General features: G+C 67.6%; 98 protein-coding genes, 3 tRNA genes and 1 riboswitch (2 of these 102 cut by a window edge). Of the genes, 63 read left to right on the top strand and 38 right to left on the bottom strand.

All coding sequences use genetic code 11. From position 1 onward, the window contains the following. The 3 genes from pnp to EC845_RS19010 form a co-directional block, all read right to left on the bottom strand. A protein-coding gene (gene pnp / locus EC845_RS19020) for a polyribonucleotide nucleotidyltransferase (protein WP_123299715.1) crosses the window boundary here: on the bottom strand, positions 1-698 show its beginning. The gene continues 1,438 nt to the left of window position 1, outside the view; the window shows 698 of its 2,136 coding nt (coding positions 1-698); it begins with the start codon at positions 696-698; the stop codon falls past the left edge of the window. Between the two features lie 209 nt (positions 699-907). After that, positions 908-1,171, bottom strand: a complete 264-nt coding sequence (rpsO, locus tag EC845_RS19015; RefSeq protein WP_123299714.1) for a 30S ribosomal protein S15 — start codon at positions 1,169-1,171, stop codon at positions 908-910. Between the two features lie 154 nt (positions 1,172-1,325). Next, positions 1,326-1,829 (bottom strand): N-acetyltransferase, encoded by a 504-nt coding sequence (locus EC845_RS19010; RefSeq protein ID WP_233598173.1) that lies wholly within the window; start codon positions 1,827-1,829, stop codon positions 1,326-1,328. A 148-nt stretch (positions 1,830-1,977) separates the two neighbouring features. Here EC845_RS19010 and EC845_RS19005 point away from each other — a divergent pair, with 148 nt between their 5' ends. Further along, the gene (locus EC845_RS19005) at positions 1,978-2,346 is read left to right on the top strand and encodes a hypothetical protein (protein ID WP_123299712.1); all 369 of its coding nucleotides are present in this window, start codon (positions 1,978-1,980) and stop codon (positions 2,344-2,346) included. 207 nt (positions 2,347-2,553) lie between these two features. After that, complete coding sequence (locus EC845_RS19000; RefSeq protein WP_123299711.1) at positions 2,554-2,934, top strand: Hsp20/alpha crystallin family protein; 381 nt, start codon at positions 2,554-2,556, stop codon at positions 2,932-2,934. 143 nt (positions 2,935-3,077) lie between these two features. On the opposite strand, the gene EC845_RS18995 is transcribed toward EC845_RS19000, so the two are convergent. Continuing rightward, complete coding sequence (locus EC845_RS18995) at positions 3,078-3,773, bottom strand: FadR/GntR family transcriptional regulator (protein WP_158615734.1); 696 nt, start codon at positions 3,771-3,773, stop codon at positions 3,078-3,080. A gap of 259 nt (positions 3,774-4,032) precedes the next feature. On the opposite strand from EC845_RS18995, the gene EC845_RS18990 reads away from it, so the two are divergent. The 3 genes from EC845_RS18990 to EC845_RS18980 all read left to right on the top strand — a co-directional run bounded on the left by EC845_RS18990 (position 4,033) and on the right by EC845_RS18980 (position 7,462). Beyond that, positions 4,033-5,235 carry a mandelate racemase/muconate lactonizing enzyme family protein gene (locus EC845_RS18990; RefSeq protein WP_123299709.1) on the top strand — a complete coding sequence of 401 codons (1,203 nt, stop codon included), beginning with the start codon at positions 4,033-4,035 and terminating at the stop codon, positions 5,233-5,235. 54 nt (positions 5,236-5,289) lie between these two features. Then, complete coding sequence (locus EC845_RS18985; RefSeq protein ID WP_123299708.1) at positions 5,290-6,261, top strand: 2-hydroxyacid dehydrogenase; 972 nt, start codon at positions 5,290-5,292, stop codon at positions 6,259-6,261. Positions 6,262-6,439: 178 nt separating this feature from the next. Further along, the gene (locus EC845_RS18980; protein WP_158615733.1) at positions 6,440-7,462 is read left to right on the top strand and encodes a tripartite tricarboxylate transporter substrate binding protein; all 1,023 of its coding nucleotides are present in this window, start codon (positions 6,440-6,442) and stop codon (positions 7,460-7,462) included. Positions 7,463-7,487: 25 nt separating this feature from the next. On the opposite strand, the gene murB is transcribed toward EC845_RS18980, so the two are convergent. Then, positions 7,488-8,528 (bottom strand): UDP-N-acetylmuramate dehydrogenase, encoded by a 1,041-nt coding sequence (gene murB / locus EC845_RS18975; RefSeq protein ID WP_123299706.1) that lies wholly within the window; start codon positions 8,526-8,528, stop codon positions 7,488-7,490. A 257-nt stretch (positions 8,529-8,785) separates the two neighbouring features. Here murB and EC845_RS18970 point away from each other — a divergent pair, with 257 nt between their 5' ends. Then, a complete protein-coding gene (locus tag EC845_RS18970) occupies positions 8,786-9,271 on the top strand; it encodes a YajQ family cyclic di-GMP-binding protein (protein ID WP_123299705.1) in 486 nt (161 codons plus the stop codon). Positions 9,272-9,295: 24 nt separating this feature from the next. On the opposite strand, the gene EC845_RS22415 is transcribed toward EC845_RS18970, so the two are convergent. Then, on the bottom strand, positions 9,296-9,454 hold the full coding sequence (locus EC845_RS22415) for a hypothetical protein (RefSeq protein ID WP_158615732.1): 159 nt from the start codon (positions 9,452-9,454) through the stop codon (positions 9,296-9,298). On the opposite strand from EC845_RS22415, the gene EC845_RS18965 reads away from it, so the two are divergent. After that, positions 9,449-9,763: a hypothetical protein gene (locus tag EC845_RS18965; RefSeq protein ID WP_148077347.1), complete on the top strand. Its 315-nt coding sequence runs from the start codon at positions 9,449-9,451 to the stop codon at positions 9,761-9,763. The two genes, EC845_RS22415 and EC845_RS18965, sit on opposite strands and share 6 nt — an antisense overlap. Before the next feature lie 6 nt (positions 9,764-9,769). Here the strand turns inward: EC845_RS18965 and EC845_RS18960 are convergent, their stop codons facing one another. The 4 genes from EC845_RS18960 to EC845_RS18945 form a co-directional block, all read right to left on the bottom strand. Continuing rightward, a complete protein-coding gene (locus tag EC845_RS18960) occupies positions 9,770-10,129 on the bottom strand; it encodes a RidA family protein (RefSeq protein WP_123299703.1) in 360 nt (119 codons plus the stop codon). Between the two features lie 78 nt (positions 10,130-10,207). After that, entirely contained in the window at positions 10,208-10,930 is a 723-nt protein-coding gene (gene plsY / locus EC845_RS18955; RefSeq protein WP_233598185.1) for a glycerol-3-phosphate 1-O-acyltransferase PlsY, read from the bottom strand. Between the two features lie 170 nt (positions 10,931-11,100). Further along, positions 11,101-11,595, bottom strand: a complete 495-nt coding sequence (locus EC845_RS18950) for an aminoacyl-tRNA deacylase (protein WP_123299701.1) — start codon at positions 11,593-11,595, stop codon at positions 11,101-11,103. A gap of 69 nt (positions 11,596-11,664) precedes the next feature. Continuing rightward, a complete protein-coding gene (locus EC845_RS18945; RefSeq protein WP_123299700.1) occupies positions 11,665-12,741 on the bottom strand; it encodes an aldo/keto reductase in 1,077 nt (358 codons plus the stop codon). 216 nt (positions 12,742-12,957) lie between these two features. On the opposite strand from EC845_RS18945, the gene EC845_RS18940 reads away from it, so the two are divergent. Further along, positions 12,958-13,914, top strand: a complete 957-nt coding sequence (locus EC845_RS18940; RefSeq protein WP_123299847.1) for an alpha/beta fold hydrolase — start codon at positions 12,958-12,960, stop codon at positions 13,912-13,914. Between the two features lie 70 nt (positions 13,915-13,984). On the opposite strand, the gene EC845_RS18935 is transcribed toward EC845_RS18940, so the two are convergent. Next, a complete protein-coding gene (locus tag EC845_RS18935) occupies positions 13,985-15,988 on the bottom strand; it encodes a M66 family metalloprotease (RefSeq protein WP_123299699.1) in 2,004 nt (667 codons plus the stop codon). Between the two features lie 236 nt (positions 15,989-16,224). Between EC845_RS18935 and prfB the strand changes: the two genes are divergently transcribed. From prfB to EC845_RS18910, 5 genes are all read left to right on the top strand, one after another. After that, positions 16,225-17,329 (top strand): peptide chain release factor 2 gene (gene prfB / locus EC845_RS18930; RefSeq protein WP_123299698.1). Its coding sequence is split into 2 segments (ribosomal slippage): positions 16,225-16,305 and positions 16,307-17,329, totalling 1,104 coding nucleotides; the frame shifts between segments, so codons are not numbered across the junction. Further along, entirely contained in the window at positions 17,329-18,033 is a 705-nt protein-coding gene (locus EC845_RS18925) for an HAD family phosphatase (RefSeq protein ID WP_123299697.1), read from the top strand. The genes prfB and EC845_RS18925 overlap by 1 nt, the downstream gene beginning before the upstream one ends. Then, a complete protein-coding gene (gene pepN / locus EC845_RS18920; protein ID WP_123299696.1) occupies positions 18,023-20,752 on the top strand; it encodes an aminopeptidase N in 2,730 nt (909 codons plus the stop codon). Before EC845_RS18925 ends, pepN begins: the two co-directional genes overlap by 11 nt. Before the next feature lie 30 nt (positions 20,753-20,782). Beyond that, positions 20,783-21,805: a class 1 fructose-bisphosphatase gene (locus EC845_RS18915; RefSeq protein WP_123299695.1), complete on the top strand. Its 1,023-nt coding sequence runs from the start codon at positions 20,783-20,785 to the stop codon at positions 21,803-21,805. A gap of 74 nt (positions 21,806-21,879) precedes the next feature. Next, positions 21,880-21,955: transfer RNA gene (locus EC845_RS18910), tRNA-Thr, on the top strand. A 67-nt stretch (positions 21,956-22,022) separates the two neighbouring features. On the opposite strand, the gene EC845_RS18905 is transcribed toward EC845_RS18910, so the two are convergent. The 7 genes from EC845_RS18905 to EC845_RS18875 form a co-directional block, all read right to left on the bottom strand. After that, positions 22,023-23,543, bottom strand: coding sequence for a sulfite reductase subunit alpha (locus EC845_RS18905; RefSeq protein WP_123299694.1), 1,521 nt, complete (start codon positions 23,541-23,543; stop codon positions 22,023-22,025). Next, a complete protein-coding gene (locus EC845_RS18900; RefSeq protein WP_123299846.1) occupies positions 23,540-24,568 on the bottom strand; it encodes an FAD:protein FMN transferase in 1,029 nt (342 codons plus the stop codon). Before EC845_RS18900 ends, EC845_RS18905 begins: the two co-directional genes overlap by 4 nt. Positions 24,569-24,627: 59 nt before the next feature. After that, positions 24,628-25,239, bottom strand: a complete 612-nt coding sequence (locus EC845_RS18895) for a PepSY-associated TM helix domain-containing protein (RefSeq protein ID WP_123299693.1) — start codon at positions 25,237-25,239, stop codon at positions 24,628-24,630. A 19-nt stretch (positions 25,240-25,258) separates the two neighbouring features. Then, positions 25,259-25,816, bottom strand: coding sequence for a DUF2271 domain-containing protein (locus EC845_RS18890; RefSeq protein WP_123299692.1), 558 nt, complete (start codon positions 25,814-25,816; stop codon positions 25,259-25,261). Next, positions 25,816-26,328 (bottom strand): EF-hand domain-containing protein, encoded by a 513-nt coding sequence (locus EC845_RS18885; RefSeq protein ID WP_123299691.1) that lies wholly within the window; start codon positions 26,326-26,328, stop codon positions 25,816-25,818. Before EC845_RS18885 ends, EC845_RS18890 begins: the two co-directional genes overlap by 1 nt. Positions 26,329-26,404: 76 nt before the next feature. Further along, a complete protein-coding gene (locus tag EC845_RS18880; protein WP_123299690.1) occupies positions 26,405-28,804 on the bottom strand; it encodes a TonB-dependent hemoglobin/transferrin/lactoferrin family receptor in 2,400 nt (799 codons plus the stop codon). Between the two features lie 243 nt (positions 28,805-29,047). Further along, on the bottom strand, positions 29,048-30,094 hold the full coding sequence (locus EC845_RS18875) for a LacI family DNA-binding transcriptional regulator (RefSeq protein WP_123299845.1): 1,047 nt from the start codon (positions 30,092-30,094) through the stop codon (positions 29,048-29,050). Between the two features lie 443 nt (positions 30,095-30,537). Between EC845_RS18875 and EC845_RS18870 the strand changes: the two genes are divergently transcribed. Together EC845_RS18870 and gntK are read left to right on the top strand one after the other, a co-directional pair. Beyond that, positions 30,538-31,890 carry a GntP family permease gene (locus EC845_RS18870; RefSeq protein ID WP_123299689.1) on the top strand — a complete coding sequence of 451 codons (1,353 nt, stop codon included), beginning with the start codon at positions 30,538-30,540 and terminating at the stop codon, positions 31,888-31,890. A gap of 49 nt (positions 31,891-31,939) precedes the next feature. Further along, on the top strand, positions 31,940-33,508 hold the full coding sequence (gntK, locus tag EC845_RS18865) for a gluconokinase (protein WP_123299688.1): 1,569 nt from the start codon (positions 31,940-31,942) through the stop codon (positions 33,506-33,508). A 19-nt stretch (positions 33,509-33,527) separates the two neighbouring features. On the opposite strand, the gene EC845_RS18860 is transcribed toward gntK, so the two are convergent. Both EC845_RS18860 and EC845_RS18855 read right to left on the bottom strand, forming a co-directional pair. After that, positions 33,528-34,619 carry a tartrate dehydrogenase gene (locus tag EC845_RS18860; protein WP_123299687.1) on the bottom strand — a complete coding sequence of 364 codons (1,092 nt, stop codon included), beginning with the start codon at positions 34,617-34,619 and terminating at the stop codon, positions 33,528-33,530. A gap of 45 nt (positions 34,620-34,664) precedes the next feature. Further along, on the bottom strand, positions 34,665-35,546 hold the full coding sequence (locus EC845_RS18855) for an alpha/beta fold hydrolase (RefSeq protein WP_123299844.1): 882 nt from the start codon (positions 35,544-35,546) through the stop codon (positions 34,665-34,667). Between the two features lie 95 nt (positions 35,547-35,641). Between EC845_RS18855 and EC845_RS18850 the strand changes: the two genes are divergently transcribed. From EC845_RS18850 to EC845_RS18830, 5 genes are all read left to right on the top strand, one after another. Then, positions 35,642-36,586 carry a LysR family transcriptional regulator gene (locus EC845_RS18850; protein ID WP_123299843.1) on the top strand — a complete coding sequence of 315 codons (945 nt, stop codon included), beginning with the start codon at positions 35,642-35,644 and terminating at the stop codon, positions 36,584-36,586. Between the two features lie 445 nt (positions 36,587-37,031). Continuing rightward, positions 37,032-40,562: a response regulator gene (locus EC845_RS18845; RefSeq protein ID WP_123299686.1), complete on the top strand. Its 3,531-nt coding sequence runs from the start codon at positions 37,032-37,034 to the stop codon at positions 40,560-40,562. Between the two features lie 23 nt (positions 40,563-40,585). Then, complete coding sequence (locus tag EC845_RS18840; protein ID WP_123299685.1) at positions 40,586-41,410, top strand: protein-glutamate O-methyltransferase CheR; 825 nt, start codon at positions 40,586-40,588, stop codon at positions 41,408-41,410. Next, positions 41,407-42,024, top strand: a complete 618-nt coding sequence (locus EC845_RS18835) for a chemotaxis protein CheB (RefSeq protein WP_123299684.1) — start codon at positions 41,407-41,409, stop codon at positions 42,022-42,024. Before EC845_RS18840 ends, EC845_RS18835 begins: the two co-directional genes overlap by 4 nt. A gap of 14 nt (positions 42,025-42,038) precedes the next feature. Continuing rightward, positions 42,039-43,160, top strand: a complete 1,122-nt coding sequence (locus EC845_RS18830) for a hybrid sensor histidine kinase/response regulator (RefSeq protein WP_123299683.1) — start codon at positions 42,039-42,041, stop codon at positions 43,158-43,160. Positions 43,161-43,194: 34 nt separating this feature from the next. Here the strand turns inward: EC845_RS18830 and pgsA are convergent, their stop codons facing one another. Next, the gene (gene pgsA / locus EC845_RS18825) at positions 43,195-43,761 is read right to left on the bottom strand and encodes a CDP-diacylglycerol--glycerol-3-phosphate 3-phosphatidyltransferase (RefSeq protein ID WP_123299682.1); all 567 of its coding nucleotides are present in this window, start codon (positions 43,759-43,761) and stop codon (positions 43,195-43,197) included. A gap of 82 nt (positions 43,762-43,843) precedes the next feature. Here pgsA and EC845_RS18820 point away from each other — a divergent pair, with 82 nt between their 5' ends. From EC845_RS18820 to EC845_RS18790, 7 genes are all read left to right on the top strand, one after another. After that, positions 43,844-44,971 (top strand): LysR family transcriptional regulator, encoded by a 1,128-nt coding sequence (locus EC845_RS18820; RefSeq protein WP_370451360.1) that lies wholly within the window; start codon positions 43,844-43,846, stop codon positions 44,969-44,971. A 142-nt stretch (positions 44,972-45,113) separates the two neighbouring features. After that, positions 45,114-45,917, top strand: a complete 804-nt coding sequence (locus tag EC845_RS18815; protein ID WP_123299680.1) for an SDR family NAD(P)-dependent oxidoreductase — start codon at positions 45,114-45,116, stop codon at positions 45,915-45,917. Positions 45,918-45,984: 67 nt separating this feature from the next. Continuing rightward, positions 45,985-47,025: a tripartite tricarboxylate transporter substrate binding protein gene (locus EC845_RS18810; RefSeq protein ID WP_233598172.1), complete on the top strand. Its 1,041-nt coding sequence runs from the start codon at positions 45,985-45,987 to the stop codon at positions 47,023-47,025. A 12-nt stretch (positions 47,026-47,037) separates the two neighbouring features. Further along, positions 47,038-48,141, top strand: coding sequence for an Ldh family oxidoreductase (locus EC845_RS18805; protein WP_123299679.1), 1,104 nt, complete (start codon positions 47,038-47,040; stop codon positions 48,139-48,141). Positions 48,142-48,189: 48 nt separating this feature from the next. Continuing rightward, positions 48,190-49,056 carry a sugar phosphate isomerase/epimerase gene (locus EC845_RS18800; RefSeq protein WP_123299678.1) on the top strand — a complete coding sequence of 289 codons (867 nt, stop codon included), beginning with the start codon at positions 48,190-48,192 and terminating at the stop codon, positions 49,054-49,056. Then, entirely contained in the window at positions 49,049-50,146 is a 1,098-nt protein-coding gene (locus EC845_RS18795) for a Gfo/Idh/MocA family protein (protein WP_123299677.1), read from the top strand. Before EC845_RS18800 ends, EC845_RS18795 begins: the two co-directional genes overlap by 8 nt. Positions 50,147-50,213: 67 nt before the next feature. Continuing rightward, positions 50,214-50,894 carry a hypothetical protein gene (locus EC845_RS18790; RefSeq protein WP_123299676.1) on the top strand — a complete coding sequence of 227 codons (681 nt, stop codon included), beginning with the start codon at positions 50,214-50,216 and terminating at the stop codon, positions 50,892-50,894. A gap of 31 nt (positions 50,895-50,925) precedes the next feature. On the opposite strand, the gene EC845_RS18785 is transcribed toward EC845_RS18790, so the two are convergent. Together EC845_RS18785 and uvrC are read right to left on the bottom strand one after the other, a co-directional pair. Then, a complete protein-coding gene (locus tag EC845_RS18785) occupies positions 50,926-51,480 on the bottom strand; it encodes a hypothetical protein (RefSeq protein WP_148077345.1) in 555 nt (184 codons plus the stop codon). Positions 51,481-51,503: 23 nt separating this feature from the next. Next, on the bottom strand, positions 51,504-53,579 hold the full coding sequence (gene uvrC / locus EC845_RS18780) for an excinuclease ABC subunit UvrC (RefSeq protein WP_123299674.1): 2,076 nt from the start codon (positions 53,577-53,579) through the stop codon (positions 51,504-51,506). Positions 53,580-53,679: 100 nt separating this feature from the next. Here uvrC and earP point away from each other — a divergent pair, with 100 nt between their 5' ends. The 11 genes from earP to EC845_RS18730 all read left to right on the top strand — a co-directional run bounded on the left by earP (position 53,680) and on the right by EC845_RS18730 (position 62,994). Next, positions 53,680-54,825 carry an elongation factor P maturation arginine rhamnosyltransferase EarP gene (earP, locus tag EC845_RS18775; RefSeq protein ID WP_123299673.1) on the top strand — a complete coding sequence of 382 codons (1,146 nt, stop codon included), beginning with the start codon at positions 53,680-53,682 and terminating at the stop codon, positions 54,823-54,825. Between the two features lie 182 nt (positions 54,826-55,007). Next, on the top strand, positions 55,008-55,562 hold the full coding sequence (gene efp, locus EC845_RS18770; RefSeq protein ID WP_123299672.1) for an elongation factor P: 555 nt from the start codon (positions 55,008-55,010) through the stop codon (positions 55,560-55,562). Positions 55,563-55,706: 144 nt separating this feature from the next. Continuing rightward, positions 55,707-56,585: a TIGR00730 family Rossman fold protein gene (locus EC845_RS18765; protein ID WP_123299671.1), complete on the top strand. Its 879-nt coding sequence runs from the start codon at positions 55,707-55,709 to the stop codon at positions 56,583-56,585. Between the two features lie 245 nt (positions 56,586-56,830). Then, positions 56,831-57,103 (top strand): HU family DNA-binding protein, encoded by a 273-nt coding sequence (locus EC845_RS18760; protein WP_123299670.1) that lies wholly within the window; start codon positions 56,831-56,833, stop codon positions 57,101-57,103. A gap of 16 nt (positions 57,104-57,119) precedes the next feature. After that, positions 57,120-57,195: transfer RNA gene (locus EC845_RS18755), tRNA-Val, on the top strand. A 76-nt stretch (positions 57,196-57,271) separates the two neighbouring features. Further along, a complete protein-coding gene (locus EC845_RS18750; protein WP_123299669.1) occupies positions 57,272-59,194 on the top strand; it encodes a SurA N-terminal domain-containing protein in 1,923 nt (640 codons plus the stop codon). A gap of 38 nt (positions 59,195-59,232) precedes the next feature. Then, positions 59,233-59,308 (top strand) — tRNA-His (locus EC845_RS18745). 289 nt (positions 59,309-59,597) lie between these two features. Beyond that, the gene (locus EC845_RS18740; protein WP_123299668.1) at positions 59,598-60,560 is read left to right on the top strand and encodes a helix-turn-helix domain-containing GNAT family N-acetyltransferase; all 963 of its coding nucleotides are present in this window, start codon (positions 59,598-59,600) and stop codon (positions 60,558-60,560) included. Between the two features lie 18 nt (positions 60,561-60,578). Beyond that, positions 60,579-61,463, top strand: a complete 885-nt coding sequence (locus EC845_RS18735) for a DMT family transporter (protein ID WP_123299667.1) — start codon at positions 60,579-60,581, stop codon at positions 61,461-61,463. 624 nt (positions 61,464-62,087) lie between these two features. Continuing rightward, positions 62,088-62,213 (top strand): hypothetical protein, encoded by a 126-nt coding sequence (locus EC845_RS22765; protein ID WP_255416915.1) that lies wholly within the window; start codon positions 62,088-62,090, stop codon positions 62,211-62,213. A 13-nt stretch (positions 62,214-62,226) separates the two neighbouring features. Next, positions 62,227-62,994: a hypothetical protein gene (locus EC845_RS18730; RefSeq protein WP_123299666.1), complete on the top strand. Its 768-nt coding sequence runs from the start codon at positions 62,227-62,229 to the stop codon at positions 62,992-62,994. Positions 62,995-63,059: 65 nt separating this feature from the next. On the opposite strand, the gene EC845_RS18725 is transcribed toward EC845_RS18730, so the two are convergent. Together EC845_RS18725 and EC845_RS18720 are read right to left on the bottom strand one after the other, a co-directional pair. Continuing rightward, positions 63,060-64,034: a nucleotidyl transferase AbiEii/AbiGii toxin family protein gene (locus tag EC845_RS18725; protein WP_123299665.1), complete on the bottom strand. Its 975-nt coding sequence runs from the start codon at positions 64,032-64,034 to the stop codon at positions 63,060-63,062. Further along, positions 64,031-64,432, bottom strand: coding sequence for a DUF6088 family protein (locus tag EC845_RS18720; RefSeq protein WP_123299664.1), 402 nt, complete (start codon positions 64,430-64,432; stop codon positions 64,031-64,033). The genes EC845_RS18725 and EC845_RS18720 overlap by 4 nt, the downstream gene beginning before the upstream one ends. Before the next feature lie 368 nt (positions 64,433-64,800). On the opposite strand from EC845_RS18720, the gene surE reads away from it, so the two are divergent. From surE to EC845_RS18695, 5 genes are all read left to right on the top strand, one after another. Further along, on the top strand, positions 64,801-65,655 hold the full coding sequence (gene surE, locus EC845_RS18715; RefSeq protein ID WP_123299663.1) for a 5'/3'-nucleotidase SurE: 855 nt from the start codon (positions 64,801-64,803) through the stop codon (positions 65,653-65,655). Further along, positions 65,652-66,620 carry a protein-L-isoaspartate O-methyltransferase gene (pcm, locus tag EC845_RS18710; RefSeq protein WP_123299662.1) on the top strand — a complete coding sequence of 323 codons (969 nt, stop codon included), beginning with the start codon at positions 65,652-65,654 and terminating at the stop codon, positions 66,618-66,620. The genes surE and pcm overlap by 4 nt, the downstream gene beginning before the upstream one ends. 97 nt (positions 66,621-66,717) lie before the next feature. Further along, entirely contained in the window at positions 66,718-67,524 is an 807-nt protein-coding gene (locus EC845_RS18705) for a peptidoglycan DD-metalloendopeptidase family protein (RefSeq protein ID WP_123299661.1), read from the top strand. A 294-nt stretch (positions 67,525-67,818) separates the two neighbouring features. Continuing rightward, positions 67,819-69,333: a 23S rRNA (uracil(1939)-C(5))-methyltransferase RlmD gene (gene rlmD / locus EC845_RS18700; protein WP_123299841.1), complete on the top strand. Its 1,515-nt coding sequence runs from the start codon at positions 67,819-67,821 to the stop codon at positions 69,331-69,333. 292 nt (positions 69,334-69,625) lie between these two features. Then, on the top strand, positions 69,626-70,213 hold the full coding sequence (locus EC845_RS18695) for a DUF924 family protein (protein ID WP_123299660.1): 588 nt from the start codon (positions 69,626-69,628) through the stop codon (positions 70,211-70,213). Between the two features lie 51 nt (positions 70,214-70,264). Here EC845_RS18695 and EC845_RS18690 read toward each other — a convergent pair whose 3' ends face one another. The 4 genes from EC845_RS18690 to ruvA all read right to left on the bottom strand — a co-directional run bounded on the left by EC845_RS18690 (position 70,265) and on the right by ruvA (position 74,549). Continuing rightward, positions 70,265-71,998 (bottom strand): multicopper oxidase family protein, encoded by a 1,734-nt coding sequence (locus EC845_RS18690; protein ID WP_233598171.1) that lies wholly within the window; start codon positions 71,996-71,998, stop codon positions 70,265-70,267. Between the two features lie 132 nt (positions 71,999-72,130). Continuing rightward, a complete protein-coding gene (locus tag EC845_RS18685; protein ID WP_123299659.1) occupies positions 72,131-72,640 on the bottom strand; it encodes a hypothetical protein in 510 nt (169 codons plus the stop codon). Between the two features lie 17 nt (positions 72,641-72,657). Beyond that, entirely contained in the window at positions 72,658-73,893 is a 1,236-nt protein-coding gene (locus EC845_RS18680) for a cystathionine gamma-synthase family protein (RefSeq protein ID WP_123299658.1), read from the bottom strand. Between the two features lie 83 nt (positions 73,894-73,976). Beyond that, positions 73,977-74,549 carry a Holliday junction branch migration protein RuvA gene (gene ruvA / locus EC845_RS18675; protein WP_123299657.1) on the bottom strand — a complete coding sequence of 191 codons (573 nt, stop codon included), beginning with the start codon at positions 74,547-74,549 and terminating at the stop codon, positions 73,977-73,979. Between the two features lie 198 nt (positions 74,550-74,747). Between ruvA and EC845_RS18670 the strand changes: the two genes are divergently transcribed. Then, a complete protein-coding gene (locus tag EC845_RS18670) occupies positions 74,748-75,713 on the top strand; it encodes a PhoH family protein (protein WP_123299656.1) in 966 nt (321 codons plus the stop codon). 61 nt (positions 75,714-75,774) lie between these two features. Further along, a complete protein-coding gene (gene ybeY, locus EC845_RS18665) occupies positions 75,775-76,251 on the top strand; it encodes an rRNA maturation RNase YbeY (RefSeq protein ID WP_123299655.1) in 477 nt (158 codons plus the stop codon). Positions 76,252-76,271: 20 nt separating this feature from the next. Here ybeY and EC845_RS18660 read toward each other — a convergent pair whose 3' ends face one another. Further along, complete coding sequence (locus EC845_RS18660) at positions 76,272-77,255, bottom strand: quinone oxidoreductase (protein WP_123299654.1); 984 nt, start codon at positions 77,253-77,255, stop codon at positions 76,272-76,274. A 205-nt stretch (positions 77,256-77,460) separates the two neighbouring features. On the opposite strand from EC845_RS18660, the gene EC845_RS18655 reads away from it, so the two are divergent. After that, entirely contained in the window at positions 77,461-78,363 is a 903-nt protein-coding gene (locus tag EC845_RS18655; RefSeq protein WP_123299653.1) for a DMT family transporter, read from the top strand. Positions 78,364-78,527: 164 nt separating this feature from the next. Next, the gene (ruvB, locus tag EC845_RS18650) at positions 78,528-79,589 is read left to right on the top strand and encodes a Holliday junction branch migration DNA helicase RuvB (protein WP_123299652.1); all 1,062 of its coding nucleotides are present in this window, start codon (positions 78,528-78,530) and stop codon (positions 79,587-79,589) included. Positions 79,590-79,628: 39 nt separating this feature from the next. Here ruvB and EC845_RS18645 read toward each other — a convergent pair whose 3' ends face one another. Together EC845_RS18645 and EC845_RS18640 are read right to left on the bottom strand one after the other, a co-directional pair. Then, the gene (locus tag EC845_RS18645) at positions 79,629-81,428 is read right to left on the bottom strand and encodes a sulfite reductase subunit alpha (RefSeq protein ID WP_199739857.1); all 1,800 of its coding nucleotides are present in this window, start codon (positions 81,426-81,428) and stop codon (positions 79,629-79,631) included. Positions 81,429-81,472: 44 nt separating this feature from the next. After that, positions 81,473-87,106 (bottom strand): glutamate synthase-related protein, encoded by a 5,634-nt coding sequence (locus tag EC845_RS18640; protein WP_199739856.1) that lies wholly within the window; start codon positions 87,104-87,106, stop codon positions 81,473-81,475. Between the two features lie 364 nt (positions 87,107-87,470). After that, positions 87,471-87,570: riboswitch (TPP riboswitch) on the top strand. Positions 87,571-87,722: 152 nt separating this feature from the next. On the opposite strand from EC845_RS18640, the gene thiC reads away from it, so the two are divergent. The 6 genes from thiC (at position 87,723) to EC845_RS18610 (ending at position 94,421) form a co-directional block, all read left to right on the top strand. Further along, positions 87,723-89,633 carry a phosphomethylpyrimidine synthase ThiC gene (gene thiC, locus EC845_RS18635; protein WP_123299650.1) on the top strand — a complete coding sequence of 637 codons (1,911 nt, stop codon included), beginning with the start codon at positions 87,723-87,725 and terminating at the stop codon, positions 89,631-89,633. 78 nt (positions 89,634-89,711) lie between these two features. Further along, the gene (locus tag EC845_RS18630) at positions 89,712-90,821 is read left to right on the top strand and encodes an FAD-dependent oxidoreductase (RefSeq protein ID WP_123299649.1); all 1,110 of its coding nucleotides are present in this window, start codon (positions 89,712-89,714) and stop codon (positions 90,819-90,821) included. Further along, positions 90,818-91,027 carry a sulfur carrier protein ThiS gene (gene thiS / locus EC845_RS18625; protein ID WP_233598170.1) on the top strand — a complete coding sequence of 70 codons (210 nt, stop codon included), beginning with the start codon at positions 90,818-90,820 and terminating at the stop codon, positions 91,025-91,027. The genes EC845_RS18630 and thiS overlap by 4 nt, the downstream gene beginning before the upstream one ends. A 93-nt stretch (positions 91,028-91,120) precedes the next feature. Then, positions 91,121-91,897 (top strand): thiazole synthase, encoded by a 777-nt coding sequence (locus tag EC845_RS18620; RefSeq protein ID WP_123299648.1) that lies wholly within the window; start codon positions 91,121-91,123, stop codon positions 91,895-91,897. Between the two features lie 26 nt (positions 91,898-91,923). After that, a complete protein-coding gene (thiD, locus tag EC845_RS18615; RefSeq protein WP_158615731.1) occupies positions 91,924-93,567 on the top strand; it encodes a bifunctional hydroxymethylpyrimidine kinase/phosphomethylpyrimidine kinase in 1,644 nt (547 codons plus the stop codon). Positions 93,568-93,587: 20 nt separating this feature from the next. After that, on the top strand, positions 93,588-94,421 hold the full coding sequence (locus tag EC845_RS18610; protein WP_123299646.1) for an inositol monophosphatase: 834 nt from the start codon (positions 93,588-93,590) through the stop codon (positions 94,419-94,421). An 86-nt stretch (positions 94,422-94,507) separates the two neighbouring features. On the opposite strand, the gene EC845_RS18605 is transcribed toward EC845_RS18610, so the two are convergent. The 4 genes from EC845_RS18605 to EC845_RS18590 form a co-directional block, all read right to left on the bottom strand. Beyond that, a complete protein-coding gene (locus EC845_RS18605; protein WP_123299645.1) occupies positions 94,508-96,067 on the bottom strand; it encodes a DHA2 family efflux MFS transporter permease subunit in 1,560 nt (519 codons plus the stop codon). A gap of 12 nt (positions 96,068-96,079) precedes the next feature. After that, the gene (locus tag EC845_RS18600; protein ID WP_123299644.1) at positions 96,080-97,357 is read right to left on the bottom strand and encodes an HlyD family efflux transporter periplasmic adaptor subunit; all 1,278 of its coding nucleotides are present in this window, start codon (positions 97,355-97,357) and stop codon (positions 96,080-96,082) included. Positions 97,358-97,435: 78 nt separating this feature from the next. After that, positions 97,436-98,962, bottom strand: coding sequence for an efflux transporter outer membrane subunit (locus EC845_RS18595; protein WP_123299643.1), 1,527 nt, complete (start codon positions 98,960-98,962; stop codon positions 97,436-97,438). Next, positions 98,959-99,516 (bottom strand): MarR family winged helix-turn-helix transcriptional regulator, encoded by a 558-nt coding sequence (locus EC845_RS18590; protein ID WP_123299642.1) that lies wholly within the window; start codon positions 99,514-99,516, stop codon positions 98,959-98,961. Before EC845_RS18590 ends, EC845_RS18595 begins: the two co-directional genes overlap by 4 nt. 195 nt (positions 99,517-99,711) lie before the next feature. Between EC845_RS18590 and EC845_RS18585 the strand changes: the two genes are divergently transcribed. Further along, positions 99,712-101,343, top strand: a complete 1,632-nt coding sequence (locus EC845_RS18585; RefSeq protein WP_123299641.1) for an EAL domain-containing protein — start codon at positions 99,712-99,714, stop codon at positions 101,341-101,343. 104 nt (positions 101,344-101,447) lie between these two features. Here EC845_RS18585 and EC845_RS18580 read toward each other — a convergent pair whose 3' ends face one another. Continuing rightward, on the bottom strand, positions 101,448-102,080 hold the full coding sequence (locus tag EC845_RS18580) for a superoxide dismutase (protein ID WP_123299640.1): 633 nt from the start codon (positions 102,078-102,080) through the stop codon (positions 101,448-101,450). 414 nt (positions 102,081-102,494) lie between these two features. Between EC845_RS18580 and mdtD the strand changes: the two genes are divergently transcribed. Then, positions 102,495-103,961: a multidrug transporter subunit MdtD gene (gene mdtD / locus EC845_RS18575; protein ID WP_123299639.1), complete on the top strand. Its 1,467-nt coding sequence runs from the start codon at positions 102,495-102,497 to the stop codon at positions 103,959-103,961. Between the two features lie 29 nt (positions 103,962-103,990). Here the strand turns inward: mdtD and EC845_RS18570 are convergent, their stop codons facing one another. Then, on the bottom strand, positions 103,991-104,548 hold the full coding sequence (locus EC845_RS18570; RefSeq protein ID WP_123299638.1) for an HNH endonuclease: 558 nt from the start codon (positions 104,546-104,548) through the stop codon (positions 103,991-103,993). A gap of 204 nt (positions 104,549-104,752) precedes the next feature. Here EC845_RS18570 and EC845_RS18565 point away from each other — a divergent pair, with 204 nt between their 5' ends. The 8 genes from EC845_RS18565 to nrdF all read left to right on the top strand — a co-directional run. After that, positions 104,753-105,766: a bifunctional riboflavin kinase/FAD synthetase gene (locus EC845_RS18565; RefSeq protein ID WP_123299637.1), complete on the top strand. Its 1,014-nt coding sequence runs from the start codon at positions 104,753-104,755 to the stop codon at positions 105,764-105,766. Between the two features lie 214 nt (positions 105,767-105,980). Next, entirely contained in the window at positions 105,981-108,821 is a 2,841-nt protein-coding gene (gene ileS, locus EC845_RS18560; RefSeq protein WP_123299636.1) for an isoleucine--tRNA ligase, read from the top strand. Beyond that, entirely contained in the window at positions 108,821-109,333 is a 513-nt protein-coding gene (gene lspA / locus EC845_RS18555) for a signal peptidase II (protein WP_123299635.1), read from the top strand. The genes ileS and lspA overlap by 1 nt, the downstream gene beginning before the upstream one ends. A gap of 97 nt (positions 109,334-109,430) precedes the next feature. Continuing rightward, positions 109,431-111,077, top strand: coding sequence for a Na/Pi cotransporter family protein (locus EC845_RS18550; RefSeq protein ID WP_123299634.1), 1,647 nt, complete (start codon positions 109,431-109,433; stop codon positions 111,075-111,077). Positions 111,078-111,526: 449 nt separating this feature from the next. Further along, positions 111,527-111,763 carry a glutaredoxin-like protein NrdH gene (nrdH, locus tag EC845_RS18545; RefSeq protein WP_123299633.1) on the top strand — a complete coding sequence of 79 codons (237 nt, stop codon included), beginning with the start codon at positions 111,527-111,529 and terminating at the stop codon, positions 111,761-111,763. Positions 111,764-111,803: 40 nt separating this feature from the next. Continuing rightward, a complete protein-coding gene (nrdI, locus tag EC845_RS18540) occupies positions 111,804-112,286 on the top strand; it encodes a class Ib ribonucleoside-diphosphate reductase assembly flavoprotein NrdI (protein WP_123299632.1) in 483 nt (160 codons plus the stop codon). A gap of 11 nt (positions 112,287-112,297) precedes the next feature. After that, positions 112,298-114,445, top strand: coding sequence for a class 1b ribonucleoside-diphosphate reductase subunit alpha (nrdE, locus tag EC845_RS18535; RefSeq protein ID WP_233598169.1), 2,148 nt, complete (start codon positions 112,298-112,300; stop codon positions 114,443-114,445). Positions 114,446-114,578: 133 nt separating this feature from the next. Next, positions 114,579-115,343, top strand: the 5' portion of a protein-coding gene (gene nrdF / locus EC845_RS18530) for a class 1b ribonucleoside-diphosphate reductase subunit beta (RefSeq protein WP_123299630.1). Its footprint extends 225 nt past the window's final position; 765 of the gene's 990 nt are visible here — the first part of the coding sequence; the start codon lies at positions 114,579-114,581; its stop codon lies off the right edge, out of view.

Genomic DNA, 115,343 nt, shown 5'->3' with positions numbered 1-115,343 from the left:
CAGACGGGCTTGCCGGCTTCGCGCACCAGTTCATGGATGGCGTTGATGGCGACCTGGCTCTGCTCGTGGCCGTAGACCACGGCACCCAGCATGATGTCTTCGGACAGTTGCTGGGCTTCGGATTCGACCATCAGCACGGCGGCTTCGGTGCCGGCGACGACCAGATCGAGCTGCGAATCCTTGCGCTGGGTCTGGCCCGGGTTGAGCACGTACTCGCCATTGACGTAGCCCACGCGGGCTGCGCCGATGGGGCCGCTGAAGGGGATGCCCGAAATGGACAGGGCTGCACTGGTGCCGATCAGGGCCGCGATGTCGGCGTCGACTTCGGGGTTGAGCGAGACGGTGTGGATCACGACGTGCACGTCGTTGTAGAAGCCTTCGGGGAACAGCGGGCGGATCGGGCGGTCGATCAGGCGGCTGGTCAGCGTCTCGAGTTCGCTGGGCTTGGCTTCACGCTTGAAGAAGCTGCCGGGGATCTTGCCTGCGGCGTAGGTCTTCTCGATGTAGTCGACGGTCAGGGGGAAGAAGTCCTGGCCGGACTTGGCGGTCTTGGCTGCGACCACGGTGGCGAGCACCACGGTGCCTTCGATGTCGACGAGCACGGCACCGGAGGCCTGACGGGCCACTTCACCGGTTTCGAGCTTGACGGTGTGCTGGCCCCATTGGAAGGTCTTGGTGACTTTGTTGAAAATGCTCATGTACGAATACTCCAATTTGAAGAGCAGGCAATCCTTGCCTGGTAAGGCCGGAGAGGAAATCGAACACGATGCCATTCCAGAAGGACCCGGCCTGCTGCGCGGGGGCGGGGCCTTGTGGAATGACACAGCGCGTATTCGCGATTCCGTACTCCGAAGTAAAAAACGCCTGAGCTAGCGGGCTAACTCAGGCGTTCTTGTGCAATCGGTGCTTACTTGCGCAGGCCCAGCTTGGCGATCAGCGCGGTGTAACGATCGGCGTCCTTGGACTTCAGGTAGTCGAGCAGCTTGCGACGGCGGCTGACCATGCGCAGCAGGCCGCGGCGACCATGGTGGTCCTTGGCGTGTTGCTTGAAGTGGGGCGTCAGTTCGTTGATGCGGGCGGTCAGCAGAGCGACTTGCACTTCGGGGCTGCCGGTATCGCCAGCGGCACGTGCGTTGTCGGCAATGACTTCTGCCTTGTTGAGTTGGGTCATGATGTTTCCTAGAAAAACGACAGGCGAACGCAGGGGGAAATCCCCGCGCCGTGAATGATCCGCATGGCTGGCCTGCCCATTCGATGGGAATCGACAAAGGCGCCACGCAGAACTTCGGGATTATACGCCATGCCGCCACGCACCCCAAACCGGGTCAATCCAGCCACTTCTGCCAGAACTGCGCCTGCCCCTGGCTCTCGCCCAGATCGTAGGGCGCATAGCCCTGACTGCGGTAGGCGCGCTGCGCGACGGCATTGCCGGCCAGCACTTCCAGCGTGAGCTTGCAGCAGCCGCGCAGGCGCGCCTGCCGCTCGGCTTCGGCCATCAGCGCCCGGGCAATACCGCGGCCGCGGAAGGCCTCGAGCACGGCCACATCGTGCACATTGAGCAAGGGTTGGGCCTTGAAGGTGGAAAAGCCCATGAAGGCATTGAGCAGACCGACCGGCCGGGGTGCGGATCCGGCCTCGCCGCCCTGCCCTGCTGCGGCCGGAACATAGGCCAGCAGGCTCAAGGCATGCGGAAACGCGGCGAGCTGCGGCACCAGGGTACGGCGTGCGTGCTCCGGCAGCGGCTGCCCACCGCCCATGGGATCGCGCGCATAGGCATCGAGCAGCGCCACCACGGCGTCGGCATGCGGCCCATGCGCGTAATCGGCCACGACGATCTCGACAGTCGTTGGGTTGCCTGGCAACAATGGTGCGGCCGCCGATGGCGGAGAGGAATCGACAATCATGGGACAGACAGCAGTAAGGGCAAGTTCGGGCGCAGTGTCGCACAGCCAGGCCGGGCGCAGGCTCCGGGGGCCGATGCGCTGGATCGGGCTGGTGGCGATGGCCGCCGCCGCGCACGGGGTCCTGGCGGCAACCGCGCCCGAGCCTCGGCATCGTTCGGCCCAACACCGGGCCGCGGCCGACCTCGCCAGTCCGGCCCTGCGATTGCCAGCCATGCAATGGCCGACCACGCATCGCCAAGGCCTTTTCAGGCAGGGCCCGAACAGCGAAGCCGGCTCGGCAGCGCCTGCGCGCCGAACGCGCAAGCGGGCCCAGACGCCACCGCCGGGCCCGCGCGGCTCGGGCGGCGAAAGCGTCACGCAGCGCGACCAGCGGCTGCAGCGCGAGTGCCGGGGCCATCCGAATTCGGGCGTCTGCCTGGGGTACGCCCGACCCCGGCGCTGAGGCGGCCGTGCAGCAGCCTTCAGCAACCTGAATCATCAATGATGGTCAGGGCTTACGTGTCTTTTTCAAGATCGCCGAGACAAAAATATAAAGGCTTGAAAAGTGTCTGGACGATCGCAGATCTGCATCAAGCGGCAGCCAGTTCGACACCCGTCCCATCGGATCGCCGCGGTTTTGAACGTCAACCGTTTCATCTGAAAGACACCTATGTTCCTGACGCCTTCCCTGCGCTCCCTGAGCTATTCGCCCGCCCTGCGTTCCTTCGATCGTTCGTTCGAACGCTTCATCGGCGACACCGTGCAGCCGTCCGCGCGCACATCGCAACGTTTCACCGAGAACGAGACGAGCTGGACGCTGTCGCTCGATCTGCCCGGCCTGAGCCGCGAGCAATTGACCCTCACCATCGAAGACAGCGTGCTGCGTATCGCCAGCACGGACGATGCGGCTCGCAAGGTCAAGCTGGCCTACGAGTTTCCGCTGGCCATCGATACCCAGGCCAGTTCGGCGAAGCTCGAGCACGGCGTGCTGACGCTGGTGATCGGCAAGACCGTGCCGCAGAAAACGTCGACGACGCTGTCCATCGACTGACGCCCTGGCTGCCGGGCCAGGCCGCTGCAGCCGGCCCGGCAGTGCCAGAGGCAGATGCTCTCCGCGACCGGGCACGAGCCTGCTCGCGGTTTTTTTATGCCAAAGAGACCCGCGCGGGCCGATGCCAGGCCGTGGCGTGGATCTCAATGCCCGAACAGCCGGTCGATCCCGCTTTTCAGGTGCTCCTCCATGGCGAGCCGTGCGGCGGCCGCATCGCCTTGGGCGATGGCGGCTTCGATGGCGGCATGCTCGCGGCGCACGTCCGACAGCCGGTCGTCGCGCGAGCGGCCGCCCAGGCTGCGAACCAGCCCGATGGCAAAACGGGTCTGCTGCGCCAGCGCTGCGAGGGTCATGCCGTAGAAACGGTTGCCGCTGGCCTGCGCGATCGCCGCATGGAAGGCAATGTCTTCCTCCATGGCCGAATCGCCTGCCGCAAGCGCTGCATCGAAACGCTCGCGGTGCAAGCGGATATCGGCCATCTGGGCCGGCGTGCAGTTGAGCGCCGCACGCGCTGCGGCCTCGCCTTCGATGCTGCAACGGAACTCGAGAAACGCCCGGATGTCGGGGATGTTGGTGAGCGGACCGTAGTCCATGCCCTTGCCCTGCGGCAAAACCTCGGCCACGAAGTTGCCCGAGCCCTTGCGGGTATGGATGCGCCCTTCTTCGCGCAATCGCGCCAGCGCCTGGCGCAAAACGGGCCGCGAGACGGAGAGCCGCTGGGCCATCGCATTCTCGCCCGGCATCCGGGCCTGGGACTCGAAGCCGGGAGTGCCCAGCAAACGCAGCAAATCGTCGTAGACCTTGTCCTTGAGGAGGCGGTCGGCAGCAGGGCTATTCATAGAGCGTGAGTTTGACCGACTTTGGCCCTGTCTGCAGCTGTGATGACTCTTTCGGCAAACACAAACAGCTTTTAACAGGGTAATCATAAAAATAACAGATATTGACACAAAGGAAGGCTGCCCGCGATACTGCGCTTCAGCACGGACAGCGGCTGGGTCGCACGCTGTGCAAGGCATGCCGCAGCCCGTCTGCGGCTTCGGCCTGGCGTGCTGCCGTGTTTTCTTTCCGTGTTCCTTCCAGTTTTCGGCTTTGTCATCCATGTCCACGATCACCTGCCTGCGCACCTACCGCCTGCCCGACCGTCCCAGCCTGATCTGGCTGGAACTCGAGACCGACGACGGCCTGACCGGCCTGGGCGAAACCTTCCGGGGCGCGGCCAGCGTCGAGACCTGCCTGCACGAAGAACTGGCACCCTGGCTGCTGGGCCGCGACGCACGCCACATCGAGGGCATCTCGCGCCATCTGCTCACGCCCTATGTGGGCTACAACGGTTCGGGCGTGGAGGTGCGGTCGGCCAGCGCGATCGACATCGCACTCTGGGACCTGGCCGGACAACGCCAGGGCGTGCCGGTGTATCAGGCGCTGGGCGGCGGCGCCCGCTCGAGCGTGCCGGTCTACAACACCTGCGCGGGCTACGCTTTCAATACCACCGGACAGCGGCGCGACATCACCGGCGACGACCAGTCCGCGGGCCCCTACGACGATCAGGTGGCGTTCATGCGGGATGCCGGCGCACTGGCCACCAGCCTGGTCGACGAAGGCTACAAGGCCATGAAGATCTGGCCTTTCGACATCTATGCACCGGCCAGCGCAGGCCACATGATCAGCCTGCCGGACCTGGAGAAAGGGCTGCAGCCTTTCCGCCAGATCCGCGAAGCCGTGGGCAATCGCATCGAGGTGATGTGCGAGCTGCACAGCCTCTTCGGGGCCCATTCGGCGCTGCGCATCTGTCAGGCGCTCGAGGAATTCGGTGTGTTCTGGGTCGAGGATCCGCTCAACAAGATGGACGATCCGCAAGGCCTGGCCGACTTGCGCCGCCGCACGCGGGTACCGATCTGCGGCAGCGAGACGCTGGGCGGCCTTCGCCCCTTCCGGGATCTGCTGGCGCAGGACGCGCTGGACGTGGTGATGCTGGATCTGGCCTGGTGCGGCGGTTTCACCGAGGGCCGCAAGATCGCCGCGCTCGCGCAGGCCTACAACAAGCCCCTGGCCCCGCATGACTGCACCGGTCCGATCACGCTGATGGCCGGCCTGCACATGGCGCTGCATGCGCCGACGGCGATCTACCAGGAGGTGGTGCGGGCAACGCTGGCCACGTGGTATCGCGACATCGTCACGCACCTGCCGGTGATCGACAACGGCATGGCGCTGCCGCCCACGGCGGTCGGTCTGGGCACCCGGCTGGCGCCGGCGTTCAAACAGAAGCCCGGGCTGATCGTGCGCGAGACCCGCAAAGCCTGAACGGCACACGGCCCGGCTCTTCGTCCTTCTTTCAAACTCGTTTCACGCGCCTCCATGCACATCCTGATCGCGGGCCTGCACGCCCCTCATGCACCCCGGCTGCAATCGCTGCTGGGCCCCGAACACCGCGTCGAGGGCATACCGGCCTTTGCCGACAGCGGCGAGATCGCCGCCGACGTGGTGGTCTGCAACCAGATCAACCCGCAGCAGGCCGCGCGGCTGCGCTGCCGGTTGCTGCAGGTGCCCGGCGCGGGCTGGGAACAGATTGCCTGCGAGGCTCTGCCGGCGGGTCTGCCGGTGAGCAATGTGCACGGACACGAGGTGCCGATCGCCGAATTCACGCTGCATGCGGTACTCGAACATCAGTTGCAGCTCTGGAAGTACCCCTCCCGACTCGATGCGCAGGCCTGGGCGGAGGTCTACAAGGCCAGGCCTCAGCACGACGAGGCCTGGGGCAAGACGCTGGTGCTGGTCGGTTTTGGGCATATCGGGCAGGAAATCGCACGCCGGGCACGGGCTTTCGGCATGCGGGTGGTGGCCGTGACGCGCAGCGGACGGGCAGCGACCGAGGGCCCGGCAGCCGGCCTGGCCGACGAGACCGTGGCGGTTGCGGAACTGGCCTCGGTGCTGCCGCGGGCACAGGCCCTGGTGCTGTGCTGTCCGCTCGACGACAGCACGCGCGGCCTGATCGGCGCGCGACAACTGGCGCTGATGCCGCCCGGCGCCCTGCTGGTCAACGTGGCACGGGCCGAGGTGGTGGACGAAGAAGCGCTCTATCACGCGCTGACCGGCGGGCAACTGGGCCGTGCCGCACTGGATGTCTGGTACAGCTACCCCAAGGCCGGCCAGACGCCGGCGCCGCCGTCGCGCTGGCCTCTGCATGAGCTGCCGAATGTGCGCGGCACACCTCACATCTCGGCCATCACGCCCGCGCTGCTGGAGCGGCGATATGCCTTCATCGCCCACAACACGATGCGGGTGGCGCAGGGCCTCGAGCCCGAGAACGTGATCTACCGGTCGCGCTGAATGCCGGCCGGCGGCTGAACCGGCGGCGCCTGCCGGCCAGCCCCGCAGACCGGTCCCGTTCAGCGGAACCGCGCCGATCACCGGCACCACGCTTTCATCGAATCCGAACACACCCCGTCAGAGGCCGGGTATGCCGCTGCTTTGCCTATCGATTCAACGACACCAGGAGACAACGACCATGACTTTCGACTCTTTTCGCATCCGCCGGTCCGGCAGCCGCCGAGCCCTGCTCCGTGCCTGCCTGCCACTGGCCGCGGCCGTGGCGACCTGGACGGCCGGCAGCGTGCAGGCGCAGGACAGCGCACAGGCCTATCCCAGCAAGATGATCCGCATCACGGTGCCCAACCCACCGGGCGGAACCTCGGACGTGCTGGCACGGCTGCTGGCCAAGGAACTGGGCAGTTCGCTCAAGCAGACGGTGGTGGTGGAAAACAAGGCCGGTGCCAATGGGCACATCGGTGCCTCTTATGTCGCGAAATCGGCACCCGACGGCTACAACCTGCTGCTGCTCGACATGAGTGTGCTGACCATCGGCCCGGGCGTGATGCCACAGCTCAACTACGATCCGGTGCGCGATCTCGCACCCATCGCGATCCCGGCCTATTCGCCCCACCTGCTGGTGGTCCGCAACGATCTGCCGGCCAGCAATCTCGACGAGCTCACGCGTTACGCCAAGAGCAGCGGACAGCCGCTGAGCTTCGGCACGCCGCTGGCCGCGATCAGCCAGTTGGCCGGCGTGGTGCTGGCGCAGAACCGTGGGTTCGAGCTCAATGTGATCGGCTACAAGGGCGGAGCGCAAGCGCTGGCCGACTTGGCCGGTGGACAGATCGACTCGGCCATGGCCAGCGTGCTGGCGACCGCGCCTCTGGTTCAGGGCGGCAAGGTCAAGGCGGTGGCCGTGACCAGTGCCCAGCGTTTCAGCACGATTCCGAATGTGCCGACGGTGGCGGAAACCATTCCGGGCTTCGTCACGGGATCCTGGCAGGGCCTGCTGGCACCGGCCGGTACGCCCCAGGCCATCCTGGACAAGCTGGAAGCCGAGATCCATCGCATCGTCGCGCAGCCCGAGATCCGCCAGCGCCTGCAGGAACTGGGATCGGAGCCCGTCGGCAAGAACCGCACGGAGATCAGCCAATGGATGAAGGAAGAAACCGTGCGCTGGGGCAAGGTCGTCAAGGACAACAACATCAAGGCGGATTGAGCCGGAATCCGGCTGGGGCCTGCGCTCAGACGATCACGGGCTCGGGCTCGAGCCGGATGCCGAAGCGCTCGTAGACACTGGTCTGGATGGCCCGGGCCAGCGTGACCACTTCGCCGCCGGTGGCGCCGCCGCGGTTGACCAACACCAGGGCCTGGCGGTCGTAGACGGCGGCGTGCCCCATGCTTTTGCCTTTCCAGCCGCAGGCATCGATGAGCCAGCCGGCCGCCAGCTTGAAACTGCCGTCGTCGAGCTGGTAGTGAACGATGCGGGGCTCGCGCCCGATGATGTCGGCACATTGTTCGGCGGTGACGGTCGGGTTCTTGAAGAAACTGCCCGCATTGCCGACGACGCGCCAATCCGGCAGTTTGTTCTGCCGGATGTCGCAGACCCAGCCGAAGATGTCCCGTGCAGTGGGCTGCTCGACACCGGTTTCCTCCTGCCGCTTCTGCAGATCGAGGTAACCGAGCTCGGGCCGCCAGGCCTTGGGCAGGCGCAGGCGCACACGGGTGATGAGGGCCCGGCCGGCCAGGCCGAAGTCGCCCGGCTGCGCGGCGGCGTGCTTGAAGACCGAGTCGCGGTAACCGAAGCCGCACTGTGCGGCGCTCAGCGTGAAGGACTCGCCGCTGGCGAGGTCGATGGCGTCGAGCGATTCGAAGCGATCCTGCAGTTCGACGCCGTAGGCACCGATGTTCTGCACCGGGGCGGCACCGACGGTGCCGGGGATGAGCGCCATGTTCTCGAGGCCGGGCAAGCCCTGCTCGACGGTCCAGGCCACCAGCTCGTGCCAGGTTTCGCCTGCGCCCGCCTCGACGATCCAGGCGTGCTCGTCTTCGTGCAGCAGACGGCGGCCCATGATTTCGACCTTGAGCACCAGCGGACGAACATCGCCGGTGATCACGATGTTGCTGCCGCCGCCCAGGATGAACTTGGGGCTGGCGGCCAGGGCGGGATCGGCGGCCAGGGCGCGGACGTCCTGCTCGTCGCGGATACGGACAAGCGCATGCGCCTTGGCAACGATGCCGAAGGTGTTGTAGCGCTGAAGGGGGACCTGGTTCTCGACTAACATGGACGCCATTTTCTCATCCGGCCCTGCGCCCCGAGATCGCACGTGGAGAATTTCCGACCCGGCCCGCAGCCGACCGGCGCATTCGCGCGCGCTCGGTGGCAGATCCGCCAGACGGGTTCTGTGTCCAACCGGTCGAGCGAGGCTCTCCCACGGAGTGACCGTCATTCTCGACTACCATTCTCCCATTCACTCTTTTCATCATCCAACCGCCCCTGCCCCCACCCGGCCCAGGGGCCGCAGCCAGGAACACACCCCCCATGCCTTCTTTTGACATCGTTTGTGAAGCCGACTTCGTCGAGGTGAAAAACGCCGTGGAGAACGCGGCCAAGGAAATCGGAACGCGTTTCGACTTCAAGGGCACCTCGGCCAATATCGAGCTCAAGGACAAGGAAATCACGATGTTCGGCGATGCCGAATTCCAGCTCACGCAGGTCGAGGACATCCTGCGCAACAAGCTGACCAAACGCAATGTCGACGTGCGTTTCCTCGACATCGAGAAACCGCAGAAGATCGGCGGCGACAAGGTCAAGCAGACCGTGAAGATCCGCAACGGCATCGAGTCCGACCTGGGCAAGAAACTGCAACGCCTGATCAAGGACAGCAAACTGAAGGTGCAGGCCGCCATCCAGGGCGACGCCGTGCGGGTGACGGGCACCAAACGCGACGATCTGCAGGCCACGATGGCGCTGATCCGCAAGGACGTGACCGACGTGCCGTTGTCGTTCAACAATTTCCGCGACTGAGCGGACCGGCGAACGGGAGGGCTCTCAGGCATGCCAGGCGCCCGGCTCGATCGCGAGGATGACCGCCGGCCCGATGGCTGCGGCGCCATGCCATGCCGTCCGGGGCCGGCTGGAACGCCGGTCGGAGCGCTGGGCCGGGCAGCCGTGTTGGGCGCTGTGGTTCTGGCGGGCTTGGCGATGCATGGCCCTGCCCCGGCCGCCGATGCCCCGGCGGAGCACGCACAGAGCAGCGCGCGCCGGGCCATTGCGGCGCAGGCTCCGGCCATTCGGCGCATTGCGCTCGAGGCCGTGGTCGACGGCCGGCACGCACGCCTGGTGGTCGACGAGGGGGTGCCGCGCACCCTGGCCGAGGGGCAGTCGGCCGGCAGCGTGACGCTGCTGAAGGTGATCGCCCCTGCGACGGCAATTGTCCGCGTGACCGGCGGGCCCCATGGCACGCTCGGACGTGAACTGGTGCTGCGGGCGGGCGAAGCGGCGACGCGGCTGCGCTGAGGACTCTTACTTCTGCGCGGCCGTGGCCACGATCTCGATGCGGTACTGGGCGTTGGCCAGCCGAGACTCGACGGTGGCTCGCGGCGGCGCATGGCCGGGCACTTCGCCGATCCATGCATCCCAGACTTCGTTCATCGCACCGATATCCTGGATGTCGTGCAGGAAGATCTGCACCATCAGCAGGCGGGACTTGTCGCTGTCGACCTCGGCCAGCAGGCGGTCGATCATGCCCAGGACCTGGCGGGTCTGGCCCTTGATGTCCTCGGTGACGTCGTCGGGCACCTGGCCGGCGAGATAGACCACGCCGTTGTGGACGGACAGTTCGGACAGGCGCGGGCCGACGTGCAGGCGCTGGAATTCACTCATGGTGTTCGGGTCTTTCGATCGGAAGAACAGGCAGCGCTGCGCCCTCGATGGACGCCGGCTGCCCGGGTCGGCAGGAACTCAGCGGCGACGCCGTCCCGTGCCGGATGAAACGGGTTTGGCGGCCGGGGCAGCGGAACGCGGCGACGCGCCCGGCTTGCCGGCGGCTTTTTTGGCGCTCTTGTCGCCGATGCGCGATTCCTGGCCTTTCATGAGCCGGGAAATGTTCTGCCGATGGCGCCAGATGAGCAGGGCACTCATGACGACGATGGCCAGCAGCACGGCATCGACGGTGTACCAGAGCGTGCCGTCGCCCAGCAGGTAGACGACCGGCGCGGCCAGGGCCGCCACCAGCGAGGCCAGCGAGGAATAACGCGACAGCACGGCGACGCCCAGCCAGACCAACAGCACGGCCAGGCCCAGCCAGCCCTGGATGCCGATCAGCACGCCGGCGGCGGTGGCCACGCCCTTGCCGCCCTGGAAACGGAAGAACACGGGATAGAGATGGCCCAGGAAGGCGCCCAGCGCCACCAGGGCGACCGTCCCGCCGTGCAGGCCGTAGGCCGGACCCCAGAGACTCACCGCCCACACCGGCAGCCAGCCCTTGGCGGCGTCGAGCACCAGGGTGATGATGGCCGCGGCCTTGCTGCCCGAGCGCAGCACGTTGGTCGCGCCGGGATTGCCGCTGCCGTAGCTGCGGGGATCGCTGAGGCCCATGGCCCGGCTGACGATGACGGCAAAGCTCAGCGAACCGATCAGGTAGGCCACGCAGGCGGCCAGCAAGGGATAGACAAAGTCGGACAACAAACGGGTTTCCTCTCGGGGATCGGAATCTCTGGCGGCAAGCGGCCTCCTCGTCGAGGGGCCGGCCCCTGCCGCCGGACGGAACGCGACACATTTTGCCAGTTCGTGCCCGGCGCGCATCGCGCAATACCCGCACGGCCGCCGAAAAACACGAATCGGACAAAACGGGACTACTCGAGCGGCAAGGCGCAGTTCACGGACTGGGCACCCAGCAGCTCGACGCAGACCTGCGGCGCGATCTGCACCAGGTATCCGCGGCGCCCGCCGTTGATGGCGATCAGCGGGAGCGCGAGGATGCTGTCCTCGATATAGACCGGCATGTCGCGCCGCGTGGCGAACGGCGAGGTGCCGCCCACCAGGTAGCCGCTGTGGCGGTTGGCCACCTCGGGTTTGCAGGGTTCGACCGACTTGGCGCCGATCTGGCGCGCCAGGTTCTTGGTCGAGACCTGGCAGTCGCCATGCATCAGCACCAGCAGCGGCCGGGCGTCCTGGTCCTGCATGACCAGCGTCTTGACCACGGCATGCGGATCGAGGCCCAGCACCCTGGCGCTGTGCTGGGCGCCGCCATGATCCAGGTACTCGTAGGCCAGCGGCACGAAGGCCACCCCGTGGCGTTTGAGCAGTTGGGTGGCGGGCGTTTCGCTGACGTGGTCTTTTCGGGCCATAACGGAATCGGGAGGCCGGCCTGCCCCTGCGGCTGTACCGGCGCGGTCAATGACGAACGGAGGGCGGGTTCAGACCGCCGGGTCGCGGTGGGTCCAGCGGATCTGGTCGATGGCGGCCAGCAGTTCGGGCGACAGCGTGGTGCCCCAGGCGTCGAGGTCCTCGTCGAGCTGGGCCACCGAGGTCACGCCGATGATGGTGCTGGCCACCGACCAGCGGGTGTAGCAGAAGGCCAGGGCCAGTTGGGTGGGCGTGTAGGCGTGGTCGCATGCCAGCCGGTTGTAGAGCCGGGCGGCCTCGAGCGCTTCGGGGCGGCCCCAGCGCTGCTTGCGCACCGATTCGTACGACGCGATGCGGGCACCGGCCGGCGCACCCGGCCCGGTGAAACCGCTTTCGTCGTACTTGCCCGTCAGCAGACCGAAGCCCAGCGGCGAATAGGCCAGCAGCCCCACGTCGAGCTGGTGCAGCGTTTCGTCGAGCGCGTTGTCGACGACGCGGTTGACCAGGCAGTACGGGTTCTGCACGCTGGCCACGCGGGGCAGGCCGTGCTGCTCGGCCAGACGGACGAACTCGCCGACGCCATAGGGCGTTTCGTTCGACAGTCCGATGGCACGCACCTTGCCGTCGCGCACCAGGCGTTCGAGGCCCTGCAGTTGTTCGTGGATGGACGACAGGCCGGGCGTGTCGGCGGTCGGGTCGTAGTAGACACGGCCGAAGGCCGGCACCGAGCGCACCGGCCAGTGGATCTGATACAGGTCGATGTGGTCGGTCTTCAGGCGGCGCAGGCTGTCCTCGCAGGCCGCGACGATGTCGTCCGCCGTGAGGTTCTGGCTGCCGTTGCGGATCCAGGTGGAGCCGCGCGAGGGGCCGGCGACCTTGGAGGCCAGCACCAGGCGTTCGCGTGCGCCCGGACGGCTGGCGAACCAGTTGCCGAGGATGCGCTCGGTGGCGCCGTAGGTCTCGGCACGTGCGGGCACCGCATACATCTCGGCCGTGTCGATGAAGTTGACGCCGCGTTCGAGCGAGCGGTCGAGGATGGCAAAGGCGGTGGCCTCGTCGACCTGTTCGCCGAAGGTCATGGTGCCCAGGCAGATCGGGGTGACGTTCAAGTCGCTGCGGCCCAGCTGGACCAGGGAAAAATCAGACATCGGTTCTATCCTTGAAGCTGACGGCTGGCGTCATGGCTAGGCTCCCGCTGCAGTCCACGCGCCGCGCGGGGGGGCCAGCCGCGTAGTGTAAAAGTCCTGCGGATTTTGTGCAGGAGAGCAGACGGGCGCGCGGCCCCGACAGGGGACGGCACGGTCCTCCTATGATGAACGGCCTGCCACCGCATAGAACGAAGACGGACCGAACACGCCATGCCGATGTACCGACCCCTGCGCCCCGCCGGCACCCTGGACGTGCCGATCCGCCAAGGCCGCTATCGGCTGCACGTGTGGGAGCCTGCCGAAGCGCACGACGAGCCAGCCCCGCCGGCGCCCTCCGGCGGACAGGAACAACCGCTGCTGTTGCTGCTGCACGGCTGGATGGACGTGGGAGCCTCGTACCAGTTCATGGTCGATGCCTTGCCGGAGGCCTTCATGCAGGGCCGGCGCATCGTCGCGCCCGACTGGCGCGGCTTTGGCCACAGCGCCCTGCCGGCGGCCGATCACGTGGTGTTTGCGGACTATCTGGCCGATCTCGACGCACTGATCGATACCCTCAGCCCGCATCGTCCGGTCGACCTGGTCGGCCACAGCATGGGCGGCAACGTGGCCATGCTGTATGCGGGCGTACGGCCCGAGCGTGTGCGGCGCCTGGTCAACCTCGAGGGATTCGGCCTGCCCGCGAGCACGGCGGACCAGGCCCCCGGGCGCTACGCGCAATGGCTGGACGAAATCCGCGATCTGCACCGGGGCTCGCTGGCGCTGCGCGGCTATGCGGATGCAGGTGCGGTGGCACGGCGGCTGGTGCGCACCAACCCGCGCCTGGATCCCGCCAGGGCGGACTGGCTGGCCCAGCAATGGGCCGAGCCGCGTGCCGACGGCCAATGGCACCTCCTGGCCGAGGCCGCGCACAAGGTGGTCAGCGCCCAGCTCTACCGGGCCGACGAAGTGGCGGCGGTGTGGCGCGCGATCCGGGCGCCGGTGCTGGTGGTGGAGGCCAGCGACAATGCCATGGCCGGCTTGTGGCAGGGCCGCTACACGCTGGATGATTTCCATGCCCGGCTGCAGGCGGTTGCCCATGCGCGCATCGAACGGCTCGGACCGGCCGGGCACAACGTGCACCACGACCAGCCCGAAGCGCTGGCGGCGCTGGTGTGCGGTTTTTTGGCCGGCTGAGACGGGCCGGGGCCGGCAACCCGGCCAGCGCCCCTGCCCTCTACCTGCCTCCCGGTCCTGGCGAACGGGCTCAGAGCCTGCGCTCGGCCAGCACCACCGGCGCATCGGGCAGTCCTTCCCAGGCCTTGGGCGTCGCCAGCAGCTCGATGCGCGCCAGCGGCTTGCGGCCCGGAACGTTCACGGCCCAGGTACGGAAACTGTTGCCATCGAGCGGATCGCCGGCGCTGGCAGGCGGGGCACCCGAGGGCTGGCGCGCAGGGCGGAAACCGCCCTGCAACAGCGCCCGGTGCTGGCTGCCATCGGCATAAGTCACCCGCACGGTGTAGTCGCAGCCGCCCGACAGGCAGTACTGCCCATAGGCCGTATCGCCCGGTGCGATGGCGGCACGGTCGGCGGCCAGCGCCGGGTCGATGGTGCGCCGCAGGTGACCTTGGAAGCTCAGCGGCGGGTAGATCTGGGTGGCGCCGGCCGTTCCGGCGTAGCTCATGGTCAGGGCGATCGCGTGCACCGGCACGTTGGTTTCGGCAGGCAAGCCCCCGTCCAGGCCATTGAGGCCGTTCTTCTGAGTTTCGGGCGCGACACCGACCCAGGTGCCGTCGATCGCATCCCAGCGCCGATAGCCGCCGGCGAAGGCGGCATCGGCGACCAGTTTGCCGCCCGAATAGGCATGACTGCCATCGGCCTGCAGCACGGTGCGGCCCTCGAGATGGCGCTGCATCATGGCCGTGCTGAAATCGGAAAACGTGGCATAGGCGTAGCCCTGGGCCTGGTCGCCGGCACCGCTCTGCATCGGGTCCTGCTTGATGCAACGGCCGGAACGGTCGAGCGGTCGGATCCGACCGGCGAATGCCTGCTGGGCACAGCGCACATACCGCGACGAGCTTCCGGGCATGTAGGGAGGAAGGAATTCGCGGCGACCGGCGTCGTAGCCCCAGACCGAACCGTCGAGGCTGCCCCAGTCATAGGGGAAGCGGCCGTTGTCGTAGGCCTCGCCCTGGTGGGGCAGACCCAGGCCATGCCCCTGTTCGTGCAGGAAGATGCCGCCGAAGAGGTGGTCGCCCGTGGCCGTGGCGCCGCCGATCAGCCCGAGGCCGCCCCGGGGACTGGCATAACGGCCGTTCGCATCGAGCATGACCAAGGGTGCGTAGTACTGCACGGCCAGCGGCTCGTCGCCATTGGCCTGGCGCAGGCGGTTGAGCACGGCGAGCACCGAACTCATGGCCGCATAGCCTTCTTTCTGCTGGCTGCTGTTCGACAGCACGTAGGCCGGCTGCGCGGTGCCGGCGGCATCGTCGCGCGGAGAGACCACCAGGGTGGGCCACGCCGCCTGGCCGGCCGCGTGCGGACCCACGGCCAGTGCGGCGACCGGCATCTTGAGCGCCATTTCCTCGCGCAGCGCGGCCGCCGGCGTCCCGATGGCGTCGAGCGCGATCCCGCTATTGGATTCGTCGGCGCCGAACAGGTAGAAGGGCAGGATGCGCCAATCGAGCGTGGTGTCGGCCCCCACGGCGGGACTGCGCCATTCGCTGGCCAGGCCGTCCGCCACCACCCGCAGTTCCAGGCCGCGCCGCAGCCATGCGGCCGGCAGCGTGGCGCTGTACCAGTCGGGTCCGTAGGCGCTGCCGCCGTCTTCGGTCGGCGGCAGTTGCGTCGGGTCGGCGAGCGGCAGGCTGCCCAGCCGGCGGTCGCCCAGCCAGCCCTCGATGGCCGGGCCGACGATGTCGCCGGCAGCCGCCAGGCGCACCAGGGCCAGCGCGGAACGGTTGCCGATCAGATGCAGTTCCTCGTCGCCGATGGGGGCGGCCTGCCCCTCCCAGCGCCGGCCGGACTCGGGCAGCACATGGGTCTGCGCCAATTGCAGGGCCAGCACGTTCAGGCGCTCCCGGGCCGGCTCGTTGGCGACGGGTCCGCGGCCCGTGACCGGCACTTGTGCGGAGGGTCCGTCCGGGGTGGACGATCCTCCGGCGCCGGCCGGCGGCGCGGTGTCGCCGCCCCCTCCCCCACAGGCACTCAGCAACAGGGCCACGGACAACAACAACGCTCGACGCGACGAGCGCACAGGACTGGCGGACATGGAACGACTCTCTGATGTTTCGAAGGGCTCAGAGAGTACCTTGGTATTAAATCATTAGTATTAAAAATCAGAGAGTTTCAGATTTTGTTTTCAGCCTGCGGAACGACGAAATGTCGCCCGCCCGCCGTGACATCGGCTCGGCGTGGGAAAATAACCGTTTGCGCAGGCCCGGCGCCTGACCCCTTACTACGTGGCCGCGTCCGCACGCGGCCACCCGATACCAGCAGGAACACACCATGGACGCAGAACACATCAACCAGATCGGCGCCAAGCTCGAAGACCTCCAGGCTCGCACCGCCGAGCTACGGGGGTATCTTTGACTACGATCAGAAGGCTCGCAAACTAGAAGACGTCAACGCCGCGCTGGAAGACCCCGCGGTCTGGAACGACCCCAAGCGTGCCCAGGAACTGGGCAAGGAAAAGAAGGCGCTGGAAAGCATCGTGCTGGTGCTCGACGACCTGACGCGTGAACTCGCCGACAACGAAGAGTTGTACGAGATGAGCCGCGAGGACAACGACGAGGCTGGCCTGCTCACCATCCGCGACGAGGCCGCGAAGCTCGAGGCCGAGGTCGAGAAGCTCGAATTCCGCCGCATGTTCAACCAGCCGGCCGATCCGATGAGCACGTTCCTGGACATCCAGGCCGGCGCCGGCGGCACCGAGGCCTGCGACTGGGCCAGCATGCTGCTGCGCCAGTACCTGAAGTACGCCGAACGCAAGGGCTTCAAGGCGACGGTCGAGGACGAGACCCCGGGCGACGTGGCCGGCATCAAGAGCGCGACCATCAAGATCGAGGGCGAATACGCCTTTGGCCTGCTGCGCACGGAAACCGGTGTGCACCGCCTGGTGCGCAAGTCGCCGTTCGATTCGTCGGGCGGACGTCACACCAGCTTTGCCAGCGTGTTCGTCTACCCCGATATCGACGACACGATCGAGATCGAGATCAACCCGTCGGATGTGCGCACCGACACCTTCCGGGCCTCGGGCGCGGGCGGCCAGCACATCAACAAGACGGACTCGGCCGTGCGGCTGACCCACATTCCCACCGGCATCGTGGTGCAGTGCCAGGACGGCCGCAGCCAGCACAGCAACCGCGACGTCGCCTGGCAGCGCCTGCGCTCGCGCCTGTACGACTTCGAGATGCGCAAGCGCATGGAAGAGCAGCAGAAGCTCGAGGACTCCAAGACCGACGTCGGCTGGGGCCACCAGATCCGCAGCTACGTGCTCGACAACAGCCGCATCAAGGATCTGCGCACCAACGTGGAAATCTCGAACACGCAGAAGGTGCTCGACGGCGATCTCGACGCTTTCATCGAAGCCTCGCTCAAGCAAGGCGTGTGATGGATCAGCAGCAGCCCGTTCAAACCGTGTTTCCCGCCGTCCACGCCATCGTCTTCGACATGGACGGCACCCTGATCGATTCGCTGCCGGCCCATCTGCAGGCCTGGCAGGTCTTCGCGCAGCGCCACGGCCTGCGCATCGAAGATCCGGTCGCGTTCCTGGCCCGCATCAACGGCCGCAACGGCCGGGAGTGCGTGAGCGCGATGTTCGGGCGCGAGTTCTCGGATGCCGATGCGCTGCCGCTGAACAATGAAAAGGAAGCGCTGTACCGCGAACTGTTCGCGGCGGACTTCCGGCCCGTGCCCGGCGTGGCTGCGTTTGCCGCCCAGGCGGCTGCACGCGGCCTGCGCATCGGCGTGGGCTCGGCCAGCGATCGCCACAACCTGGCCTTTGCGCTCGAGCAACTGGCGCTCGACCCGGCACCGCAAGCCGTGGTGGGCGGGGACGAGGGCCTTCCCGGCAAACCCGATCCCGCCATCTTCCTGGCGGTGGCGCAACGCCTGGGCGTGGAGCCCGCGCACTGCCTGGTGTTCGAGGACGCGCCCTACGGCATCGAGGCCGCGCGCCGTGCCGGCATGCAGGCCGTTGCGGTCTGCACCACGCATACTGCGCAAGAACTGGCCGGCCCGCATGTGCGCGCCGCCATCGCCGACTACCGCGAACTGATCGCCAACCTATTCCTGGAGAAACTCGATGTTGCGTGACGACCTGGGACAGCCCCTCACCATCCTGCGCGAGGACTACAGCGCGACGCCCTACTGGATCGACACGGTCGACCTGACCTTCGACCTGGACCCGGCCAAGACCCGCGTGGTCAACCGCATGACGCTGCGCCGCAATGCGGATGTGCCGGCCCAGCCGCTCAAGCTCGACGGCGAGGAGCTGAACCTGGCGCGTGTGCTGGTGAACGGACAGTCGGCCTCCTTCCGCATGGAAGGCAAGCAGCTGGTGCTCGACAACCTGCCGGCAGAAGGCAGCTTCGATCTCGAGATCTTCACCACCTGCTGCCCGGCCAAGAACACCAAGCTCATGGGCCTGTACGTGAGCCAGGACGCGTTCTTCACGCAATGCGAGGCCGAGGGTTTCCGCCGCATCACGTATTTCCTGGATCGCCCGGACGTCATGGCGAGCTACACGGTGACGTTGCGTGCCGACAAGGCGCGTTACCCGGTGCTGCTGTCCAACGGCAATCGGGTCGACAGCGGCGACCTGCAGGGCACGGGCAACGAGGGCCGGCATTTCGCCAAGTGGGTCGACCCGCACAAGAAGCCCTGCTACCTGTTTGCGCTGGTGGCGGGCCAACTGGTGGCCCGCGAGCAGCGCATCACCTCGCGCGCCGGCCAGGAGCATCTGCTGCAGGTCTACGTGCGCCCCGGCGACCTCGACAAGACCGAGCACGCGATGACGTCGCTGGTGTATTCGGTGCTGTGGGACGAGGCCCGCTTCGGGCTGCCGCTCGATCTCGAGCGTTTCATGATCGTCGCCGTGGGCGACTTCAACATGGGCGCGATGGAGAACAAGGGCCTGAACATCTTCAACACCAAGTACGTGCTGGCCAATCCTGCCACCGCGACCGATGTCGATTTCGCCAACATCGAGAGCGTGGTCGGCCACGAGTACTTCCACAACTGGAGTGGCAACCGCGTCACCTGCCGCGACTGGTTCCAGCTCAGCCTGAAGGAAGGGTTGACGGTGTTCCGCGACCAGGAGTTCAGCATGGACCTGGCCGGCAGCGCGAGCGCGCGGGCGGTCAAGCGCATCGAGGACGTGCGGGTGCTGCGCACCGCGCAATTCCCCGAAGACGCGGGCCCGATGGCCCACCCGGTGCGGCCGGACAGCTACATCGAGATCAACAACTTCTACACCGTCACCATCTACGAAAAAGGGGCCGAGGTGGTGCGCATGATGCAGACGCTGGTGGGCCGCGAAGGCTTCCAGAAGGGCATCACGCTGTATTTCGAACGCTTCGACGGCCAGGCCGTGACCTGCGACGATTTTGCGCAGGCCATCGCCGATGCCAATCCCGAGAGCGAACTGGCACGCCAGTTGCCGCAGTTCAAGCTGTGGTACAGCCAGGCCGGAACGCCGCGTCTGCGCGTCGAAACCGCCTACGACGCGCAGGCCCAGACCTTCAGCCTGACCTTCACGCAGACCGTGCCCGACACGCCCGGCCAGAGCGGCAAGTCGGCGATGGTGGTCCCGGTGACGCTGGGACTGCTGGCGGCCGACGGCCGCGCCCTGCCGCTGCAGCAGTCGGGCGATGCGGTGCCGGTGGCTGCGGCCAGCGGCACCGAGCAGACGCTGGTGCTGACGCAGGCCCGCACCACCGTGACCTACGGCGGCGTGACCGAACAGCCGGTACCGTCGGTTCTGCGCCAGTTCAGCGCCCCCGTGGTGCTCGAGGCGGACGACAGCGACGATCAGTTGCTGGTGCGCCTGCGTCACGACAGCGATCCGTTCAACCGGTGGGAAGCGGGCCAGCGCCTGTCGCTGCGCCGCATCCTGGCCGGCATCGCCCAGGAGCCGGCCGCCGCCTCGGCCGACGGCCAGGTGCTGCTCGACGCCGCCTACATCGATGCGCTGCGCCAGTTGCTGCGCGACGCCACGCTGGACGCGGCCTTCAAGGAGCTGGCGCTCACGCTGCCGTCCGAGAACTACATCGCCGAACAGCTGGACGTGGTCGACCCGCAGCGCATCCACGCGGTGCGCGAATCGCTGCGCGAACAACTGGCCCATGCGCTGTACGACGACTGGCTGCACGCCTACGAGGCGCATCACGACAACGGCGGCTACAGCCCCGACCCGGTGTCCTCGGGCCGCCGTGCGCTGGCGGGACTGGCGCTCGGCATGCTGGTGCTGGCCGCGCGCCGCACCGGCGATGCCGTGTGGCCGGGCCGCGCCTACCAGCGCTTCAAGGATGCAGGCAACATGACCGACCGCCAGAACGCCCTGCTGGCGTTGCTGGGTGCCGGCCACGAGCTGGCGCAGCCGGCGCTGCAGCGCTTCCATGCCCTGTTCCGCCATGAGGCGCTGGTCATCGACAAATGGTTTGCGCTGCAGGGCGGCGCGGTGGACCGCCAGGGCCAGGTGCTGCCCCAGGTGCGACAGTTGATGAAGCATGCCGACTTCAGCCTGAAGAACCCCAACCGCGCACGCAGCCTGATCTTCAGCTACTGCAGTGCCAACCCCGGCGCCTTCCACCGCAGCGATGCCGCGGGTTATGTGTTCTGGAGCGAACAGGTCATCGCCCTGGATGCCATCAACCCGCAGGTCGCGGCCCGCCTGGCGCGTGCGCTCGACCGCTGGAAGAAGCTGGCCGAGCCCTACCGCCATGCCGCGGAAGAAGCGCTGCGGCGCGTGGCCGCCAAGGCCGATCTCAGCAACGACGTGCGCGAGGTGATCTCGCGCGCACTGGCCGCCTGATCCGGTTTTTTTATCTAGGAGAGTTCCATCGTGTCATCTCGTATCTCCCTTACCCGCTATCTCGTCGAGAAACAGCGTGTCGACGGCCACATTCCGGCCCAGTTGCGCCTGCTCATCGAAGTGGTGGCCCGGGCCTGCAAACGCATCAGCTTTGCCGTCAACAAAGGCGCGCTGGGCGATGTGCTCGGCACCGCCGGCAGTGAAAACGTGCAGGGCGAAGTGCAGAAAAAGCTCGACGTCATCGCCAACGACGTGCTGATCGAGGCCAACGAATGGGGCGGTCACCTCGCGGCCATGGCCAGCGAGGAAATGGACAGCATCTACGTGGTGCCCAACCGCTACCCGCAAGGCGAATACCTGCTGTTGTTCGATCCCCTCGACGGCTCGTCCAACATCGACATCAACGTCAGCATCGGCACCATCTTCAGCGTGCTCAAGAAGCCCGGCGAACACCCCGGCGTGTCGGAGCAGGATTTCCTGCAATCCGGCCACGAGCAGGTGGCCGCAGGCTACTGCGTGTACGGCCCGCAGACCACGCTGGTGCTGACGGTGGGCGATGGCGTGGCGATGTTCACGCTCGACCGCGAACAGGGCTCGTTCGTGCTGGTTTCCGAAGATGTGAAGATCCCTGCGGACACGCAGGAGTTCGCCATCAACATGAGCAACCAGCGTCACTGGGATCCGAGCATCCAGCGTTACATCGGCGAACTGCTGCAAGGCAAGGAAGGCCCGCGCGGCAAGGATTTCAACATGCGCTGGGTGGCCTCGATGGTGGCCGACGTGCACCGCATCCTGACCCGTGGCGGCGTGTTCCTGTATCCCTGGGACAAGCGTGAACCCAACAAGCCCGGCAAGCTGCGCCTGCTGTATGAAGCCAACCCGATGGGCTGGCTGGTCGAGCAGGCGGGCGGCGCCGTGAGCACGGGCCGCGAACCGATCCTCGACGTCAAGCCCAGCAAGCTGCACGAACGGGTGAGCGTGGTGCTCGGCGCGCGCAACGAAGTCGAGCGTGTGCAGCAGTACTACGCCGAAGCCGCCGCGCCGAAGCCCTGAGCGGATGCGTGCATGAGCGGCCGACGCGCGGGTCTTGAGCCCGCGCGCAAACACACGCTATAATAGGCGGCTTCGCCGGTGTAGCTCAGTTGGTAGAGCAGCTCATTCGTAATGAGAAGGTCGAGGGTTCGACTCCTTTCTCCGGCACCAAATCAGAACAAAGCCTGCTATCTCACCGATAGCGGGCTTTTTTCATGGGCGAACGGGTTGGGTCTCCTCAGTACACGTCCCGCCGATACCGCCCCGCCTCGCGCAGCGCCAGCACGGCCTCGTCGCCCAGCAGTTGCAGCAGGGCCTGCTCGACCCCCTCGCCCAGCCGCTGGCGGCTGCCGCAGACGTACAGCAGCGCGCCGGCGTCGAGCCAGTCTCGCAGTTCGGCGGCATGCTGCACGAGCAGCGACTGCACATGGCGGCCCGGCCGGCCGTCGGCAGGCCGCGAATAGGCGTGATCGGCACGCTGCAGCACGCCTTGCGCCAGCCAGGCGTCGATCTCGTCTGCGAACGGGCGGTCGTGCGCGGGCGAGCGCTCGCCGAACAACAGCCACGCAGGGCCGCAGGCGGAAGGTTGGCGACCCAGAGTCTCGCCACGCGCCTTGAGCTGGGCCCTCAATCCGGCCAGGCCCGAGCCGCTGCCGACGAGGATGAGCGGTAGCCGGGCTTCGGGAACATGGCAAGCCGGGTTGGCGCGCACGTCCAGGCGGATCGAAGCGCCCAGGGGCAGTTGCCGGGTCAACCAACCCGAACCGCGGCCCAGACCACCGTCGGACCGGCGATGCAGGCGAACGAGCAATTCGGCGCGACCATCGCTTGGCAGACTGGCCAGCGAATAGTCGCGCACCTCGCCTGCGCCGGCGAGGACATCCCCCGCAGGCCGCACCGACCCGGCTGCGGGCCAGACCTGCGGACCGGTCGCGCCGCTCGGACCTGCGGTGTGGGCGTCGACCAAGTCCTGAGCGGGGGCGTCGGGTTCGGTCTCTTCCAGGACGATCCGGGCGATGTCCCCCGCCCGCCAGGCCGGCGTGGGGCCCAGCGGTTCGAACACGAGGTGGTAGAGCGGCTCGCCGGGGCTGCCCGGATTGAGATGGGTGCGCGCAGCCAGTTGCCAGCGGACGATCGACGGCTCGGACTCGGACTCGGACTCCGGCGGCGCAAGGCGGCCGGGGGCCAGCCTGTCCAGGGCGCGGCGCCAGGCCGCCAGGGCTTGCGGATCGCCCTGGTCGACATCGATGCGGTCAAACAGCCGCTGCGCGCCGGATGCGGCCAGCGCCTGATCGAGCGCGCGGCCGAAGCCACAGAAACGACGGTAGTGGCGATCGCCCAGCGCCAGCACGCCGTAACGCAGACCGGTCAGCGAAAGGCCGGGCACGGCGGGCAGCGTCCGGGCCACAAACGCCGCCGCGTTGTCCGGCGGGTCGCCTTCGCCGATGGTGCTGGCCACGATCAGCAAGAAGGACGTGGCACGAAGGCGTGCCGTATCCACGGCAGACAAAGGCAGCACCGTGACCGCCATCCCGGCCGCACGCAGGCGGGCTGCGGCCTCGTGCGCCAGCGCAGCCGCCAGGCCGGTCTGGCTGGCATACGGCATCAGCACGGTCGACGGACGTTCAGCCGCCCCTGCGCGCTCTTCCATCGCATCGGGCTGCACCGCCCGGTTGCGCCACCAGACCCATGCGGTCCAGCCCACCCAGGCCAGCCCCAGCGCCATGGCGGCCAACAGGCGCAGCGGATCGGTGTTCATGCCGTCTCCTCCAGCATGGCGGCCAGGGCCTCGGACACATGCTCGATCCAACCCGACGGGGTACGCTGGACCAGGCGGGCCGCGACACGACGGTGGTTGGCCCACGACAGACCGTCCGCGACACCCATGACACCCAGAGCCGTGGCATAGGCATCGGCCATGAGGGCCCGTTCGTGCAGCACGGACACACAGGCCCATCCGTGGTCCGCAGGCTGGCCGGTCCGGCCGTCGAGGGTGTGGCTGTAGTGCCGCCCCCCGTGTTCAAAACACTGGCGGTAGTCTCCCGAGGTCGCCAGCGCCAGATCCAGCAATGCCACCAGGGTGCGCGGCAGGGCTGCACCGGGCGGATTCTCGAGTTCCACCCACCAGGGCTGGCCATCGGGCCTGACGCCCCGGGCGCGGCACTCGCCGCCGAGCTCGAACAGGTGCGACGCGGCGCCTTCGTCGGCCAGGCGCTGCGAGATCCGGTCGACGGCCCAGCCTTTGGCGAGACCGCCGAGATCGAGCCACAGCCCCCCGGGCTGCAGCAGGGCACGGCGCGCGGGGTCGGTCTGCAGATGCGTCCAGCCGCTGGCCTGCAAGGCTGCAGCGAGCACCTGCGGTTCGGGCACACGGGCCGCGGCGGGTGCGTGGCGGCTGGCCGAAGGTCCGAACCCCCAGGCCTGAACCAGCCGGCCCAGCGTCGGGTCGACGGCACCGCCGCTATCCTGCGCCAGCGCCAGGCCGTCCTGGATCAGATGCCAGAAATCGTCGGAGCACGGCCAAGGGCCCGGTGCGGAACGGTTGAACCGCGAGAGTTCGCTGCCGGACTCCCAATGGCTGAACAACGCGGCGGTATACGACAGCTCGTCTTCGATGGCCGTTCGCAGCGCGGCCTCGCTCGTCGCCTGCGACACCGCAAGGCGGGCGTTCCAGGCCATGCCCATGCTGCGGCCCGAGAGCGCCAGCACGGTGCGGCCCAGCGGCAGTTCGGGCGCGTGGGGCGTGGGCGGGATCAGGACACGGTTGCGGGGCGGAAGAGACATGCGGGCCAATCGGAGGCTATCCACAGGCATCCGGACTGGCCGGCCTGTGGACAAGTCGGTCAGTGGATGAACAGCAGCACCAGCACCAGCGGCACCACCAGGCCCAGGCTGGCCAGCGGCCAGGTCATGGGGCGGCCGCGGCCATGCAGGTAAAGCAGACCCAGTCCGGTGAGCGAAAAAACGATGCAGGCCACGGCCATCACGTCGATGAACCATGACCATGCCACGCCCGCATGGCGGCCCTTGTGCAAGTCGTTGAGAAAAGCCAGCCAGCCCATGCGGGTCTGGCGGTAGACGGCCCATCCCTCGGCCCGGTCGATGGCCAGCCAGCTGTCGTGGCCCGGCCCCGGCAGAGCGATGTAGAGCTCGTCGGCGCTGACCTCGGTTTCACGGCCGGCCAGCTCGATGCCGAACTGTCGTGCGGCCCAGCCGGCCAGGGCGGGCGGCACGGCGATGCGGCCCTCGCGGGGCAGTTCGGACAAGGCCTGCCGCAGCGGGGGCGGCAGGGCGAGTTCAAGCTCCTGCGTCACGGCCTGGGTCTTGAACCAGGCAGCGTTGTTGAGCGTCAGGCCGGTGGCCGCGAACAGCAGCATGCCCAGCAGGCTGACGGCGGCCGAAACCCAGTGCCAGGTGTGCAGTTGCCGCAGCCAGAACGCACGCGTGCCGTTCATCGCCAGACGCCCTTCTTCATCAGCGGCCGGCGCCGACCTGGATGGCGGCGATTTCGCTGGTTCCATTGACATGGGCCTGTGCCGCAGCCGCGCCGGCCGCGGCCCCCTGCCACTGGAAAGGCGCGCGCAGCAGCTCGCGTCCGCCTTGCTCGCGGGCGACTTCGACCACCAGGTTGTACTCGCCCGCAGGCAGCCCGGCGAGGACCGGATGATCGGGGCCGAAACGCAGGGTGTGACGCCCCGACGGCCGTGTCGGACCGCTGACGCCATCGGCCGGCAGGACCAGCGTCTCGCCGGCCTTGCGCCACCAGGTGCGCAGATTGCGCAGCCAGGTGGTGCCGAGGTTGTCGCGCAGGCGCTGGTCGTACCACACGGCCAGCGTGCCGGCCACGGACTGGTCCGCCGGACGTTCGACCCAGGCCGCCAGATAGGGCCGGTGCACCGGGCCCGTCTGCACCTCGGGCAAGGTCACGTCCAGGCTCAGGCCGGCTGCGGCGGCCGGCCCGCAGGCCAGTCCGAGCGCCAGCGCGGCACCGACCCATGCCGTCGGTGGACGGGTATCGGTCGGGGTCCCCATCAGGGCGTGGCGCCGTCGCCGGCGGGGGCTTTCTGCGGATCGGCGGCCGAGACCACGCCATCGCCGTTGGTGTCCTGCGCCTTGAAGGTCTTGTCGGCAATGGCCAGGTCTTCTTCACGCGACAGACGGCCGTCGCGGTCGCGGTCGAGCAAGGCAAAACGCACGTGCGCCTGCTTGATGTTGCCTGCGTAGGCCGCATCGGGCTCGCGGCCATCGGCCAGGTACTGCTGCTTGAGGCGCAGCTCGTACTCGGCCACGTATTCCTCTTCGCTCAGGAAACCGTCGCCGTTCTTGTCGGCGCTGTCGAAACGCTGCTTGCGGATGGCATCGTATTCGGCACGCGTGACCACGCCGTCGCGATTGCCGTCGAAACTGCCGATGAAAGCCTTCTGGCCATGGCCGCCTGCCGGACGCGGCGGCTGGCCGGTTGCCGCCGAGGGCGACTGGGTTGCGGCACAGCCGACGAGGAGCAAGGGAATGAGGGCCGCCAGGGGCCGGATCGCTGCACGCATGGAGTTCTCCTGGTTTTCGAGTGGGGAAAAAGATTCAGGGCGCCGCCACCACCTGGCGTGCGCCCGTCGAGGGGGATCAGTACGCCACGGACAGGGCCAGGCTGTAGGTGCGGCCCGGGTTGGTCAGCAGTTCGATGTCGCGCGCGTCGCGCGCCGAGGCCGGCGACACCTGCAGGTTGCGGGCGCTGGCGTAGTCCCAGTAACGCTTGTCGGTGATGTTGGCGATGCCGCCGCTCAGACGCACGTTCTTGCTGATCTGCCAGTAGCCGCCCAGGTCGAACACCGCGTTGCCGGGCACCGTGAACAGCGTGGTGGTCGACTCGGTGATGGCTGTGCCGCCGTTGGCGTAGCTGTTGCGGTTGGTGGCGATGGCCCGCTTGCTCTTCACAAAAGTCCCGGTCAGGCCGGCACCCCAACGCTTCTGCGGGGCGTCGAAACCGATGCCGACGATGGCCTTCCTGGGCAGCACGCTGTCGAGGTCGGTATCGGTGTCGCCGTCGTAGCGCGACTTGGAACTGCCCTTGCTGTAGCCCAGTGCCCAGGTGCTGTAGAGGCCGCGCACGGCCGGCGCCCACTGGCCGTGGTCCAGGCGGGTGCTGACTTCGAAGCCGTAGATGTGGGCCTTGTCGCGGTTTTCAGCCTGGTAGATGGTCCCGATGTGTGCGGGCACGTTGGTAAAGAGATCCGGGGCACTGGCCCGGGTGTAGCGGGTGTAGGCGATGAAGTCCTTGTAGTGCGTGTAGAAGGCCGAGGCACTCATCTGCACGCCTGGCGTGGGCTGGCCCTTCAGGCCGATGTCGATGGACTGTGCCGTCTCGTCCTGCAGGTCGCGGTTGCCGGTCAGCGCGTACTGATTGCCTGTGTTGTAGTTGCTGGCCATGTTCCACGAGCCGAAGATCTCGCCGGCCGTCGGCACGCGGCCGCTGCGCTTGTACTGCACATAGGCACTCAGCTTGGGCTGGATGTCGTAGACCAGGCTCAGGCTGGGGCTGACGACGTTGCGCGTCGGCACGTTGCCATACAGTTTTTCCACATCGGCCTGCGTCAGCACGCCGCTGACGAAGTTGTCCAGGTCGCGGGCCTTGATCTCGTAGCGGTCGACTCTCAGGCCGGGGATGAGGGCCAGGCGCCTGCCGCCCGCATTGAAGGTGATCTCGTCCTCGACAAACAGGCCGAAGCGGTTGTTGGTGGTGTCGGGCTGGGGTTTCATGTAGCCCGACACGCTCCACGGCCGGTCGATTTTCTGCGTCGATGCGTTGACGCCCACGCTCACGCGGTGGTTGTCGAAGCGTTTTTCGGCCGTGCTGGAAAAGCCCCAGGTCCGCGTCTTGTTCTGCGACAGGTTGTTAGTCACGCTGCCGCCGGCGAGCGAGGTGGTGTCGGTGGCGTCGCGGGTATCGGTGTCCTGGAAAAACACCCGGGTGTCGAGCTGGTCGAGCCAGCCGGCGCTGGGCGTCCACAGGTGGCTGAACTGCAGCGTGTTGCGCGCCGTGTCGCTGTGCTGGCGCGAGTTTTCGGTGATGGCGGCACCGTTGCTGTCCCAGGCATCGAACACCGTGTTGTTCTTGCGGCGATACAGATCGGCCGACAGACCCAGCTTGTGTTCGGACGACAGTTGCAGGCCGCCCTTGAGCAGCAGCGCGTCGGAATGCCAGTTGTCGGGGTAGCTGTCGATGGTGTCGCTGTTGTTGCGCAACGCATGACCGTCGCGGCGCGAATAGGCGATCAGGCCGCTGAGCGCACCGCTGCGTCCGGCTGCGGTCACGCTTTCGTTCCACGACCGGTCGGCGGAATCGTAGCCGAGCTTGCCGCCGAAGTAGCTGGACTTGGTCGGCGTGAGGTAGTTCTCGGGCGACTTGGTCTTGAAACCCACCGCGCCGCCGATGCCGCCGGCCGAGCGCCGCGACGAGGTCGTGCCCGACTGGATGTCGACACCCGAGAACATCTCGGGGTCGATGAAGTCGCGGCCCACACCAAAGGTGTTGCTGCCCACCCGGCTGACATAGGGGCGTGTGGTGGCATCGGGCAGTTCGATGCCGTCGATGTCCAGCCCGATGCGGTTGCCCTCGATGCCGCGGATGTTGTAGCCGGTCGTGCCGCCCCGGTCGAAGCTGCTCTTGTTGCGCGAAGCGCCCGTGGCCACGCCAGGGGCGGATACCAGCGGCTGGTAACGCACCACGTCGGCCATGCTGTTGATGCCGGGCTTCTCGAGGTCTTCCAGCGTCAGCGTGGTGGTGGCGCCGGGGGTGTGCTGCGCCTGTTGTTCGCGCTCGGCCTTCACTTCCACCACCGGCAAGGTCCGCACGCTCGCGGCCTCGTTCGGTGGGGACACGGCGGTCTGGGCATGCAGGGCGGGTGCAGCCATCGCCAGCAAGGCGCCCTGCACGGCGAGGACCACCAGGCGGCGGCGGGGGCGCAGTTCGGACGCTGCAGAAGAGGAAAACGCCACAACCGGCGTCGATTCGGGGCAAACCATAGGTCAGGAACCTCGGGAAGGGTGGGAACGACATGGCTGGCGAATCAAGGACGCGGCGTAAAAATGCCCTGGCTTCGGTTGGGAGAAGACAGGGCTGCAGCAGCGCTGACGGGGCTGGCGAGAGGTGTGAATTATAGATTCGTATTAATAATGGTTGTTATTAGTTTTTACAAAAAAGTAGCCAAAATCGTACACCTTGGCCCCGGTCGCCCGACGCGGCGCCGCTCCGCCTCGCGTTCGTCTTCAGGTGCTCTGGCGCACCACCACCTCGAAGCCCAGATCGACCTGGACCGGCTCGAGCGGCTCTCCCTCGATGAGGGCCAGCAGCATCTGCGCGGCCTGCTGCCCCACTTCGACACGCGGCGTGCGCACCGAGGTCAGCGGCGGCAGCATCAGGTCGCTGCCCTCGAGGTCGTTGAAGCCGGCCATGGCCACGCGCTGCGGCACCGCCACGCCCATGCGCTGCGCGGCCAGCAAGGCCCCGTGGGCCAGGTCGTCGTTGCAGAAGAAGATGGCGTCCACATCGGGCCGCTCGGCCATCAGCCGCTCGAACATGCGGCCGCCGAGGGCCATGCTCGAAGGCTGTGCATCCAGACATTCCAGGCCTGCGTCGTAGCACGCGGCCTCGCGCATGACCTGCCGGTAACCTTCGGCCCGCATCATGGCGCGGGGATCGAGCTGGGCAGCGGCAAAGGCGATGCGCCGGCGGCCCCGCGCCAGCAGGTGCCGCGTGATGTCGCGGCCGGCATCGGTCTGCGAAAAACCCACGCAGGGCAGCTCGGGTTCGCCCGGCGCCAGCTCCATCATGTGCACGCAGGGAATGCCGCTCTGGGCAATGAGTTCGCGTGTCGCCGGCGTGTGGTCGAAGCCGGTCAGCAGCAGGCCGGCCGGGCGCTGCGCGGTGTGGATCTGCAACAGGCGCTGCTCTTCCTCGGGGCGGTAGTGGGTCACGCCCAGCAGGGTCTGGTAGCCTGCCTGCATGAACACCGTCTGTGCGGCCTCGAGCAGGTTGACGAACAACTGGTTCGAGAGCAGCGGCACCAGCACCGCCACCGACTGGCTGCGGCTCGAAGCCAGCGACCGTGCGGCCAGATTGGGCACGTAACCCAGCGCGACAGCGGCCTGCCGGACCTGTTCGACCAGATGCGGCGCCACGCTGCGTGCCCCGCGCAAGGCCCGCGAGACCGTGATCGGGCTGACGCCTGCGGCCTGAGCCACGTCGTCGAGCGTCACGCGCCCGGTCGAGCGCGGCGTGCGCGCGCGTGGCGGCGGGGAAGGAGGCTGGGTCATGGGCAGCGGCAGGAGAATCGGATCGTCGGCGACGGGGCGCGGCTGGGCCGCGCGCTGCATCCTAAGCCAAGGGCGACCCGCGCTCACGTTGTCCGAGCAATGTCGTGCGGCAAACCGCGCCGTAAACGCTCATCCGGCGGCCAAACCGACGAAAACCAAGGGTAAATACTTATTTGCCGATGAGGCACAATTCGTAGGATAGCGCTGTCTCATTTCATCTGCGACCGGTCACCGGGTGTGCACGGCAACAGGCCAGCTTTTGCTGGCTTTTCAACATTTCAAAGGGATAGCGCTATCCGTTCGCCGGCTCACGATGCCGGCACGAACGGACGACCCGGATGCCGCTCAGGCGGCATCCCGCCATCATCGATTCAAAAACCACAGACGCCCCGCCCGCCGCCTGCCGCGGCGCAAGCGGGGTCATGACACCGGAGTATCCCCTCGTGTTTGGACTCAGCCCGCAAGTCTTCTTGCTGCTCGACGCACTCGTCGCCATCATCCTGCTCATCGTTCTGATCACGCGCTGGCGGGTGCACCCCTTCATCGCCCTGACACTGGCCGCAGGCTTCCTGGGCATCACCTCGGGCATGCCGATCGAGAAGGTCGTCAAGTCGTTCCAGGACGGCTTCGGCGGCGTCCTGGGCTTCGTCGGCATCGTGCTCGGCCTGGGCACCATGCTGGGCAAGATGATGGCCGAATCGGGCGGCGCCGACCGCATCGCCCGAACCCTCATCGATGCCTTCGGCCGCGAGCGCGTGCACTGGGCGATGATGCTGGCGGCCTTCCTGACCGGCCTGCCGCTGTTCTTCGAGATCGGTTTTGTGCTGCTGGTGCCGCTGGTCTTCATCGTCGCGCGCCGCACCGGCCTGCCGCTGGTGCGCATCGGCGTGCCGCTGCTGGCCGGCCTGTCGGTGGTGCATGCACTGATCCCACCGCACCCCGGCCCGCTGCTGGCCATCCAGGCCTTCGGCGCCGACATCGGCAAGACGATTTTCTACGGCCTCATCATCGGCCTGCCGACGGCCATGATCGCCGGCCCGATCTACGGCAAGTTCATCGCCCGCCACGTGCCCGGCGAGCTGACCTCGGACATGGCCGAGCAGTTCGCTCAAGAGCGCGACAGCAAGGACCTGCCGGGCTTCGGCATCACGCTCTTCACCGTGCTGCTGCCGGTGCTGCTGATGCTGATCAAGGCCTTTGCCGACGTGACGTTCGACGAGGGCTCGACCGCCCGCCACTGGATGGATTTCCTGGGCAACCCGATCACGGCGCTGCTGGCCGCCCTGCTGCTGTCGCTCTATACCTTCGGAACGGCGCGCGGCTTCGACGGCAAGCAGATTCTCAAGTTCCTCGACCAGAGCCTGGCCCCGACCGCTGCGATCGTGATGATCATCGGCGCCGGCGGCGGTTTCAAGCAGATGCTGGTGGCTTCGGGCGTGGGCGATGCGATCGGCCACATGGCCGTGCAGGCGCACCTCTCGCCGATCCTGCTGGCCTGGCTGGTGGCGGCGCTGATCCGCGTGGCCACGGGTTCGGCCACGGTGGCGACCATCACCGGCGCGGGCATCGTGGCCCCCATCGTCACGCTGGTGCCCGACGTCAATCGCGAGCTGCTGGTGCTGGCGACCGGCGCAGGCTCGGTGATCCTGTCGCACGTCAACGATGCCGGTTTCTGGCTGGTGAAGCAGTACTTCAACATGACGGTGGCGCAGACCTTCAAGACCTGGACGGCGCTCGAGACACTGATTTCCGTGGTCGGCATCGTTTTCATCATGGCCCTGGCCACCGTTCTGTGATGATCCTCCTGTCCGGCCGTCCGGCCGCCTCAGCGCACAAAGTCCTTCCATGACCCAGAAGATCGTCATCGGTGTCGACATCGGCACCACCAGCACCAAAGCCATCGCCATCGATGTGAAGGGCCGTGTGCTGGCCCATCACGCGGTCGACTATCCGCTGCTGCGCCCCGAGCCCGCCGCCGCCGAACAGGATCCGCAGCAGATCTTCGAGGCCGTCACCACGGTCATCCAGTCCTGCGCCGCGCAGTGCCGCGCCAAACAGGCCGACACGCAGGTGCTGGCCGTGTCGTTCAGCGCCGCCATGCACAGCCTGATCGCCATCGACGGCGACGACCAGCCGCTGACGCACAGCATCACCTGGGCCGACAACCGGGCCGCGCCCTGGGCCGAACGCATCGGCGCCGAGTGGGATGGACTGGCCATCTACCGCCGCACCGGCACGCCCATTCATCCGATGTCGCCGCTGGCCAAGCTGGTGTGGCTGCGTCACGAAAAACCCGAACTGTTCGCGCGCACGCGCCGTTTCGTGGGCATCAAGGAATTCGTCTTCCACCGCCTGTTCGGGCAGTGGGTGGTGGATCACTCCATCGCCTCGGCAACCGGCCTGTTCAATCTCGAGCGGCTGGACTGGGACGAAGGCGCGCTGGTCATGGCCGGCATCGAGGCCGACCAACTGGCCACGCCCCGCCCCACCACCGACAGCCTGCGCGGCCTGCCCGCCAGCCTGGCCGAGTCGCTGGGACTGCCTGCGGATACGCCTTTTGTGCTGGGCGCCAACGACGGCGTGCTCTCCAACCTGGGGGTGAATGCGATCCAGCGCGGCGAGGTGGCGGTGACCATCGGCACCAGCGGCGCCATGCGCTGCGTGGTCGACCGGCCGCTGACCGATGCCGAAGGCCGCACCTTCTGCTACGCATTGACGCAGGACCACTGGGTGGTCGGCGGACCGGTGAACAACGGCGGCATCATCCTGCGCTGGGTGCGCGACGAGTTCGCCGCTGCCGAGACCGAAACCGCCAAGCGCCTGGGCATCGATCCCTACGAAGTGCTCACGCGCATCGCCGAACGGGTCTCGCCCGGCGCCGAAGGCCTGCTGTTCCACCCTTTCCTGGCCGGCGAGCGTGCCCCCTACTGGGACGCCCGCCTGCGCGGTTCGTTCTTTGGCCTGGGCATGCACCATGGCAAGGAACACATGATCCGTGCCGCGCTCGAGGGCGTGATCTTCAACCTCTACAGCATCCTGCCTGCGGTCGAGGCCGTGGCGGGCACCAGCCGCGCCATCAAGGCCACGGGCGGTTTTGCGCGCTCGCCGATGTGGCGGCAGATGATGGCCGACGTCTTCAACCGCGACGTCATCGTGCCCGAAAGCTTCGAGAGCTCGTGCCTGGGGGCTGCCGTACTGGCCCTGTATGCACTGGGGCATGTCGAGAGCCTGGACGTGGTGGCGGACATGGTGGGCGCCACACACCGCCACAGCCCCGATCCCGAATCGGCGGCGCTCTACGATCAGCTCAAGCCGGTGTTTCTGTCGCTGCCGCACAAGCTGCAGGACGAGTACCGCACCCTCGCCGCTTTCCAGCAGCGGGTCGGCAGCCGGGCGCTCAACAGCAGCCAGTGACTCCGGCCCGGGCGACCGGTCAGAGGCTCTGCGCGATCGCGCGGCCCAGGTCGGACGTGCTGGCCGTGCCGCCGATGTCGGGCGTGCGCGGCGCATCGCTGCCCGGCTCCAGCGCCGCCTCGATGGCGCGCAGCACGCCGTCGTGCGCTTCCTTGTAGCCCAGGAACTCCAGCATCATCGCGCCGCACCAGATCTGCCCGATGGGATTGGCGATGCCCCGGCCCGCGATGTCGGGTGCCGAGCCATGCACCGGCTCGAACAACGAAGGCGTGGTGCGGTCCGGGTTCAGGTTGGCGCTGGGCGCAATGCCGATGGTGCCGGTGCAGGCCGGGCCCAGATCCGACAGGATGTCACCGAAGAGGTTGCTGGCGACCACCACGTCGAAGAAATCCGGCCGCTGCACGAAGTGGGCCGTGAGGATGTCGATGTGGAACTTGTCGAGCCGGATGTCCGGATAGGCCTGGGCCATCTCGGCCACGCGCTCGTCCCAGTAGGGCATGGTGATGGCGATGCCGTTGGACTTGGTGGCGCTGGTCAGGTGTTTCTTGGGACGCGATTGCGCCAGCTCGAACGCGAACTTGAGCACGCGGTCGACGCCGTGGCGCGACATCACGGTTTCCTGCATCACGATTTCGCGCGGGGTGCCGGCGTACATGCGCCCGCCGATGCTGGAGTACTCGCCCTCGGTGTTCTCGCGCACGATGTACATGTCGATCTCGCCGGGTTCGCGCGGCGAGCCGTCGCGGCGCACCACGGGTGCGGTGATGCCGGGCATGAGACGGGCCGGCCGCAGGTTGACGTACTGGTCGAACTCGCGGCGGAACATCAGCAGCGACCCCCAGAGCGAGACGTGGTCGGGGATCTTGTCGGGCCAGCCCACGGCGCCGAAGTAGATGGCGTCATGGCCGCCGATCTGCTCTTTCCAGTTGTCCGGCAGCATCTGGCCGTGCCGCTCGTAGTACGCCCAGCTCGAAAAATCGAAATGGTCGAACTGCAGGTCGATGCCGTACCGGGTGGCCGCGGCTTCCATCACCCGCAGCCCTTCGGGCATGACTTCCTGACCGATGCCGTCGCCGGCGATGACCGCGATGCGGTGGGTTTTCTTCGTCATCAGATACTCTCCAGAATCATAGGAAACACGGGCGCCGAGCCCTGCTCAGGCGCAGCGGAAAAAATCCTGGCACTGGGCCAGCAGCCGTTCGGGGGCCTCTTCGGCGATGTAGTGGCCGCACGGCAGGCTCTGGCCGGCGACGGACTCGGCCCGCTCGCGCCAAAGCGCCAGCACGTCGAAGCAGCGGCCCACGGCACCGTGTTCGCCCCACAGCACCCGCAACGGCTGCGCCAGCTTGAGGCCGGCGGCGACATCCGCCCGGTCGTGCGCGAGGTCGATGCCGGCCGAGGCCCGGTAGTCCTCGCAGAGGGAGGCCGCACTGCCGGGAATCGAGAGGCAGCGGAGGTACTCGGCCAGCGCTTCGGGCGCAAAGGCGCTCATGCCCGCATGCCTCTTGCCCATCACCCCGCGCAGGTAGCCCTGGGGATCGGATTCGATCAGGCGCTCGGGCAGCGGCGCCGGCTGGATCAGGAAAAACCAGTGCCAGTAGGCCCGGGCGAAAGCCTCGGTGGTGCCCTCGTACATGCCCAGCGTGGGGGCGACGTCGAGCAGCATCAGGCGTTCGACGGCATCGGGATGGTCGGCCGCCAGCCGGTGTGCCACCCGCGCCCCGCGGTCGTGTGCCAGCACCTGGAACCGCGCATGCCCCCAATGGGCCATCACGGCCAGGGCGTCGAGCGCCATCTCGCGTTTGGCATGGGCGGCGTGCGCGGCGTCCGGCAGCGGGCGCGACGAGTCGCCGTAGCCCCGCAGGTCCATCATCACCACCGTATGCCGGCGCGCCAGATCGGGGGCGACGCGGTGCCACATGACATGGCTCTGGGGATGGCCGTGCAGGAGCAGCAGCGGCGGGCCTTCGCCGCCACGCCGGCCGGCCAGGCGCACACCGTCGCGCTCGATTTCGAAGGGCTGGAAGTCAGTGAACATGGCTGCATTGTGCGCAGGCAGTTGCCATCCGATCAAGCATCAATCATGACATTCATTCGGTCATAATTTGCATGAATCAAGGACTACACATGGGCATGGACCGATCCGATCTGCTGCTGGTCAGCAGCCTCAAGTCCCGCGGCAGCCTGGCCGCCGCGGCCGCCGAACTGGGCGTCACGGCGTCGGTGGCGAGCAAGCGCCTGGCCCGGCTGGAAACCGAGCTGGGTGTGCGCCTCTTTCTGCGCACCACGCGGCGGCTGGCCGCCACACCCGAGGGCGAACGCCTGGTCGAAGGCGCGACACACCTGCTGAGCGGGTTCGAGGCGCTGGAGCAGGCGGTGCACGACCAGCACACCACAGCGGTCGGCACCCTCCGGCTGGCCGCCACCTTCGGATTCGGCCGGCTGTGGCTGGGGCCGGCACTGGCCGATTTCCAGCAGCGCCATCCGGGGGTCGCCATCCAGTTGCAGTTGACCGAAAAGCTGCCCGACCTCGCCAGCGAAGGCTACGACGCGGCGATCTGGCTGTGGTCGCCGCGCGCCGACCGCAGCCACGAGTGGTCGGCCCGCCGGCTGGCGCCCAACCGGCGTGTGCTGGTCGCTGCGCCGGCGTATCTGGCTGCGCGCGGCACCCCGGCATCGCTCGACGACCTGGCGGGCCACGAGTGCCTGGTGGTGCGCGAAAACCAGCAGTTCGACACCTGGACGCTGCAGTCCGTCGACCGCGAGGGCCGGCCGCTGCCAGGCAGTGCGCCCAGCACGGCGCGGGTCAAGGGCGCCCTCTCGAGCAATTCGGGGGAACTGGTGCGGGACTGGTGCCTGGCCGGTCACGGCATCATGCTGCGCAGCCTGTGGGACGTCGCCCATCACCTGCGCGACGGCACCCTGCACCCCGTGCTGCCGGACCTGGCCATGCTCGACGCCGACATTCACTGGCTCGCGCCCTTCCGGGTCCAGGCGCCGCGCCGCAGCACCCTGCTGGCCGAGTTCCTGCGCGATCGCTTCGAGTCGCAGCCATGGCGCGACGGACTGGGCGTCTGAGCCCGTCAGGCGGCATCGGGGCATCAAAAAACCCGCGGCACGACAGGCGTGCGGCGGGCCGTTCCAGGGCGGTGGAGGCATCGGCAGCAGCGCAGCCGAGGCCTTGAATTGGTCGTGGGCACTTACGCGGCCCACGTCACGGCAGTTGAAGTCCGGTCGCCTGGGCCCTTCACTGCATGGACCCAAACCGGTGTCGTTCAAGCCGACGAAGCGAATCATAGCCAGCCCCGGCAAAGCGACTTGTAGGACAGCAGCGAAACCCGTGCCAGCCTGTGCGCATGAGCCGATTTCCCCGCGCATTCACCTCTTCCGATACGGGTGATTACTGGTACAGTGACTCCGCCGTATTCAGCCCCGCAGGCCGACGTGACCGCGCTTTCCAGGGCCGCAGCAGCCGTGCGCACGATGCCTGCGCACAGGCCACGACTCGAATCATTGGATTTTCATGAAGCACATCATCAGGCGCGAGCTCTCGCGCACTTTGGGACAGGGACGCCCGGACACCCATGCGATCGACGAGCCCGCCCTTCTGCGCCGCGAGCGCCACTCGCTGCCGTTGACGACGGTGCTGAGCTTCCTGGCGGCGGCCCTGTCCGTGATCGTCATGGGCGTGGCCAATTACCAGAGCCACATGCAGCGCCTGCAGGTCGCCGATGCCATTGCCCACGCCGGCGCCGTCTCGGCCGAGTTGCAGGAAGCGCTCGTGGCCCTCAAGGATGCCGAGACCGGCCAGCGCGGCTACTTGCTGACCGACAACGACGCCTACCTCCAGCCCTACCTGAACGCCCAGGTCGAGCTGCCGGGTCACATCCAGAAGCTGCGCGAGCTGCTGGCCAAGAGCCCCGAGCAGTTGTCGAGGCTCAACCAGATGGCCACGCTGGTCGACGAGAAGATGGCGGAACTGGAACAAACGGTGGCCCTGCAGCGCGGCGGCAATGCCGGACAGGCGCTGAGCCTGGTGCAGACCGACCGCGGCAAGCTGGTCATGGACCAGTTGCGTCAAGGGCTCCAGCGTATCGACACCACCGAACGTGACCAGGCCCGTATCGACCGCGCGCAGTGGTCGGAGATCGTCAACCGCACCCTGATCGTCAACCTGATCGGCGCCGTGCTGCTGCTGGTGCTCATCAGCACCTCGGCCCTGAGTGCCGGGGCCGAGCACAGGCGCCGGGCCCGCGAGGCCTGGATTCGCCGCAGCCAGCTCGTGCTGGCCAACCAGTTGCAGGGCGATCCGCGCATCGAACAACTGGGCGAAGGCGCGCTGTCGACCATCGCCCAACTGCTCGACGCGCATGTCGGCGCCTTCCATCTGGCCTTGCCCAACGGCCAGTTCCAGCGCATCGCCGGTTACGCGCTGCCGTCCGAACTGGCGACCCGAGCCGTGGTCGAGCCCGGCGAGGGACTGGTGGGCCAGGCGGCCAAGGGCCGCAGCCTGATGCACGTGCAGGACCTGCCCGAGGGTTACCTCCAGATCACCTCGTCCACCGGATCGTCCCAGCCGCGCGAGCTGCTGCTGGTGCCTGCGGTGGTCGGCAACCGTGTCCAGGCCGTCCTGGAGCTGGGCTTTTTCCGTCAGGTCGACGAGGCCGATATCGAACTCATCGGCGGCCTGGTCGAGAACCTGGCCATGAGCGTGCGGGCGGCCCGCGACCGCACGCGCCTCGAGGAACTGCTGGAGGAGACCCGCCGGCAGGCCGAGGAACTGCAGACCCAGCAGGAAGAGCTGCGCGTCAGCAACGAAGAGCTCGAGGAACAGAGCCGGACCCTCAAGGAATCGCAGTCGCAGTTGCAGAACCAGCAGGCCGAGCTCGAGCAGAACAACCTGCAGCTCGAGCAGCATGCCAGCGAGCTCTCGGCCCAGCGCGACCAGTTGGCCAGCACCAAGCTGGCGCTGGCCGAACGGGCCGAAAAGCTCGAACGCGCGAGCCAGTACAAGAGCGAGTTCCTGGCCAACATGAGCCACGAGCTGCGCACACCGCTCAACTCCACCCTCATCCTGGCCAAGCTGCTGGGCGACAACAAGGACGGCAACCTGACCGCCGAGCAGGTGAAGTACGCGCAGACCATCTCGTCGGCCGGCAACGACCTGCTCAATCTCATCAACGACATCCTGGACCTGGCCAAGATCGAAGCCGGCAAAGTCGAGATCGACATGCAGCCGGTGTCGCTGCCGCACCTGCTCAAGGGCCTCCAGCAGACCTTCGAGCCGCTGGCCATCGAACGCGGCCTGGTGCTGCGACTGGATCCCCTCGGCCCCGACGTGCCGGCCATGATCGTGACCGACGAACAGCGGACCAACCAGATCCTCAAGAACCTGCTGTCCAATGCGCTGAAGTTCACGTCGCGCGGCGAAGTCTCCCTCCGGGTGGCCGCGGATACGGAGCGCCGCCGCCTGCATGTCGTGGTGCAGGACAGCGGCATCGGCATCGCGGCCGACAAGCTCGACGCCATCTTCGACGCCTTTGTGCAGGAAGACGGCAGCACCCACCGAAAATACGGCGGCACGGGTCTGGGCCTGGCCATCTCGCGCGATCTGGCCACCTTGCTCGGCGCCAACATCCAGGTGCAGAGCACCCTGGGCGAGGGCAGCACGTTCACCCTCTCGCTGCCGCTGGATGCCAAGGCCGGCGACGCAGCCCCCGCGCCCGAGCGAGCACCGGCACCGCCCCCGCCCGCCCCCGCGGCGGCGAGCAGCAGTTCCTTCTTTGCACCGGCCCCCCAGCCCGCAGCGCAGACCGCGTCCGAACCGCAGCCCGAGGACGACCGCGCCAACCTCAAGGAAGGCATCCGGACGATCCTGGTGATCGAGGACGACGTGCGTTTTGCGGCCATCCTCAGGACGTTGATCAACGAGTCCGGCTTCCAGTGCCTGCTCACCCACACCGCAGCGGCCGGGCTCACCGCCGCCCGCACCTACCAGCCCAGCGCCATCCTGCTGGACATGAATCTGCCCGACCTCTCCGGCCTGGGCGTGCTCGACCAGCTCAAGCGCGATCCGCGCACGCGCCACGTGCCGGTGCACGTGATCTCGGTGGCCGACTACTCGCACGATGCGATGGAGATGGGTGCCGTGGGTTATGCGCTCAAGCCGGTCGACCGCGACCAACTGGTGGTGGCCCTGCGCACGCTGGATGCACGCATGTCGCAGAAGTACAAGTCCGTGCTGGTCGTGGAAGACGATGCGCGGCAACGCGAGAGCGTGCGTGAACTGCTGGCGGGCGACGACGTGCTGATCACCGCCGTGGAGACGGCCGCCGATGCGCTGGCCGCCCTGCGCGACAAGACCTTCGACTGCATGGTGATGGATCTGAGCCTGCCGGACATGAGCGGCTACGACCTGCTCGAACGCATGTCCAAGCAGGACGCGGTGAGCTTTCCGCCCGTCATCGTCTACACCGGCCGGTCGCTCACCCGCGAAGAGGAAGCCGAGCTGCATCGCTTCTCGCGCTCGATCATCATCAAGGGCGCACGCTCGCCCGAACGGCTGCTGGCCGAGGTCACGCTGTTCCTGCACCAGGTGGAGAACCGGTTGCCGGCCGAGCGCCAGCGCATGCTCAAGCAGGCCCGCAACCGCGAGGCGCTGCTCGAGGGCCGCCGCGTGCTGGTGGTCGAGGACGACGTGCGCAACATCTTTGCGCTGTCGGCGGTGCTCGAACCCAAGGGCGTCATCGTCGAGATCGCCCGCAACGGCCGCGAGGCGGTGGACGCCCTGGATGCCACGCTGGGCACCAGCGGCAAACCCCAGGTCGACCTGGTCCTCATGGACATCATGATGCCCGAGATGGACGGCTACACCGCGATGCGCGCGATCCGCCAGCGGCCCGAGTTCGCCAAGCTGCCCATCGTCGCACTGACCGCCAAGGCCATGCGCGACGACCAGGAGAAATGCCTGGCCGCCGGCGCCAACGACTACATCGCCAAACCCCTGGACGTGGAGAAGCTGATGTCGCTGATCCGTGTCTGGATCCGCAAGTGACGAGGTACACCCCGACTGCGCCCATGCCACACCGCATCTCCGACATCGAACTGCACCTGTTTCTCGAGGCCGTGTACCTCAGGTACCACTACGACTTCCGGGCGTACGTGGGCGCCTCGCTGAAGCGCCGCCTGCGCGCGGCCATGACACGCTTCGAGTGCCTCACGCTCACCCAACTGCAGGACCGCGTGCTGCACGACGACGGCATCATCAACGAGTTGCTGAACTACCTCACCGTGCAGGTCACCGAGATGTTCCGCGACCCCGAGTACTACATCGGCCTGCGCCGGCATGTGATGCCGCTGCTGCACACCTACCCTTCGCTCAAGCTGTGGGTGGCCGGCTGCAGCAGCGGGGAAGAAGCCTGGTCGCTGGCCATCCTGCTGGCCGAGGAGGGCCTGCTCGAGCGCTCCATCATCTACGCCACCGACATCAACACGCTGGCGCTGGAAACCGCGCAGGCCGGTGTCTATCCGCTCTCGCGCATGGCCGAATACACCCGCAACCATCGCATGGCCGGCGGACGCAGCTCGCTGTCGGACTACTACACCGCAGCCTACGACCACGCCAAGTTCGACGAGCGGCTCAAGCGGCACCTGGTTTTTTCCGACCACAGCCTGGCCACCGACAGCGTGTTTGCCGAAATGCAATTCGTCTCGTGCCGCAACGTGCTGATCTATTTCAACCGGGGGCTGCAGGACCGTGCCCTCGGCCTGTTCCACGAGTCGCTCTGCATCGGCGGATTCCTCGGTCTGGGCTCCAAGGAGTCGCTGGGCTTTTCACGCCACGCCCACACCTTCACCGAGATCGCGCCGCAGGAACGCATCTATCAGAAAGCGTCGGCATGAGCGCGCTGCCGCCCCTCGACCAACCGTCCCAGCAGTTGGCGCGGCTGGCCCGCAGGCGGTTCGATGCCATCGTCATCGGCGCCTCGGCCGGCGGCGTGGAGGTCTTGCTGCGGCTGCTGCCTGCGCTGCAAGCCAGCCTGCAGGCGGCGGTCTTCATCGTGGTTCACCTGCCCCGCGAACACGAAAGCCTTCTGCCCGCCATCTTTGCGCCGCGCTGTGCATTGCCCGTGAGCGAGGCCCGGGACAAGGTGACGCCGAAGCCGGGCCACGTCTATGTCGCGCCCCCCGATTACCACCTGCTGGTCGACACGGGGCCAGTCCTCGCACTGTCGGTCGACGAACCGGTGTACTTCTCGCGTCCTTCGATCGACGTGCTGTTCGAAGCCGCCGCCGATGCCTACGGCCCCCGTGCGCTGGGCATCGTGCTGTCGGGCGGCAGCCCCGACGGCGCTGCGGGTCTGGCCTGCATCGCGCTGCAAGGCGGCGGTGCCGTGGTGCAGTCGCCGCAGACGGCCGCGGTCGACACCATGCCGTTGGCCGCGATCGAACACTGCCCGCAAGCCCTCGTCCTGAGTCCTCCGCAGTTGGCGGATTTCCTGCATTCGTTATCCTGAACAAAGTCACGACCATGGATACACAGCCTCTCCCGTCCGTCCCCCAGTCGCCCGTCAAGTGCCTGCTGGTCGACGACCATCCGGAAAACCTGCTGGCCCTGTCGGCGCTGCTCAAGGGCGAAGGCGTCGAGATCCTCTGCGCGAACTCGGGGCAGGAAGCGCTCGAGCTGGCGCTGCAGCACGATCTCGCGCTGGCCCTGCTCGACGTGCAGATGCCCGAAATGGATGGCTTCGAGCTGGCCGAGCTGCTGCGCGGCAGCGAGCGCACGCGCCACATTCCGCTGATCTTCGTGACGGCGGGCGCACACGACGCCTCGCGCATGTTCAAGGGTTATGAAACCGGTGCGGTGGACTTCCTGTTCAAGCCGATCGAGCCCCGGATCCTGCAGACCAAGGCCCGGGTGTTCTTCGATCTCTACCGCACCAAGCGCCAACTGGCCGAGGAACTGGCCGAACGCACCGAGACCCTGCGTCTCAACGAGACCTTCTCGGCCATCCTGGGACACGACCTGCGCAGCCCGCTCTCGGTGATCCAGATGCTCTCGACGCTGCTGCAACGCAAGGCGGACGACCCGTCGGTGCAGAGCAAGGCGGCGCAGATCGCCGAATGCGGCAAGCTGATGAGCCGCATGATCAACGACATCCTCGACCTCTCGCGGGCCCGGCTGGGCGGCGGCATCCCGATCTCGCCCCACGCCCTCGACGCCGGCGAACTGGTGGCGCTGACGGTGCAGGGCAAGTCCACGGTGTTCCCCAATGCGCAGATCCAGGCCGACTGCCAGGGCGACCTGGCCGCCCGCTGGGACAGCGACCGCATCGGGCAGTTGCTCACCAACCTGGTCACCAATGCCGTGCGGCACGGACAGGAAGGATTTCCGGTGGAGATCAAGGCCGACGGCAGCCAGGCAGCCGAGATCGTGCTGACGGTGCGCAACAAGGGCGCCATTCCCGCCGATATCCTGCCGCATGTGTTCGAGCCGTTCCGGCGTGCCAAGAATCCGTCGAACAGCGACGGGCTGGGGCTGGGGCTCTACATCGTCTGGGAAATCGCGCAGGCGCACGGCGGCTCGGTCACGGCCGAGGCCACGCCGGACGACCACACCGTCATGCGCGTGCGGCTGCCGCGCGGGCAGTAGGACTGCCGCGGCGGCTTCGGGGCCGCCGCGTGCCTTACTTCACCCGCGAACGGATCTCGGGGATGGCCTTCTGCAGGTAATAGATCATCGACCACACGGTCAGCACGGCAGCCAGCCAGATCAGCCAGACGCCCCACACGCCGGTGTCGACGAAGCCGAAGAGACGTCCGTCATACAGCAGGAAGGGAATGGCCAGCATCTGCACGGTGGTCTTCACCTTGCCGAGCATGTGCACCGCGACACTGCGCGAGGCGCCGATCTGCGCCATCCATTCGCGCAGCGCGGAGATGGCGATCTCGCGGCCGATGATGATGAGCGCCACGAACACATCGGCGCGCTGCAGGTGCACCAGGACCAGCAGCGAAGCGCAGACCAGGAACTTGTCGGCCACCGGATCGAGGAAAGCGCCGAAGGCCGACGTCTGGTTGAGCTTGCGCGCCAGGTAGCCGTCGGCCCAGTCGGTTGCCGCGAAGACGATGAACATGACCGTGGCCACGAGGTTGCGGGTGGACTCGGGCAGCGGCAGGTAGAACACCCCCACGATCAGCGGGATCGCAATGATGCGTGTCCAGGTCAGCAGGGTCGGCAATGTGAAAAACATGGCGGCGATTGTTGCATGGATACGGCCGACACGGCGAACGGGGCCCGACCGAAAGCGGTAGGACAGCCCCGCGACACGCGCGATCTGGGGTAAACCGGGGCATGCCCGGACTGGGCCTCACTTTACAGTAGACACCCGGCGCCGGCCCGGGGACCGGTCTCCAAGGGGGTACGCCATCAATCTGCGACAGCTCAAATACTTCGTCCGGGTGGTCGAGGCCGGCAACATGACACGTGCGGCCGAACAGCTTTTCGTGGCCCAGCCCGCACTCGGCATGCAGATCCGCCAGCTCGAGGACCATCTGGGCGTGACGCTGCTGCGCCGCCACTCGCGCGGCGTCTCGCCCACCCGCACCGGACAATTGCTGTACGAACGGGCCTGCGAGGTACTGCGCCTGGTCGACGAGACCGAACGCCAGGTCACCGCCGCCGGCCGCCGCGAACGCGAAGGCGTGGTGCTGGGCGTGACCAATGGCTACATGAACCTGGTGGCCCGCGAACTCATCGAGCAGGCGCGTCTGCAGTTGCCCGGCGTGCGCCTGAGCCTGGCCGAGGAACGCAGCCCGGTGCTGCTGGGCGCGCTGGAACAGCACGAGGTCGATGTCGCTCTGGCCTACGAGGTGCACGAGCGTCCGGGCCTGCTGCGGGTGCCGCTGCTCGAAGAGGAACTGCTGTTCATCACGGCCAGCCGGCCGGGTGCGACGGGGCTGCAGCCGAGCTCGGCCGGTCAGCCGGACATGCCGTCCCGGCTGGCGTCCATCGACTTCGAGCAGGTGCTGCAGCACGAGCTGGTGCTGCCCGGCCAGCGCGACGGCGTGCGCCAGCAGGTGCTGTCGGCGGCCCGGCGGCTGGCCCTCGAGGTGCGGGTCCAGCTCGATGTGTCGTCGATCTCGACCATCAAGAACATCGTGATGCAGGGCGAGGCCGCCGCCGTCGTTCCGTATGGCAACGTGCGCGACGATCTGCTGCGCGGCAGCCTGCAGGCCCGGCGGATCACCGATCCGGGTCTGCGCCGCACCCTGTACCTAGTGCGTTCGCGCAAGCGCGCCGCCATGCGGCACGAAAGCGCGCTGCTCGATCTGCTGGGCCGCTGCACCCAGGTCTATTGCCAGGCACTGGGCGAACTGGCCCATCCCTATGGCGCGCTCGAGCAGCCCCTCTCGCAAGCCATGGCGACGGCCATGGCCGAGGAAACCGAAGCCGGCGGCTGAATCGCTGCGGCACGGCCTGCCGACCTAAGAAAAACTGATGGCTGGCCTATGCCTATCGTTTTGGACTTGCACGCCGCCCTTGGCTGTAATGGATGCATCCCGCAGGCACACGGCGGGTCCATGACAAGACAAGGAGACTGACATGCAGGAACAGACAGGATCCGGCGACGGCCGGGGCCGGCTGGCCGTGATCATCGGCGGCGCCAACGGCATCGGAGCCGCCACGGCGCGTTGCCTGGCCGGACACGGCTGGCAGGTGGCCGTGGCCGACCTCGACGAAGCCGCTGCGCATGAGACCGCACGGCACTGCGGCGGCCAGGCCTACGCGGTCGATGTGCGCGACGCCGAATCGATCGAGCACACGGCCCAGGCCATCGAAGCCCGGCAGGGTCCGGTCTTTGCCCTGGTGAGCGCCGCCGCCATCTTTGCACCCCGCATGGCACCGGAAAAGCTGCCCGTCGCCGACTGGGACCGCATCGTCTCGATCGGCTACCGCGGCACCTATCTGTGCAACGTGGCCTTTGCGCAGCGCATGGCACGGCAGGGCGCCGGGGCCATCGTCAATATCTCGTCGATGGTGGGCCAGCGGCCCAACCATGGCCACGCCTACTACTCGGCCAAGGCCGCCGTCAACATGCTCACCGAAGGCATGGCCGGCGAATGGGGACGCAGCGGCGTGCGGGTCAATGCCGTGAGCCCCGGCTTCGTGGCCGTACCGCGCATGCTCGACAACATCCGGGACGGCCAGCGTTATGCCGTCTCGCCCGCCGAGGTCAGCGCCCTGGGCCGGCTGGTCGAGCCCGCCGAGGTGGCGGAAACCATCGCTTTCCTGCTGAGCGACCGGGCCTCGGCGATCACCGGCGCCAATCTGGCCGTGGATGCGGGCGTACTGGCAAGCAACGGCTGGGCCGTGCACGGCGGCGTGCCGCCCGCGCGCCCGCGCTGACGACGCCGGCCCCCTGCAGAGCCCCAAAAGACAGACCGACAAGACAAGACAAGACAAGGAGACAAGCATGCACAACACCCGCCCACCCCATCGCCCCGAAACCTCTCCCGGCCGCGCCCTCGGCGGGCGTCGGCGCCTGCTCGCCCTGGCGGCGGCAGCCTGCGCCGGCGCGGCCTTTCTGGCGTTGCCGGCGCACGTCCAGGCCCAGGACTATCCCAGCCGGACGATCAAGATCATCGTGGGTTTTGCCCCCGGCGGCCTGACCGACGGCCTGCCCCGGCTGCTCGCCGGCCCCCTGAGCGAACGCCTGGGACAACCGGTGGTCATCGAGAACCGTTCGGGCGCAGCCGGCAACCTCGCCACCACCTTCGTCGCCAGCGCCCCGCCCGACGGCTACACCCTGCTGGCCTCCGGCGTCGGGCAGATCGTGGTCTCGCCCCACACCACGACGATGTCGGTCAATCCGGTGACCGATCTGGCCCACATCACCATGATGGGCGACGGCGACCAGATCCTCAGCATCCACCCGGACGTGCCGGCCAAGTCGATGCAGGAGTTCGTGGCGCTGTCGAAGGCCAAGCCCGGATCGATGTTCTACGGCGACGCGGGCATCGGCGGCAACATGCACCTGTACCTCGAGTATCTGAAGATGCTGTCGGGTGCGGACATCGACTCCGTGCACTACAAGGGCGCCGGCCAGCTGATGCCCGATTTCCTGGCCAACCGGGTGCAGATGAGCCTCAACGCGCCGCCGGTGGCCGAACCCTACATCGCCGAGGGCAAGCTGCGGCCCATCCTCATCTTCGGCCGCACGCGCAACCCCAAGATGCCCGATGTGCCCACGGTGGCCGAGGTCGGCATGCCGCAGCTCGAAGCCGCCAGCAACTGGTTCGGCCTCCATGCTCCCAAGGGGACGTCCGATGCCGTGGTGCGCCGGCTCAACGAGGCCGTGGTGCAGGCGCTGAAGGCGCCCGAAGTCCAGGCCGGACTCAAGACCATGTCGGTGCGGGCCGTCGGCGACAGCCCGGCGCACTTCAAGGCCCGCATCGACAAGGACTATCAGGATTTCGGCGCCGTCGCCAAGTCCGCCAACATGCTCGCCAAGTAAGCGAGGGACACGATGAACGACCAATCCCCCGAGACACCGCCGGTGTCGGTCCCGCACGCGGATCTGCAACGTTTTGTCCGTGCGTGCTTCGTGCAGGCCGGTCTGAACGGCAGCGAGGCCGAGGATGTCGCCGCCAGCCTGGTCGACAGCGACCTGCGCGGCACCCATTCGCACGGGGTCATCCGCCTGCCCTTCCTGGTGGCCCGGCTGGTCGACGGCGGCGCCAAGCGGCAAGCCGAGGTGCGGGTGCTGCAGGACGCGCCGGCCACCGCCCTGCTCGACGGCGACGGTGCGCTGGGTGCGGTCACGGCCACGGCGGCGATGCGCCTGGCCGTGGACAAGGCCCGCACCCAGGGCATCGCGATGGTCGCCGCCACCAACAGCGACTTCGTGGGGGCCTGCGCGCATTACGCCATGATGGCCCTGCCGCACGACATGATCGGCCTGGCCTGGACCAATGGTTACCCCGGCATGGCCCCCTGGGGCGGCCGCCGCAACACCATCGGCAACAACCCGATCGCGCTGGCCGCGCCCAGCGCCAGCCAGGGCCCCATCGTGCTCGACATGGCCCTGAGCGTGGCGGCGGGCGGCAAGGTGCGGCTGGCCGCCAAGAAGGGGGAGGCCATTCCATCCGGCTGGGTCATCACCGGCGATGGCCACGACACCACCGACCCCGCCGACCTGCCCGCCGGCGGCGCGCTGCTGCCGCTGGGCTACAAGGGATACGGCCTGGCCGTCTTCGGCGAGATCCTGTGCGGTGCGCTCACCGGCGCGCGCATGCTGGGCGAGATTCCCGCGTGGTTCCAGGCCACCGAACAGCGCATCGGCAACGGCCACATGCACATCGCCATCGACATCGCGCGGCTGACCGATCCCCAGCAGTTCAAGCAGCGTGTCGACACCATGGTCGCCATGCTCAAGGCCACGCCGCTGGTCCCCGGCGTGCAGCAGATCCTGATGCCCGGCGAGCGTGCCTGGGCCACCCAGCAGCGCCAGTTGCGCGAAGGCATCACGCTGCCGCGCAACGTGGCGCACGACCTGCATGCGCTGGGCAACCGCCTGGGCGTGCCGCTGCCCGAGGCGCTGGCCAGCCGCCCGGCGATCGAAGCCGCCTGACCCACGGATCGGCCCTGTCCTCCGTTTCCCATCCTTGAAAGCCCAGTCTTGAAAACACTCACCCTTGCCCACCTCACGATCAGCGCCACGCCGATGGAAACGGTGGATGCCGCCTGCGCCGCCGGCTTCGGACGGGTCGGCCTGCGCATCTGCGGCCGTCGTCCCGGCGACCCCTTCGCCACGCCCGTCATCGGCCAGCCCGCGCTGATCCAGGCCCTGCGCGACCGTGCCGCGCAGGACGGCGTGGCGATCTCCAACATCTCGGCCTATCAGTTCTACCCCGACGTGACCTGGGATCACCTGGCTCCGGCCGTCGACACCGCACATGCGCTGGGCGCAGGTATCCTGGTGGTCAACGGCTTCGACAACGACCTGTCGCGTTTTGCCGACCGGCTGGCCCGCTACGGCGAAGCCGCTGCGGCCGCCGGCATGCGTGTGGCGCTCGAATTCCTGCCCTACAGCGCCGTGCGCACGCTGGGCCAGGCCATCGAGGTCATCGCCCGCAGCGGCGCGCCGCAGACCGGGCTGCTGCTCGATGCCCTGCATCTGGAGCGTTCGGGCGGTACGCCGGCCGACCTGGCCGGCCTCACGCCCGAGCAGGTGGTGTTTGCCCAACTGTGCGACGCCCGCCGTCTGAGCGCCCCCGCCAGCGACGAAGCCCTGATGCAGGAGGCCCGCACCGCCCGCCTGCCGGCAGGCAGCGGCGACCTGCCGCTCGACGACTTCCTGGACGCCCTGCCGCCCGGCACCGAGATCGAATACGAGGTCTCGCGCCAGGATCTGGCCGACCGCAGCCCCCGCGACAAGGCCCTGGCGGCCAGCGCGGACGCGCGGCGCTTCATGCAGGGCTACGACCAGCGGCGCGCGGCGCGGCAGCCCGCCCGGCTCACCGTCGAAGGAGCCCTCCATGGCTGAAGCATCGACACGCCCGCTGCGCGTCGGCGTGCTGGGCTGCGGCATGATCAGCGGCAACCATTTCTCGGCCTGGTCGCGCTGCCAGGGTGCGCAGGTGGTGGCCGTGTGCGATCCGGTCGCCGAGCGCGCCCGCCAGCGTGCCGCAGAATTCGGCATCGCCGCCAGCTACGGCTCGCCCCAGGAAATGCTGGCCGCCGAAGGGCTGGACGCGGTCGACATCGTCACCCCGCGCGAAACCCATGCGGACATGATCCGCCTGGCGGCCCGGCACGGCGTGCACGCGCTGTGCGAAAAACCGCTGTGCCCCAGCCTCGACGAAGCGCAGGCCCTGCTGGAAGACGTCGGCTCGCGCATCCACGTGATGGTCAACGAGAACTGGCGTTACAGGGCCTATTTCAGACAGATCGCGCAGTGGCTGTACGAAGGCCGCCTGGGCCAGCCGGTGCAGGCCCGCATCGCGCTGTGGCGCTCCAACATGCTGCGCCGGGAAGACGGCCTCGTCACCTCGCTCACCCGCCAGCCCTTTCTGGCCCGCGAAAGCCGGGTGCTGGTGGCCGAATCGCTGATCCACGAGCTCGATGTCGCCCGCGCCCTGTTCGGCGAGCTCGAGATGCTGGCCTGCAGCCTGGGCCGCGCCAGCGAACACATCCGGGGCGAGGACAACGCCGTCATGCTGCTGCGCGCACCGGGCGGGCTGAGCGTGGTGGTCGAAGGCAGCATGACGGCGGCCGGCTACGCGACGCGTGCGCCGGACCGCGTGGAAATCGCCGGCACCCGCTGCAGCGTGACCCTGGAAAACGGCACGCTCAGGCTCTTCGGTGCCGAGGAGCAGACCCTGCACTACGACGAGGATGCGGTGCGGCAGGCGTGTTTCGACGACGCCGTCCAGCACTTCACCGACCGCCTTCGAGCCGGCCGCGGCGATTTCTGGACCTCGGCGTCCGACCAGCTCGGCAGCCTGCGCCTGATGGACCAGGCCTACGCCCTGGCCGGTGCGATCCGGCCTCTGCAGGACACCGCCCGTCCACGGCATGCGCCTCCGGCGATCGGCAGCGCACATGCGGGCGAGGCGCAGGCGATCCCCGCCTGAGGCACCGCCTGCCCCCCGTCTCGCATCGACTCGATCAACTGTTCAATCACTCAACTGGAGACACGACATGGCACTCGCCGGTCACGCCCTCGTGGCGATCTGGAACGACATCCTGCCCGAATCACGCGCCGATTTCTTCGAATGGCATCCGCGTGAACACATGGTCGAACGCCTGGGCATCCCGGGCTTTCTGCGCGGCCGCCGCTGCATCGCCGTCGATGGCGGCGTCGAATTCCTCACCCTCTACGAGGTCTCGGGCACCGACGTGCTCGCCAGCGACACCTACCTCCAGCGGGTGCTCAACCCGACGCCGTGGTCGAGCCGCGTGCTGCCGTCCTTCCGCAACAACGTGCGCGGGGCGTGCGACATCGTCTACAGCCAGGGCCATGCGATGGGCGGCTTCGTGCATACGCTGCGGCTGAAGGCCGAGCCCGGCCGCGAGCAGGCTCTCGACCGGGCCCTGGCCCAGGATGTGCTGCCCGCCCTGCACGAACTGCCCCACGTGTGCGGGGTGCATTACGTCGTCAACGACGTGGCGCTCACTGCCGGCAATGCCGGCCAGCAACGCGGGCGCACCATCGGCCTGCCCGAGCGCATCGTGCTCATCGAGGGCATCAGTGCCGCCGGTGTGAGAGACACCGTGGCCGCCCATCTGGCAGCCGACCGGCTGGCCGCGCTCGGCGCCCAGGCCGATGCGGAGGGCGCGCTCTACCAGCTCGAATACAGCATCCAGAACCTGGCCCCCTGAAGGCACCCGGCCGCCGTGTTCGCCGTCGAGATCAGCGGCCTTCGACCGTGGTGCGCAGGCGGAACTTGAGCTGGCTGTTGAACAGGAAGGTCTCGGTGAACTGCGCCGGCTGGGGCAGTTGGGCCGTGCTGCCGAACGGCGCGGCACGGTAGATGGCGTCAGTGGCGATCTGCACGGTCTCGGGCGATTGACCGGGCTCGCGCGCCACGTCCACGCGGCTGACATCGCCGTCTGCCGTCAGGTGCACACGCAGCACCGGTATCGCCTGGAACACGCTGGGCAGGTCGCCGTCGTACAGCCCCTGGGGATTGGCGCGGTTGATGCGGTCGGCCGCACGCAGGCGGTATTCCGTCCAGTTGCGCGCCGGCGGCTGGTTGTCCGGCGGCAAGGTCGCCGAACGCGACACACCGTCGCCAGGCGTCACCACCGAGCCTGCGCTGAGCGTGCGCGGCGCTTCGGGGGTGGCGGCGGCGGCGGTGCCGGCGGCCGGTTGCCCGTCCGGACTCCAGGCCGGCAGCTCGACCGTCGAACATCCGGCCAGCAGGACCAGCAGCACGGGAACAGAGACAGCAAGGGCTCGTTTCATCACATCACACTCCAAAATAAACATCAATGCAGAGCCTGGTAGATCGCCTCGGCCAGGTCGCGCGAAATGCCATCGACCGTGGCGATATCGTCCACGCTGGCCGCGCCGACGCCGCGAATGCCGCCAAACCGCTGCAGAAGTTTCGCACGACGCTTGGGGCCAATGCCAGCAATATCCTCGAGCTTGCTGCCGCCGGTGCGCACGCTGGCCCGCTTGGCACGCATGCCGGTGATGGCAAAGCGGTGGGCTTCGTCGCGAATCTGAGCCACCAGCATGAGCGCGGCCGAATCCTTGCCCAGGTAGACCTTGGGCCGGCCGTCGGCAAAAACCAGTTCTTCCAGACCCACCTTGCGGCCTTCGCCCTTTTCCACGCCCACGATGCGGCTCAGGTCCAGTCCCAGGCTTTCGAACACCTCGCGCGCCATGCCGACCTGGCCCTTGCCGCCATCGATCAGGACCAGATCGGGCAGGCGCGGACGCGGCGCCACCGGGGTGGCCTCGCCGGCCTTGCCGATCTCGACGTCGGGCGGCGCCTCGCCGGCCTGTTCCTCGGCCAGGCGCATGGCTTCGGCCAGCTTGCCGTAGCGGCGCAGCAGCACCTGCCGCATGGCGGCGTAGTCGTCGCCGGCGGTCACGCCCTCGATGTTGTAGCGCCGGTACTCGCCGTTCTGCATCTTGTGGTGCTGGAACACCACGCACGAGGCCTGCGTGGCCTCGCCCGCCGTGTGCGAGATGTCGAAACACTCGATGCGCACCGCGTCGAGCGGGTCGTCCTCGCCGTCGTCGTCCAGGGCCAGGCCCAGCGCATCGACCAGCGCACGCGTGCGGGCCTTCTGCGAACCCTCTTCGGCCAGCAGCCGGGCCAGTTGCAGATCGGCGTTCTTCTGCGCCATCTCCAGCCACACCCGGCGCGGCCCGCGCGGCTGGTGCACCGCCATGACCCGCTGACCGCGCTGCTGGCTCAGCGCATCGAGCAGTTCGCGCCCGATCGGCTCGCTCACCAGCAGCATGCCCGGCAGCGGAGCCTCGATGTAATGCTGCGCGACAAACGCCTCGAGCACCAGTTGCTCGGGCGTCAGCGCCTGCGGCGAGGCGGCGTCGACGCGGTCGTCGGCACCGTGGATGGCGGTGGCGTCCTCGACATGGGTGGGGAAATAAGGACGGTCGCCCAGGTGGCGCCCGCCGCGCACCATGGCCAGGTTCACGCACGCCTTGCCGCCCTGGACTTTGACCGCCAGGATGTCGACATCGCGCTCGGCGCCGTTGGCGCTGCTGACCTCGACCGACTGCTGCTGCAGCACCGCCGAAAGCGACTGGATCTGGTTGCGCAGTTCGGCCGCGGCCTCGAACTCGAGCCGCTCCGCATGCGCGAGCATGCGGCCTTGCAGCGCATCGAGCAGTTCCTGCGTGTCGCCCTGCAGAAAGGACTCGGCATGCGCCACGTCGGCGGCGTACTGCTCGGGCGTGATGTGTCCGGCCCAGCGTGGATCGCTGCCTGCCAGATGCGACACGCAAGGCCCCGTGCAGCGCTTGATCTGGTAGAGCAGGCAGGGACGGGCGCGATTGGCGAACACGGTGTCTTCGCAGGTGCGCAGGCGAAACACCTTCTGCAGCAGCTGGATGGTTTCCTTCACCGCCCAGGCATTGGGATAGGGGCCGAAATACTGGTTGCGCTTGTCGATCGCGCCCCGGTAGTACGACATGCGCGGGTAGGTATGGCCGCTGATCTTCAGGTAGGGATAGCTCTTGTCGTCGCGAAACAGGATGTTGAAGCGCGGATTGAGCGTCTTGATCAGGTTGTTTTCGAGCAGCAGGGCCTCGGCCTCGGTGCGCACCACCGTGGTCTCCAGGCGCACGATGCGGCTGACCATGAGCCCGATGCGGGTGCCGCCGTGGTCTTTCTGGAAATAGCTGGCCACCCGCCGCTTGAGGTTGCGGGCCTTGCCCACGTACAGCACCTGGCCGGCTGCATCGAAGTAACGATAGACACCGGGCAGCGCAGGCAGGGCCGCGACATCGTGCAGCAGTTGTTCGGGGAACCGCTGCGGGTCTTGCGGCTCCGGGCTGGATTGCGGATTCGGTTGCGGGGTTTGCGCCATGCGGCCTATTGTCTCCGTTCGCGGGGCCATTCCGCAGTCGCCCGGCCGGCGCTGTTAAAGTGCGCCGCCTCACCCGAACACCGCCCAAGGACCAAAGCTCATGCGCTGGGACATCTTCTGCCGGATCATCGACAACCATGGCGACCTGGGCGTCTGCTGGCGCCTGGCCGCAGACCTCGCCACGCGCGGCGAAACCGTGCGCCTGTGGGTGGACGAGCCCGCCGCCCTGGCCTGGATGGCGCCCCAGGTGCCGGCCGGCATCACCGTGGTGCACTGGCGCCAGGCACCGTCGGTCCAGGGCGCGGTGCTGTACGCCGACGGCCGGCCGCTGGCCGATGCCGTGCCCGGCGATGTTCTCGTCGAGGCGTTCGGCTGCGAGATCGACCCGGAATTCGCCGCGCGCCAGGCCCCGGCTGCGGCCTCCGATGCCCGGCGCAACTGGATCAACCTGGAGTACCTGTCTGCCGAAAGCTACGTGGAACGCAGCCATGGCCTGCCGTCCCCCGTGATGGCCGGCCCTGCCCAGGGTCGCCTCAAGCATTTCTTCTACCCGGGTTTCACCGAACGCACCGGCGGCCTGCTGCGCGAAGCCGATCTGCCGGCGCGGCAAGCCGGTTTCGACCGCACCCCCTGGCTGGCCGGGCTGGGGGTGCATCCGGCGGCCGACGAACGTGTGGTCACGCTGTTCTGCTACGAGCCGGCCGCCCTGGTGCCCTGGCTGCAGCAGTTGCGCACGGGCCCGGGCCGCACGCGGCTGCTGGTCACGCCGGGCCGCGCCCAGGCTGCGGTGCGTGCCGCGCCGACCGGCGATCCGGCTGCGCCCTCGCACCTGACGGTGACCGAACTGCCTTACCTGCCGCAGCCCGACTTCGATGCCCTGCTCTGGAGCGGCGACCTCAATCTGGTCCGGGGCGAAGATTCGCTGGTGCGCGCCCTGTGGGCCGGTCGGCCCTTCGTCTGGCATATCTACCCGCAGGACGACGGCGCCCATTGGGCCAAGCTCGAAGCCTTCCTGGACCTGTGGCTGGACGGCGCACCCGCGCCCCTGGCGACCCGGGTACGAGCCTGGCACCGCTGCTGGAATGCCGACAGGCCACAGCGCCCCGAGACCGCGCCGCCGCCCCCTGGACTGGACGACGAGGCCCTGGCGGAATGGCGTGAATGGGCCCTGCTGGCCAGGGAGCGACTGTGGCGGCAGGACGACCTGGCCGGCCAGCTGATTCGCTTTATCAAGCAAACCGGGTAAAATCGCGTGCTTTGCGCTCGCCTGCCGGCCACGGTGGCTCCCGCTTGCCTAGACTTCTCTAGAGCGAGTTCAGCCTGCCAGCCCCCGCCCGACGCCGCGCAACAGACCGCCTCGGGCGACCCATGCGTCGCTGTCTCGGTCACTTCTTTTGCCGCCCAGCGGCACAACCGACCCAAGATCTTATGAAAATCGCTCAAGAAATCCGCGCCGGCAACGTCATCATGCAGGGCAAGGACCCCATGGTCGTGCTCAAGACCGAATACGCCCGCGGCGGCCGCGGCGCAGCGACCGTGCGCATGAAGATGAAGAGCCTGCTGTCGAACTTCGGCAGCGAAGTGGTCTTCAAGGCCGACGACAAGATCGACAACATCGTGCTCGAAAAGCGGGAGTGCACCTACTCCTACTTCGCCGATCCGATGTACGTCTGGATGGACACCGAGTTCAACCAATACGAAGTCGAAGCCGAAAACATGGGCGACGCCCTGAACTACCTCGAAGACGGCATGACTGCCGAAGTGGTGTTCTACGACGGCAAGGCCATCTCGGTCGAACTGCCCACCGGCGTCGAGCGCGAAATCACCTGGACCGAGCCGGCCGTCAAGGGCGACACGTCGGGCAAGGTGCTCAAGCCTGCCAAGATTTCCACCGGCTTCGAAGTCGGCGTGCCGATCTTCGTGGCGCAAGGCGACCGCATCGAAATCGACACGCGCACCGGCGAATACCGCAAGCGCGTCTAAGCCCGCTTCCCGCCGAGATCGCCGTCCGCCGTCCGCCCCTCCCCTGCGAAGGACTGACGACATGACGGCAGCTTCTCCCGAGCCACTGCAGTTTCAAAGACCGCAGTGGCTTTTGTTTTGCGCCGCCATCCCCAACTGAACGCCATGAACGCTGCCGAAAACCTGCACGAGCGCAAGCTTGCCGACGCCTGGGCCACCCTTCAGGCCCATGCCAACGACGGCAATCCGCTGCGCGCCGAATCCAACCGCCTGGCCTTCGCCGATCCGGAATTCCTGCTGCGCCGCGAGACCCGCGGCATCCGCATGCAGCTCGAGCTCATGAAGCCCGACCTGCAGCAGCAGGCCTCGGGCATCGAGAACACCGTCGTCGTCTTCGGCAGCGCCCGTTTTCGCTCCACCCAGGAGACCCAGGAGCTGCTCGCCCATGCCCGTGCGGTCGGCGAGCCCAAGGCCATCGACCGGCTCGAGCGGCTGGCGCGCAACGGCCGCTACTACGATCTCGCCCGCGAGTTCGGGCGGCTGGTCACCGAATACAGCAACGGCTTGCCCGACAGCGACCGCCTCTACATCTGTACCGGCGGCGGCCCGGGCGTGATGGAGGCCGCCAACCGCGGTGCCCACGATGCAGGCGGCAAGAGCGTGGGCCTGGCCATCGCCCTGCCCTTCGAGGAAAAGCCCAACCCCTACATCCCGCCCGAGCTGCTCTTCAAGTTCCACTACTTCGGCCTGCGCAAAATGCATTTCATGATGCGCGCCAAGGCCATGGTGGCCTTCCCCGGCGGCTTCGGCACGCTCGACGAGCTGTTCGAGACCCTGACGCTGGTGCAATGCGGCAAGTCCAAGCCCATTCCCATCGTGCTGTTCGGCAGCGACTACTGGAAACGCCTGCTCAACCTCGACGTGCTGGTCGAGGAAGGCGCCATCTCGCCGGACGACGTCCACCTCTTCAAGCACGTCGACACGCCCGAAGACGCATGGGCGCATATCTGCGATTTCTACGAAATGCCGCACCGCAGCACCTGACCCAGGAATGACCTGTAAAAACGACTAGAATGCGCTCCGATTGTTGCTTTCTCTGCTCAGTCGGTTGACACCGGCAGAGTCCATGGCTGTAATGGATCTTCCTGGGGCTGGCATTGCCACGCATGCCTTGCGCGCTCGCGAAGAGGCGGTCGTGCCCGGGTCGCCGGCAGACTCGCTTGCGAACCCCGCCACCAGCACCGGACCCAGTCAACGACCATGCACTTCATTGAAAAAGAGGGCTTTTTGTGAATAAAACTGAACTGATCGAACACATCGCCAAACATGCCGATATTTCCAAGGCAGCGGCAACCCGCGCACTGGAATCGACCATTGGCGCCGTCAAGACCACACTGAAGAAGGGCGGCTCGGTGTCGCTGGTGGGTTTTGGCACGTTTGCAGTCACCAAGCGGGCCGCTCGCACCGGTCGCAATCCCCGCACCGGCGATACGATTAAAATCAAGGCCGCCAAAGTTCCGAAGTTCCGTCCGGGTAAAGCCCTCAAGGATGCATTGAACTGACGTGGTTGATCAGGAGGGGTGCTTAGCTCAGTTGGTAGAGCGGCGCCCTTACAAGGCGTAGGTCGGCGGTTCGAGCCCGTCAGCACCCACCACCCTCCGTCCACCGATCCAAAGGCGAACCCCGGTTCGCCTTTTTTGTTATCTGCCTAGAGAAAGAGACATCGAGCCATGTTCGATTTCGTCCGCAAGAACACCAAGTTCCTGATGATCGTGCTGTTCTTGCTCATCGTGCCCTCATTCGTCCTTCTGGGCGTGGAAGGCTACACGCGCAACCAGGAACGCAGCGAGACCGTCGCCGTGGTCGACGGCCAGAAGATCACCGCAGCCGAATGGGACAACGCCCATCGCGCGCAGGTCGATCGCATGCGGGCCTCGATGCCGCAGATGGACGCCAGCTTCTTCGACTCGCCCGCCCTGCGCTACCAGACCCTCGAGTCGCTGGTGCGCCAGCGCGTGATTGCCGCCGCCGCCGTGCAGCGCCACCTCACCGTGCCCGATGCCCAGCTCGCACGCCTGCTGTCCGAAGACCCGGCCATCGCCTCGCTGCGCGGCCCCGACGGCAAGATCGACATGGACCGCCTGCGCGCCATCACCGGCTCGCAGGGCATGACGCCCGACGGCTTCGTCGAAGCCATGCGCGGCCAGCTGGCCACGCAGCAGGTTCTGGGTGCCGTCACCAACACGGCCTTCAGCACCAGCGAAGACGCGCGTGCCGCGCTCGAAGCCTACTTCGGCCAGCGCGAGATCCAGCGCGTGGCCTTCGCCACCGCCGATTTCGCCGCCAAGGTCAATCCGGGCGATGCCGACATCGAGCAGTACTACCAGGCCCACCTCGACAGCTTCCGCGCGCCCGAGCAGGCCTCGATCGAGTACCTGGTGCTCGACATCGATGCGCTGCGCAAGAATGTCAAGATCAGCGAAGCCGACCTGCGCAGCTACTACGAGCAGAACCAGGCCCAGGCCAGCGCAGCCGCCGAACGCCGCGCCAGCCACATCCTGATCACCGCACCCGCCTCGGCGTCTGCCGCCGATCGCGAAAAAGCCAAGGCCCACGCCGAACAGTTGCTGGCCGAGCTCAAGGCCAAGCCCGACAGCTTTGCCGACGTGGCACGCAAGGAATCGCAGGATCCGGGCTCTGCCGCCCAGGGCGGCGATCTCGACTTCGTGACGCGCGGCGCCATGGTCAAGCCCTTCGAGGACGCCCTGTTCGCACTCAAGAACAAGGGTGACCTCAGTGGCGTGGTCGAATCCGAGTTCGGTTATCACATCATCAAGCTGACCGACATCAAGGCCGTCCAGCCCAAGAGCTTCGAACAGATGCGCGCCCAGCTCGAAGAGCAGGTTCGCACCGAAGAAGCCCAGCGCGAATACGCCAAGGCCGCCGAGACCTTCACCAACATGGTCTACGAGCAGTCCGACAGCCTCAAGCCCACCGCCGACGCGCTGGGCCTGGAAATCCGCACCGCCCAGAACATTCACCCCACCCCCATTCCCGGTGTGCAGGGCGTGCTGGGCAGCGCCGGTTTCCTGCAGGCCGTGTTCGATGCCGACAGCGTGCAGAACAAACGCAACACGCAGGCCATCGAGATCGGCAGCAACCAGCTGGCCGCCGGCCGCGTGGTCAGCCATACCCCTGCCCGCACCCTGCCCCTGGCCGACGTGCGCGACACCGTGCGCCAGCGGGTGATCAACACCCAGGCAGCCGAACTGGCCCGCAAGGAAGGCGCAGCCCGTCTGCAGGCCTGGCAAGGCGGCGAAGCGGCCAGCGGCCTGTCCACGCCCGTCACCGTGTCGCGCACCGCCACGCAGAATCTGCAACCCAAGGAAGTCGATGCCGCCTTGCGCGCCGACGCCGGCAAGCTGCCCGCCTGGGTGGGTGTCGACCTGGGCGACGGCGGCTACAGCGTGATCAAGGTCAACGCCGTGCAGCCGCGTGCCGCCGTGAGTGCCGAGCAGGCCACCGCCGAGGTCAGCCAGTTCACCCAAGTGTGGGCCAGCGCCGAGAGCCAGGCCTATTACGACTGGCTGAAAAAACAGCTCAAGGTCGAAATCAAGGTGGCCAAGCCTACTTTAGGCGGACTGAACGGTTGAAGCCCGGGAATTTACGGCTATAATCATTTTCTCTAGTGGTGGCTGTAGCTCAGCTGGTAGAGTCCCAGATTGTGATTCTGGTCGTCGTGGGTTCGAGTCCCATCAGCCACCCCAAAAAATGCTAGTCAAAACAAGGACCTTCGGGTCCTTGTTTCGTTTCTGAAGCCGAAAGCCCAAAAGCTCGCCCTTGGTCGAGCTTTTTTAACGACTCAAACGCGCCTCACGTGCTCAACGCGGTACGCGTCGACGGCAGTGGCCTGCACCGCTGCGGGATGCAGCGGTTCGATCTGGACAGGCGGCTGGTTCAGGGCCTGCTGCGATACAGGCGTAAACCAGGGCACAGAAGTTGTGCAATACAACCTATGAGTTGTATGATGCAACCACTCTTAAGGAGGCGTGCATCATGAAGCTTTCTCCTGTGCTGGTCGACGAGATCCGCTCCGCGTCGCGAACCATGGTTCGTGAACTGGGGTTCATGCGTTCGACATTGGCCGCGACCGACTATTCGCCTTCCGCCGTCCATGCGCTGCTGGAGACGGATGCGCAAGGTGGCATGACGGCCGCTCGGTTGGTGCAGATCCTGGGCCTCGAAAAGTCGAGCGTGAGCCGCATGCTGGGCAAGCTCATCGAGGCCGGCGAACTGCAGGAAGCCGACGACGGCCCCGATGGCCGGCTCAAGCACCTGGTTCTCACGCCCCAAGGCCAGGCGTTGGTCGCGAAGATCCACGCCTTTGGCCGGATGCAGGTCACCACGGCCCTGCAGCATCTCAACCCGTCGCAGCAGCAGACCGTCGCTCAAGGTCTGGCCGCCTATGCACAGGCCCTGAAGCAATGCCGATCGGGCGCCGTCGAAGCCTCGCCCGGCTCGATCCAGATCGCCTCGGGCTATCGGCCCGGGGTGATCGGTCGGGTCGCCGAAATGCATGCGGCCTTCTACGCGAGCCACGCTGGATTCGGGCAGTTCTTCGAAAGCCAGGTCGCCACCGGCTTCGCCGAATTTGCCGGACGGCTGAACGATCCCGTCAACAACGTGTGGGTCGCCATTCAGAATGAACGGATCGTGGGATCGGTCTCGATCGACGGACAGGATCTCGGCAACAACGAAGCCCACTTGCGCTGGTTCATTCTGGACGAAGGCTGCCGGGGCGGCGGCGTCGGCCGCAAGCTGTTGGGCGAGGCCGTGGCGTTCTGCGATCGCATGGGGTTTTCTGCGATTCAGCTCTGGACGTTCAAGGGGCTGGATGCCGCCCGGCGTCTCTACGACGCATTCGGCTTCGAACTCGTGCACGAAGCCGAGGGCAAGCAGTGGGGCAGCCTCGTCACCGAGCAGCAGTTCACGCGCCAAAAGACCGCCTATCCATCGTAGTCATTCGGGAACTGCGCCATGACTTCAGACCGCATGGCCATGGCTGCAGCGGCAACCGTCGGCATCCTGGTCGGTGCCGCATTGGTTTCAAGCCAAGCGATCTCTGCGGATGTGGCACCCGGCACACTGGCTTTCCTGCGTTATGGGGTCGGCATCGTGGTGCTGTTGCTGCCGATCGCAGTGTTTCAGTTTCATCGCGTGCGGTTCACCGGCAAGGACGCCGCAGCGATCGCTTTGCTCGGCATCTTTCAGTTTGCCGTTCTGATGCTGCTGCTGAACCATGCCCTCACCCATCTTTCGGCCACCACCTGCGCGCTGGTCTTCTCCACCATGCCGCTGTGGACGGTCTGCCTGGCCCTGCTGACGCGCCGCGAAGCCTTCGCCGCCGACAAGCTGCTGGGCGTCGGCCTGGCCGTGGGCGGCGTCGTCTACCTTCTGGATGCATCCGCCATGCAGGGAGCGGCCCACGGCCATGTGCTTGCGGGCCTCGCCGCGCTGGCGGGCGCCACGCTGACGGGCGCCGTCACCAGCCTGCTTTACGCGCCCTATCTGCGCCGCTATGCCGCGCTGCCGACCTGTGCCCTGGCCATGGGGGCGGCCGTCGTTTTCCTGTCGGTGTTCTGCCTCGTCACGGCGCAGCCGCTGATCCCGGCCTTGACTGCTTTTCAATGGGGCCATGTGATCTTCATCGGCCTGTCCAGCGGCGTGGGCTACTTCTGCTGGCTCTGGGCCTTGGGCCGCATGGATGCGAGCCGGGTCGTGGCGTTCCAGGCGCTGGGCCCCGTCACGGCCGCCCTGATCGAAGGGCTGATGGCCCGCCGATGGCCACCCCTGCCGCTCGTCGCCTCGCTCGCGATGGTCGCAGGGGGACTGGTGCTGGCGATGTGGCGCGGGCGGAGGTGAGTGGGGGGGGTTCCAGACTGTGACCGTCCTGTCGGTTCGCCTGCAGAAACTGCGTAGACAGCTGATTTCCAGCTCGAACTCCGACGCATGGCCAATAGGGAACACGTGACGCGCGTAGGCTGATGCCCTCCGTCTTGGACAAATGAAGGCTCACCAGAAACTTCTGCGCCAGGAGCAGGCCCCTGGCTCATTCGAGCTATCGCCCCTGACCGCACCCCCAGGAAGCCTGGCTTTGGCTGGGTTTCAGAAAAGCCACCACAAAATTCTGTTTTTGGTGGCTTTTCACTTTGATCGACTTGGCTTCTCAGTTGAATGCATTTCTGTGAAACGCATGCACCGAATGCAATCATGAGCGATCGCCATGGCCATGCTGACAGTCCGCAACATCTCCGACGAAAGATAGGCCGGCTTGGTCGCCCGAAAAGAAGGCGCAGTCGCAGCTATCCCCTCAAGAAGGGGCCAGCGGTTTTTTTGCTGCGCGCATGACCCGTTTACGGCGGGTCGTGCAGGGACACCCGCCAGGGTGTGCCGGTCCTTAGTCCGGTCGACCAACCTTGCACGGCCTGCCACCTTTGCTTGGTCGCTATGGGGGCAGGTTTCCAACCCGTCACGAAGGAGCCATTCATGGCTGACATCCTCGCCCCCGCGTGCGCACGCCGCTGCGCCGTCCATCCCAGCGCCGCCGTAGCCGTCATCCAGCGCATCGCGCTCGACACGCCCCTCTCGCCACCCTGCACGCCCGTGCATTGAGCAAGAGGCCCCCATGTATCAAAAAGACAATTTGCAGGCCGCCGCCATGAGCGGCTCGTTGGTGTTCGCCAGCCTTCTCGGCGAGCGTGAAGAGCAGTTGGATCGTCTGCGAACCACCGTCGCCGCTTTGCGCTGGGCCGCCGCAGAAAACCCGGCGTTCGATACCCCGATCTTGCTGGAGGCGATCGGTGAACTGGTACCCGCACAGGCCAATTTCGACGATGCAGAGCAACTGTGCTGCAAGGCCATGACCGAGGTGCTGCTGCGCGATCGCGCCACCGCCCCCGCCACCGAGGTCAGGGCTGCATCGGCGATGACGCCCAGCATGAGCATCCCGATGGTCCTGAGCCTGATGTATGCCCTGGACGAATCCGGCAGCAAGGAACAACTGGAGTCGACGCTGCAAAAACTGCTGGACTGTCACGGCTCTTTCAGCGATCCGTCCACAGATCCTTTCGCAGATACGTCTACGGCCTCGTCTGCAGGCCTTTCGGCCGACACAGGGGCCGAGGTTTCAGCAGACCCAGGGATTGCCGCTGAAGCCCCCGGATACCGGCACGTGTTGGCCGAATACCAGGCCTTCCTGCGCAAGCAGGGCTGGGAAGCCCGGGCCGAGCGGCTCGCGGACGAGGGCGTTCGGGGCTGGCTGGTGGCGGTGAAGGCTGCAGCCAAGACCGGCAGGGTCGGCAGCGCCGATGCAACCGGCAAGAACCGCAAGACGCAGGCGACGCGCCCCGCGCGGGCCACCCGTCGCCGCAAGCCCGTTCCAGGCGCAGCCTGACGGCTCGCCGACCCGCGGTGCCTGCAGGCTCCAGGCCCTTCGGCCTGTTTGGTTTGGCGCCGAAGTTAACTGGCAGCTTCGAGAAAAAGCGTGCGCGCAACTTGGGCGAACGAGGCGAAGGCTTCATCGAAGTGGGGCTTAAAACTCCCGTAGACGAGCGGCAGCAGATTCTGTTCGTATTCGACCCGACTCTGATCGTCCGCCCCCACCTGGGTCAGAGCTTTCTCCATGACACGCAGTGGATCCGCGGCAAAGTCCGGCTGCTGCTGACCGAACGCCTCGACATCTCCCTTCACCAATGCAGCGAAGGCCGGTGCGCTGATGGCCAAGAGTTCTGGTTTGCGTGCGAAGATGCAGTGCACGTCATAAATGTGGCGCACGAGTGCAGTGTCCCAAGCTTGCTGCATCTGCCCCGAGCGGTGTTGCGCGAATCGGCGCAAGAAAGAGAGAACCTTTTCGGATTGCGTCTCTGCCACGGAGATGGTTGACACTTCGAAAGGTGAACCAGACTGCGCGGCAAAACGATCGGCCAGCGCATGGAGTGTTGTGCGTTCGACTGGAAGCGCCGGCGCGCACATTGTCAGCTCGAACTGAAGACTCGGACGCAGGCCTGCGGTCGCAGGATAACTGCGCTGGTACATCCACTGACTGTGCAAGTAGCGGTGTTCGTTGAAGGCCATGGCTTTGTCGAGCTCTTCGACCAAACCGATGTCAGAGAGTGCTCTGCCCACTCGGACTCGCACTTCGTCGCCGAGATAACGCCTGAGCTTGGTACGACTCAGTTGGCGCCCCGCGTCCGTGAGGACAACCTTGATGTCCGCGTCTTCAGACATGCGCTCGATCAGGCCATGCGCCTTGGACAAGCTCGTTCCGCCACAAAAGACCAATTGCACGCAATCAAACTCCAGCGCAAACACGGTACGCAGTGCATCCGTCAGGTGCTCGTCTTTTTCCAGGAGGCCGGCCGTCACTCTGCCGAGATCTGTTTCGGCGACCAACGCTTCGATGAGGTCGGCACGGTCTTTGGCCAGAATCCTCATGCGCGCTCGTATTCGACGAGCTTGCCGTTGAAGCCGAGCTTGCGCTGAATGCGCTGTTTGCCAACACTGAAAACGACGCCGGTCGGGATCTGCGTACTGTTGCCGGAGTTGTACTCGCGCGTCTGACGTGACTCTCCGACCTGGACACCCAACTTCTTGAGAGCTTCAGGCGCCAGGACTTCAAGGGGCTTGATGGGGATGGGTTTGCCCGAGAGCACGCTGGGTTTGGCCTTGGCGTAGACGCCCACCCCCAGCTTAACCAGCACCCCCTCGCTCTGGAGTTCGTTGAGTGCGCGGCCGACCTGGGCCTGGCTTCCAAAGGGCATGAAATCGGCGCGGACGAAAACATCGGCGTTCCGATTCGCCACCGAGCGCTTGATGCGGTCAACGATGTTCATGGCTTCAATCCTTGCTTGATGACCTCACTTTAACATGCTCATAAAGATGATGATATCAAACGATTTATTCAGACAAATGGCAATCATCCACCTATCCTCTCTACGCCAACGACACACGCCTTGGCTGTGCGACTTTCTCTTGCTCTGCGCGACGACGAAAAAGTCGGTGGCATGAGCATGATGGCCTCTGCCTGCCCATCGGCGCATGCAGCAGTCACGGTCGAAAGCACCTGCGGATCGCCGTAACGCGTGGGCATGAAAACGAAATACCAGTTTTTTGCACCACTGGACCATGGCGCTGTGCGCCCCTGCAACGCGTTTTCCGGCGGTCGGACCCGGCACCGGGCTTGCTCCTACAATCGTTGCCTATGCGTATCCTGATTTCCAACGACGACGGCTACCAGGCCGCAGGCATCAAGGCTTTGTACGAGGCGCTCAAGACGCTGGACGGCGTCGAGGCCGAGGTGGTCGCGCCCGAGCACAACAACAGTGCCAAATCCAATGCGCTGACGCTGCATACGCCGCTGTACGTGCACCAGGGGCCGCCCGGTTTCCGTTATGTCAACGGCACGCCCGCAGACTGCGTGCACATCGCGCTGACGGGCCTGCTGGATTACCGGCCGGACTTGATCGTGAGCGGCATCAACAACGGCGCCAACATGGGCGACGACACGATCTATTCGGGCACGGTGGGGGCGGCGATGGAGGGTTATCTCTTCGGCATTCCCGCGATTGCGTTCTCGCAGGTCGAACGGGGCTGGCAGCACCTGGATGCGGCCGCCGCCAAGGCACGCGATCTGGTGCAGCAGCTCACGCAAGGCCAACTGGCCGGACGCCGGCCCTGGCTGCTGAATGTGAACATCCCCAACCTGCCCGAGCCGGAGCTGCTGGATTTCAAGATCTGCCGGCTGGGCCGGCGGCATGCGGCCGAGCGGGTGATCCTGCAGGAAAGTCCGCGCGGCGAAACGATGTACTGGATCGGCAGCGCCGGTGCCGCGCTCGACAGCAGCGAAGGCACGGATTTCCACGCGGCCGAGCGCGGCCATGTCACGGTCACGCCGCTGCAGGTCGACCTCACCGATCACGATCAGTTGGTGTACTGGGCGCAGGCGGCCAAGCAATGGCAGCCCGAAGACCAGACACCGGGCGACGGGCCTCCGCCCGGGACGCCTGCGCAGGCGGAAGGTGTTGTGGCGGCCGCCGAGCCCCGTTCCGCGGCATGAGCGGGCGGCGTCCCGGGTTTCCCGCCCGGCTCGACCTGACCTCCGGGGCACCGACCCCTGCCCGCACCGGCCTGCCGCCGCTGCGCACGCCCGTGGCCGACGCCGCCGAACGCACGGCGCTGTCCCGCAGTTTTTCTTCCGCGCCGCCCGAGCGCGCAGCGGCCCAGGCGCCGGCTCAGGCCGCCCCGCAGTCCACGGCCACCACCACCGCGCCCTTGCGTGCCGGGGTGCCTGCCGGCCTGGCCCAGGGCGCAGACGGCCTGCTGCAGTTCCGGCGACGCATGGTCGAGCGACTGGCCCGGCAAGAAGGCATTCGGGATGCGCTGGTGCTGCAGGCCATGGCCCAGGTCGAGCGCCACCGCTTCATCGATCAGGCCCTGCGCAACCAGGCCTACGAAGACACCAGCCTGCCGATCGGCCTGAACCAGACGATTTCCAAACCCAGCGTGGTGGCTCGCATGATCGAGCTGCTGCGCCAGGGGCTGCCCGGCGCTGCCGTGGGTGCGGCCCCGCACCAGACGGTGCAGGGCACGGCCGAGGCCCGGCATCCGGGCCGTGTGCTCGAGATCGGCACGGGCTGCGGCTACCAGGCCGCGGTGCTGTCGCAGCTCGTCCGCGAGGTCTATAGCATGGAGCGCCTGCGCGGCCTGCACGACAAGGCGCGCGAGAATCTGCGGCCTTTTCGCATTCCCAATGTGCATCTCCTGCTGGGAGACGGCATGCTGGGCTACGCGCAGGGGGGGCCTTATGCGGGCATCATCGCTGCGGCCGGGGGGGAAGCGGTACCGCAGGCCTGGATCGACCAACTGGCCGTGGGTGGCCGGCTGGTGGCGCCGCTGGTGGTCGGTGAGGCGGGTGGACAGCCGCAGCAGGCTTTGCTGGTTCTGGACAAGACCTCGACAGGCCTGCGGCGCACCATCCTGGAGACCGTGCATTTTGTCCCTCTAAAATCGGGCGTCGCCTGATGGACGGGCCGGCGGGTATCCGGCCCAGAAATTTTTGCCGGACGGTGCTGAACGAAGTAATGCCAGTCCGCTCGAAAGAAACACGAAAGGAAACAGTATGACGGTGCGTGCGAAGAACTTATGGTGGACTCTGCCGATGGTGCTGGCGCTGGGCGCTTGCACATCGACCAGTCTGACCAAGGCGCCGGTGGAAGACAGGACGGGCGGACAGGGCACGGTGACGGCCCCGGTGCTGCCCGGCGCCGAAAACGCCGGCAAGCCGGGCTACTACACCGTGCAGCGCGGCGATACCCTCTATCGCATCAGCCTCAACAACGGCCAGAGCCAGAGCAACATCATGCGCTGGAACAACCTGACCAACCCCAATGCGCTGGAAGTCGGCCAGGTGCTGCGCGTTGCACCGCCCACCGACCAGCCGGCCGCTCCGGCGGCCAACGGCGTGGTGGTCACGCCCGTGCCGTCGCCGGGTGCCGCCGGCACGGTGCCGCCGCAGGGCGCCGCCCAACCGGCCTCGACGCCGGGCAACGGCCCCGATGAAATCGCCTGGATCTGGCCCACGCAGGGCGGTTCGGTGATTGCCGGCTTCAACTCCAACACCAACAAGGGTCTGGGCATCAGCGGCAAGGCCGGCGATCCGGTCTACGCGGCTGCCGATGGACGCGTGGTGTATGCCGGCTCGGGCCTGCGTGGCTACGGCAACCTGATCATCCTCAAGCACAACAACACCTACCTCAGCGCCTACGCCCACAACCAGACGCTGCTGGTCAAGGAAGACCAGACCGTCAAGCAAGGCCAGAAGATCGCCGAGATGGGCAGCAGCGACAGCGACCGCGTCAAGCTGCATTTCGAGATCCGCCGCCAGGGCCAACCGGTCGATCCGGCACGTTACCTGCCGGCCCGCTGATCCGGACGCACGCCACACGCGTGGCGTGAAACAGACGGGTGGCGCGGACCACGGGCCACGCCGCCAGGGCGGGCCCATCGGTCTGTCCACCGGTACCGAATCGATGCCAGCGAAGCGCCACATCATGGCGCGACGCTGGCATTCATCGTTTTTGCCACCTTCTCCCTGCCCTGCCCGCCCAGCCCCGGCCCCCGACATCCGGTGGGCCTGGCGGCCCTGGCGGATGCCCCCAAACCCGAGAGCACCACCCCGCCAAGCCACGGCCCGAAGGGGTCCGGCTGCGACAATCTGCCCATGAGCGAAGTCCTAGACCACAACACCCCCACGACACCGCCCGCCGCGGATCCGGCGACGGCGGCCGATGCGCCGGCCTCCGAGGCCCCCGCCGTGCCTGCGCCCTACGTCCCCCCGAAAGAGGCGCAAGACCTGCCGCCCGGCTGGCTGTATGTCGAGTCCCTGGATCTCGAAGCCCAGGGCGTGGGCCACCGCCTGGACGGCAAGGTGGTGTTCATCGACGGCGCCTTGCCGACCGAGCTGGTGACGGCCAACGTCAACCGCAAGAAGAACAACTGGGAACAGGCGACGCTGACCGAGGTGCACCGCGAATCGTCGCAGCGCGTGCGTCCGGCCTGCCCGCATTTCGGGCTGCACACCGGGGCCTGCGGCGGCTGCAAGATGCAGCACCTGCACCACGGCGCGCAGGTCGCCACCAAGCAGCGTGTGCTGGAGGACAACCTCTGGCACCTGGGCAAGACCAAACCCGAGACCCTGCTGCGGCCCATCGAAGGACCGACCTGGGGCTACCGCTACCGCGCGCGCCTGTCGGTGCGCCACGTGCTCAAGAAGGGCGAGGTGCTGATCGGCTTCCATGAACGCAAGAGCCGCTACATCGCCGACATGCGCGAATGCCACGTGCTGCCACGCTACATGAGCGACATGCTGCTGCCGCTGCGCGCGCTGATCTTCAGCATGGATGCACGGGCCACCTGCCCGCAGATCGAAGTGGCCCTGGGCGACGACGTGACGGCGCTGGTGCTGCGGCACCTGGAACCGCTGTCGGCCGCCGATGTGCAGCGCCTGCGCGATTTCGCCCAGGCCCATGCCGAGCACAAGGTGCAGTGGTGGCTGCAGCCCAAGGGGCCGGACACCGTGCACCTGCTCGACACCGATGTGCCGCAACTGGCCTATGCGTTGCCCGAGTTCGGCATCCGCATGCCCTTCAAGCCGACCGATTTCACGCAGGTCAACCCGGCCATCAACCAGGTCCTGGTGGGCCGTGCGCTGCGCCTGCTCGACGTGCGCCGCGACGAACGGGTGATCGACTGGTTCTGCGGCCTGGGTAACTTCACGCTGCCGTTGGCCACGCAGGCGCGCGAAGTGCTGGGCATCGAGGGCAGCGATGCCCTGGTCGAGCGTTCGCACCAGAACTACGACGCCAACCAGGCCACCCGCCCGGTGGGCTCGCCCCTGGCGCCGACCCGCTTCGTGGCCCGCAACCTCTTCGACATGACGCCCGAACTGCTGGTGGCGGACGGTTCGGCCGACAAATGGCTGGTCGACCCGCCGCGCGAAGGCGCCTTTGCACTGGCCCGGGCCGTGGCCGACCTCAACCAGAACCGCGAGCTGCGCGGCAGCTGGACGCCGCCGCGACGCATCGTCTACGTGAGCTGCAACCCCTCGACACTGGCCCGGGATGCCGGCCTGCTGGTGCACCTGGGCGGCTACCGCTGCACGGCCGCTGGCGCGGTCAACATGTTCCCGCACACGGCTCACGTCGAGAGCATGGCGGTGTTCGAACTGGCAGACTGACATCGGTGCACCCGGCTCGAGGGGCCTCTGCCGGGGCTCGTCGATACGGGACACCCGGCGTTTCGCGGCCCGGCCGATCCGGCTTTGCGCAGAGGCCATGCGGGTTGATGCGTAGTGCCACGGTTGCGGGACTGCGAATCTGCCGATATCGTCGAGGACATGGCCCCCGCTGGCCTGCACGGCCCGGCGGGCGTGCGACGCCCGCGGAATGCGGCTCGGCGGCGGCCTGGGCCGTTCAAGCAGGCGCTGCCGTGCCGTGTCCCTACCCACCCCGATCGGCAGGAGCGCGACCATGTCTTTTTTCGGATTCAATTCTCACGCTGCGGCCAGCAAGCCTGCCGACGGCCCCAGCCCGGACGCCGTGCTCGCCTTCTGGCGCGAGGCCGGCCCGGCGCGCTGGTTCACGACGTCGTCCGATTTCGACAACGACTTTCGCCGGCGTTTCATGACCGCCCACGAGGCGGCCGTTCAGGGTCTGCTGATGCGCTGGATGGGGCATGCCGACAGCGCGCTGGCCCTGATCCTGCTGCTCGACCAGTTTCCGCGCAACTGCTTTCGCGGCACGCCGCGCATGTATGCCACCGACGCGCAGGCCCTGCTGCTGGCGCAGAAGGCACTGGGCGCGGGCTACGACACGCTGGTCGAAGCCGACCTGCGGGTGTTCTTCTACCTGCCGCTCATGCACGACGAGCACCTGAACTCGCAGGAGCGCTGCGTTGCCCTGTGCGCCTCCATCGGCGGCATCGCGCTCAAGTCGGCCCACGAACACTACGACATCATCCAGCGCTTCGGCCGTTTTCCGCACCGCAACACCATCCTGGGCCGGCCCACCCGCCCGGAGGAGCAGCGTTTCCTCGACGCAGACGGGTTCTCGGGCTGACTCCAGCAGTTCCGGGGCTCGGCAGGCCGCAGCCCCGTGACGGGCCGTGGCTCAGCGGACCATCAGGTTGCCCATCATGCCCAGGTCCTCGTGCTCGAGGATGTGGCAATGGAACATGCGCAGGCCGGGCTGGTCCTGCACCAGCCGGATGCGCACGATCTCGGCCGGGCGCACGTTGACGGTGTCGCGCCAGGCCAGCACGGGCTCGGGCACGGTCCGGTTGTCGTAGACCCGCTCCACCACCTGGAACTGCGTGCCGTGGATGTGGAAGGGGTGGTCCATGTCCGAGGCGTTGATGATGTCCCATTGCTCGATTTCGCCCCGCTGCGCGGTGAAATCGATGCGGTCCATGTCGTAGAGCTGCCCGTTGACCATGAACTGCATGCCCTGGGGCCGCATCTCGGCGTGTTCGTCGATGCCGTGCATGGCCTCCATGTCCATGGATTCGGTGAACATGACCTGCCGCTGCACACGGGCCTCGCCCAGGGCCGCGACGGGGCGCAGGGTGGCCGGCACGACGGGCGGCGGACGGGTCTCGGCGCCGGTGGTGCCGGGGGTACCTGTGCTGCCTTCACGGCGAGCGGATGCGCTGGGCGGGGCAGGCGCAAACGACACGGACGCCAAGACCCTTCGCGGCGATGCGGGTGCCGGCTGCTCGGTCTCTCCCATCATGCGGGCCATGTCCATGTAGCCCCGCGCATACGGTTCGGCCACCCAGTCGAAGCGGCCGCCCTGGGCGGGAGGCTCGACCACGATCTCGGCGCGCTCGGCGGGCGACAGCAGCAGTTCGGTCAGTTCACGCAGCGGCTGGCCCAGCAGGCCGCCGTCGGTGCCCACCTGGGTGAAAGGCAGCCCGCCCAGGCTCAGACGCAGGTAGCGCGCACTGCAGGCGTTCCAGATGCGCCAACGCTCGGGCCCGGCCACGGCCAGGCGCGGCCGGTGCCCCCCATTGACCAGGGCGAACTGGCCTTCCCGGCCATTCATCCAGTCGAGCACGCTGTTGTCGGGAATGCGCCCGTCGGCGGCCAGCTTGAGGTCGGAGACGAACAGATGGCGCTCGGGCAGGTGGGCCAGCGGATCGTCTGCCGCATCCGCCGGCCGCACGACGAAGGCGCCGGCCAGGCCGCGGAACACCTGCTCGGCGGTCATGAAATGAGGATGGGGATGGAACCAGTAGGTGCCGGCACTGCCTTTGGGCAGGGTGAAGCGGTAGAGCCGGCGCGCGCCAGGGGCCACCAGATCCATGGGGCTGCCGTCCTGGTCGGCCGGCACGGGCAGTCCATGCCAGTGAACGGTCGAGGGCTGGGGCAGGCGGTTGTGGAACTCGATCTCGACCGTGTCGCCCTCGCGCACGTCGATCAGCGGACCGGGAACCTGTCCGTTGTAGGCCCAGACGGTGGTGGTTCGGCCCGGCATGAGCGCGACCTGGACCGGCTGCGCGGTGAGGCGCGCACGAAACAGGCCCATGCGCCGGCTGGTGTTGGGCAACCGGACCAGTTCGGCCAGAGGCTGGCCCGCAGGCAGGGCGTCCAGCGGTGCCAGGGCACGGGCGGCCGCCGCACGGTTGCCAGCCGACGGTCGCGCAGCACCGCCGGCCGGAGCGCCATGCCCCGCATGGCCGCCGTGCATGCCCTGGGCCTGCAGCAGGCCGGGCAGCGTCAGGCCCAGGGGGGCGATCAGCAGGGCGCGGCGCCGCAGGTCGATGGCGCGGGCCGTCTCGTGACCGCGCTCGAGATCAGGGTCGGAGGAAGGATCGGAAGAAAAAAAGACGGAAGGGGTGTTCATGGCAAATCCTGAAGACAAGAGGCCTCGGGTCTGTCCGTCCACACCGGACCTCGGGCCTGGCCCGGTATCTTGCGTGGTGCAGACCCGCGCGGCAAGCAAGCCTGCCGCACATCGGTGCGATCGATGGGGTCTTCAGGACTGGGGGGGCCGCAGCGGCGGCCGATGGCGCACGCTGGCAAAACCCGGCAGCGGCGGCGGCGCCAGCAGGCGTGGCGACGTGCCGGCCACGTCGACGGTGCCGCAGGGCAGCGCCGGCAGGCACGCCAAGGCGCAGACCACGGCGCACCGCAGATCGGCGGCCGGATCCTGGCCGGTGTGATCCCGGTGACGGGTGGGGTCCATGGCGACCGGTGCGTCCAGGCGCGCCCCATGCGCCATGCCCGCCAGGGGTGCCCTGTGGCGCGCGGCACTGCCGTGATGAGCAGCCGCGGCTGCCATGGCCGTCGCAGCCAGGGCCTCCGTTGTCTGCGATGGCGACATCCCGGCGCCAGGCCAGACGGCGGCAGCCACCTGCGCCCCCGACAGCGCCGACCACAGGACCAGCAGCACGGCGGCGAGCCACGGGGCGGCCCGCCGGGCCATCGACGCAGCGACCGGCCACGCCCGTGCCTGGCTGCTTGCCAGCCGGCCGGCCGGGGTCATCGCGCGTTGCAAGGCGTTCAGCCGCCCAGCGCCTGCCGGAAATCGCCGAGCAGGTCGGCCGGGTCTTCCAATCCCACCGCCACGCGCACCAGGCCATCGGCAATGCCCATGCTGGCCCGCACTTCGGCACCGGCTTCCCAGAAGATCGTGGGGGCCACGGGGATGATCAGCGTGCGGGTGTCGCCCAGCCCGGTCGACTTGATGGGCAGGCTCAGGCGGTTGAGGAAAGGCAGGCAGTCGCTGCTGTCCCGCAGTTCGAAGGACAGCAGCCACGAGCCGGAGCGGAACAGGCGCTGGGCCGTGCGGTGCTGGGGGTGCGACTCCAGTCCGGCATAGAACACGCGGCCCACGGCCGGATGCGATTCGAGCAGGCGGGCCAGCTCGAGTGCGGTGGCGCTGGAGCGGTCCATGCGCAGGGCCAGGGTTTCGGCACCCACCGAGATGGCGTGCGCATGCTGGGCCGACAGCGTCGCGCCCATGTCCCGCAGGCCCTTCTTGCGAATCTGGGTGAGGCCCCACTGGCGGCTGTCGCCCTTGCGGTAGCTCTCGGCGATGTTGGGGTAGCCCTGCCAGTCGAACAGGCCGGTATCGACCACCACGCCGCCCAGCGCCTGCCCATGGCCGGCGATGGACTTGGTCAGCGAATGGATGACCAGGCTGGCCCCCACCGCCTTGGGCTTGAACAGCCAGGGCGACAGGATGGTGTTGTCGACCACGAACAGCACGCCCTTGTCGCGGCACAGGCGGCCGATGGCCTCGAGATCGGCGATCTGGGTGGCGGGGTTGGCCAGGGTCTCGACGAAGACCAGCCGGGTCTCGGGGCGCAAGGCCGCCTCGACGTTGGCGACGTTCGTCACATCGACCTTGTCGCTGGTCACGCCCAGGTCGCCCAGGGTGCCCAGCAGGCTGTTGGTGTTGCCGAACACGAACTGGCTGGAGACGACGTGGTCGCCGGCCTTGAGCAGGGTCAGGAAAACCGCCGTGATGGCAGCCATGCCGGTGGCGAAGGTGATGGCGCCGACGCCCTCGTCCATGGCGGCGAGCTTGGATTCGAGGGCCGCGGTGGTCGGCGTGCCCTGACGCGAATAGCTGTAGGCGCCCTTGAGCGTGCCCTGGAACACGCCGATCAGGTCTTCGACGCGGTCGAAGCCGTATTGCGTGGACGTGTGGATGGGCTTGTGGATGCCGCCGTGCTCGACGCCGAACTGGCGGTCGGCGTGCAGCAGGGCCGTGGTGAATTCTGGAGTGGTCATAAGGAGGTCGACAGGTCGGGGGTGGAGTCCCGCGGATACAGGTGCAATGGTAGCCCACGGCGCCTTGCGGCGGGGTGCCCCGCCTACTTGGCCAGGGCCTTGAGGGCCTGCTTGATGCCGTCGCTCACGCCGACGTCGGCGGGCAAGGCCTTGAGGGCCGCCGCCGCCTCCTTGTCGCTGTAGCCCAGCGCCAGCAGGGCCTGCAGGATGTCGACCTGGTTGTCGGTGCCGGCATGGGGGGTGACGCCGATGTCGGGACCGAGCTTGCCCTTGAGCTCGAGCAGCAGGCGTTCGGCGGTCTTCTTGCCGATGCCCGGAACCTTGACCAGCCGGCCGGCCTCCTGAAGGCTCACGGCCTGGGAGAGTTCGTCGACCGACATGCCGCTGAGCACGGCGAGTGCGGTGCGCGGCCCGACGCCGGAGATCTTGATGAGCTGGCGGAAGGCCTCGCGTTCGGCCGGCAGGCCGAAGCCGTAGAGGATCTGCGCGTCCTCGCGCACCACGAAGTGCGTGAGCAGCGTGACGCGCTCGCCCAGGGCCGGCAGGTTGAAGAAGGTGCCCATGGGCACCTGCACCTCGTAGCCCACGCCGTGGCAATCCACCAGCACCTGGGGAGGGTTCTTTTCGGCCAGAAGGCCCTGCAGGCGTCCGATCATGAGTGGGGTTCCTCGCGGCCGGCGGGACTCGGCTGGCCGCGGGACGGCCCCGCGCGCCGGCACGCCGGACAAAGCGGCCATTATCCGCGCCGCCCGGCCCGTGTCGCGAACAGGCACAATCTCGTTTTTGCGCGCGGACCCGGCGCGCAGTCCCGGCGCGCGCCAGCCGTCCTCAAACGCACCGAAAGCCCTGCCCTCGTGATCATCCGCCACGCCTTCACGCCTGTCAGCAACACCCGGCTGCTCAACCTCTGCGGCCCGCTGGACGCCCACCTTCGCCTCGTCGAAACGGCCCTGAAGGTGCGCATCGGCCACCGCAACGAGCATTTCCGCATCGAAGGCGCCAAGCCTGCGGCAACCCGTGCGCTCGAAGTGCTGCAGGCCGTCTATGAGATCGCGTTGCGCCCCGTCGATGCGCAGAAGGTGCAGCTCATGCTGGCCGGCGACGCCTCGATGAGCGAAGGCGAGGACGGCACCATGCAGTTGAGCACGCGCCGCACCGACCTGCGCGCACGCACGCCCAACCAGAGCGTCTATCTCGACAACATCGCCAACCACGACATCACCTTCGGCATCGGGCCGGCCGGCACGGGCAAGACCTACCTCGCGGTGGCCTGCGCGGTCGATGCGCTCGAGCGCAATGCCGTGCAGCGCATCGTGCTGACGCGCCCCGCGGTCGAGGCCGGCGAACGTCTGGGTTTCCTGCCGGGCGACCTGACGCAGAAAGTCGACCCCTACCTGCGGCCGCTGTACGACGCCCTGTACGACCTGATGGGTTTCGAACGCGTGGTCAAGGCCTTCGAGCGCAACATGCTGGAGATCGCGCCGCTGGCCTTCATGCGCGGACGCACGCTCAACAACGCCTTCGTGATCCTGGACGAGGCGCAGAACACCACGCCCGAGCAGATGAAGATGTTCCTCACGCGCATCGGCTTCGGCAGCAAGTGCGTGGTCACCGGCGACGTCAGCCAGATCGACCTGCCCAAGACCCAGCCCAGCGGGCTGATCGATGCCGAGCGGGTGCTGCGCCGTGTTCCCGGCATCGCCCACACCCGCTTCACCAGCGCCGACGTGGTGCGCCATCCGCTGGTGGCTCGCATCGTCGACGCCTACGATGCCGCACGCAAGCCCGAGGCTGCCGCCCGCGCCCCGGCGCAGGGCTGACAGGCTCCGGCATCGCCGCCCCCATAGAACACCCCCACGCACTCGCTCGCACCCGATCACCATGGCCCTGCCCGAACTGACTTTTTCCCTGCAATTCGCCCTGCGGCACGACCCCGAACTGGCGGCCCGCCAGCGGGCGGCGCTGCCGCGCGCCAAGGCCATGCGCTGGCTGCGCGAGGCGCTGGCCGCCGGCAGCGACCTGCCCGGCGAGATCACCGTGCGTGTCGTCGACGAGGAAGAGGGCCGCGCGCTGAACCGCGACTACCGGAGCAAGGACTACGCGACCAACGTGCTGACCTTCGACTACAGCCAGGAACCGGTGGTGGCCGCCGACCTGGTGCTGTGCGCGCCGGTGATCGAGCGCGAAGCCGAGGAGCAGGGCCGGACGCTGCAGGCCCACTACGCCCACATGCTGGTCCACGGCGCCTTGCATGCGCAAGGCTACGACCACGAAACCGGCGAAGCCGACGCCCAGGAGATGGAAGGCCTGGAAACCGAGGTGATGGAGCGCCTGGGCTTCGCCAATCCCTACGCCTGAGGCCCCGGGCCCCGTTCAGCTCAGGGCAGCAGCACCGAGGCACCCGTGGTGCGGCGCTCTTCCAGGTCGCGATGGGCCTGCTGCACATCGGCCAGGGCATAACGCTGGTTGATCGGGATCTTGACCTGCCCGCTGCCGACGATGTCGAACAGCTCGTTGGCCATCTCTTGCGTGCCCTCGCGCGTGGCGATGTGGGTGAACAGCGTGGGCCGCGTGATGTAGAGCGAGCCCTTGGCACCCAGCGTTCCGAGGTTGACGGGCGGCACCGGTCCGCTGCCGTTGCCGAAGCTCACCATCAGGCCGAAGGGGCGCAGACTGTCGAGCGAACCCTCGAAGGTGTCCTTGCCGACCGAGTCGTAGACCACCTTGACGCCCTGCCCGCCGGTGATGTCCTTGACGCGCTCGGCAAAGTTCTCGGTGCGGTAGTTGATGACATGCGCGGCACCGTTCTCGCGCGCCAGCGCACATTTTTCGTCGCTGCCCGCCGTGCCGATGAGCTGCAGACCCAGCGCCCGGGCCCACTGACAGGCAATCAGGCCGACCCCGCCGGCGGCGGCATGAAACAGCACGAAATCGCCGGCCTCCAGGCCGCCCGCCGGCAAGGTCTTGCGCAGCAGGTACTGCGCCGTCAGCCCCTTGAGCATCATGGCCGCACCGGTCTCGAAATCGATAGCATCGGGCAACTGGCAGACGCTGGTGGCCGGCAGGTTGCGCAGCTCGCTGTAGCTGCCGGGCGGCTGCGACGCATAGGCCACGCGGTCGCCCAGCGCCAGGTGGTGCACGTCGCGGCCGATGGCCTCGACCACACCCGCGCCTTCCATGCCCAGCGTGAGCGGCAAAGGCAACGAATACAGCCCGCTGCGCTGGTAGATGTCGATGTAGTTCAGACCGATGGCATGGTGGCGCACCTGCACCTCGTTGGGGCCGGGCTCGCCCACGTCGACCTGGACCAGTTTCATCTGTTCGGGACCGCCGGGTTGTTCGATACGGACGACTTGGGTCATGGAGGGCTCCTGGAGAAAGTTCATCGATACCGCCGCGTGCGGCGCCGCCGTGCAGTCTACTGTGCACGCGCGGTGTGCGTGTGTCCCCGCCGGGCGCCCCTGCGGCGTCAGGGTTTTGGCAGGCTCTGCAGGGTGCACGTTGCTCTGGCATGATGCCAACCCCCCTCCGGCACGGCCGGTGCCGCTCCTCCAAGCCCCCTGCCCCATGACCCAGCGCCTGACCGCATCCGCCATCGCCCTGCTCACCGTGCCGCCCCTGCTGTGGGCCTGCAACGCCGTGATCGGCCGGGCCCTGGTGGGTCTGGTGCCGCCGATGACGCTGAACGTCATCCGCTGGACACTGGCGCTGCTCATCCTGCTGCCGATGGGCGCCGTGGTGCTGCGCGCGGGCAGTCCGATGTGGACCCAATGGCGGCGCTACGCACTGCTGGGCCTGCTGGGTGTGGGCTGCTACAACGCCTTTCAGTACCTGGCGCTCGAGACCTCGCAGCCCCTGAACGTGACGCTGGTGGCGTCGAGCATTCCGATCTGGATGCTGGCCACGGGCCGGCTGTTCTACGGCCAGCGCATCACCGCCCGCCAGGCCGGCGGCGTGCTGCTGTCCATTCTGGGCGTGCTGGTGGTGATGACGCGCGGCGACTGGCATGCCCTGGCCAGCCTGCGGCTGGTGGCGGGCGACTTCTATGTGCTGATCGCCGCCCTGTCATGGGCTTTCTACAGCTGGGAGTTGAGCAAGCCGGTGGACGACCCGGCCGTGCGCGGCCACTGGCCCAGCTTCCTGGTCGCCCAGGTGCTGCCGGGCGTGCTGTGGTCGATGGGCTTTGCCGGCGCCGAATGGGCGCTGGACGGCGGCGTGACCATCCACTGGAGCTGGCCGGTGGCCGCGGCGATCCTGTTCGTGAGCGTGGGCCCGGCCATCGTCGCCTTCCGCTGCTGGGGGCTGGGTGTCGAGCGGTCCGGCCCGGCGGCGGCGAGTTTTTTCATCAACCTCACGCCCCTGTTTGCCGCCCTGCTGTCCGCGGCCTTTCTGGGCGAGATGCCGCAGCCCTTCCACGGGCTGGCCTTTGCGCTGATCGTGGCCGGCATCGTGGTCTCGTCGCGGCGCTGAGCGGCTGCCGCAGCGGCACGCGCTGCCTGATCGTGCAAGGGCCGCCGCGACCGGGTCTTGCTGCATCGAGCCGACATTTCTTGCCGCCCGGCACGACATGTAGGCACAATCGGCGCTTACAGCTGTTCAAATTTCCAGTCCTCCCGTTCGCCCGATTGCTCCGCATGTCCATCCAGACCGACGATTTTGCCGCCCCGCCGCCCCGCATGGTCTCGGCCGCTCCCGCCTCGCCCCAGGAAGACGCGCTGGAGCGCGCGCTGCGGCCCAAGCTGCTCGACGAGTATGTCGGCCAGTCCAAAGTGCGCGAGCAGCTCGAGATCTTCATCGGCGCGGCCAACAAGCGGCAGGAGGCACTCGACCACGTGCTGCTGTTCGGCCCGCCAGGCCTGGGCAAGACCACGCTGTCGCACATCATCGCCGCCGAGCTGGGCGTCAACCTGCGCCAGACCTCGGGGCCCGTGCTCGAAAAACCCAAGGACCTGGCGGCGCTGCTGACCAACCTGGAAAAGAACGACGTGCTGTTCATCGACGAGATCCACCGGCTGAGTCCGGTGGTCGAGGAAATCCTCTATCCCGCGCTGGAGGACTACCAGATCGACATCATGATCGGCGAAGGCCCGGCCGCGCGCAGCATCAAGCTCGACCTGCAACCCTTCACGCTGGTGGGCGCCACCACGCGCGCCGGCATGCTGACCAATCCGCTGCGCGACCGTTTCGGCATCGTGGCCCGGCTGGAGTTCTACAGCGCCGACGAGCTCGCGCGCATCGTGCGGCGCAGTGCCGGGCTGCTGGGCACCCCCATCGAGGACGACGGGGCCTTCGAGATCGCGCGCCGTTCGCGCGGCACGCCCCGCATCGCCAACCGGCTGCTGCGCCGGGTGCGCGACTACGCCGAGGTGAAGGGCGACGGCCGCATCACGGTCGAGATGGCACAGCGGGCGCTGACCATGCTGGATGTCGATCCGCAGGGCTTCGACGTGATGGACCGCAAGCTGCTCGAGGCCGTGATCCACAAGTTCGACGGCGGCCCGGTGGGACTCGACAACATCGCAGCCAGCATCGGCGAGGAAAGCGGCACGATCGAGGACGTGATCGAGCCCTACCTCATCCAGCAGGGCTATCTGCAGCGCACGCCGCGCGGGCGCATCGCCACGCTGGCGGCCTACCGCCACCTGGGGGTGGCGGCACCGGCTTCCGATGCGCCGGGTCTGCTGGCAGACGCCTAGAACCGCACGCCCCGCTTGCGCCAGGCTGCGGGGCGAAGTTCAGTACACGTCCCGCACATAGCGCTTTTCGCGCTTGAGCCCGTTCACGTACTCGGCCGCCTGCTCGGCAGAGAGGCCGCCGTGTGCGCCGATCACCGCATGCAGGGCTTCGTCGACATCGCGCGCCATGCGGCTGGCGTCGCCGCAGACATAGAAGTGCCCGCCCTCCTGCAGCCAGGCATAGAGCTCGGAGCCGTGTTCGCGCATGCGGGTCTGCACATAGATCTTCTCGGACTGGTCGCGCGAGAACGCCAAGTCCAGCCGGTGCAGCGTGCCGGCCTGCTTGAAGGCCTGCAGCTCGGACTCGTAGATGAAGTCGCTGGCACGGTGCTGGTCGCCGAAGAACAGCCAGTTGCGGCCGGCCGCGCCGCTGGCCTGGCGCTGCGCCAGAAACGCGCGGAAGGGTGCGATGCCGGTGCCCGGCCCGACCATGATCATGGGAGCCTTGGGATCGGCCGGCACACGGAAGGCCTTGTTCGGAGACGCAAAGATGCCGACGGCGCCCTGCTCGGCCACCCGATCGGCCAGGTAGGTGGAGCAGACGCCGCCACGGTCGCGGCCGCCGGCGCGGTAACGCACGCTGGCCACGGTCAGGTGCACCCGCCCCGGATGGGCCAGGGGGCTCGAAGAGATCGAATAGGCGCGATGCTGCAGCGGCTTGAGCAGCGGCAGCACGGCCTCGGCGGCGCGGGCCGCAGAGGGGCACATCGCCACCAGGTCGAGCACGTCCTTGCCCCACAGCCAGGCGGCCAGCGCTTCCTTGTCGCCATGCGCCAGGATGTGGCTCAAGGCCGCATCGCCGGCGTGCTGGCCCGCGTAGTGGATCAGTTCGCGCGAGGGCGCTCCGATCTCCAGGCGGCGGGTCAGCAGTTCGTCCAGCGGAAGGTCATGGCCGGCAACCGCCTGGCCCGCTCCCGCGCCCAACTGTTCGAGCAGCAGCGCCACCAGCGCCGGGTCGTTGAGGGGCAGCACGCCCAGTGCATCGCCGGCCTCGTAGTTCAAGCCGCTGTCGCCCAGGTCGAACTCGAAGTGCCGGATGTCCTTGCCCGAGTCCGGCCCCGACAGGCGCCGGTTGACGGCCAGCGGGGCGGCCAGCGGATTCTTGCGGTTGTAGGCAGGTGCGGCAGGGGCCGACGGGACGGCAGACGCGCCGGCCGCGGGCCGCGCGGGGGCTGCGGCCGTTTCGCCCTCGCCTGCGGCCACGCCCGCCAGCGCGGGGACGGCCTGCTCGAGCCAGCCCTCGGCGGCGGCTTCGTAGTCCACATCGCAATCGATGCGCTCGGCCAGGCGCTGCGCGCCCAGTTGCTCCAGTCGCATGTCGATGAGTTTGCCGGCTTGGCAGAAACCGTCGTAACCCGTATCGCCGAGGGCCAGAACGGCATAGTGCAGGCCCTCCATGCGCGGGGCGGTGCCGGCCTGCAGGGCTTGCCAGAACAACTGGGCGTTGTCGGGCATCTCGCCTTCGCCATAGGTGGAGGTCACGACGATCACCCGCCGCCACTGCGCCATCTCGTCGAGCACGACATCGTCGAGGGCCACGATATCCGCGGCCAGCCCGTGCGCACCAGCGTGTTCGGCCACGGTATGGGCCAGGGCTTCGGCGTTGCCGGTCTGCGAGCCGTACAGCACCTTCAGCGGCAGGCCGGCCGTCGCGCCTCGCGCGCCCGCACCGGCCCCGGGATCGGCCAGCAGACGGGTGTGCAGGCCGGCCAGAAAACCCGCCAGCCAGACCTTCTGGTCGGCACTGAAAGGCGCATCGGATGGAATCGAGGGAATGAGCAGCGGAGTGTCGACGGGCATGATCGGGCGATGCGGAAAAAAGGAATGGCGAAGGGCGGGACGGCTCAGCCTGCAGTGGCCAGGACGACCGGCGTGCGCGCCAGCTCGGGCAGCGCCGAACGGGCAAAGAGCTCTTCGTAGCTGGGCATGCGGCCCAGGTTGGCGCGGTTGCAGGCCGCCTGGTGCAGGATCCAGCCATAGGTGGCCGGGCTGTCCATCGACAGCGGATTGCGGCGGGCCAGGGCCTCCTTGTAGTCGATCAGGCGCTTGTCGGCGACCAGGCTGGCGAGCGCGTCGTCGCCGTAGCTTTCCAGCGCTTCGCGGGCATGGCGCTGCAGCTTCTGCATGAGGGCGAAGTCTTCGGCGAGCAGCAGCTTGCGCACGGCTGCGGCCACGGCCGGGTCTTCGGGCCCCTGGGCCTGCGGCAGCCGCGCCAGGGCCAGTTGCCGCGCCATGTGCAGCACCGTGTAGTTGTTGAGCAGCAGCACCATGGCCGCGCCATCGGTCTCGCCCTGCCCCGGCACGGCGCCATCGAGCAGCGTGCGGCCGTCGCGCAGCGCCAGCTTGAACTTGCGCACCTGGTGGCCGGCCAGCGCGGCCGACAGCTCTTCCAGCAGCTCCTTGCGCGGCTTGGCCTTCAGGATCTCGCCGGCATCCTGGTACAGCAGCAGCGCACGGGGCATGGCGTAGACGATGTGCTGGCGCTCGGTGTCCCAGTGCGCGAGCAGCCAGGCGGCACGTGCCGAGCCGGTCTCCTCGTGGTGCCAGCGCAGCAGTTGCAGCACGGCATCGTGGTGGACACGTGCCATGGGATCGTCGTCGACGATGTGGCCCAGCAGCACCGAATCGGCAGCGGCGCAGCGCGGCAGTTCGCCATACGGGTCGTACTGGTAGGCATAGCCGCCGCTCATGCCGTTGGCAAAGCCCGTGCCGAAGCTGCCGAGGTTGAGCACGGCGCCGTTGGTCATGTACTCGCAGCAGAAATCGCCCACGCCTTCGACCACCGCCGTGGCGCCCGAGTTGCGCACGGCAAAGCGGTCGCCCGCCTGGCCCTCGACGAACAGCCGGCCGCCCGTGGCGCCGAACAACGCGAAGTTGCCGACCAGCACGTTGCCGCCGGGTTCGGGCGAGCCGCCGCCGGGCGATGTGACGGCGATGACGCCGCCGCACTGGCTCTTGCCGACGCCGTCGTTGCAGGTACCGCGGTGGCGCAGCACCATGCCGTCGTTGGCGAAGGCGCCGTAGGACTGCCCCGCCGAGCCGTGCGTCGACAGCACCACGCTGCCCGGCTGCAGGAAACGCCGGCCCCGGTCGTCGGTCGACACGGCGGGCAAGGCCGCCGCCTGCCGTGCATCGAGGGTGTGGTTGAGCAGGCGTTCGATGTCGATGGCCAGCTGTCCGCCGACCGTCTTGTTGCGGTTGTTGAGCCCTTGCTCGAGCGCGATGTCGACCGACGCCTCGCCGCCCTCGAAGAGCGCGGCACGCACGCGTTCGAGGAAAGCATCGTCGTGCACGAAGTCCTTCTCGAGATACACCGGCTCGGCGATGCGGACCTCGGGCACCACGGCCAGCATGGCACGCAGGTCGAGCCGTCCCACGGCGGCCGGATGCTCGATGAGCTGCAGCAGATCGCTGCGCCCCCGTGCCTCGCGCAGCGAACGCAGGCCCAGGCCGGCGAGCAGCTCACGGGTCTCGTGGGCGATGTTGAGCAGGTACTGCGCCAGCGCACGCGGGTCGCCATCGAAGGCCTCGGCATTGGTGGTCAGGCCGGCCGGGCACTTGATGTTGCAGTTCTTGGCCATCACGCACTTCAGCATCATCAGCGCGGTGGTGCCGAACTCGAAGCTGTCGCCGCCCAGCATGGCCGACTTGATCACGTCGCTGGCCGTCTGGTGTGCGCCCGAGCAGCGCAGCACCACCTTCTGGCGCAGGCCGTTGGCGCACAGCGCCTGGTGCACCTCGGCGATGCCGATCTCGGCCACGCGGCCGGTGTACTTCAGGCTGGTGACCGAAGCCGCGCCCGTGCCGCCGGTGTTGCCGGCCACGTTGATCACGTCGGCCCCGGCCTTGGCCACGCCCACGGCGATGGTGCCGATGCCTTCGGACGAGACCAGCTTGACCACCACCCGCACGCGGGCCGCCTTGCAGTCGTGGATGAGCTGGGCCAGATCCTCGATGGAGTAGGTGTCGTGGTGCGGCGGCGGCGAGACCAGTTCGACGCCCGGCGTGCCGCCCCGCGCGGCGGCGATCTCGACCGTCACCTTGGGCGCCGGCAACTGCCCGCCCTCGCCGGGCTTGGCGCCCTGCCCGATCTTGATTTCCAGCTCCTCCAGCATGGGATCGGCCAGGTAGCCGGCCCACACGCCGAAGCGGCCCGATGCGAGTTGTTTGATGCGCGAGGCCCGGATGGTGCCGTAGCGGCTGAGGTGCTCGCCGCCTTCGCCCGAGTTCGACATGCCGCCGACCATGTTGGTGCCGTGCGCCACGGCTTCGTGCGCGGCCGCGACCAGCGCGCCATGGCTCATGGCCCCCGACGCCAGCGCGGCGGTGATCTCGCTGGCCGGCTGCACGTCGGCCAGCGCGATGGCGGCCGGCGCCTCGACCAGCGCGCTCAGCCAGCGCCGGGCCTCGCCCTCGGCCGTCGCCACCAGGGCATGGCCCTCGGTCTCGCGCTCGATGACGAGCTCGCCGCCCCACCACTGCGCCAGGGCCTCGGCCAACGCGCCGTGGCGGGCCTCGGCGCCGGCGGTTTCGGTGCCTGCGGTCAATTGCAGCCGGAAACGGCTGGCGGTCAGCGGCTCGCAGCGCAGGCCGCGTACGGCATGGCTGTTGTTGCCCTGCAGGGCAAAGCGGCGCAGCCCGCGCTCGAACTCGACCGCAGCCCGGCAGTCCGACACATCGGCCGGAAACGCCAGCACGTCGCGCAGCGCCGCCGGCCGCTTGCGCCGTTCATCGGCCATCAGACGCGAGAAGTTGCGGTAGCTGGCGCTGATGGCATAGGTGTCGATCTGCTGCGGCGTGAGACGGCCGTAGCCGCCGCTGCGGTAGGCGTCGTGGCCCAGCGCGAAGGCATCCTCCAGGCGCGAGAGCGTCATCAGGCGCAGGAAGTCGCCGTCGGCATCCGGCCGTGCGGCACCGCGCCCGTCGAAGAACACGGGCTCTTCCGTCATGTCGACAAAACCGCGCACGGCCGTCGTGCCGTACGAGTGCCCGGCGCCCTCGGAACGTTCCTTGAACAGGCCCAGCAGCGGCACGTCGGCCTCGGCGGCAACGGTCAGCGCGCGCTGGTGCCAGTCGCACGCCATCTCGGCAATGGCGGCAAAGCCCGCGCCGCCCACCGGCGAACGCAGGTTGGGAAAATAGCGGTGCAGCACCCGATTCTGCGTGTCGAGGAAGTTGGGCTCGAAGAACTCGCCGCCGATGTAGCTCTCGACCGTGCACAGGCCGACCTTGCCCATGGTCTTCATCAAGGCCTTTTCGGCCGCCTTGGCATAACGCTTGAAGGCCTTGTCGGCCTCTGCGCCGAACTTGTCCTCGGCCCGCATCTGCACGCCCAGCGCATACACGGCCGAGGCGCCGAAGCCCAGCGTGGCCGCGACGTGGTGCGACGAGATCACCTGGCCGCTCTCGACCACCAGCGACACGTCCAGGCGCAGCCCTTCGTCGATGAGCCGCTGGTTGATCGCCGAAACCGCCACCAGCATGGGGATGGCGGCCAGGCGCGAACTCACATGACGGTCGCTGAGCACGGCGATGCCGCCCTGCGAACGGGCAAAGTCGACCACCGCCTGGCCCAGGGCATCGATGCCGGCTTCGAGCGCATCGGCATTGGCCTGGCGCGAAACGGCGTCGCGCCCGACCACCGGTTCGTACAGCATGTCGAAACGTGCGCAGGGCGCGACGTCCTGGCGGCGCAGGGCCAGCATGTCGAGGTGGGTGAGCAGCGGCGACGGCACCACGATCTGCCGGCCCTTGCCACGCCCCAGATGGGGCTTGGCGCCCAGCGCCACACGCAGCGTCATGCCGTCGACTTCGCGGATCGAATCCAGCGGCGGGTTGGTGACCTGCGCAAAGCGCTGCGAGAAGTAATGCGCGACGCCGCCTTCGTGATCCGACAGCGCATTGATGGCGTTGCCGTACCCCATGGCCGAGATCTTCTCGGCGCCGGTGGCAAGCATCGGATCCATCAGGAACTTGAAGCTTTCCTGGTTGTAGAAATACGCCACGAAACGCTGGTCGCGCTGCAGGTCGCCGTCGTAGCGGCCAGGCGCTCCCGGGGGCTGGGCCGGCGGATGCGGCAGGTCGGCCAGGTGCACCCGTGCCTGCTCGAGCAGTGCGGCGTAGTCGCGCTGGGCGGCCAGGGTCTCCAGCGCTTCGGCGGTGCCGTAGGCACGCTGCTCGCGGTGGTCGTAATACAGCATGCCGCCGGCTTCGATACGGCCGCGCCGCAGCACGTCCTCCGGCGCAAAGCCGATCTGCCCGGCTTCCGACATGGCACACAGGTACTCGGCGGTTTCCACGGTGCGCAGCGGCCGCAGGCCCAGGCGGTCCAGGCGTGCCCCCACCACCTGCCCGTTGCCGAAGATCAGCGCCGCGGGGCCGTCGTTCTTTTCCTCGTAGAGCGAGAAGTACTCGAGCATGGCCCGCACCGCCGGCGGCAGCGTCTCGTCGTTCTCCCAGGCCGGCGGCATCATCGAGACCACGGCTTCGACCAGGCCCAGGCCGTCGTGCATCAGCCGGCTGTTGAGGGTCTGGTCCAGACGCGAGCTGTCGGATTGGCCTTTGGGCCGGTAGATGCGGCTGCCGCGCGCCCGCGCCAGCGCCGCTTCGGCAATGCGGTTCTTGCGGTCGGTGTTGAGTTCGCCGTTGTGCGCCATCAGCCGGAACGGCTGCGCCATGCTCGGATGCGGATCGGTGTTGGTCGAGAAACGGGTGTGGAAGTACAGCGAGCGCACGGCATGGTCGGGCGCCACGAGGTCGCGGAAATAAGGGATGACCTCGTTGGAGTTGAGGCGGCCCTTGAGCACCTGCGTGGCCGACGACAGCGACAGCGGATAGAGGCCGGCGAGCTGCGGGTCGGTGTAGGCCTGCTCCTCGATGACCAGCAGGGCGTCGTAGATGCGGCGCTCGAAAGCGGCCTGCGCCGGGGCATCGAGCGGCTGCACGGACTCGCCCGGCAGGCCGCGCGGCACGAACAGCCACTGCCGGATGGCCAGTTGACTGCGCACGGCGGCTGCACGCAGCACACCCGTATCGACCGGCACATCGCGGCGCAACAGCACCTCCAGCCCGTGGGCGGACAGCGTCTCGTCGATCAGCGCCTCGGCCCGCTGGCGCGCGGTCACATGGCCCGGCAAGCCGGCTTCGGAAGCCGCGACTTCGGGCGGCAGGAAAAAATTGCCGACGCCGAAACCGCCGGACACCAGCGGGCGGCCGGCCAGCCGCGAGAAGAAGGCCTGCGAAAGATCCAGCGAAACGCCCGCGCCATCGCCGACGCCTTCGGCCGACATGCCGCCTCGATGGGGGATGGTGCACAGGGCTTCGTGCGCCAGGCGCAGCACGTCGGGGCTCTGCACGCTGTCCTTGCGGGTGATGAAACCGACGCCGCAACTGCTTTTGTCTTCCGCAGGGTCGTACAGACCCTGGACGGGCGCGGCAATGGGTTGCAGCGCAGGCTGCGACAGCTCGGAACGGTTCACGGCGATCTCTCCACGACAAATGCCAGGGCCGCGCGGCCGGGCTTTCGGGCATCCGGCTGGCGCGCCCGGGCGGGCTGCTGACGGACACCGCATGCGGTGCCCTGGCGACTGACTCTTTTTTCGTGGGGATCGCGCCGCCGGTCATGCACAAGCGGCCGGCAGCTGCGCCACGTCCGTGTTTCCGGACGTTGGGGGAGCGATCATATTACAGCCATGCATCAAAGTATTCTGATGTTGCATAGTTGTAGGGTTTTTTGCACAAATTCTTGCAACGCTCCCTGTAAAGGCTGTCACGCAGCCTTCTTTTTTCGCACCCCTATAAAACACCGAGATCGGCACGCATCGGCGCCGGCGACCTATACTGTCCCCTGCTCCGGGGTGCCTGCGTGCTGAGATGGTGGTGACACCAAACCCGAGAACTTGATCCGGTTAATACCGGCGGAAGAAGAGCTGTACCTGTCTGGCCTGGCGGCCGGTGTGCGTGCCCCCGGGGTGCGCGTGCCGGCGTGCCGTGTGGGCCATTCCGTGCGCGCCGGCCTCTGGGCCATGCGGGCACGGAAGACTCGGCGGGGGCACCGATCCGGAGCATGTATCCACCGGAACCAGGAGACCCCCCATGAACGCCCCCGATCCCTCCCAGCCCCTGAACTGGGCCCAGCGCCTGGCCGAATCGTGCCGGCCCCTGCCCGCCTCGCAAAAGATCCACGAGCCCGGCATCCTCCATCCGGATATCCGCGTGCCCATGCGCAGCATCACGCTGACCAACGGCGAAGTCGTGACGGTCTACGACACCTCGGGGCCCTACACCGACCCGGCCGCCCGGATCGACGTGCGCCGCGGCCTGCCCGAGGTGCGGGCAGGCTGGCTCGATGCGCGCGGCGACACCGAGCGGTACGAAGGCCGGCTGCGCCAGGCGCTGGACGACGGCGTCAAGAACGAAATCCGGCAGCAGGCCCATATCGAGACGCTGCGCCGGGAGGCCGCTGGCCTGCAGCGAACGCCGCGCCGCGCCAAGGCGGGCGCCAACGTCACGCAGATGCACTACGCCCGCCGCGGCATCGTCACCCCCGAGATGGAGTACGTGGCCCTGCGCGAAAACGGCCGCCGGGCCTGGATGGCCGAGTACCAGCGCGACGCCGCACGCGAACGGCGCCTGGCCGGCAACGGCCTGGGGGCGAATCTGCCGGCACTGATCACGCCCGAGTTCGTGCGCGACGAGGTCGCACGCGGCCGTGCCATCATTCCGGCCAACATCAACCATCCCGAAGTCGAGCCCATGGCCATCGGGCGCAACTTCCTGGTCAAGATCAACGCCAACATCGGCAACTCGGCCGTCACCTCCAGCATCGAGGAAGAAGTCGAGAAGCTGGTCTGGGCCATGCGCTGGGGCGCCGACAACGTGATGGACCTGTCCACCGGCCGCAACATCCACACCACACGCGACTGGATCGTGCGCAACAGCCCGGTGCCCATCGGTACCGTGCCCATCTACCAGGCGCTCGAGAAAGTGGGCGGCATCGCCGAGGACCTGACCTGGGAAATCTTCCGCGACACCCTGATCGAGCAGGCCGAGCAGGGCGTGGACTACTTCACCATCCACGCCGGCATCCGCCTGCCCTTCGTGCCGCTGACCGCCAACCGCGTCACCGGCATCGTCTCGCGCGGCGGCTCCATCATGGCCAAGTGGTGCATCGCCCATCACCGCGAGAGCTTCCTCTACGAGCACTTCGAGGACATCTGCGACATCATGAAGGCCTACGACGTGAGCTTCAGCCTGGGCGACGGCCTGCGCCCGGGCTGCGCCGCCGATGCCAACGACGAGGCACAGTTCGCCGAGCTGCGCACGCTGGGCGAACTCACGCAGATCGCCTGGAAACACGACGTGCAGACCATGATCGAAGGGCCCGGCCATGTTCCCATGCACCTGGTCCAGGCCAATATGGCCGAGCAGCTCAAGCACTGCCACGAGGCGCCCTTCTACACCCTGGGTCCGTTGACCATCGACATCTCGCCCGGCTACGACCACATCGCCAGTGCCATCGGCGCGGCCATGATCGGCTGGATGGGCACGGCCATGCTGTGCTACGTCACACCCAAGGAGCACCTGGGCCTGCCCAACCGCGACGACGTCAAGGCGGGCATCATCGCCTACAAGATCGCCGCGCACGCCGCCGATGTGGCCAAGGGCCAGCCGGGCGCACGGGCTCGCGACGACGCGCTGTCGAAGGCGCGCTTCGAGTTCCGCTGGGAAGACCAGTTCAACCTGGCGCTGGACCCCGACACCGCACGCGCCTTCCACGACGAGACGCTGCCCAAGGACACGGCCAAGGTGGCGCATTTCTGCTCGATGTGCGGACCCAAGTTCTGCTCGATGAAAATCACGCAGGAGGTGCGTGACTACGCCCATGCGCTCGGCGTGGCCGACAATGAGGCCCTGGCGGCCGGCATGGCGCAGAAATCCGGCGAGTTCAAGCGCGCCGGCAGCGAGGTCTACGTGCCCATCGTGCACGCCCGCGACACCGCCTGAGGGCCTGACGGCTTCTCTGTTCATTGTTTTGACTTGATCGCATCAGCACGCCCGCTGCGCGGCAGCGGGCCCATCGTTATGAAAATAGGTATCGCAGGCGCGGGCCTCACGGGCCGGCTGCTCGCATGGGAACTGGCCGCTCGCGGCCACGCCGTCCAGGTCTTCGACCCGGCCGATGGCCCCCACGAGCCGGCGGCCGGCCAGGCAACACCCTACGCCGCAGGCTGGACCGCGGCCGGCATGCTCAGCCCCGTGGCCGAACTCGAAACCGGCGACGACGACATCTACGCCCTGGGCCAGCGCTCCCTGGCGCGCTGGCCGCAGGTGCTGGCGCAGTTGCCCGGCGCCGTCTTTCACCGCCAGCAAGGCAGCCTGATGCTGGCCCACCGGGGCGACGAAGGCTCGGCGCGGCGCATGACCGAGCTGCTGACGCACAAGCTGGCACGCCAGGGCTCGGATGCCCAGGCCATCGACGCGGTGATGCGCCGCATCGACCTCGCCGAACTGCGCGCGCTCGAGCCCGCGATCCAGGGCCCCTCGCAAGCCTGGCTGCTGCCCGGCGAAGGACAGTTGCATACCCGGCAGGCCATGCTGGCCCTGGCCGAGGCGGGCAGCCGTCTGGGCGTGCAATGGCACTGGCAGACGCACGTCGAGGCGCTGTCGCCCGGCGTGCTGCATGCACGGGGCGGCGACCTCGGCTTCGACTGGGTCTTCGATGCACGCGGACTGGGTGCCCGTCCCGAACTGCCCACGCGCGGCGTGCGCGGCGAGGTGCTGTGGCTGCATGCCCCCGGCGTGGTTCTCAACCGTCCGCTGCGCCTGCTGCACCCGCGCCACCGGGTCTATATCGTGCCGCGCCCCGGCGACATCGTGTTCATCGGGGCCAGCGAGATCGAAAGCGAAGACCGGGGCCCGATGTCGCTGCGCAGCGCCGTCGAACTCATGGCCGCCGCCCACAGCGTGATGCCGGAGCTCGCCGAGGCCCGCATCGTGCACATGGAGAGCAATCTCCGCCCGGCCCTGCCGGACAATCTGCCCCGCATCGACACCGACCCCGGCCTGAGCCGCATCAACGGCCTCTTCCGCCACGGCTGGCTCATCGCGCCGGCCCTGATCGAACGCGCCCTGGCCGCTTTCGATGCCGCCCGCGACGCCGGCTCGCCCAGCAAGGACAATATCGCCCCATGACAAGCACCATCCACATCACGGTCAACGGCGAACCCCTGCAGACCGAGGCCCGAGACCTGGCGACCCTGGTCACGCAGCTCGGGCAGGCCCCGCAGGCCCTGGCCACCGCACTCAACGGCGAGTTCGTGGCCCGTACGGCACGCGCCGACACGCCCCTGGCCGAGGGCGACGCCATCTTCACGTTCCAGCCCATCACCGGGGGCTGAGGCCCGACACCCGACATCCGATACCTGGCAGCGACGCGACCCGTACCGAACCGGCCGCCCCCTCGCCTTCCCCCATTCGCGGAGACTTCCATCATGACTTTGAGCATCGGCGGCATCGAACTGCAGAGCCGCTTTTTCCTCGGCACAGCCGGCTACCCCTCGCCCGAGGTGCTGCGCCAGGCCATCACGGCCTCGGGCGCCCAGGTGGTCACCGTCGGCCTCAAGCGCCAGTTGGCGGGCGGCGCCGGCGCCAGCGATTTCTACCGCATGATCCGCGACAGCGGAGCCCATCTGCTGCCCAACACGGCCGGCTGCCGCAGCGCCCACGAAGCCGTGACGCTGGCACGCATGGCCCGCGAGCTGTTCGGCACCCACTGGATCAAGCTCGAAGTGGTGGGCGACGAATACACCCTGCAGCCCGACCCGTGGGAGCTGGTGGACGCCGCGCGCACCCTGGCGGCCGAAGGCTTCGAGGTCTTCCCCTACTGCACCGACGACCTGGTCACCTGCCAGCGCCTGCTCGATGTCGGCTGCAACATCCTCATGCCCTGGGGCGCCCCCATCGGGTCGGGCCAGGGCCTGGTCAACCCGTATGCGCTGCGCACCCTGCGCGCGCGGCTGCCCGGCGTGCCGCTGGTGGTCGACGCCGGCATCGGTTCGCCGGCCGACGCCGTGCAGGCCATGGAACTCGGCTACGACGCGATCCTGCTGAACTCTGCCGTGGCGCAGGCGCTCGATCCGGTCAAGATGGCCGCCGCCTTCAAGCTGGCCATCGAAGCCGGCCGGCTCGGTCACGAAGCCGGCGTGATCCCCAAGCAGGACATGGCCACGGCCACCACGCCGGTCACCGGCCGCCCCTTCATCCTATGACGACATCCGACGCTCGACCTTCCCCCTTGCCCTCCTCCGCCGCGCGGCCCGTGGTCTGGAGCATCGCCGGCTCGGACAGCGGCGGCGGCGCCGGCATCCAGGCCGATCTGCGTGCCTTCGGCCTGATGGGCGTGCACGGCTGCACCGCGATCGCCGCGGTCACCGCGCAGAACTCGGTGGCCGTCACCCACATCGAGGCCCTGTCGCCCGAAGTCCTCGACGCGCAGCTCGCCGCGCTCGCCGCCGACCTTCCGCCTGCAGTGATCAAGACCGGCATGCTGGCCTCGGCCGACAACGTGCGGGTGGTCGCGCGCTGGGTGCGTGCATTGCGTGCGCAGTATCCGCAGTCGCCGCCCGCGCTGGTCGTCGATCCGGTGCGTCGCGCCAGCACAGGCGCCGAGCTGGGCGGCGAAGCGCTGCGCATGGCCCTGCTGGCCGAACTGCTGCCGCTGGCCACGCTGATCAAGCCCAACGAAGCCGAAGCGGCCTGGCTGGTCGGGCGCAGCGGCACTCCGCCCGAGCTGGCGACCGATCTGCGCCGGCGCGGCGCAGGCGCCGTCGTCATCACGGGCGGCGATGCCCACCCCGGCACGGGCACCCCGCAGGCGGCCCAATGGTCGCTCGACTGGCTCGACACGCCGCAAGCCCACGGCTGGCTGGCCCTGCCGCGCGTGGACACCCCGCACAACCACGGCACCGGCTGCACCTTCGCCTCGGCTGCCGCGGCGGCGCTGGCGCGTGGCTACTGCGAAGCCGATGCGGTGGTCATCGCCAAGATGCTGAGTACCGACGGCCTGGTCCACGGCTACGCGGCCGGCCGGGGCGCCGGTCCGGTCCATGCCCAGTCCGGCTTCGCCCTGCAGCCCGCACGGCTGCCCCTGCTGGTGCCTGCGCTCGACCGGCTGCCCGGCCATGCGGTGCACGCCGGCCGGCCGGCCTTTCCTGCACTCACTCAGGCCTGGATGGGTCTGTACCCGGTGGTCGACAGCGCCGACTGGGTGGAACGCACACTCGCGGCCGGCGTGCGCACCGTGCAACTGCGCATCAAGGCCGAGGCGCTCGACGCGCTGGCCGCGCAAGGCATCGATGCCCAGGCCTATCTCGACGAGCAGATCGCCCGCAGCGTGCAGGCCGCGCGCGCGGTGCAGGCCCAACTGTTCATCAACGACCACTGGCAGGCCGCACTGAGCCATGGCGCCTACGGTGTGCACCTGGGGCAGGAAGACCTCTTCAGCGCCGACCTCGACGCCCTGCGTCGAAGCGGCATCCGGCTGGGCCTGTCCACGCACAGCTACTGGGAAGTCTGCCGGGCCCATGCCGAAGCGCCCAGCTACATCGCCTGCGGCCCCATCCACGCCACCGTCACGAAAGACATGCCGTGGTGGCCGCAGGGCCCGGGCAATCTGGCCTACTGGAGCGCCGTGCTGGACGAGCCGGTGGTCGGCATCGCCGGCATGGACGAGGCCCGCAGCCTCGAGGCCGTGCGCTGCGGCGCCCAGGGCGTGGCCGTGCTGCGCGGCATCACCCACGCGGCCGATCCGGAAGCCGCCATCGCCGGCCTGGCCCAGGCCATCGAGGCCGGCAGGGGCAGTCCGCCGCTGGCCCCGCCGCCCCTGGCCCGGCCCACGCTGCGCGGCCCCGTTGCCGTGGACGTTTTCCCATCCGCCTGACCCGCCCCGAAGGAGCTGCCATGACCCCAGCCACACCGTCGTCTCTGCCGTCCCCGGCCACGCCCTGCGCGGAACGGGAACGCCTGGCTCTGGCGCTCGCGCGGCAAGCCGGCGACCTCGCCCTCGGCTACTTCAAGCAGTTGGCGCAGACCGACATCGAGGTCAAACTCAACGGGCAGGATGTGGTGAGCGTCGCCGACCGGGCCGTGGAACGTTTCCTGCGCGAGGAACTGGCCCGGCACTTCCCGGCGGACAGCCTGCTGGGCGAGGAATACGGACTGGAAGCCGGCAGCTCGGGTTATGCCTGGGTGATCGATCCGATCGACGGCACCAGCTGTTTTGTGCATGGACTCGACACCTGGTGTGTCTCCATCGCCCTCGAGCACCAGGGGCAGACCGTGGCCGGCGTGGTGCACGCCCCGTGCGCCGGCGAGACCTTCCATGCCAGCCTCGGCGGCGGCGCGTTCCTCGACGGCAGCCGCATCGCCGTCGACGGCACGCAGAGCCTGCAGCAGGGCCTGACCGGGCTGGGCATCAATCTGCGGGTACCGCCCTCGGTCGCCACGCAATTCCTGGGACGGCTGCTCGAGGCCGGCGGCATGCCCTACCGCAACGGCTCGGGAGCGCTGATGCTGGCCTATGTGGCCGCCGGACGCCTGATCGCCTATCACGAGGCCCACATCAACGCCTGGGACTGCCTGGCCGGCCTGCTGCTCATCCGCGAGGCCGGCGGCTGGACTGCGGATTTCCCCGGCGCCGGCCGCGACCTGCTCGACGGCGGCCCGGTCAGCGCCGGCGCGCCGCAAGTGCGCGAGCCGCTGTTGGCGCTAGTCGGCAACGCCCAGCCGCGCTGACCCGCGGCCAGCCCGCCCGGGCGGTCGTCGCCCCCGGGTCAGGCGGCACAGGCCGTCTCCCACGGCTCGTGCCTGCTCGAGAACGCTCAGTGCGCGCCTGCCGCCGCATCTCCCGCATCGGCCACGCTGCGCTGCGGCCTGGCCAGCCACACCAGCGGAATCAGCGCCAGGAACAGGATCGCCGACGCATAGAACACATCGTTGGCCGCCAGCATGAAGGCCTGCTGGTTGACCAGCCGGTCCATCTGCGAGAGCGCCTGCTCCGCGCTCAGGCCGGCAGACTGCAGGCCCTGCAGCAGTTGACCGGCCGGACCGCTGCCCGGCGTGAGGTTCTCCACCAGTTGGGCATGGTGCAGCGTGGCGCGCCGTTCCCAGAAGGTGGTCGAGACCGAGGTGCCCACCGCACCCGCCGTGATGCGCACGAAGTTCGACAGTCCCGAAGCCGCCGGCACCCGCTCGGGCGGCAGGCCCGAGAGCGTGAGCGTGATCAGCGGAATGAAAAAGAACGCCATGCCGATGCCCTGGATCAGCGTCGGGATCATGATCGTCCAGAAGTCGACCTGGGTATTGAAGTTCGAGCGCATCCACAGCACCAGACCGAACACCAGGAACGCAAAGGTCGCGTAGTGGCGCGGATCGACCTTGTGCATGGTCTTGCCCACCACCGGCGAGAGCACGATGGCCAGCAAGCCCACCGGGGCCATCACCATGCCCGCACTGGTCGCGGTATAGCCCATGTACTGCTGCAGCCACAGCGGCAGCAGCACCACGTTGCCGAAGAACAGCCCGTAGCCCACCGAAATCGCCAGCGTGCCGGCCCAGAAATTGCGCAGGCGGAACAGCGACAGGTCGACCACCGGGTGCTTGTCCGTGAGCTCCCACACCAGGAAGAACGCAAAGCCCACCACGGCCACCACCGCACAGCCCAGCACCACCGGCGATTGGAACCAGTCGTGCTCCTTGCCGATGTCGAGCATGATCTGCATCGCCGCCACCCAGATCACCAGCAGCGACAGCCCGATGGTGTCGATGGGCAGCGAGCGCGTCGGCGTCTCGCGGTTGCGGAAGATCCGCCAGGTCACCAGCACCGACAAGATGCCGACCGGCACATTGATGTAGAAGATCCACGGCCAGGTCATGTTGTCGGTGATCCAGCCCCCCAGCAGCGGCCCGGTGACCGGCGCCACCAGCGTGGTCATGGACCACATCGCCATCGCCAGCCCCGCCAGCGCCTTGGGATAACTCGACAGCAGCAGGGCCTGCGACAGCGGGATCATCGGCCCGGCCACGAAGCCCTGCAGAATGCGGAAGGCGATGAGCATCGTCATGTTCGGGGCCAGTCCGCACAGCCACGAGGCCAGCACGAACAAGGCCACGCTGGCCATGAACAGCCGCACCTGCCCGAAGCGCTGCGACAGCCAGCCCGTCAGCGGCACCGCGATCGCGTTGGCCACGGCAAAGCTGGTGATCACCCAGGTCCCCTGGTTGGTGCTCACCCCCAGGTCGCCCGCGATGGCGGGCAGCGACACATTGGCGATCGAGGTGTCGAGCACGTTCATGAACACGGCGGCCGACAGCGCCAGCGTGCCCCAGTGCCGCGCCGAGCCCTCGAGCGGCGCGTGCGCAGCGGTAGATGGATTAGCCATGGTTCGCCCGGCTTACATCAGCGTGCCGCGGGCGGCAGCGGCAGAGCCCCGGGTGGCGGCGGCCAGCGGCTTGCCCACGTTGGCCGCGATGACCTTGGCGATCGCCTCGTCGGCACCCTGCTCCTGCACCGCGTACACCTCGGTCTGCACCAGAGGCTCCGCGCGCGGGGCATCGGCCAGCAACTTGCCGTCCTGCTGGGCAATGTCGACGGTCACATCCATCGACAGACCCACGCGCAGCGGATGCTCGGCGAGCTGCGCGGCGTCGAGCGTGATGCGCACCGGCACACGCTGCACCACCTTGATCCAGTTGCCGGTGGCATTCTGTGCCGGCAGCAACGAAAACGCCGCCCCGGTGCCCATGCCCAGTCCCGCGACCTGGCCGTCGTACTCGACCTTGCTGCCGTAGAGATCGGCCGTGAGCTTGACCGGCTGGCCGATACGCAGGCCACGCAGCTGGTTTTCCTTGAAGTTCGCATCCACCCACAGCTGGTTCAGGGGCACCACCGTCATCAGTTGCGCACCGGGCGCCACGCGCTGGCCGACCTGCACGCTGCGCTTGGCGACAAAACCGTCGACCGGCGCGATCAGCGCGCTGCGCTGCACGGCGAGGTAGGCCTGGCGCAAGCGGGCCGCCGCGGCCTGCACGCTCGGGTGGCTGGCGACGTCGATGCCTTCGGTGTACGAGCGGTTGCTCTGCAGTTGCTCGCGTGCCGATTGCGTGGCGGCCCGGGCCGAAGCCAGCGCCGCACGTGCGGCTTCGAGCTGGCTGCGCGTGTGCTCGAGCTCCTCCTGCGACACGGCGCCGTTGCCGCTCAGCGACTGCCGGCGGCGCAGGTCTTCGGTGGCCCGCGCCACGTCGTTGCTGGCACGCGCGGCCTCGGCTTCGCGCAGGGTGACCTGCGCCGACAGCGAACCGTTGTTCACGAACAGCGTGCGCACCTGGCGCACGGCCTGCGCCAGGTCGGCCTCGGCCTGCTGGTAGGCGACGCGTGCATCGGCCGGATCGAGCTTGATCAGCGCATGGCCGGCCTGCACGAAATCGGTCTCGTCGGCCATGATGGCCTCGACCGTGCCGGTGGTCTGGGGCGTGATCTGCACCAGGTTGCCCTGCACATAGGCGTTGTCGGTGTTTTCGTAATGGCTGGCGACCAGCCACTCGTAGGCACCCCAGGCGATGCAGCCGATGGCCACGACCGCGGCCATGCGCACCAGCAGCTTGCGGCGCGTGCCGGGCTGGGCGTTGGACGGGGCGGACGAAGGGCTCGAAGACGGTGTGTTTTGACTCATTTTTTCAGTCTCGATAGCGGGAGAAAAGCGGGAAAGAATTCAGCGGAAAGCCCGTTGCCGTTCAGCGGGGTCTGCGGTTCAGTGCGGGCCGGTCGGGCCCGGGCCGGCAGGCTGGGCCTGGGCCAACGGGCCGTCCGGGTCGCCGGCATAACCGCCGCCCAGCGCATGGGCCAGTGCCACCCGGGTCGTCAGGGCCCGGGCCGTCAGGTCCACGGCCTGCCGGCGCTGCACCAGCACCTGGGTCTCGGCCGTCAGCACGTTGAGATAGGTGCCCAGGCCGGCGGCATACCGCTGGCGGGCGATGTCGAAGGCGCTCTGCGCTGCGGCGCCGGCCTGGGCCTGTTCGCGCTGCTGGCGGGCGACCGCATCGATGGAGGCCAGTTGATCGGCCGTGTCGTGCACGGCGCCGATCACCGTCCGGTTGTATGTTTCGACGGCCAGGTCGTAGCCGGCCGCTTCGCCGCGCAGATTGGCACGCAGACGGCCGCCTTCGAACACCGGCAGCGTGATGGCCGGCCCCACGCCCCATTGGCGGCTGCTGCCGTTGAGCCAATGGTCCAGCCCCAGGCTGGAGAGACCGGCGAATGCCGTCAGGTTGATGTCCGGGAAAAATGCCGCCTGGGCACTGTCGATGCCCCGGCGCGCGGCCTCCACGCGCCAGCGGGCCGCCACCACGTCGGCTCGCCGGCCCAGCAGGCTGGCCGGCAGTTGCCGCGGCAATTCGAGCCCTTGCAGGGCCTGCAAGTCGCCCACCTCGATCGAAGCGGCCTTCGCAGGCTCGCCGATGAGCGCAGCCAGCGCATTGCGGGCCAGCGCGATCTGTTCGCCCAGTTGTTCGATCTGCAGACGGGCATCGGGCAGGCCGCCTTCGCTCTGGCGCACCTCCAGCGTGGTGTCCAGGCCGGCGGCGTAACGGTCACGCACCAGGCGCAGCGTCTCGTCGCGCTGCGCCAGCGCGCGTTCGGCCACTGCCAGTTGGGCCTGCAGGCGAGCCAGTTGCACATAACCCTGCACCACTTGGCTGGCCAGCACCAGGCGCGCAGCCTGCTCGTCGGCCTGGGCCGCGCGGGCCGAGCCGATCGCGGCCTCGAGTGCCGCCCGGTTCTTGCCGAACAGATCCAGCTCCCAGCCCACGTTCAGCTGCAGCAGGGCGTCGTTGCGCACGCTGCCGGCCAGCGGCACGGGCACCTGGCCGTTTTCCGTATAGCGCTTGCGCGTGACGTTCATCTGGGCATCGACCCGCGGCAGATCGTCCGCGCGCTCGATCTGGGTCTGCGCCCAGGCCTGCTCCAGCCGCGCCCGTGCCATGCGGATGTCGGGGTTGCCGGCAACGGCCTGGTCGACCAGGGCGTCGAGCCGGCTGTCGCCCAGTTGGCGCCACCAGGCGTCCTGCACGCCGGCAGGCAAGGCCGCCGCATCGGCAGCCTGCACTCCGGACACCGGCTGCTGCGCCGCCGGCAGGCCCAGCGACTGCGAGGTGCGCATCTGCGCCCGTGCCTGTTGATCGAGACCGCGCATGTCGGCACAGCCGGCCAGCATCAACAGGGCCGCAGCCGAGACGACGGCCAGCGGCTGCCGCATGGGAAAAGAAGAAAGAAGCGTCATGGTGTGCCGTCCTGGTCGGCGGAATCGATGGAATCGGTGAGCGCGTCGGAATCCGACACGCCGGTGGTGCCGGCCGCGCGCGCGGCCACCCGGTCTTCGAGCGTGCCGAGCACCCGCTGGAGCAGGGACTTGAGCTGCCGCGCTTCGTCTGCGCTCAGGTTTTCGAGCGCCTGTTCGTTGACCTCGCGCAGGATGTCCGGCACGAACCGTGCGGCAGACAGCCCCTCTTCGGTGAGTACCAGGTTGACCACCCGGCGATCGTTCCGGGAGCGCACGCGCTCGACCAGGCCCTTGGCCTCCAGCCGGTCGAGCATGCGGGTCATGCCGCCGGGCGACTGCAGGCAGTTGCGCGACAGCTCGGCCGCCGTTCTGCCCTCGCCCGAAGCCAGATGCAGGATCGGTGTCCACTGGGCGTCCGTCAGGCCGACGGATTCCATGCGTTTGTCCATCTCCATGCGCATGTGCAACAGGATGGATTTCATCAACCAGCCCGCGCTGTCGCGGGAATGCCGGGGGATTTCCGGCGTTTCGGCGGGGGGAGTTTGTCCAGTCATGGCGCAATTTTATTTGACTGGTCAACAATTGTCATGACACCATTGACGGATCAACTATTGGCTGTGGTCTCTGTGCATCGCAATAAAAAGGGTGTATCGCGCGCGTCCATGGCATAGTCGTGGCAAACATCCGCGCATGGCGGCCTGCCGGGCCGACTGCGTGCTGCGGAGTACCCGGAGGGGGAAGTTCACGCCATGAAGATCTCCACACCTCGCCATCGGCGCGGCTGGCACGTGGCCATCGTGCTGGCGGCCGCCGTTCTGCCGATGCTGCTGGCCTATCCGCTGGTCATGCGCGAGGCCGAACGCCGGGCCGAAAGCGAGGTGACCCTCACCGCCACCCTGGTCCTGCGCCAGCTCGACCGCATCTTTTCCAGCACCGATCGAACCATCCGGGATACCGCCGAATTGCTCGGACGCCCCTGCGACGACGGCGTCAACCGGTCGCTGCGCGAGCTCAGCACCTTGCGGCCGTATTTCCGGGCCCTGCTGTTGATCCAGGACGACCGCATCTACTGCTCGTCCCTGCTGGGCAACATCGATCTGCCGATCTCGGTCTACAAGGATCTGCACAGCCTGCCGCCGGGCCGGGCCATCACGCCTACCGACCGCACGCCTTTCGTGACCGACCGGGGCGCGGTGCTGGTCACGCTCAACCAAGGCGGGCAGAGCGGCGTGCTGGCGGTGATCGACGAGCGTTACCTGCAGGACATCCAGGTCGCCGCCGAGGCCGAATCGCATTTCGACATCGACATGCAGTTGGTCGACGGCCGTGCGCTGCTCGCGACCTCCAAACGCCATCCGACCGCACCCGGCAGGAATGCCCATCAGTCGTCGAACGGCACCCTCGAGACCGTGCGCTCGCAGCAGTTTCCTTTCGAGGTCAGCAACCGTCTGATGCCGGCCTACGCGGCACGCGACATTTCCGGCATCTGGCGCGATACCCTGCCCATCATCGCGCTGGCCGGCCTGTTTGCCGCCTATCTCGCGCATCTGGTGTGCAGCCGGCAGCTCTCCCTCACCGGCGAGATCACCCGGGCCATGCGGCGCCACCAGTTCCACATGGTCTACCAGCCGGTGATCTCGCTCGACAGCGGCACCCTGGGCGGCGTCGAAGCGCTGATCCGCTGGCAGCACCCCAGCGCCGGGCCCATGCGGCCGGACTTCTTTATCCCGATCGCCGAAGAAAACGGCCAGATCGCCGACCTCACGCGCCACATCTTCGGGCTCGTCGCGCGCGATCTCCCGACACTGGGCCTGCGCCCGGGCGACCACCTGGGCATCAACGTCAGCGGTTCGCATGTCGCCAGCCCCGAGTTCGTCGGCGACGTGCAGCGGCTCATACGCCAGATGGGACCGGACGCGCCCATCCTGACCCTCGAAGTGACGGAACGCGAGGCCTTGCCCGATCAGGACAATGTGCACCACAACATGGCTCTGCTGAGACGGCAGGGTGTGCAGTGGGCCCTCGACGACTTCGGCACCGGGCAATCGTCCCTGGCCTACCTCGAGTGGCTCAAGGCCGACTTCATCAAGATCGACCGCTCCTTCGTCCGGGGCATCGGCACCGGTTCGGTCACCTCGGTGGTGCTCGACACCCTCATCGCGCTGGCGCAGCGCCTGAACCTGGCCCTGATCGCCGAAGGCATCGAGACCGAGGGCCAGGCCGACTTCCTGAGGCAGGCCAACGTGGCCTACGGCCAGGGCTTTCTCTATTCACAGCCGCTGCGCGCGCACGATTTCAGCCTGTGGCGCGCCGCCTACCAGGCCGCCCACCCGCAGAAGCCCGGCCTGCCGCCCTCCGCACTCGCGGCTTCGTCCGCCTGACCGTTGCCGCCCGGCAGCGGCCAAAAAAAAGTCCGGCCTCACCGGGAGAGCCGGACTCTGCGCCGCCATGCGCGGGCAACGCCCGCGCACGAGACGTCTTCTGGTTACTTCTTGGCCAGCGCGGCTTCGTAGCGGCGCGAGACTTCGGTCCAGTTGATGATGTTGAAGAACGCCGAGATGTAGTCGGGACGGCGGTTCTGGTAGTTCAGGTAGTACGCGTGTTCCCACACGTCCAGGCCCAAGATGGGGGTGCCGCCGGACAGGCCTGCGAATTCGCCCATCAGCGGGTTGTCCTGGTTGGCGCTGCTTTCGACCAGCAGCTTGCCGTCGTGGCCCACGGTCAGCCAGGCCCAGCCGCTGCCGAAGCGGGTCTGTGCAGCCTTGGTGAAGGTGTCCTTGAACGCATCGTAGCCGCCCAGGTCGGATTCGATGGCCTGGGCCAGCTTGCCTTCGGGCTTGCCGCCCTGGGCGCTCAGCACGGTCCAGAACAGCGCATGGTTGGCATGGCCACCGCCGTTGTTGCGCACGGCGCCGCGGATCTTTTCGGGCAGAGCCTTGATGTCCGCGATCAATTCTTCGACCGGCACTTCCTTGACGCCGGCGTCAGCCACGGCGTTGTTCAGGTTGGTGACATAGGTCTGATGGTGCTTGGAGTGATGGATCTCCATCGTACGGGCATCGAAATGGGGCTCGAGTGCATCGTAGGCATAAGGCAGTGGGGGCAAGGCGTAAGCCATCTGGAATGCTCCTTCTTGGGGTTTTCAGTGGTCTGTAAACAAGAGACGCGTTGCCCGACCAGCTTTAGGCACGCGCGCCATTCAACTCACAATGTAATACCAGTCGGCCGGACCGCACCCGGCAGCCCGCGCTTAACCCGCCTGCCAGGGCCGTCTTCCGGCGCGACACGCGGGGGTCGCACGAGCCGGCACGGCCTGCCAGTGTCTCGCCAGCGGTCGGCCGGGGTCTGTCGGACCATGCGCCGTGTGCGTTGGATACGGCCTGCGGCTCTGCCGCCGATGATAGTGCGTCCGGCCCCGGGCCGGACACAAGCGCCGGGACGAGGCCCGGGCCACCCCGCTCATCGCCAGATCCTGCCATTTCGCCGAGAATGCCCCCTGCCGCACCGGCATTTCTGGCTGCGGCCTCATCGCATGACGCCCCTCTCCGCCGCTCCGCCCGCCGTCGACGCCCAGCCCGATCCGCCACCGCACCTGCTTTGGCTGGTGGCCGTGGCCTTCTTCATGCAGACGCTGGACGCCACCATCGTCAACACCGCCCTGCCCTCCATGGCGGCCAGCCTGGCGGAAAGCCCGCTGCGCATGCAATCGGTGGTCATTGCCTATTCGCTGACGATGGCCATGCTGATTCCCGCCTCGGGCTGGGTCGCCGATCGTTTCGGCACGCGCCGCGTGTTTCTGGTCTCGATCGCGCTGTTCACCCTCGGCTCGGCCGCCTGCGCGATGTCGCACACGCTCAGCCAGCTGGTGGCCTCGCGGGTGCTGCAGGCCTGCGGCGGCGCGCTGCTCCTGCCCGTGGGCCGGCTCTCCGTGCTGCGCAACTACCCGCGCGAGAAATTCCTCCAGGCCATGAGCTTCGTGGCCATTCCCGGCCTGATCGGTCCGCTGCTCGGCCCGACCCTGGGCGGCTGGCTGGTCGAAACCCTCTCTTGGCACTGGATTTTCCTCATCAACCTGCCCGTGGGCCTGATGGGCTGGATCGCCACCCTGCGCTGGATGCCGGACAGCCGCGCCATCCTGCCCCATCGTTTCGACCTCAGCGGATTCCTGCTGCTGGCCATCGCCATGGTTTCGATCTCGTTGTCGCTCGACGGCCTCTCGGGCATCGGCATGCAGCGCGCGCTGGTGGTCGTCCTCATGCTGGGCGGCTTCGCCGGGCTGGCCGCCTACTGGCTGCATGCGCTGCGGCACCCCGCGCCCCTGTTCTCGCCCATGCTGTTTCGCAACGGCAGCTTCCGCGTCGGCCTGCTGGGCAACCTCTTTGCGCGCATCGGCAGCGGCAGCATGCCTTTCCTGATCCCGCTGCTGCTGCAGGTCTGCCTGGGCTACAGCCCCATGCAGGCCGGCATGATGATGCTGCCCGTGGCCCTGGCCAGCATGGGCATGAAACGCTTCGCCACGCCGCTCATCCGCAGCCAGGGCTACCGGCGCGTGCTGGTGGGCAACACGCTGCTCATCGGCGTGCTCATCGCCAGTTTCTCGCTGATCGGCCCCGAGATGCCGCTGCCGCTCAAGATCCTGATGCTGGTCGTCTTCGGCGCCTTCAACTCGCTGCAGTTCACCGCCATGAACACCGTCACGCTCAAGGATCTGGAAACGACCGACGCCAGCGCCGGCAACAGCATGCTGTCCATGGTGCAGATGCTGGCCATGAGCATGGGCGTGACCGTCGCCGCCGCCCTGCTCTCGACCTTCGAGCAGTGGCTGGAGCCGCGCCCCGGCTTCGACACGCTCGACACCTTCCATGCCGCGTTCATCTGCATCGGCCTGATCACCGCCGCTTCGGCCTGGATCTTCTGGCAGCTCGAGGCCGACGATCACCCGGACGTGCGCAGCCGCAAGGAAGACGCCCACAAGCCGCAGGACGTGCCCCTCGATTGACGACCCGAATCGGCCGGCGCGAGGGCGACCTAACCGTTGAGACGCGAGGTCTTGGGCAGGTGAGCCATCAGGAACTCCATCTGATCCGCCAGGATGCGCCGGTTGCGCAGGATGAAGTCTTCCCACAGCGTGGGCACGTAAGGCGTGTAGAGCAGCGGCATGCGGGCCTGCTCGGGCGTGCGATTGGCCTTGCGGTGGTTGCAGGCGCGGCAGGCCGTGACCACGTTCATCCAGTGGTCGGCGCCGCGCTGAGCCAGCGGCGTGATGTGTTCGCGCGTGAGATGGTCGTCGGCAAAATGCTGTCCGCAGTAAGCGCACACGTTGCGGTCGCGGGCAAACAGCTTGCCGTTGGAGAGCGCCGGCTTGATCTCGAACGGATTGATGCCGGGCACGCCCTTGGTGCCGATGATGCTGCTGATCGACAGCGTGGATTGCAGACCCGTGCGCGCATTGATGCCGCCCCGGAACACGGCCACCTGCTCTCCAACCTCCCAGCGCACGGCATCGGCGGCATAGTGCAGCACCGCTTCCTCGAGCGTCAGCCAGGACTGCGGCAGACCCTGGGCCGAGAGTTTGAGAACCTTCAACGCAACCTCCGATCGACATCCGTGATGGAACAGGCAAAACCGAGGTACAGCAGCAGGCGGCCACACGGCCCCCCCTGTCCGTAATATATACACAATCCCCTTGACTGGCGCATGTCCGCACGAAGTCCGTGCAGAGGCCAGGGCCCGCGCTCTCGTTTGTCCCTCAAGCCCCCCGCAGACGCCAATCCCGGGATAATCCGCCCCATGCAAGTTTTCAGAGGCTTCCAGCACCCCGGCGTGGCACCCGCCTGTGCCCTGACCATCGGCAACTTCGATGGCGTGCACCGCGGCCACCAGGCCATGCTCTCCCTCCTGCGCGGCGAGGCACGGCAGCGCGGACTGCCCTCGTGCGTGCTGACCTTCGAACCCCATCCGCGCGACTACTTCGCCCGGGTCCTCGGCAAGCCCGCACTGGCTCCCGCCCGCATCGTCACGCTGCGCGACAAGCTCGACCAGTTGCAGGCCTGCGGCGTGGACCAGGTGGTGGTGCTGCGTTTCGATGCGCAACTGGCCGCGCTGTCGCCCCAGGCCTTCATCGACCAGGTGCTGTGCCAGGGCCTGGGCGCGCGCTACGTGCTGGTGGGCGACGATTTCCGCTTCGGCGCGCAGCGGGCGGGCGACTATGCGCTGCTCGATGCCGCCGGCGCCCGCCAGGGCTTCGATGTGGCACGCATGAACAGCTACGAAGTCCACGGCCTGCGGGTCTCGAGCTCGGCCGTCCGGGCGGCGCTGGCCGAAGGCGACATGACCGCCACGGCCCGGCTGCTGGGCCGGCCCTATGCCATCTCCGGCCACGTGGTGCATGGCCGCAAGCTGGGCCGCACGCTGGGCTTCCGCACCCTCAACCTGCGGTTCGCGCACTGGAAACCCGCAGCCAGCGGCATCTTCGTGGTCCAGGTCCACGGCCTCGAAGGCCCCCTGGGCAGCCATGCGCCGCGCCTGGGCGTGGCCAACCTGGGCGTGCGCCCCTCGCTCGACCCCTCCGACGTCAACGGCGGCCGCGTGCTGCTCGAAACCCATGTGCTCGACTGGCCCGACCGGCTCGCCGCCAGCGGCCAGGAAGTCTATGGCCAGGTCATCCGCGTGGAGTTGCTGCACAAGCTCCACGACGAGCTCAAGTACGACGGCCTCGAGTCCCTGACGGCCGGCATTGCACACGACTGCACCGAAGCCCGGGCCTGGTGGGACGCACGCGCCGAAGCCCTGCCGCTAAAATAGCCGGGTGAACACCTTGCACAGGCTGCACAGCGGCCCCACCCCTCTTCTCCTGGCCCATGCCACCCAGGGGCACACGCGTACCCGCCGCCAGACCACGCGCGACCGAATTTGACGCCCGGCGCAGCCGCCCGCCGCCCCGTCCGCCCCACCCCTGCAGCACCCTCGGCTTTCCGAGGGGTGACGCATCCCGTAGTTCCAGAAGTCGACATCCATCATGTCTGAGCAAAACACCGATTACCGCAAGTTCCTCAACCTGCCCGACACCCCCTTCCCCATGCGTGGCGACCTGCCCAAGCGTGAACCGGGATGGGTCCAGTCCTGGGAGGAACAAGGCATCTACAAACGCCTGCGCGACGCCCGCGCCGGCAAGCCCAAGTTCATCCTGCACGACGGCCCGCCCTATGCCAACGGCAAGATCCACATCGGGCATGCGGTCAACAAGGTGCTCAAGGACATGATCACCAAGGCGCGCCAGCTCGAGGGCTACGACGCGCTGTACGTGCCGGGCTGGGACTGCCACGGCCTGCCCATCGAGAACGCCATCGAGAAACTGCACGGCCGCAACCTGCCCCGCGACGAGATGCAGGCCAAGAGCCGCGCCTTCGCCACCGAGCAGATCGAGCAGCAGATGGCCGACTTCAAGCGCCTGGGCGTGCTGGGCGACTGGGAACACCCCTACAAGACCATGAACCACGCCAACGAGGCCGGCGAGCTGCGGGCGCTCAAGCGTGTCATGGAGCGCGGCTACGTCTACCGCGGCCTCAAGCCGGTCTACTGGTGCTTCGACTGCGCCTCCTCGCTCGCCGAGTTCGAGATCGAGTACGCCGACAAGAAATCGCAGACCCTGGACGTGGCCTTCCCGAGCGCCGACCCCGACCGCCTGGCTGCCGCCTTCGGCCTGCCCGCGCTCGACAAGCCGGCCTTCATCGTGATCTGGACCACCACGGCGTGGACCATCCCGGCCAACCAGGCGCTCAACGTCAACCCCGAGCTCGACTACAGCCTGGTCGAGACCGAACGCGGCCTGTTCGTCGTCGCCGATGCGCTGGTCACCGCCTGCCTGGCACGCTGGGGCCTGGAAGGCCGCGTGCTCGCCACCGCCAAGGGTGCGGTGCTCGACCACCTCGCGTTCCGTCACCCCTTCGCCCACATCGACGCCGGCTACGACCGTCTCAGCCCGGTCTACCTGGCCGACTACGCCACCGCCGACGACGGCACGGGTGTCGTGCACTCGGCCCCCGCCTACGGCCTGGACGACTTCAACTCGTGCGTGGCCAACGGCATGGCCTACGACGACATCCTCAACCCCGTGCAGGGCAACGGCGTCTACGCACCCGAACTGCCGCTGTTCGGCGGCCAGCACATCTGGAAAGCCGCGCCCGTCATCATCGACGCCCTGCGCGACGCCGGCCGGCTGATGCACACCCAGACCATCAGCCACAGCTACCCGCACTGCTGGCGCCACAAGACACCCGTCATCTACCGTGCAGCCGCCCAGTGGTTCGTGCGCATGGACGAGGGCGAAGGCGTCTTCACCCGGGACAAGGCCCCCGGCACGCTGCGCCAGACCGCGCTGGCGGCCATCGAGCAGACGCGCTTCTATCCGGAAAACGGCCGCACCCGCCTGCGCGACATGATCGCCAACCGGCCCGACTGGTGCATCAGCCGCCAGCGCAGCTGGGGCGTGCCCCTGCCGTTCTTCCTGCACAAGGACAGCGGCGAACTGCACCCGCGCACCATGGAGATCCTGGACCAGGCCGCGGCCATCGTCGAGGAAGGCGGCATCGAGGCCTGGAGCCGCGTGACCGCGCAGGACATTCTGGGCGCCGAAGCCGAGGCCTACACCAAGAGCACCGATATCCTCGAGGTCTGGTTCGACTCGGGCTCCACCTTCTGGCACGTGCTGCGCGGCACCCACCCCGACGTGCACCACGACACCGGCCCGGAAGCCGACCTGTATCTCGAGGGCCATGACCAGCACCGCGGCTGGTTCCACAGCTCGCTGCTGCTGGCCTCCGCCATCGAAGGCCGCGCGCCCTACAAGGGCCTGCTGACCCACGGCTTCACGGTCGACGGCCAGGGCAAGAAGATGAGCAAGTCGCTGGGCAACACCGTGGCCCCGCAAGAGGTCAGCAACAAGCTGGGCGCCGAAATCATCCGCCTGTGGGTGGCGTCGACCGACTACTCGGGCGACCTGGCCATCGACGAAAAGATCCTGGCGCGCGTGGTGGACGGTTACCGCCGCATCCGCAACACCCTGCGTTTCCTGCTGGCCAACACCAGCGACTTCGATCCCGCGCAGGACGCCGTGCCCTTCGACGAACTGCTGGAAATCGACCGCTACGCCCTGGCGCGCGCGCAAGCCTTCCAGGCCGACGTGCTCAGGCACTACGATGCCTACGAGTTCCACCCCGTGGTCGCCAAGCTGCAGGTCTACTGCAGCGAGGACCTGGGCGCCTTCTATCTCGACGTGCTCAAGGACCGCCTGTACGTCACGCCGGCCAAGAGCCTGGCGCGCCGCAGCGCCCAGACGGCGCTGTGGCACCTCACCCAGGCCATGCTGCGCTGGATGGCGCCGTTCCTGAGCTTCACCGCCGAAGAGGCCTGGCAGGTGTTCGCACCCGGCCGCTCGCCCTCCATCTTCACCGAGACCTTCTGGGACATCCCCGCGCCCGGCGATGCACCCGCGCTGCTGGCCAAGTGGAGCCGCATCCGCGAGATCCGCGACGAGGTCAACAAACGCATCGAAGACGTGCGGGCCGAAGGCCGCATCGGCGCCTCGCTGCAGGCCGCCGTCACCATCCAGGCCGCGCCCGAGGACCATGCGCTGCTCGCCAGCCTGGGCGCCGACCTGAAGTTCGTGACCATCACCTCGGTGGCCACGCTGGCGGCCGGCCCCGAACTGGCCGTCGACGTCTCGATCGCCCCCGGCAGCAAGTGCGCATTGACCTGGCACTACAGCGAAGACGTGGGCCAGGACGCCCAGCACCCGACGCTGTCGGCCCGCGCCATCGCCAACCTGTACGGCACGGGCGAGACCCGCGGGGTGGCCTGATGAGCACATCCACCTCGCCCCTGCCCTCCGGGGCCCGCAGCAGCCTGTGGCCCTGGCTCGGGCTGGCCCTGGCCATCATCGTGCTCGACCAGTTGACCAAGCAGTGGATCCTGTCCGTCTACGCCCATGGCGAAGGCACGGTGGTCACCGGCTTCTTCAACATCGTGCGGGCCCACAACCCCGGCGCGGCCTTCTCGTTCCTGGCCGAACACGACGGCTGGCAGCGCTGGTTCTTCACCGTCATCGGCGTCGGCGCCTCCATCCTCATCGTCTGGCTGCTGCGCCGGCATGCCGGACAGACGCTGTTCTGTTTTGCGCTCGCCTGCATCATGGGCGGTGCGCTGGGCAACGTGGTGGACCGCCTCATGCACGGCTACGTGGTCGACTTCCTCGACTTCCACTGGGCCGGCTGGCACTATCCCTCCTTCAATGTCGCCGACATGGGCATCACGCTGGGCGCCATCTGCCTGATCGTCGATGAACTCCGGCGCATGCGGCGCGCCAAGGACTGACGGCCCCGGGCCCTCGCTCACGAGGACAACCGCCGGTTTCATCGCAGACCCGCCCATAGCGGGTATGCTGCCGGAGACACCTTTTGTCTCTGCACGCATGAAGCACCTGCTCAACCTCCTGGCTGCCATCGCCCTGCTCGTCTGGGGCACCTACCTGGTCCGCACCGGCGTGCTGCGCACCTTCGGCGCCAGCTTGCGCCAGGCGCTGGCCTTCAGCATGGGCAACCGGTTCACGGCGGCGCTGTCGGGCGTCGGCGTCACGGCGCTGGTCCAGTCGAGCACGGCAACCGCGCTGATCACCTCGTCTTTCGTCGGCCAGGGCATGATCGCCCTGCCGGCCGCGCTGGCCGTCATGCTGGGCGCGGACGTGGGCACCAGCGTGATGGCGGTGGTCTTCTCCTTCGATCTGTCCTGGCTGTCGCCGCTGTTCATCTTCGTCGGCGTGGTGCTCTTCATCTCGCGCCAGGGCACCAACGTGGGCGGCTTCGGCCGCATGCTCATCGGCCTGGGGCTGATGCTGCTGGCGCTGCGCCTGGTCACCGAATCGACCACCCTGCTCACCCAGGCACCCGCCGTCCAGCTGATGCTGGAATCGCTCACCAGCGACCTGATGCTCGAAGTCATCCTCGGCGCCGGCCTGGCCGTGCTGAGCTATTCCAGCCTGGCGGTGGTGCTGCTCACGGCCACGCTGGCACTGCAGGTGGTGTCCGTCGAGGTCGCGCTCGGACTGGTGCTGGGCGCCAACCTCGGCAGCGGCCTGCTGGCCGTGCTCACCACGGCCAAGTCCTCGATCTCGGTGCGCCAGGTGCCGTTGGGCAACCTGATGTTCAAGATGATGGGCGTGGCGATCGCCTCCTTCCTGATCCAGCCCTGGCTGCAACTGGCACGGCGCTACGTGGACGATCCGGCGCAGCTGGTGGTGCTGTTCCACCTGAGCTTCAACCTCATGGTCGCCGTGCTGTTCATCGGCGTCACGCAGGTGGTGGCCCGCTGGGTCGAGAAACTGCTGCCGCGCAACAAGGGCGGCAACAAGGCGCTCGACCGGCCCAATCATCTCGATCCATCCGCCCTGAGCACGCCCGCCCTGGCGATTTCCTGTGCCACGCGCGAAGCCATCCACCTGGCCGACACGGTCGAGACCATGCTGCGCGGCGTCATGACGGTGCTCAAGACCAGCGACGTGCAACTGGCCGAGAACCTGCGTGCCATGGACGACAAGGTCGATTCGCAGTATTCGGCCATCAAGTACTACATGACCAAGATCTCGCGCCAAGCCCTCAGCGAGGACGAAGGCCAGCGCTGGACGGACATCATCAGCTTCACCATCAACATGGAGCAGGTGGGCGACATCATCGAGCGGGTCCTGCAGGACATCGAGGACAAGAAGATCCGCCCCGGCCGCAACTTCTCGCCCGCCGGCCAGACCGAGATCGAGGAGCTGCACGCCCGCCTGCTGGCCAACCTGCGCCTGGGCATGAGCGTCTTCCTCAACGGCACCGTGCGCGACGCACAGAAGCTGCTGGAGGAGAAAGTGCGTTTCCGCGAGCTCGAGCGGGCCTACGCCACCTCCCACCTCGACCGCCTGAGCGAAAAGACCATGCCCAGCATCGAGACCAGCTCGCTGCACATCGACCTCATCAGCGAATTCAAGCGCATCAACTCCCACATCTGCTCGATCGCTTACCCCATCCTGGATTCGGCCGGTGCGCTGGCCCCGAGCCGGCTGCTCAAGCAGGATCGCTGAGACCGGGGGATCGCTTCCCGGCGCGCCGCTTGATCCGGCGGCGTCGCCAAACGGCCCCGTCCGGTCCTGATCCAAGCGATTGGCCCACTACCGGCGCAGTGGGTACTAACCTTCATTTTCGTAGTACTTTTAGCAACATCTGAAGCGTTTTGTTTCAGGCTATCCAATCCAGGAGCCGAAGGCCCGGAATCGCTAGATTCGGCGCGGCTTCGCATGATTTTGGTGCGCGCTGTGCCCCACAAAAAACTCTACATATGGGGTTGTCGAAGCTATCCAGCCACTACCGGTAGTGTTACGATCAAATCCACGCCAGCAGCCAGACACCTGACTTCAGTCGCTGCGTGTCACGCTGACGAGCCGGTTCTGACACCGGCTTCTGGCGGTTTTCTCATGCAAGACCGCCGTTTTACCCAACCCGATTGATCATCCGATTACAAGGAACATTCATCATGAGCATCACGGTTTACACCAAGCCCTCCTGTGTCCAATGCAACGCCACCTACCGTGCCCTGGACCGTCAAGGCCTTGCCTATGAAATCGTGGATCTGACTCAGGATGAAGCGGCCCTCCAGAAGGTCCGTGACCTCGGCTACCAGCAAGCCCCCATCGTGGTGGCCGGCGACGACCACTGGTCGGGTTTCCGCCCCGACAAGATCAGCGCACTGGTTGCCGCCACCGCAGCCTGAAAACGGCGCTTCCCGAAAATTTCGTCGGAAGGCCAGGCCGATGTCGATCTTGGTCTACTATTCGAGCCCCTCGGAAAACACGCACCGTTTTGTCCAGAAGCTCGGGCTGCCCGCACTGCGCATCCCGACTCATCCCGTCGACGCCGACCCGTTCATCGTCGATCAGCCGTACATCCTCGTCGTACCCACCTATGGGGGAGGCAATGTCAAGGGCTCGGTGCCCAAGCCTGTCATCCATTTCCTGAACGACCCGGTCAACCGGTCATGGATACGGGGTGTGATTGCCGCGGGCAATACGAATTTCGGCGAGGCCTATTGCCTGGCGGGGCGCATCATCGCCCAGAAGTGCCAGGTGCCTCATTTGTACAACTTTGAATTGCTGGGCACGGTCGATGACGTGGCCCGCGTTCGCCACGGAGTGGAAACATTTTGGAAACAGCAACCCTCAACCCAAAAGCCGCAGATGCAGGCGACGCCGGCTCTGCCCCCGTTGCAACCAGCACCGCTGCATCCCGCGCACTGAACGCCAAGCCTGTGAACAAGCCCGTCGCCGCCCCCGCCGCCGTCAGCCCCGAGCTCGACTACCACGCACTCAATGCGATGCTCAACCTGTTCGGCCCGGACGGACAGATCCAGCTCGACAAGGACCGCGCCGCCGCACGCCAGTACTTCCTGCAGCACGTCAACCAGAACACGGTGTTTTTCCATAATCTGAAGGAAAAACTCGATTACCTGGTCGAAAAGGGCTATTACGAGAACGATGTGCTGGCGCAGTACAGCCCGGCCTTCGTCCAGCAGCTGTGGGACGCGGCCTATGCCAAGAAGTTCCGTTTCCAGACCTTCCTGGGCGCCTTCAAGTACTACACCAGCTACACGCTCAAGACCTTCGACGGCAAACGTTACCTCGAACGTTATGAAGACCGCGTGTGCATGGTCGCGCTGGCCCTGGCCAACGGCGACGAAAAACTCGCCCTCGGCCTGGTCGAGGAAATCATCTCGGGCCGTTTCCAGCCTGCCACGCCCACGTTCCTGAACGCCGGCAAGCAGCAGCGCGGCGAACTGGTTTCGTGTTTCCTGCTGCGCATCGAAGACAACATGGAGTCCATCGGCCGCTCCATCAACTCGGCGCTGCAGCTCTCCAAGCGCGGCGGCGGCGTGGCTTTCCTGCTCACCAACATCCGCGAAGCGGGTGCGCCCATCAAACACATCGAGAACCAGTCGTCGGGCGTGATCCCGATCATGAAGCTGCTCGAGGACGCCTTCTCGTACGCCAACCAGCTCGGCTCGCGCCAGGGCGCCGGTGCGGTCTACATGAACGCGCACCACCCCGACATCTTCCGTTTCCTCGACACCAAACGCGAGAACGCCGACGAGAAGATCCGCATCAAGACGCTCTCGCTGGGCGTGGTGATTCCGGACATCACGTTCGAGCTGGCCAAGAACAACGAGGACATGTACCTGTTCTCGCCCTACGACGTCGAGCGCGTCTACGGCGTGCCCATGGCCGACATCAGCGTGACTGAAAAGTACCGCGAGATGGTGGACGACCCGCGCATCCGCAAGAAGAAGATCAACGCCCGCGAGTTCTTCCAGACCCTGGCCGAGATCCAGTTCGAATCGGGCTACCCGTACATCATGTTCGAGGACACGGTGAACCGGGCCAACCCGATCAAGGGCCGCATCAACATGAGCAACCTGTGCTCGGAGATCCTGCAGGTCAACGAGCCCTCGCTCTACAACGACGACCTGGGCTACGAGAGCACCGGCAAGGACATCTCCTGCAACCTGGGTTCGCTCAACATCGCCAAGACCATGGACTCGCCGGACTTCGCCCGCACGGTCGAAACCGCGATCCGGGGTCTGACCGCGGTCTCCGACATGAGCCACATCCGCTCGGTGCCCTCGATCGAGAAGGGCAACGACGACTCGCACGCCATCGGCCTGGGCCAGATGAACCTGCACGGCTACCTGGCACGCGAACGGGTGTACTACGGCAGCGAAGAAGGCATCGACTTCACCAACCTGTACTTCTACGCGGTGACTTACCACGCCGTCCGGGCGTCCAACCGGATCGCCATCGAACGCGGCCAGACCTTCAAGGGTTTCGCCGACTCGAAGTACGCCAACGGCCAGTACTTCGACCAGTACGTCCACCAGAAGTGGGAACCCAAGACCGCACGCGTGCGTGAACTGTTCGAGCAGGCCGGCATCGCCCTGCCGACGCAGGACGACTGGCGCGCGCTCAAGGCCTCGGTCATGGCGCATGGCATCTACAACCAGAACCTGCAGGCCATTCCGCCGACGGGCTCGATCTCGTACATCAACCACTCGACGTCGAGCATCCACCCGATCGTCGCCAAGATCGAGATCCGCAAGGAAGGCAAGGTCGGCCGCGTGTACTACCCGGCGCCCTATCTCTCGAACGACAACCTGCAGTACTACCAGGATGCCTACGAGATCGGTCCCGAGAAGATCATCGACACCTACGCCGCGGCCACCCGCCACGTCGACCAGGGCCTGTCGCTGACGCTGTTCTTCCGCGACACCGCCACCACCCGCGACATCAACCGCGCCCAGATCTACGCCTGGAAAAAAGGCATCAAGACGATCTACTACATCCGCCTGCGCCAGATGGCGCTCGAAGGCACGGAAGTCGAAGGCTGCGTGTCCTGCTCGCTGTAAGGCGGCAGCGGGCCGCAAGGCACCGGCACCCATCCGAGGGCTGGCGAAACAGCCCTCTTTTCATGGCGGGCGCGGGCGGCAGATGCAGCCCGGCGCCCCTTTTACTCATTCACTCTGACTGCGCTCTCCCACCATGAGCATCCCTCTGCTGAACACGCCTTCGCTGATCCCGCCGCTGGTCAACGCCATCAACTGGAACCGCATCGAGGACGACAAGGACCTCGAGGTCTGGAACCGGCTGACCAGCAACTTCTGGCTGCCCGAAAAGGTGCCGCTGTCCAACGACATCCCGGCCTGGGCCACGCTCACGCCGCGCGAGCAGCAGCTCACCATCCGTGTCTTCACCGGCCTGACCCTGCTCGACACCGTGCAGAACACGGTGGGTGCGATCAGCCTGATGGCCGATGCCGTCACGCCGCACGAAGAAGCGGTCTACACCAACATCAGCTTCATGGAAGCGGTGCATGCGCGCTCGTACAGCTCCATCTTCTCGACGCTGTGCATGACCACCGACGTCGACGATGCCTACCGCTGGAGCCTGGAGAACGAGTACCTGCAGAAGAAGGCCACGATCGTGCTGGGCCACTACCGCGGCGACGATCCGCTGATGCGCAAGGTCGCCAGCGTGTTCCTCGAGTCGTTCCTGTTCTACTCGGGCTTCTACCTGCCGATGTACTGGTCGAGCCGCGCCAAGCTGACCAACACGGCCGATCTGATCCGCCTCATCATCCGCGACGAAGCCGTGCACGGCTACTACATCGGCTACAAGTTCCAGTTGGCCCTGGCCAAGGAAAGCGCCGAACGCCAGCAGGCCGTCAAGGACTACGCCTACGAGCTGCTGCAGGACCTCTACGACAACGAAGTCAAGTACACCGAAGACCTGTACGACGGCGTGGGC

Source organism: Comamonas sp. BIGb0124 (assembly GCF_003752175.1).
GTDB lineage: Bacteria > Pseudomonadota > Gammaproteobacteria > Burkholderiales > Burkholderiaceae_C > Comamonas_F.
Note: the sequence above shows the minus strand (reverse complement) of the source record. Positions and strands in the feature narration are given on the sequence as shown.

Excerpts from the sequence above, each read along its gene's own strand:
- rpsO (WP_123299714.1), bottom strand. The coding sequence starts at position 1,171 with ATGACCCAACTCAACAAGGCAGAAGTCATTGCCGACAACGCACGTGCC.
- EC845_RS19005 (WP_123299712.1), top strand. The coding sequence starts at position 1,978 with ATGCGCTGGATCGGGCTGGTGGCGATGGCCGCCGCCGCGCACGGGGTC.
- EC845_RS19000 (WP_123299711.1), top strand. The coding sequence starts at position 2,554 with ATGTTCCTGACGCCTTCCCTGCGCTCCCTGAGCTATTCGCCCGCCCTG.
- EC845_RS18995 (WP_158615734.1), bottom strand. The coding sequence starts at position 3,773 with ATGAATAGCCCTGCTGCCGACCGCCTCCTCAAGGACAAGGTCTACGAC.
- EC845_RS18990 (WP_123299709.1), top strand. The coding sequence starts at position 4,033 with ATGTCCACGATCACCTGCCTGCGCACCTACCGCCTGCCCGACCGTCCC.
- EC845_RS18985 (WP_123299708.1), top strand. The coding sequence starts at position 5,290 with ATGCACATCCTGATCGCGGGCCTGCACGCCCCTCATGCACCCCGGCTG.
- EC845_RS18980 (WP_158615733.1), top strand. The coding sequence starts at position 6,440 with ATGACTTTCGACTCTTTTCGCATCCGCCGGTCCGGCAGCCGCCGAGCC.
- murB (WP_123299706.1), bottom strand. The coding sequence starts at position 8,528 with ATGTTAGTCGAGAACCAGGTCCCCCTTCAGCGCTACAACACCTTCGGC.
- EC845_RS18970 (WP_123299705.1), top strand. The coding sequence starts at position 8,786 with ATGCCTTCTTTTGACATCGTTTGTGAAGCCGACTTCGTCGAGGTGAAA.
- EC845_RS18965 (WP_148077347.1), top strand. The coding sequence starts at position 9,449 with ATGCATGGCCCTGCCCCGGCCGCCGATGCCCCGGCGGAGCACGCACAG.
- EC845_RS22415 (WP_158615732.1), bottom strand. The coding sequence starts at position 9,454 with ATGCATCGCCAAGCCCGCCAGAACCACAGCGCCCAACACGGCTGCCCG.
- EC845_RS18960 (WP_123299703.1), bottom strand. The coding sequence starts at position 10,129 with ATGAGTGAATTCCAGCGCCTGCACGTCGGCCCGCGCCTGTCCGAACTG.
- EC845_RS18950 (WP_123299701.1), bottom strand. The coding sequence starts at position 11,595 with ATGGCCCGAAAAGACCACGTCAGCGAAACGCCCGCCACCCAACTGCTC.
- EC845_RS18945 (WP_123299700.1), bottom strand. The coding sequence starts at position 12,741 with ATGTCTGATTTTTCCCTGGTCCAGCTGGGCCGCAGCGACTTGAACGTC.
- EC845_RS18940 (WP_123299847.1), top strand. The coding sequence starts at position 12,958 with ATGTACCGACCCCTGCGCCCCGCCGGCACCCTGGACGTGCCGATCCGC.
- EC845_RS18935 (WP_123299699.1), bottom strand. The coding sequence starts at position 15,988 with ATGTCCGCCAGTCCTGTGCGCTCGTCGCGTCGAGCGTTGTTGTTGTCC.
- EC845_RS18925 (WP_123299697.1), top strand. The coding sequence starts at position 17,329 with ATGGATCAGCAGCAGCCCGTTCAAACCGTGTTTCCCGCCGTCCACGCC.
- pepN (WP_123299696.1), top strand. The coding sequence starts at position 18,023 with ATGTTGCGTGACGACCTGGGACAGCCCCTCACCATCCTGCGCGAGGAC.
- EC845_RS18905 (WP_123299694.1), bottom strand. The coding sequence starts at position 23,543 with ATGAACACCGATCCGCTGCGCCTGTTGGCCGCCATGGCGCTGGGGCTG.
- EC845_RS18900 (WP_123299846.1), bottom strand. The coding sequence starts at position 24,568 with ATGTCTCTTCCGCCCCGCAACCGTGTCCTGATCCCGCCCACGCCCCAC.
- EC845_RS18895 (WP_123299693.1), bottom strand. The coding sequence starts at position 25,239 with ATGAACGGCACGCGTGCGTTCTGGCTGCGGCAACTGCACACCTGGCAC.
- EC845_RS18890 (WP_123299692.1), bottom strand. The coding sequence starts at position 25,816 with ATGGGGACCCCGACCGATACCCGTCCACCGACGGCATGGGTCGGTGCC.
- EC845_RS18885 (WP_123299691.1), bottom strand. The coding sequence starts at position 26,328 with ATGCGTGCAGCGATCCGGCCCCTGGCGGCCCTCATTCCCTTGCTCCTC.
- EC845_RS18880 (WP_123299690.1), bottom strand. The coding sequence starts at position 28,804 with ATGGTTTGCCCCGAATCGACGCCGGTTGTGGCGTTTTCCTCTTCTGCA.
- EC845_RS18875 (WP_123299845.1), bottom strand. The coding sequence starts at position 30,094 with ATGACCCAGCCTCCTTCCCCGCCGCCACGCGCGCGCACGCCGCGCTCG.
- gntK (WP_123299688.1), top strand. The coding sequence starts at position 31,940 with ATGACCCAGAAGATCGTCATCGGTGTCGACATCGGCACCACCAGCACC.
- EC845_RS18860 (WP_123299687.1), bottom strand. The coding sequence starts at position 34,619 with ATGACGAAGAAAACCCACCGCATCGCGGTCATCGCCGGCGACGGCATC.
- EC845_RS18855 (WP_123299844.1), bottom strand. The coding sequence starts at position 35,546 with ATGTTCACTGACTTCCAGCCCTTCGAAATCGAGCGCGACGGTGTGCGC.
- EC845_RS18850 (WP_123299843.1), top strand. The coding sequence starts at position 35,642 with ATGGACCGATCCGATCTGCTGCTGGTCAGCAGCCTCAAGTCCCGCGGC.
- EC845_RS18845 (WP_123299686.1), top strand. The coding sequence starts at position 37,032 with ATGAAGCACATCATCAGGCGCGAGCTCTCGCGCACTTTGGGACAGGGA.
- EC845_RS18840 (WP_123299685.1), top strand. The coding sequence starts at position 40,586 with ATGCCACACCGCATCTCCGACATCGAACTGCACCTGTTTCTCGAGGCC.
- EC845_RS18835 (WP_123299684.1), top strand. The coding sequence starts at position 41,407 with ATGAGCGCGCTGCCGCCCCTCGACCAACCGTCCCAGCAGTTGGCGCGG.
- EC845_RS18830 (WP_123299683.1), top strand. The coding sequence starts at position 42,039 with ATGGATACACAGCCTCTCCCGTCCGTCCCCCAGTCGCCCGTCAAGTGC.
- pgsA (WP_123299682.1), bottom strand. The coding sequence starts at position 43,761 with ATGTTTTTCACATTGCCGACCCTGCTGACCTGGACACGCATCATTGCG.
- EC845_RS18815 (WP_123299680.1), top strand. The coding sequence starts at position 45,114 with ATGCAGGAACAGACAGGATCCGGCGACGGCCGGGGCCGGCTGGCCGTG.
- EC845_RS18810 (WP_233598172.1), top strand. The coding sequence starts at position 45,985 with ATGCACAACACCCGCCCACCCCATCGCCCCGAAACCTCTCCCGGCCGC.
- EC845_RS18805 (WP_123299679.1), top strand. The coding sequence starts at position 47,038 with ATGAACGACCAATCCCCCGAGACACCGCCGGTGTCGGTCCCGCACGCG.
- EC845_RS18795 (WP_123299677.1), top strand. The coding sequence starts at position 49,049 with ATGGCTGAAGCATCGACACGCCCGCTGCGCGTCGGCGTGCTGGGCTGC.
- EC845_RS18790 (WP_123299676.1), top strand. The coding sequence starts at position 50,214 with ATGGCACTCGCCGGTCACGCCCTCGTGGCGATCTGGAACGACATCCTG.
- EC845_RS18785 (WP_148077345.1), bottom strand. The coding sequence starts at position 51,480 with ATGAAACGAGCCCTTGCTGTCTCTGTTCCCGTGCTGCTGGTCCTGCTG.
- uvrC (WP_123299674.1), bottom strand. The coding sequence starts at position 53,579 with ATGGCGCAAACCCCGCAACCGAATCCGCAATCCAGCCCGGAGCCGCAA.
- earP (WP_123299673.1), top strand. The coding sequence starts at position 53,680 with ATGCGCTGGGACATCTTCTGCCGGATCATCGACAACCATGGCGACCTG.
- efp (WP_123299672.1), top strand. The coding sequence starts at position 55,008 with ATGAAAATCGCTCAAGAAATCCGCGCCGGCAACGTCATCATGCAGGGC.
- EC845_RS18765 (WP_123299671.1), top strand. The coding sequence starts at position 55,707 with ATGAACGCTGCCGAAAACCTGCACGAGCGCAAGCTTGCCGACGCCTGG.
- EC845_RS18750 (WP_123299669.1), top strand. The coding sequence starts at position 57,272 with ATGTTCGATTTCGTCCGCAAGAACACCAAGTTCCTGATGATCGTGCTG.
- EC845_RS18740 (WP_123299668.1), top strand. The coding sequence starts at position 59,598 with ATGAAGCTTTCTCCTGTGCTGGTCGACGAGATCCGCTCCGCGTCGCGA.
- EC845_RS18735 (WP_123299667.1), top strand. The coding sequence starts at position 60,579 with ATGACTTCAGACCGCATGGCCATGGCTGCAGCGGCAACCGTCGGCATC.
- EC845_RS22765 (WP_255416915.1), top strand. The coding sequence starts at position 62,088 with ATGGCTGACATCCTCGCCCCCGCGTGCGCACGCCGCTGCGCCGTCCAT.
- EC845_RS18730 (WP_123299666.1), top strand. The coding sequence starts at position 62,227 with ATGTATCAAAAAGACAATTTGCAGGCCGCCGCCATGAGCGGCTCGTTG.
- EC845_RS18725 (WP_123299665.1), bottom strand. The coding sequence starts at position 64,034 with ATGAGGATTCTGGCCAAAGACCGTGCCGACCTCATCGAAGCGTTGGTC.
- EC845_RS18720 (WP_123299664.1), bottom strand. The coding sequence starts at position 64,432 with ATGAACATCGTTGACCGCATCAAGCGCTCGGTGGCGAATCGGAACGCC.
- surE (WP_123299663.1), top strand. The coding sequence starts at position 64,801 with ATGCGTATCCTGATTTCCAACGACGACGGCTACCAGGCCGCAGGCATC.
- pcm (WP_123299662.1), top strand. The coding sequence starts at position 65,652 with ATGAGCGGGCGGCGTCCCGGGTTTCCCGCCCGGCTCGACCTGACCTCC.
- EC845_RS18705 (WP_123299661.1), top strand. The coding sequence starts at position 66,718 with ATGACGGTGCGTGCGAAGAACTTATGGTGGACTCTGCCGATGGTGCTG.
- rlmD (WP_123299841.1), top strand. The coding sequence starts at position 67,819 with ATGAGCGAAGTCCTAGACCACAACACCCCCACGACACCGCCCGCCGCG.
- EC845_RS18695 (WP_123299660.1), top strand. The coding sequence starts at position 69,626 with ATGTCTTTTTTCGGATTCAATTCTCACGCTGCGGCCAGCAAGCCTGCC.
- EC845_RS18690 (WP_233598171.1), bottom strand. The coding sequence starts at position 71,998 with ATGAACACCCCTTCCGTCTTTTTTTCTTCCGATCCTTCCTCCGACCCT.
- EC845_RS18685 (WP_123299659.1), bottom strand. The coding sequence starts at position 72,640 with ATGACCCCGGCCGGCCGGCTGGCAAGCAGCCAGGCACGGGCGTGGCCG.
- EC845_RS18680 (WP_123299658.1), bottom strand. The coding sequence starts at position 73,893 with ATGACCACTCCAGAATTCACCACGGCCCTGCTGCACGCCGACCGCCAG.
- ruvA (WP_123299657.1), bottom strand. The coding sequence starts at position 74,549 with ATGATCGGACGCCTGCAGGGCCTTCTGGCCGAAAAGAACCCTCCCCAG.
- ybeY (WP_123299655.1), top strand. The coding sequence starts at position 75,775 with ATGGCCCTGCCCGAACTGACTTTTTCCCTGCAATTCGCCCTGCGGCAC.
- EC845_RS18660 (WP_123299654.1), bottom strand. The coding sequence starts at position 77,255 with ATGACCCAAGTCGTCCGTATCGAACAACCCGGCGGTCCCGAACAGATG.
- EC845_RS18655 (WP_123299653.1), top strand. The coding sequence starts at position 77,461 with ATGACCCAGCGCCTGACCGCATCCGCCATCGCCCTGCTCACCGTGCCG.
- ruvB (WP_123299652.1), top strand. The coding sequence starts at position 78,528 with ATGTCCATCCAGACCGACGATTTTGCCGCCCCGCCGCCCCGCATGGTC.
- EC845_RS18645 (WP_199739857.1), bottom strand. The coding sequence starts at position 81,428 with ATGCCCGTCGACACTCCGCTGCTCATTCCCTCGATTCCATCCGATGCG.
- thiC (WP_123299650.1), top strand. The coding sequence starts at position 87,723 with ATGAACGCCCCCGATCCCTCCCAGCCCCTGAACTGGGCCCAGCGCCTG.
- EC845_RS18630 (WP_123299649.1), top strand. The coding sequence starts at position 89,712 with ATGAAAATAGGTATCGCAGGCGCGGGCCTCACGGGCCGGCTGCTCGCA.
- thiS (WP_233598170.1), top strand. The coding sequence starts at position 90,818 with ATGACAAGCACCATCCACATCACGGTCAACGGCGAACCCCTGCAGACC.
- EC845_RS18620 (WP_123299648.1), top strand. The coding sequence starts at position 91,121 with ATGACTTTGAGCATCGGCGGCATCGAACTGCAGAGCCGCTTTTTCCTC.
- EC845_RS18610 (WP_123299646.1), top strand. The coding sequence starts at position 93,588 with ATGACCCCAGCCACACCGTCGTCTCTGCCGTCCCCGGCCACGCCCTGC.
- EC845_RS18605 (WP_123299645.1), bottom strand. The coding sequence starts at position 96,067 with ATGGCTAATCCATCTACCGCTGCGCACGCGCCGCTCGAGGGCTCGGCG.
- EC845_RS18600 (WP_123299644.1), bottom strand. The coding sequence starts at position 97,357 with ATGAGTCAAAACACACCGTCTTCGAGCCCTTCGTCCGCCCCGTCCAAC.
- EC845_RS18595 (WP_123299643.1), bottom strand. The coding sequence starts at position 98,962 with ATGACGCTTCTTTCTTCTTTTCCCATGCGGCAGCCGCTGGCCGTCGTC.
- EC845_RS18590 (WP_123299642.1), bottom strand. The coding sequence starts at position 99,516 with ATGACTGGACAAACTCCCCCCGCCGAAACGCCGGAAATCCCCCGGCAT.
- EC845_RS18585 (WP_123299641.1), top strand. The coding sequence starts at position 99,712 with ATGAAGATCTCCACACCTCGCCATCGGCGCGGCTGGCACGTGGCCATC.
- EC845_RS18580 (WP_123299640.1), bottom strand. The coding sequence starts at position 102,080 with ATGGCTTACGCCTTGCCCCCACTGCCTTATGCCTACGATGCACTCGAG.
- mdtD (WP_123299639.1), top strand. The coding sequence starts at position 102,495 with ATGACGCCCCTCTCCGCCGCTCCGCCCGCCGTCGACGCCCAGCCCGAT.
- EC845_RS18565 (WP_123299637.1), top strand. The coding sequence starts at position 104,753 with ATGCAAGTTTTCAGAGGCTTCCAGCACCCCGGCGTGGCACCCGCCTGT.
- ileS (WP_123299636.1), top strand. The coding sequence starts at position 105,981 with ATGTCTGAGCAAAACACCGATTACCGCAAGTTCCTCAACCTGCCCGAC.
- lspA (WP_123299635.1), top strand. The coding sequence starts at position 108,821 with ATGAGCACATCCACCTCGCCCCTGCCCTCCGGGGCCCGCAGCAGCCTG.
- EC845_RS18550 (WP_123299634.1), top strand. The coding sequence starts at position 109,431 with ATGAAGCACCTGCTCAACCTCCTGGCTGCCATCGCCCTGCTCGTCTGG.
- nrdH (WP_123299633.1), top strand. The coding sequence starts at position 111,527 with ATGAGCATCACGGTTTACACCAAGCCCTCCTGTGTCCAATGCAACGCC.
- nrdI (WP_123299632.1), top strand. The coding sequence starts at position 111,804 with ATGTCGATCTTGGTCTACTATTCGAGCCCCTCGGAAAACACGCACCGT.